At 61.9% G+C, this 115,343-nt stretch carries 103 protein-coding genes, 1 other RNA gene and 3 pseudogenes (2 of these 107 only partly in view); 45 read left to right on the top strand and 62 right to left on the bottom strand.

The window, feature by feature from the left end; translation table 11 throughout:
• Positions 1-150 carry the 3' portion of a histidinol-phosphatase gene (hisN, locus tag BN32_RS01720; RefSeq protein WP_019195520.1) on the top strand. It extends 633 nt beyond the left edge of the window, so the window shows 150 of its 783 coding nt (coding positions 634-783); its start codon lies beyond the left edge, outside the window; its stop codon occupies positions 148-150.
• 18 nt (positions 151-168) lie between these two features.
• Here the strand turns inward: hisN and BN32_RS01715 are convergent.
• Positions 169-1,063: pseudogene (locus BN32_RS01715) on the bottom strand (LysR family transcriptional regulator).
• A gap of 107 nt (positions 1,064-1,170) precedes the next feature.
• Here BN32_RS01715 and BN32_RS01710 point away from each other — a divergent pair.
• The 3 genes from BN32_RS01710 to mutL all read left to right on the top strand — a co-directional run bounded on the left by BN32_RS01710 (position 1,171) and on the right by mutL (position 4,317).
• Positions 1,171-1,926: a sulfite exporter TauE/SafE family protein gene (locus tag BN32_RS01710; protein WP_040425846.1), complete on the top strand. Its 756-nt coding sequence runs from the start codon at positions 1,171-1,173 to the stop codon at positions 1,924-1,926.
• Between the two features lie 64 nt (positions 1,927-1,990).
• Positions 1,991-2,410, top strand: coding sequence for an alternative ribosome rescue aminoacyl-tRNA hydrolase ArfB (gene arfB, locus BN32_RS01705; RefSeq protein ID WP_019195518.1), 420 nt, complete (start codon positions 1,991-1,993; stop codon positions 2,408-2,410).
• A gap of 92 nt (positions 2,411-2,502) precedes the next feature.
• A complete protein-coding gene (gene mutL, locus BN32_RS01700; RefSeq protein ID WP_019195517.1) occupies positions 2,503-4,317 on the top strand; it encodes a DNA mismatch repair endonuclease MutL in 1,815 nt (604 codons plus the stop codon).
• 150 nt (positions 4,318-4,467) lie between these two features.
• Here the strand turns inward: mutL and rsmD are convergent, their stop codons facing one another.
• Together rsmD and BN32_RS01690 are read right to left on the bottom strand one after the other, a co-directional pair.
• The gene (rsmD, locus tag BN32_RS01695; protein ID WP_019195516.1) at positions 4,468-5,031 is read right to left on the bottom strand and encodes a 16S rRNA (guanine(966)-N(2))-methyltransferase RsmD; all 564 of its coding nucleotides are present in this window, start codon (positions 5,029-5,031) and stop codon (positions 4,468-4,470) included.
• 8 nt (positions 5,032-5,039) lie between these two features.
• Complete coding sequence (locus BN32_RS01690) at positions 5,040-7,145, bottom strand: pseudouridine synthase (RefSeq protein WP_019195515.1); 2,106 nt, start codon at positions 7,143-7,145, stop codon at positions 5,040-5,042.
• A gap of 162 nt (positions 7,146-7,307) precedes the next feature.
• Here BN32_RS01690 and BN32_RS01685 point away from each other — a divergent pair, with 162 nt between their 5' ends.
• Positions 7,308-7,754, top strand: coding sequence for a nucleoside deaminase (locus BN32_RS01685; RefSeq protein ID WP_040425335.1), 447 nt, complete (start codon positions 7,308-7,310; stop codon positions 7,752-7,754).
• On the opposite strand, the gene BN32_RS01680 is transcribed toward BN32_RS01685, so the two are convergent.
• The 3 genes from BN32_RS01680 to purD form a co-directional block, all read right to left on the bottom strand.
• Entirely contained in the window at positions 7,751-8,200 is a 450-nt protein-coding gene (locus BN32_RS01680; RefSeq protein ID WP_019195513.1) for a GNAT family N-acetyltransferase, read from the bottom strand. The two genes, BN32_RS01685 and BN32_RS01680, sit on opposite strands and share 4 nt — an antisense overlap.
• A complete protein-coding gene (locus tag BN32_RS01675) occupies positions 8,200-9,108 on the bottom strand; it encodes an alpha/beta fold hydrolase (RefSeq protein ID WP_019195512.1) in 909 nt (302 codons plus the stop codon). The genes BN32_RS01680 and BN32_RS01675 overlap by 1 nt, the downstream gene beginning before the upstream one ends.
• Before the next feature lie 169 nt (positions 9,109-9,277).
• Positions 9,278-10,546, bottom strand: coding sequence for a phosphoribosylamine--glycine ligase (gene purD, locus BN32_RS01670; protein ID WP_019195511.1), 1,269 nt, complete (start codon positions 10,544-10,546; stop codon positions 9,278-9,280).
• 81 nt (positions 10,547-10,627) lie between these two features.
• Between purD and xseA the strand changes: the two genes are divergently transcribed.
• Together xseA and BN32_RS01660 are read left to right on the top strand one after the other, a co-directional pair.
• Complete coding sequence (gene xseA / locus BN32_RS01665; RefSeq protein WP_019195510.1) at positions 10,628-12,088, top strand: exodeoxyribonuclease VII large subunit; 1,461 nt, start codon at positions 10,628-10,630, stop codon at positions 12,086-12,088.
• A gap of 135 nt (positions 12,089-12,223) precedes the next feature.
• The gene (locus tag BN32_RS01660) at positions 12,224-12,448 is read left to right on the top strand and encodes a DUF2093 domain-containing protein (protein ID WP_019195509.1); all 225 of its coding nucleotides are present in this window, start codon (positions 12,224-12,226) and stop codon (positions 12,446-12,448) included.
• Positions 12,449-12,451: 3 nt separating this feature from the next.
• On the opposite strand, the gene lpxK is transcribed toward BN32_RS01660, so the two are convergent.
• From lpxK to BN32_RS01630, 6 genes are all read right to left on the bottom strand, one after another.
• Entirely contained in the window at positions 12,452-13,462 is a 1,011-nt protein-coding gene (gene lpxK, locus BN32_RS01655; RefSeq protein WP_040425334.1) for a tetraacyldisaccharide 4'-kinase, read from the bottom strand.
• The gene (locus tag BN32_RS01650) at positions 13,455-14,759 is read right to left on the bottom strand and encodes a 3-deoxy-D-manno-octulosonic acid transferase (RefSeq protein ID WP_019195507.1); all 1,305 of its coding nucleotides are present in this window, start codon (positions 14,757-14,759) and stop codon (positions 13,455-13,457) included. The genes lpxK and BN32_RS01650 overlap by 8 nt, the downstream gene beginning before the upstream one ends.
• Positions 14,752-15,465, bottom strand: a complete 714-nt coding sequence (locus BN32_RS01645) for a lysophospholipid acyltransferase family protein (protein ID WP_173405764.1) — start codon at positions 15,463-15,465, stop codon at positions 14,752-14,754. Before BN32_RS01645 ends, BN32_RS01650 begins: the two co-directional genes overlap by 8 nt.
• Positions 15,462-15,710 carry a DUF4170 domain-containing protein gene (locus BN32_RS01640; protein ID WP_019195505.1) on the bottom strand — a complete coding sequence of 83 codons (249 nt, stop codon included), beginning with the start codon at positions 15,708-15,710 and terminating at the stop codon, positions 15,462-15,464. Before BN32_RS01640 ends, BN32_RS01645 begins: the two co-directional genes overlap by 4 nt.
• A 61-nt stretch (positions 15,711-15,771) precedes the next feature.
• A complete protein-coding gene (locus tag BN32_RS01635) occupies positions 15,772-16,587 on the bottom strand; it encodes a 3'(2'),5'-bisphosphate nucleotidase CysQ (protein ID WP_019195504.1) in 816 nt (271 codons plus the stop codon).
• Complete coding sequence (locus BN32_RS01630; RefSeq protein WP_019195503.1) at positions 16,574-17,971, bottom strand: TldD/PmbA family protein; 1,398 nt, start codon at positions 17,969-17,971, stop codon at positions 16,574-16,576. The genes BN32_RS01635 and BN32_RS01630 overlap by 14 nt, the downstream gene beginning before the upstream one ends.
• A gap of 449 nt (positions 17,972-18,420) precedes the next feature.
• Here BN32_RS01630 and BN32_RS01625 point away from each other — a divergent pair, with 449 nt between their 5' ends.
• Complete coding sequence (locus tag BN32_RS01625) at positions 18,421-18,951, top strand: DUF6101 family protein (RefSeq protein ID WP_040425333.1); 531 nt, start codon at positions 18,421-18,423, stop codon at positions 18,949-18,951.
• Between the two features lie 3 nt (positions 18,952-18,954).
• On the opposite strand, the gene ubiA is transcribed toward BN32_RS01625, so the two are convergent.
• Positions 18,955-19,887: a 4-hydroxybenzoate octaprenyltransferase gene (gene ubiA / locus BN32_RS01620; protein ID WP_040425845.1), complete on the bottom strand. Its 933-nt coding sequence runs from the start codon at positions 19,885-19,887 to the stop codon at positions 18,955-18,957.
• A 24-nt stretch (positions 19,888-19,911) separates the two neighbouring features.
• Positions 19,912-20,583 (bottom strand): hypothetical protein, encoded by a 672-nt coding sequence (locus BN32_RS01615; protein WP_040425844.1) that lies wholly within the window; start codon positions 20,581-20,583, stop codon positions 19,912-19,914.
• A gap of 324 nt (positions 20,584-20,907) precedes the next feature.
• On the opposite strand from BN32_RS01615, the gene BN32_RS01610 reads away from it, so the two are divergent.
• From BN32_RS01610 to BN32_RS01580, 6 genes are all read left to right on the top strand, one after another.
• The gene (locus BN32_RS01610) at positions 20,908-21,663 is read left to right on the top strand and encodes a 16S rRNA (uracil(1498)-N(3))-methyltransferase (protein WP_040425843.1); all 756 of its coding nucleotides are present in this window, start codon (positions 20,908-20,910) and stop codon (positions 21,661-21,663) included.
• 118 nt (positions 21,664-21,781) lie between these two features.
• Positions 21,782-22,924, top strand: coding sequence for an ATP phosphoribosyltransferase regulatory subunit (locus tag BN32_RS01605; RefSeq protein WP_019195498.1), 1,143 nt, complete (start codon positions 21,782-21,784; stop codon positions 22,922-22,924).
• A complete protein-coding gene (gene hisG / locus BN32_RS01600; protein ID WP_019195497.1) occupies positions 22,921-23,898 on the top strand; it encodes an ATP phosphoribosyltransferase in 978 nt (325 codons plus the stop codon). The genes BN32_RS01605 and hisG overlap by 4 nt, the downstream gene beginning before the upstream one ends.
• A gap of 168 nt (positions 23,899-24,066) precedes the next feature.
• Positions 24,067-25,143, top strand: a complete 1,077-nt coding sequence (locus tag BN32_RS01590; protein ID WP_019195495.1) for a glycosyltransferase family 2 protein — start codon at positions 24,067-24,069, stop codon at positions 25,141-25,143.
• Complete coding sequence (locus tag BN32_RS01585) at positions 25,140-25,991, top strand: ChbG/HpnK family deacetylase (RefSeq protein ID WP_019195494.1); 852 nt, start codon at positions 25,140-25,142, stop codon at positions 25,989-25,991. Before BN32_RS01590 ends, BN32_RS01585 begins: the two co-directional genes overlap by 4 nt.
• Before the next feature lie 199 nt (positions 25,992-26,190).
• On the top strand, positions 26,191-27,018 hold the full coding sequence (locus BN32_RS01580) for a DUF2076 domain-containing protein (RefSeq protein ID WP_040425842.1): 828 nt from the start codon (positions 26,191-26,193) through the stop codon (positions 27,016-27,018).
• A gap of 69 nt (positions 27,019-27,087) precedes the next feature.
• On the opposite strand, the gene BN32_RS01575 is transcribed toward BN32_RS01580, so the two are convergent.
• A complete protein-coding gene (locus BN32_RS01575) occupies positions 27,088-27,873 on the bottom strand; it encodes a L,D-transpeptidase (RefSeq protein WP_040425841.1) in 786 nt (261 codons plus the stop codon).
• Positions 27,874-28,162: 289 nt separating this feature from the next.
• Here BN32_RS01575 and BN32_RS01570 point away from each other — a divergent pair, with 289 nt between their 5' ends.
• Entirely contained in the window at positions 28,163-28,933 is a 771-nt protein-coding gene (locus tag BN32_RS01570; protein WP_019195491.1) for a protein phosphatase CheZ, read from the top strand.
• Between the two features lie 39 nt (positions 28,934-28,972).
• On the opposite strand, the gene BN32_RS01565 is transcribed toward BN32_RS01570, so the two are convergent.
• Together BN32_RS01565 and BN32_RS01560 are read right to left on the bottom strand one after the other, a co-directional pair.
• Positions 28,973-30,169 carry an MFS transporter gene (locus tag BN32_RS01565; RefSeq protein ID WP_019195490.1) on the bottom strand — a complete coding sequence of 399 codons (1,197 nt, stop codon included), beginning with the start codon at positions 30,167-30,169 and terminating at the stop codon, positions 28,973-28,975.
• A 59-nt stretch (positions 30,170-30,228) separates the two neighbouring features.
• The gene (locus tag BN32_RS01560) at positions 30,229-30,753 is read right to left on the bottom strand and encodes a hypothetical protein (RefSeq protein ID WP_019195489.1); all 525 of its coding nucleotides are present in this window, start codon (positions 30,751-30,753) and stop codon (positions 30,229-30,231) included.
• Positions 30,754-31,068: 315 nt separating this feature from the next.
• Between BN32_RS01560 and groES the strand changes: the two genes are divergently transcribed.
• From groES to BN32_RS01540, 4 genes are all read left to right on the top strand, one after another.
• The gene (gene groES, locus BN32_RS01555; RefSeq protein ID WP_019195488.1) at positions 31,069-31,365 is read left to right on the top strand and encodes a co-chaperone GroES; all 297 of its coding nucleotides are present in this window, start codon (positions 31,069-31,071) and stop codon (positions 31,363-31,365) included.
• 82 nt (positions 31,366-31,447) lie between these two features.
• On the top strand, positions 31,448-33,103 hold the full coding sequence (gene groL, locus BN32_RS01550; RefSeq protein ID WP_019195487.1) for a chaperonin GroEL: 1,656 nt from the start codon (positions 31,448-31,450) through the stop codon (positions 33,101-33,103).
• Positions 33,104-33,253: 150 nt separating this feature from the next.
• Positions 33,254-34,456: a hypothetical protein gene (locus BN32_RS01545; protein ID WP_019195486.1), complete on the top strand. Its 1,203-nt coding sequence runs from the start codon at positions 33,254-33,256 to the stop codon at positions 34,454-34,456.
• 41 nt (positions 34,457-34,497) lie between these two features.
• On the top strand, positions 34,498-36,039 hold the full coding sequence (locus BN32_RS01540; protein ID WP_019195485.1) for a phytoene desaturase family protein: 1,542 nt from the start codon (positions 34,498-34,500) through the stop codon (positions 36,037-36,039).
• A 7-nt stretch (positions 36,040-36,046) separates the two neighbouring features.
• Here the strand turns inward: BN32_RS01540 and BN32_RS01535 are convergent, their stop codons facing one another.
• Both BN32_RS01535 and BN32_RS01530 read right to left on the bottom strand, forming a co-directional pair.
• Complete coding sequence (locus BN32_RS01535) at positions 36,047-36,451, bottom strand: META domain-containing protein (protein ID WP_019195484.1); 405 nt, start codon at positions 36,449-36,451, stop codon at positions 36,047-36,049.
• Between the two features lie 164 nt (positions 36,452-36,615).
• Entirely contained in the window at positions 36,616-38,280 is a 1,665-nt protein-coding gene (locus BN32_RS01530; protein ID WP_019195483.1) for an L-lactate permease, read from the bottom strand.
• A gap of 301 nt (positions 38,281-38,581) precedes the next feature.
• Here BN32_RS01530 and BN32_RS01525 point away from each other — a divergent pair, with 301 nt between their 5' ends.
• Positions 38,582-40,330: an ABC transporter ATP-binding protein/permease gene (locus tag BN32_RS01525; protein ID WP_040425332.1), complete on the top strand. Its 1,749-nt coding sequence runs from the start codon at positions 38,582-38,584 to the stop codon at positions 40,328-40,330.
• 161 nt (positions 40,331-40,491) lie between these two features.
• Here the strand turns inward: BN32_RS01525 and BN32_RS01520 are convergent, their stop codons facing one another.
• Positions 40,492-41,481: a TorF family putative porin gene (locus BN32_RS01520; protein WP_040425840.1), complete on the bottom strand. Its 990-nt coding sequence runs from the start codon at positions 41,479-41,481 to the stop codon at positions 40,492-40,494.
• Between the two features lie 415 nt (positions 41,482-41,896).
• On the opposite strand from BN32_RS01520, the gene BN32_RS26655 reads away from it, so the two are divergent.
• The gene (locus BN32_RS26655; protein WP_019195480.1) at positions 41,897-42,325 is read left to right on the top strand and encodes a hypothetical protein; all 429 of its coding nucleotides are present in this window, start codon (positions 41,897-41,899) and stop codon (positions 42,323-42,325) included.
• 8 nt (positions 42,326-42,333) lie between these two features.
• Here BN32_RS26655 and glcF read toward each other — a convergent pair whose 3' ends face one another.
• The 18 genes from glcF to BN32_RS01425 form a co-directional block, all read right to left on the bottom strand.
• Complete coding sequence (gene glcF, locus BN32_RS01510) at positions 42,334-43,701, bottom strand: glycolate oxidase subunit GlcF (RefSeq protein WP_019195479.1); 1,368 nt, start codon at positions 43,699-43,701, stop codon at positions 42,334-42,336.
• 18 nt (positions 43,702-43,719) lie between these two features.
• Positions 43,720-44,943, bottom strand: coding sequence for an FAD-binding protein (locus BN32_RS01505; RefSeq protein ID WP_019195478.1), 1,224 nt, complete (start codon positions 44,941-44,943; stop codon positions 43,720-43,722).
• The gene (locus tag BN32_RS01500; RefSeq protein WP_019195477.1) at positions 44,940-45,602 is read right to left on the bottom strand and encodes an ASCH domain-containing protein; all 663 of its coding nucleotides are present in this window, start codon (positions 45,600-45,602) and stop codon (positions 44,940-44,942) included. Before BN32_RS01500 ends, BN32_RS01505 begins: the two co-directional genes overlap by 4 nt.
• 22 nt (positions 45,603-45,624) lie before the next feature.
• Complete coding sequence (locus BN32_RS01495; protein ID WP_019195476.1) at positions 45,625-47,118, bottom strand: FAD-linked oxidase C-terminal domain-containing protein; 1,494 nt, start codon at positions 47,116-47,118, stop codon at positions 45,625-45,627.
• A 175-nt stretch (positions 47,119-47,293) separates the two neighbouring features.
• On the bottom strand, positions 47,294-47,986 hold the full coding sequence (locus BN32_RS01490; RefSeq protein WP_040425331.1) for a TetR/AcrR family transcriptional regulator: 693 nt from the start codon (positions 47,984-47,986) through the stop codon (positions 47,294-47,296).
• Between the two features lie 107 nt (positions 47,987-48,093).
• On the bottom strand, positions 48,094-48,411 hold the full coding sequence (locus BN32_RS01485; RefSeq protein ID WP_040425330.1) for an AzlD family protein: 318 nt from the start codon (positions 48,409-48,411) through the stop codon (positions 48,094-48,096).
• Positions 48,408-49,178 (bottom strand): AzlC family ABC transporter permease, encoded by a 771-nt coding sequence (locus BN32_RS01480; RefSeq protein WP_019195473.1) that lies wholly within the window; start codon positions 49,176-49,178, stop codon positions 48,408-48,410. The genes BN32_RS01485 and BN32_RS01480 overlap by 4 nt, the downstream gene beginning before the upstream one ends.
• 188 nt (positions 49,179-49,366) lie before the next feature.
• On the bottom strand, positions 49,367-51,283 hold the full coding sequence (gene ftsH / locus BN32_RS01475) for an ATP-dependent zinc metalloprotease FtsH (RefSeq protein WP_019195472.1): 1,917 nt from the start codon (positions 51,281-51,283) through the stop codon (positions 49,367-49,369).
• 192 nt (positions 51,284-51,475) lie between these two features.
• On the bottom strand, positions 51,476-52,528 hold the full coding sequence (gene tilS / locus BN32_RS01470; protein ID WP_019195471.1) for a tRNA lysidine(34) synthetase TilS: 1,053 nt from the start codon (positions 52,526-52,528) through the stop codon (positions 51,476-51,478).
• A 75-nt stretch (positions 52,529-52,603) separates the two neighbouring features.
• Positions 52,604-53,569, bottom strand: a complete 966-nt coding sequence (gene ybgF, locus BN32_RS01465; protein ID WP_040425833.1) for a tol-pal system protein YbgF — start codon at positions 53,567-53,569, stop codon at positions 52,604-52,606.
• A 230-nt stretch (positions 53,570-53,799) separates the two neighbouring features.
• Complete coding sequence (pal, locus tag BN32_RS01460; RefSeq protein ID WP_019195469.1) at positions 53,800-54,291, bottom strand: peptidoglycan-associated lipoprotein Pal; 492 nt, start codon at positions 54,289-54,291, stop codon at positions 53,800-53,802.
• Positions 54,292-54,546: 255 nt separating this feature from the next.
• A complete protein-coding gene (locus BN32_RS01455) occupies positions 54,547-55,296 on the bottom strand; it encodes an N-acyl amino acid synthase FeeM domain-containing protein (protein ID WP_040425831.1) in 750 nt (249 codons plus the stop codon).
• 183 nt (positions 55,297-55,479) lie between these two features.
• Entirely contained in the window at positions 55,480-57,795 is a 2,316-nt protein-coding gene (locus BN32_RS01450) for a putative bifunctional diguanylate cyclase/phosphodiesterase (RefSeq protein WP_019195466.1), read from the bottom strand.
• A 185-nt stretch (positions 57,796-57,980) separates the two neighbouring features.
• The gene (gene tolB / locus BN32_RS01445; RefSeq protein WP_040425829.1) at positions 57,981-59,318 is read right to left on the bottom strand and encodes a Tol-Pal system beta propeller repeat protein TolB; all 1,338 of its coding nucleotides are present in this window, start codon (positions 59,316-59,318) and stop codon (positions 57,981-57,983) included.
• A 155-nt stretch (positions 59,319-59,473) separates the two neighbouring features.
• Positions 59,474-60,415 (bottom strand): cell envelope integrity TolA family protein, encoded by a 942-nt coding sequence (locus BN32_RS01440; RefSeq protein WP_019195464.1) that lies wholly within the window; start codon positions 60,413-60,415, stop codon positions 59,474-59,476.
• 1 nt (position 60,416) lies between these two features.
• The gene (gene tolR / locus BN32_RS01435; protein WP_019195463.1) at positions 60,417-60,869 is read right to left on the bottom strand and encodes a protein TolR; all 453 of its coding nucleotides are present in this window, start codon (positions 60,867-60,869) and stop codon (positions 60,417-60,419) included.
• Between the two features lie 76 nt (positions 60,870-60,945).
• Positions 60,946-61,659 carry a protein TolQ gene (gene tolQ, locus BN32_RS01430; RefSeq protein ID WP_019195462.1) on the bottom strand — a complete coding sequence of 238 codons (714 nt, stop codon included), beginning with the start codon at positions 61,657-61,659 and terminating at the stop codon, positions 60,946-60,948.
• Between the two features lie 324 nt (positions 61,660-61,983).
• Positions 61,984-62,967, bottom strand: a complete 984-nt coding sequence (locus tag BN32_RS01425) for a hypothetical protein (protein WP_019195461.1) — start codon at positions 62,965-62,967, stop codon at positions 61,984-61,986.
• A gap of 361 nt (positions 62,968-63,328) precedes the next feature.
• Between BN32_RS01425 and BN32_RS01420 the strand changes: the two genes are divergently transcribed.
• The 3 genes from BN32_RS01420 to BN32_RS01410 all read left to right on the top strand — a co-directional run bounded on the left by BN32_RS01420 (position 63,329) and on the right by BN32_RS01410 (position 64,721).
• Positions 63,329-63,664: a DUF6498-containing protein gene (locus BN32_RS01420; RefSeq protein WP_019195460.1), complete on the top strand. Its 336-nt coding sequence runs from the start codon at positions 63,329-63,331 to the stop codon at positions 63,662-63,664.
• The gene (locus tag BN32_RS01415) at positions 63,657-63,845 is read left to right on the top strand and encodes a hypothetical protein (protein ID WP_019195459.1); all 189 of its coding nucleotides are present in this window, start codon (positions 63,657-63,659) and stop codon (positions 63,843-63,845) included. The genes BN32_RS01420 and BN32_RS01415 overlap by 8 nt, the downstream gene beginning before the upstream one ends.
• Positions 63,846-63,920: 75 nt before the next feature.
• A complete protein-coding gene (locus BN32_RS01410) occupies positions 63,921-64,721 on the top strand; it encodes a phytanoyl-CoA dioxygenase family protein (RefSeq protein ID WP_019195458.1) in 801 nt (266 codons plus the stop codon).
• Positions 64,722-64,796: 75 nt separating this feature from the next.
• Here BN32_RS01410 and BN32_RS01405 read toward each other — a convergent pair.
• The 3 genes and pseudogenes from BN32_RS01405 to BN32_RS01395 all read right to left on the bottom strand — a co-directional run bounded on the left by BN32_RS01405 (position 64,797) and on the right by BN32_RS01395 (position 66,795).
• Positions 64,797-65,304, bottom strand: a pseudogene (locus BN32_RS01405) (DUF2852 domain-containing protein).
• Between the two features lie 103 nt (positions 65,305-65,407).
• On the bottom strand, positions 65,408-66,076 hold the full coding sequence (locus tag BN32_RS01400) for a TetR/AcrR family transcriptional regulator (RefSeq protein WP_040425827.1): 669 nt from the start codon (positions 66,074-66,076) through the stop codon (positions 65,408-65,410).
• Between the two features lie 53 nt (positions 66,077-66,129).
• Complete coding sequence (locus BN32_RS01395) at positions 66,130-66,795, bottom strand: TetR/AcrR family transcriptional regulator (RefSeq protein WP_019195455.1); 666 nt, start codon at positions 66,793-66,795, stop codon at positions 66,130-66,132.
• Positions 66,796-66,883: 88 nt separating this feature from the next.
• Here BN32_RS01395 and BN32_RS01390 point away from each other — a divergent pair, with 88 nt between their 5' ends.
• Positions 66,884-67,528 carry a glutathione binding-like protein gene (locus BN32_RS01390; protein WP_019195454.1) on the top strand — a complete coding sequence of 215 codons (645 nt, stop codon included), beginning with the start codon at positions 66,884-66,886 and terminating at the stop codon, positions 67,526-67,528.
• Positions 67,529-67,584: 56 nt separating this feature from the next.
• Here the strand turns inward: BN32_RS01390 and BN32_RS01385 are convergent, their stop codons facing one another.
• The 9 genes from BN32_RS01385 to mgtE form a co-directional block, all read right to left on the bottom strand.
• The gene (locus BN32_RS01385; protein ID WP_019195453.1) at positions 67,585-68,142 is read right to left on the bottom strand and encodes a TetR/AcrR family transcriptional regulator; all 558 of its coding nucleotides are present in this window, start codon (positions 68,140-68,142) and stop codon (positions 67,585-67,587) included.
• 22 nt (positions 68,143-68,164) lie between these two features.
• A complete protein-coding gene (locus BN32_RS01380; protein WP_019195452.1) occupies positions 68,165-68,632 on the bottom strand; it encodes a nuclear transport factor 2 family protein in 468 nt (155 codons plus the stop codon).
• Positions 68,633-68,804: 172 nt separating this feature from the next.
• The gene (gene ybgC / locus BN32_RS01375; RefSeq protein WP_019195451.1) at positions 68,805-69,257 is read right to left on the bottom strand and encodes a tol-pal system-associated acyl-CoA thioesterase; all 453 of its coding nucleotides are present in this window, start codon (positions 69,255-69,257) and stop codon (positions 68,805-68,807) included.
• 40 nt (positions 69,258-69,297) lie between these two features.
• A complete protein-coding gene (locus tag BN32_RS01370; protein WP_019195450.1) occupies positions 69,298-70,215 on the bottom strand; it encodes a metallophosphoesterase in 918 nt (305 codons plus the stop codon).
• A gap of 50 nt (positions 70,216-70,265) precedes the next feature.
• Positions 70,266-71,318 (bottom strand): Holliday junction branch migration DNA helicase RuvB, encoded by a 1,053-nt coding sequence (ruvB, locus tag BN32_RS01365; RefSeq protein WP_019195449.1) that lies wholly within the window; start codon positions 71,316-71,318, stop codon positions 70,266-70,268.
• Entirely contained in the window at positions 71,315-71,845 is a 531-nt protein-coding gene (locus tag BN32_RS01360; protein WP_019195448.1) for a hypothetical protein, read from the bottom strand. The genes ruvB and BN32_RS01360 overlap by 4 nt, the downstream gene beginning before the upstream one ends.
• Positions 71,842-72,459 carry a Holliday junction branch migration protein RuvA gene (ruvA, locus tag BN32_RS01355; protein ID WP_019195447.1) on the bottom strand — a complete coding sequence of 206 codons (618 nt, stop codon included), beginning with the start codon at positions 72,457-72,459 and terminating at the stop codon, positions 71,842-71,844. The genes BN32_RS01360 and ruvA overlap by 4 nt, the downstream gene beginning before the upstream one ends.
• Positions 72,456-72,971, bottom strand: coding sequence for a crossover junction endodeoxyribonuclease RuvC (gene ruvC, locus BN32_RS01350; RefSeq protein WP_019195446.1), 516 nt, complete (start codon positions 72,969-72,971; stop codon positions 72,456-72,458). The genes ruvA and ruvC overlap by 4 nt, the downstream gene beginning before the upstream one ends.
• Positions 72,972-73,008: 37 nt before the next feature.
• Entirely contained in the window at positions 73,009-74,379 is a 1,371-nt protein-coding gene (gene mgtE, locus BN32_RS01345; RefSeq protein WP_019195445.1) for a magnesium transporter, read from the bottom strand.
• A 136-nt stretch (positions 74,380-74,515) separates the two neighbouring features.
• Between mgtE and BN32_RS01340 the strand changes: the two genes are divergently transcribed.
• Positions 74,516-75,601, top strand: coding sequence for an IS5 family transposase (locus BN32_RS01340; RefSeq protein ID WP_040425825.1), 1,086 nt, complete (start codon positions 74,516-74,518; stop codon positions 75,599-75,601).
• Between the two features lie 301 nt (positions 75,602-75,902).
• On the opposite strand, the gene BN32_RS01335 is transcribed toward BN32_RS01340, so the two are convergent.
• Positions 75,903-76,649: a YebC/PmpR family DNA-binding transcriptional regulator gene (locus BN32_RS01335; protein WP_019195444.1), complete on the bottom strand. Its 747-nt coding sequence runs from the start codon at positions 76,647-76,649 to the stop codon at positions 75,903-75,905.
• 232 nt (positions 76,650-76,881) lie between these two features.
• On the opposite strand from BN32_RS01335, the gene BN32_RS01330 reads away from it, so the two are divergent.
• The gene (locus BN32_RS01330) at positions 76,882-78,633 is read left to right on the top strand and encodes a methyl-accepting chemotaxis protein (protein WP_019195443.1); all 1,752 of its coding nucleotides are present in this window, start codon (positions 76,882-76,884) and stop codon (positions 78,631-78,633) included.
• 114 nt (positions 78,634-78,747) lie between these two features.
• Here BN32_RS01330 and BN32_RS01325 read toward each other — a convergent pair whose 3' ends face one another.
• The 5 genes from BN32_RS01325 to BN32_RS01310 form a co-directional block, all read right to left on the bottom strand.
• Complete coding sequence (locus BN32_RS01325) at positions 78,748-79,566, bottom strand: TIGR00282 family metallophosphoesterase (RefSeq protein WP_019195442.1); 819 nt, start codon at positions 79,564-79,566, stop codon at positions 78,748-78,750.
• Between the two features lies 1 nt (position 79,567).
• Entirely contained in the window at positions 79,568-80,152 is a 585-nt protein-coding gene (locus tag BN32_RS01320; protein ID WP_019195441.1) for a 5-formyltetrahydrofolate cyclo-ligase, read from the bottom strand.
• A gap of 57 nt (positions 80,153-80,209) precedes the next feature.
• Positions 80,210-80,369, bottom strand: a non-coding RNA gene (gene ssrS / locus BN32_RS25880) — 6S RNA.
• A gap of 52 nt (positions 80,370-80,421) precedes the next feature.
• Positions 80,422-80,805: a cell division protein ZapA gene (locus tag BN32_RS01315; protein WP_019195440.1), complete on the bottom strand. Its 384-nt coding sequence runs from the start codon at positions 80,803-80,805 to the stop codon at positions 80,422-80,424.
• Entirely contained in the window at positions 80,802-81,131 is a 330-nt protein-coding gene (locus tag BN32_RS01310; protein WP_040425823.1) for a DUF4164 domain-containing protein, read from the bottom strand. The genes BN32_RS01315 and BN32_RS01310 overlap by 4 nt, the downstream gene beginning before the upstream one ends.
• A gap of 268 nt (positions 81,132-81,399) precedes the next feature.
• Between BN32_RS01310 and tkt the strand changes: the two genes are divergently transcribed.
• The 10 genes from tkt (at position 81,400) to BN32_RS01260 (ending at position 92,566) form a co-directional block, all read left to right on the top strand.
• On the top strand, positions 81,400-83,391 hold the full coding sequence (tkt, locus tag BN32_RS01305; RefSeq protein WP_019195438.1) for a transketolase: 1,992 nt from the start codon (positions 81,400-81,402) through the stop codon (positions 83,389-83,391).
• Between the two features lie 105 nt (positions 83,392-83,496).
• A complete protein-coding gene (gap, locus tag BN32_RS01300; RefSeq protein WP_019195437.1) occupies positions 83,497-84,504 on the top strand; it encodes a type I glyceraldehyde-3-phosphate dehydrogenase in 1,008 nt (335 codons plus the stop codon).
• Positions 84,505-84,548: 44 nt separating this feature from the next.
• Positions 84,549-85,742: a phosphoglycerate kinase gene (locus BN32_RS01295; RefSeq protein WP_019195436.1), complete on the top strand. Its 1,194-nt coding sequence runs from the start codon at positions 84,549-84,551 to the stop codon at positions 85,740-85,742.
• A gap of 57 nt (positions 85,743-85,799) precedes the next feature.
• Positions 85,800-86,867 (top strand): class II fructose-bisphosphate aldolase, encoded by a 1,068-nt coding sequence (gene fba / locus BN32_RS01290; protein WP_019195435.1) that lies wholly within the window; start codon positions 85,800-85,802, stop codon positions 86,865-86,867.
• 69 nt (positions 86,868-86,936) lie between these two features.
• Entirely contained in the window at positions 86,937-87,614 is a 678-nt protein-coding gene (locus BN32_RS01285; protein WP_019195434.1) for a thiamine phosphate synthase, read from the top strand.
• Positions 87,615-87,621: 7 nt separating this feature from the next.
• A complete protein-coding gene (locus BN32_RS01280) occupies positions 87,622-88,728 on the top strand; it encodes a tetratricopeptide repeat protein (protein ID WP_019195433.1) in 1,107 nt (368 codons plus the stop codon).
• Positions 88,729-88,930: 202 nt separating this feature from the next.
• Complete coding sequence (locus BN32_RS01275; RefSeq protein ID WP_019195431.1) at positions 88,931-89,722, top strand: inositol monophosphatase family protein; 792 nt, start codon at positions 88,931-88,933, stop codon at positions 89,720-89,722.
• Between the two features lie 330 nt (positions 89,723-90,052).
• Positions 90,053-91,042 carry a hypothetical protein gene (locus BN32_RS01270; RefSeq protein WP_019195429.1) on the top strand — a complete coding sequence of 330 codons (990 nt, stop codon included), beginning with the start codon at positions 90,053-90,055 and terminating at the stop codon, positions 91,040-91,042.
• A 17-nt stretch (positions 91,043-91,059) separates the two neighbouring features.
• Entirely contained in the window at positions 91,060-92,088 is a 1,029-nt protein-coding gene (locus tag BN32_RS01265; RefSeq protein ID WP_019195428.1) for a peptidoglycan -binding protein, read from the top strand.
• 28 nt (positions 92,089-92,116) lie between these two features.
• Complete coding sequence (locus tag BN32_RS01260; protein ID WP_019195427.1) at positions 92,117-92,566, top strand: GNAT family N-acetyltransferase; 450 nt, start codon at positions 92,117-92,119, stop codon at positions 92,564-92,566.
• 6 nt (positions 92,567-92,572) lie between these two features.
• Here BN32_RS01260 and BN32_RS01255 read toward each other — a convergent pair whose 3' ends face one another.
• From BN32_RS01255 to BN32_RS01245, 3 genes are all read right to left on the bottom strand, one after another.
• Positions 92,573-93,856: an acetyl-CoA C-acyltransferase gene (locus BN32_RS01255; RefSeq protein ID WP_019195426.1), complete on the bottom strand. Its 1,284-nt coding sequence runs from the start codon at positions 93,854-93,856 to the stop codon at positions 92,573-92,575.
• Positions 93,857-93,946: 90 nt separating this feature from the next.
• A complete protein-coding gene (locus BN32_RS01250) occupies positions 93,947-94,582 on the bottom strand; it encodes a GNAT family N-acetyltransferase (RefSeq protein WP_019195425.1) in 636 nt (211 codons plus the stop codon).
• Positions 94,583-94,690: 108 nt separating this feature from the next.
• Entirely contained in the window at positions 94,691-94,903 is a 213-nt protein-coding gene (locus BN32_RS01245) for a DUF1127 domain-containing protein (RefSeq protein ID WP_019195424.1), read from the bottom strand.
• Positions 94,904-95,015: 112 nt separating this feature from the next.
• Between BN32_RS01245 and BN32_RS01240 the strand changes: the two are divergent.
• A pseudogene (locus BN32_RS01240) lies at positions 95,016-95,909 on the top strand (transcriptional regulator GcvA).
• A 33-nt stretch (positions 95,910-95,942) separates the two neighbouring features.
• On the opposite strand, the gene BN32_RS01235 reads toward BN32_RS01240, so the two are convergent.
• Positions 95,943-97,946: a transcriptional regulator gene (locus tag BN32_RS01235; protein WP_051488474.1), complete on the bottom strand. Its 2,004-nt coding sequence runs from the start codon at positions 97,944-97,946 to the stop codon at positions 95,943-95,945.
• A 132-nt stretch (positions 97,947-98,078) separates the two neighbouring features.
• Here BN32_RS01235 and BN32_RS01230 point away from each other — a divergent pair, with 132 nt between their 5' ends.
• Together BN32_RS01230 and BN32_RS01225 are read left to right on the top strand one after the other, a co-directional pair.
• A complete protein-coding gene (locus tag BN32_RS01230; RefSeq protein ID WP_020693895.1) occupies positions 98,079-98,915 on the top strand; it encodes a class I SAM-dependent methyltransferase in 837 nt (278 codons plus the stop codon).
• A gap of 266 nt (positions 98,916-99,181) precedes the next feature.
• Entirely contained in the window at positions 99,182-100,084 is a 903-nt protein-coding gene (locus tag BN32_RS01225; RefSeq protein ID WP_019195419.1) for a hypothetical protein, read from the top strand.
• Between the two features lie 124 nt (positions 100,085-100,208).
• Here the strand turns inward: BN32_RS01225 and BN32_RS01220 are convergent, their stop codons facing one another.
• Entirely contained in the window at positions 100,209-100,892 is a 684-nt protein-coding gene (locus BN32_RS01220; protein ID WP_019195418.1) for an alpha/beta hydrolase family protein, read from the bottom strand.
• A gap of 300 nt (positions 100,893-101,192) precedes the next feature.
• Here BN32_RS01220 and BN32_RS01215 point away from each other — a divergent pair, with 300 nt between their 5' ends.
• From BN32_RS01215 to BN32_RS01195, 5 genes are all read left to right on the top strand, one after another.
• A complete protein-coding gene (locus BN32_RS01215; RefSeq protein ID WP_040425329.1) occupies positions 101,193-102,767 on the top strand; it encodes a TolC family outer membrane protein in 1,575 nt (524 codons plus the stop codon).
• 200 nt (positions 102,768-102,967) lie between these two features.
• Entirely contained in the window at positions 102,968-105,160 is a 2,193-nt protein-coding gene (locus BN32_RS01210; RefSeq protein WP_019195416.1) for a type I secretion system permease/ATPase, read from the top strand.
• The gene (locus tag BN32_RS01205; RefSeq protein ID WP_019195415.1) at positions 105,147-106,397 is read left to right on the top strand and encodes an HlyD family type I secretion periplasmic adaptor subunit; all 1,251 of its coding nucleotides are present in this window, start codon (positions 105,147-105,149) and stop codon (positions 106,395-106,397) included. The genes BN32_RS01210 and BN32_RS01205 overlap by 14 nt, the downstream gene beginning before the upstream one ends.
• 229 nt (positions 106,398-106,626) lie before the next feature.
• Positions 106,627-107,697 carry a transglutaminase-like cysteine peptidase gene (locus tag BN32_RS01200; protein ID WP_019195414.1) on the top strand — a complete coding sequence of 357 codons (1,071 nt, stop codon included), beginning with the start codon at positions 106,627-106,629 and terminating at the stop codon, positions 107,695-107,697.
• 200 nt (positions 107,698-107,897) lie between these two features.
• Entirely contained in the window at positions 107,898-108,335 is a 438-nt protein-coding gene (locus BN32_RS01195; protein WP_051488427.1) for a hypothetical protein, read from the top strand.
• Between the two features lie 107 nt (positions 108,336-108,442).
• On the opposite strand, the gene BN32_RS01190 is transcribed toward BN32_RS01195, so the two are convergent.
• A protein-coding gene (locus tag BN32_RS01190; RefSeq protein WP_162161297.1) for a DUF5801 repeats-in-toxin domain-containing protein crosses the window boundary here: on the bottom strand, positions 108,443-115,343 show its 3' portion. It continues 1,586 nt past the right edge of the window; the window shows 6,901 of its 8,487 coding nt (coding positions 1,587-8,487); its start codon lies beyond the right edge, outside the window; the stop codon is at positions 108,443-108,445.

The following is a 115,343-nucleotide window of genomic DNA, read 5'->3' as shown; positions in this document are numbered from 1 at the left end:
TACGACGTCGCCGCCTTGATCCCGATCGTCACCGGCGCCGGCGGTATCATCACCACCTGGGACGGCAAGCCCGCGCAGTCCGGCGGCCGCATCGTCGCCGCCGCCGACAAGCGACTGCACGACGAGGCATTGAAACTGCTGAATACGTGAGGCGTTCAGTCCGCGGCATTACACCGTCGCAAACGTCTTCAGGTGATCCGCCAGCTGCTGCACCGGCCGCGGCAATGACTGCCGGTTGCGCATGCAGATCGCCAGCCGGCGGCTGGTCCATGGATCGGCCATGCGGACCATTTTGATTCGCATTGACCGGCTGTAGCGGCGTGCAGCCGCGTCCGGAATGATCGCAAGGCCGACACCCGCCTCCACCATCTGACAGATCGCATCGAAGCCTCTCAGCCGCGCCCGTATCCGAAGGCGAACTCCAAGTTTCGCAGCCTGCATCGCAATATGATTCTGCAATGCGCTGGGTTCGGTGAGACCGATAAAATCGCGCGGCGCGATATCGCGAAAAGCGGTCCGGCGACGCTGCGCGATCTCGTCCCCCTGCGGTGCAATCAGCACCAGGCGATCGTCGCAGAACGGAAAACGATCGAGTCCCTCGGGCAGCATCGCCTCGACGGCAAGACCGAGGTCGGCAGCGCCGGAGGCCAGTGCCGTGGCAATCTCCGCACTCTCACGTTCCTCAATGTCGACGCTGATCGCGGGATACTTCGCGAGAAACGACGCCAGCGCCTTCGGCAGATGCTCGCTTGCGCCGGACGTGTTGGCCAGCATGTGAATCCGTGCCTTCAGGCCGCGCGCACGGGCGGTGAGTTCGCCCTGCATCGCAGCAACCTGATGCAGCACGACGCGGGCATGATCGAGCAGGCTTTCGCCCGCCGCGGTGAGCCGGACGCCGCGCCGTTGCCGCTCGAGCAGCGGCACGCCCAGCGCAGTTTCCATGCTTTTGATGCGCGCGCTGGCCGACGCCAGTGCCAGGGCTGACCGTTCCGCGCCGTGGGTGATGCTGCGCGCTTCGCGCCACCGCCACGAACAGCCGCATATCCACCAGATCAAAATGCATGGCCTGGGACCTTTACACGGCCTTCGCCAAACCCGAAGGCTAACTCCGTCTTCTCCAGATTGTGCAGTTTGCCGCTGCCGGTCAATGTGCACATCATGTCCAGCCCAATGTCAGATCCGATTCTCATCGTCTCCATCGCCGCCGTGTTCCTTCTTGCGGGCTTCGTCAAGGGCACCATCGGCCTCGGCCTGCCGACCGTGGCAATGGGCCTTCTCGCGACGCGGATGCCACCGGCGCACGCGCTCGCCATCGTGATCGTGCCCGCCATCGTCACAAACATCTGGCAGACGTTCGTCGGCCCCTATCTGCGCGATATCGTGCGCAGGCTATGGCCGCTGATGATCGCGACGATGATCGGCATCTGGCTCGGCGCGGGACTGATGACCGGCCCCTATGCGCGCTACGGCACCGTCGTGCTGGGTGGGCTGCTGGTGATCTACGCGATCATCGGCCTGTCCAAGGTCCGTTTCAGCGTGCCACGCCGAAACGAGAAATGGGTCGGCGGCATCGTCGGACTGATCACGGGTATCATCTCGGCCGCGACCGGCGTGCAGGTGATCCCGTCGATGCCCTTCATGCAGGCCATCGGAATGGAAAAGGACGAACTGGTCCAGGCGCTCGGTGTATTTTTCACCACCGCGACCGTGGCGCTGGCGTTCAACCTCACCAGCGCGGGATTGCTGAATGCAACAGTCGCCATTCCCGGTCTTGTCGCGATGGTCGCGGCTTTTTCCGGCATGTATCTCGGCCAACTGCTGCGCTCGCGCATGGATGCGGACACGTTCAGACGCTGGTTTCTGATCGCCATGCTGCTGCTCGGTATCTATCTCGCGGGCGACATGCTGGCGAAGATTTACGCCTAGAGCTTATCCCGCCGGTTCCGGAAAACCGGTGCCGACGTATCCGGATCGTGCTACGGATTCCGGCATGATCCGGGTGACGCGCGACATCACAATCGACGAGAGAGACCTCGACATTGCATTCGTGCGAGCCTCAGGGCCGGGCGGACAGAATGTCAACAAGCTCTCGACCGCCGCGCAGTTGCGCTTCGATGTCAGCCGCGTGGCGCTCGCGCCCGATATCATGATGCGGCTGGCCACGCTCGCGGGTCAGCGAATGACCAAGGACGGCGTGATCGTCATTCACGCCCAGCGATTCCGCACCCAGGAGCGTAATCGCGCCGACGCCATCGACCGGCTACTGGACCTGTTGCGCGAGGCCGCCGTGCGCCCGAAGCCGCGCCGCGCGACCCGGCCCACGCTCGGCTCCAAGATACGCCGTCTCGACGGCAAGAAACGCCGCAGCGACGTCAAGGCAAAGCGCAACACACGCAGCTTCGACGATTGAGAATTAGCGGGTAAAACATATCTGTTCGGCCGTACAATCGAGCCGATCTCCGGGTAAAATACGCCGGATCAGCGAATCGTCCCGGAATATCAATGCCCGTCCGCCAGCTTCCCATTCAGATCGTCAACCGCATCGCCGCCGGCGAAGTGGTAGAGCGGCCTGCGAGCGCGGTGAAGGAACTGGTCGAAAACGCCATCGATGCCGGCGCTTCGCGCATCGACATTTTCACCGAGGGCGGCGGACGCCGGCGCATCGCCATCACCGACGACGGCGCCGGCATGACGCGCGACGATCTCGCACTATCTGTCGACCGTCATGCCACCTCGAAACTCGACGATGAAGACCTTTTGCGCATCCGCACGCTGGGCTTTCGCGGCGAAGCGTTGCCTTCCATCGGCGCGGTGTCGAAGCTCGACATTGCTACCCGGCACGCCAGCGAGCCCCATGCTTGGACGCTGAATGTCGATGCCGGAGCGAAGTCCGATATTGTACCGGCCGCATTGAGCGCCGGAACACGCGTCGAGGTTAGCGATCTGTTTTACGCGACGCCAGCGCGATTGAAATTTCTCAAAACCGACCGCACCGAGGCGGAAGCGGTCCGCGAAGTGGTCCGGCGTTTGGCAATGGCACGGCCGGACATCGCATTTTCGCTGTCCGGCGAGGAGCGCGCGCCCGTCACATGGGCGGCGGCACTGCCCGGCGCACCGGGACGGCTGATCCGGCTCGGCGATATTCTGGGCGCGGATTTTCGCGCCAGCGCCATTGAGGTGCGTGCCGAGCGCGACGGTGTGAGTGTCGAAGGCTTTGCAGCGGCTCCGTCGCTGACCCGCGCCAATGCGCTCGGCCAATATCTGTTCGTCAACGGTCGGCCGGTGCGCGACAAGCTGATCCTCGGCGCAGTGCGCGCGGCGTATGCAGACTATCTGCCGCGCGACCGGCATCCGGTGGTGGCGCTGTTCGTGACGCTCGACACCCAGGAGGTCGACGCCAACGTGCATCCGGCCAAGACCGAGGTGCGTTTTCGCAATGCCGGACTCGTGCGTGCACTGATCGTGCATGCGCTGAAGGACGGCCTCGCCCGCGAAGGCAAGCGCACGGCGGCGAATTCGGACGGCGCCGCGATCATGGCATTCCGTCCCGGCAGCATTCCGCGCGCCGGCTGGGACTGGCGGCGCTCGCCGAATTTTCCACCGGCTCCCGCTGCGCCGGCCTATGCGAATGCGTTTTCTTCCAACACCTTTGCCGAAGCGGCGCAGGCCGCATTCGACACCGGCGCACCGGCCGCCGACGTGCGCTATGAGCAACCACCCGCAAGCGACCTGATCGACCGCCCGCTCGGTGCGGCCCGCACTCAGATTCACGAAACCTACATCGTCTCGCAGACCCGCGATGGCCTTGTGGTGGTCGACCAGCACGCCGCGCACGAGCGCATTGTCTACGAGCGGCTGAAGACATCTCTCGAGCGGAACGGCGTGCAGCGGCAGATCCTGCTGATCCCCGAAATCGTCGAGATGGACGAAGCCACCGTCGAGAAGCTGGTCGTACGCGCAGGCGAACTGGAGAAATTCGGGCTCAGCATCGAATCGTTCGGACCCGGCGCGATCGCTGTGCGCGAGACGCCGTCACTGCTCGGCAAGACCGACGCTGCGTCCCTGCTGCGCGATCTCGCCGAACACATGGCGGAATGGGACGAGGCGCTGCCGCTTGAACGGCGGCTGATGCACGTCGCCGCGACGATGGCCTGTCACGGCTCGGTGCGCGCCGGCCGCATCCTCAAGCCCGAGGAAATGAATGCGCTGCTGCGCGAGATGGAAGTGACGCCGAATTCCGGCCAGTGCAATCACGGCCGCCCGACCTATGTCGAACTCAAGCTCGCAGACATCGAGAAGCTGTTCGGGCGGAGGTAAAGCCCTCGCAATCACAAAGGCGAAACAGTGACGGTCTTCGCTGCAAAAGGCGAAAAGGTGGACGAACTGCGATTCGTCAGCGAATTCAGATTCAGTGTCGAAGGTGCGTCCGAATTTACTCGACACATTACGTCTGAATAAAAATTCAAATTATGGCAGAGCGGCTGCCCGCAGGAACGTGAACTCCGTATCGTCATAGGCGCGACGCTCAAGCTCTTCGAAGCCCTCGGGCGCGGCAAACCCCGCCGTCTTCGATTCCTCGACAACCACCAGCGCCTCCGGAGTCAGCCATTTTCCGGCGCGCAATGACGCCAGCGCCTTGTCGGCAAGTCCGCGCCCATAGGGCGGATCAAGAAACGCCAGCGAGAACGGCTCGACCGGGTAGGCAGGGCCGAGATTGGTGGCATCGCGGCGATAAACCTTGGTCACACCGCCAAGCCCCAGCGCCTCGACATTGTTGCGCAACAGCGCCCGCGCCTCGGCACCATTGTCGACGAACAGTGTGAACGCGGCGCCGCGCGACACCGCCTCGATTCCGAGCGCGCCGGTGCCGGCGAACAGGTCGAGCACCCGCGCCCCGTCGATCGGGTTTTCGTAGGCATGCATCAGGATATTGAACAGCGACTCGCGCAGGCGATCCTGCGTCGGACGGATGTCATTCGACGCGGGCGAGGCGATGTTACGGCCTCTCAGACGGCCACCGACGACACGCATGGATGTGCTCAGTCTTCCGTGGTGTCGTCTTTGGGCTTCAGATCGCGCTTGCCTTTATAGCCGCGCGTCGGGCGGCGCGGCGGGCCATAGCCATTGGCTTCCTCTTCGTTGCGCGCACGCGTGTTCTCGCTGCCTGTGCGCATCACAAGCACGCGACGGCCCTTCCGGTCCTCAGTCACGCTGCGCTTTGGCTTGGGCTTCGGACCGCCACTCGGCTGTTCGCCGCGGGACGCATCGTTCACCGGCTTGTCGAACTGCGCACCAGACATCGCGACGATCTTCTCGCCGAGCTGATCGCGCAGCACCCGCGATTTGATCTCCTCGACCTGGCCTTCCTCGATCTCGCCGAGCTGGAACGGGCCATACGAAATACGGATCAGGCGGTTCACCTCAAGGCCGAGATGCGCCATGACGTTGCGGACTTCGCGGTTCTTGCCTTCGCGGATCGCAAACACGATCCAGACGTTGGCGGCCTTGTCGCGCTCCAGCGTGGCGTCGATCGAACCGTATTTGACGCCATCGACCTCGACGCCGTTCTTGAGCTGATCGAGCTGGGCCTGGGTGACTTCGCCGTGAGCGCGGACGCGGTAACGCCGCAGCCAGCCGGTGTCCGGCAATTCCAGTGCACGGGCCAGGCCGCCGTCATTGGTCAGCAGCAGCAGGCCTTCGGTGTTGAAGTCTAGCCGGCCGATGCTGATGAGGCGCGGCAATCCTTCGGGCAGATTGTCGAACACCGTCGGACGGCCCTCGGGATCGTCGTGGGTCGTCATCAGGCCGCGCGGCTTATGATAGAGAAACAGCCGCGTGCGTTCACGCTCCGGCAACGGCTTGCCGTCGATGGTGACCACATCGTTGGCGGTGACATCCAGCGCCGGCGAGTTGATGACGCGGCCATTCACCGCAACACGACCCTGCACGATCCAGTCCTCGGCATCGCGGCGCGAACAAAGTCCCGCACGCGCGACGATCTTGGCGATGCGTTCGCCGGTCTTTTTCTTTTCAGGCGCAGCGCGCGGTGCGCGCTTGTCGAAATCTGGCTTGCGCTCGCGGTATTCGCCGCGGCCGCCGAATGCCGGCCGCTTGGCGAAGACCTTGCTGTCGTCCTCATTGTCGCGGCGCGGACGGTCGCGCGGTTCGCTGCGCGGATGCTCCTGCCAGTCGCTCCGGCCACGCGGAGCGCGGTCGTCACGCGGTTTGTCGAAGCGCGGACGCGAAAAACGCGGGCGCTCGCTGGAATCGCGATCGCGGTCGCCCCGGTCGAACCGGGGCTTGTCGAAACCGCCACCTTCGCGGCGCGGCGGACGGCTGTCAGCGTCGCGTGACGGTCCACGCTTCTGCCAAGGTTTGTCATTGCCGCGATCCTCGCCGCGGTTGAAATCCCTGCGCGGTCCGCGATCCGGCGAACGCCCGTCGCGATCATCGCGGTTGAAACGCGGGCGCTCATCACGCTGCGGACGGTCATCCCGGTTGAAGCGGGCGGGACGTGCATCGCCGCCTTCGCCGCGCGGCGTGTAAGGCCGCTTCTCGCCGAATTTCCTGTCCTGGAAACGTCCGGCACCCGCGCTGCGCGGCGCGCGATCGTCGCGGTCACGCGGCTTGAAGGGGCGCCCCTCGCCACGATCCTCACGTGGCTTGAACGAACGGCCCTCGCCGCGATCCTCACGCGGCTTGAACGGACGACCTTCGCCACGATCCTCACGTGGCTTGAACGAACGGCCCTCGCCGCGATCCTCACGCGGCTTGAACGGACGACCTTCGCCACGATCCTCTCGTGGCTTGAACGAGCGTCCCTCACCGCGATCTCGCGAGCCGAATTCCTTGCGTGGACCGCGCTCCGGTCCGTCTTTCCGGAAATCATCGCGCTTGCCGGCATAGGGCTTCGACGCATAGGACCGCTTGTCCCCGGACGGGCGCTTGTCGCCGAACTTGCGGTCACCGAATTTCTTGTCGCCGCCACGTGGGCCGGATGATCGAGCCGGCCGCTCGTCGCGCGAGCTTCCTCCGCTGCGCGAGCCTCCGCCGGGGCGACCTCTGCCACCGGCCTTGTAGCCGCCACCCGCTCCGCCTTCACGGCGCGGCGGACGGCCGTTGTTTTTATCGTTATCGCGGGGCATGAATGATCTCTCAGGACGTTGGGCAGAATATGGGACTGTCGCACAACGTGGAATTGGCTGGCGGCACGCGCCCTTTTAAATCAGGGCGCATTTTCGCGCAAAACCGGTTCTCGCGTTTGCTGAAGACGTCGTACTAACAGAGTTTATCGCCGGAAACGAGGCATGACGGCACGATCTTTCATGGATTTGGCGCTGAAACAGGCGGAAATCGCCGAAACGGCCGGGGAAGTGCCGATCGGCTGCGTTATCGTGCGTGGCGGCGTGGTGATCGCTCAGGCCGGCAACCGCACCCTCGCCGACCGCGATCCGACCGCGCATGCCGAAATCCTGGCGATCCGCGAAGCCGCCCGCGTCACCGGCAGCGAGCGGCTGACCGATTGCGACCTCTACGTCACACTGGAACCCTGCACCATGTGCGTGGGAGCGATCTCCTTCGCCCGTATCCGGCGGCTTTACTATGGGGCAAGCGACCCGAAGGGCGGCGCGGTGGACAGCGGCGTGCGGTTCTTCGCCTCGCCGACGTGCCACCATGCACCGGAAATTTATCCTTCCGTCGGCGAAAGTGACGCGGCCGCGCTGCTGACGAATTTCTTCAAGGCGCGGCGCTAAAACAGATTGATCTTCATGCCCTCATGCGAGGCATCCAGGCCGAGCCGCGCATAGAAGCGCTGCGCATCAGCACGCCGTTTGTCGGTCGTAAGCTGCAATTGCTTGCAGCCGCGCGCACGCGACCTGGCGATCACCGCATCCATCATCTGTTCGCCGATGCCGAGACCGCGCAGCGACCGATCGACCCGCACACCTTCGACCTTCGCGATCCAGCTGCCATGATAGGATAAGCCGGGAATGAACGTCAGTTGCAGGCATCCCATCGCCGTTCCCTCGTGATCCCACACGTAAAGTGTGTTGTTGGGGTCCGCCGCGATGGCGTCGAAGGCGGCATAATACGCCGCCATATCGCCCGAGAAATCCTCGCGCCCACGCGCCACCTCGTCATCCGCCAGCATTTCAACGATCCGCCGAATGTCTTCGCGCCGCGCCTCACGTAATGCCATCAATCCTGCTCCAGAAAAAATTTAAGTAATGCGTCAGCCGTTGCCTGAGGGTTTTCCTCGGCAAGGAAATGGCCTGAATCGATGGCGTGCCCGCTGACGTTCGTTGCCCACCGGCGCCAGGTGTCGAGCGGACTCGAGGCTGAGGAGGCAATGCCCGCACCGCCCCACAGCGCCAGCAGCGGCACGGTGATCTTGCTGCCTGCTTCAACGTCGGCCTTGTCGTGCTCGAAATCGGCGTAGGCCCCGGCGCGATAATCCTCGCACGCCGCATGAATGCGCAGCGGGTCGCGGAGCGCCGTCAGGTAATGTTCGACCGCACGCGGATCGAACGGGTTGGGTGCATCCTTCTTCGCCCAGCTTTTGAAGGTGCGGCCGAAATAATCGTCGGGATTCGAGGCAATCAGGTTTTCCGGCAATGGATGCGGCTGCGCCAGAAATGCCCAGTGATAGATCCGGAGCGCGAAACCGCGGTCCATCTTCGCCCAGTAATCGTAGGTCGGCAGAATATCCAGCGTCGCAAGGCGCGACAGCCGCCCGGGGTGATCGAGCGCCAGCCGGTAGGCAACGCGCCCGCCGCGGTCGTGACCCGCGAGGCCGAAATGCACGTGGCCGAGCTTTTCCATCACCTCAATCATCGCCCGCGCCATAGCGCGCTTGGTGAACGGCGTATGGTTCTCGTCGGTCTTCGGCACGTCCGACCAGCCGTAGCCGGGCAGGTCCGGAATCACGAGGGTGAATTTATCCGCGAACTTCGGCGCGACGCGATGCCACATCACGTGGGTTTGCGGATAACCGTGCAGCAGCAGCAAGGGCGGACCTTTGCCGCCGACGCGGGCGAAAATTCGGCCGCGCGACGTGCTGATCCATTCAGAAGCGAATCCGGGATAGAGATCGGCGAGATCGGGCATGGAGAACCTTGACCCTTGTGTCGTCCCCGCAAGAGCAGAGACCTATCCTCACTGAATTCAATTTTTGAAATTCTATCTTACGATAGCGCAACACCACGCTGGAAATTCGGCAGAGACAACGACGTTCGACAGCTATAGATCCCGGCCCTTGGCTGGGACGATGGTAATTTTAAGACTCTTTCTCCCGCGCTACCGCTTGCCATCCGATGTCGCGGCGACAGAAACCCTCCGGCCATGTGATGCGATTGATCGCCTCATAGGCGCGGCGTTGCGCCTCGCTGACGGTCTTCGCTGTCGCGGTGATGTTCAGCACCCGGCCGCCATTGGCGAGAATTTTATCCCCGTCGGCCTTGGTGCCGGCGTGGAAAATCTCGACCCCTTCCACCTTCGCGGCATCATCGAGCCCCTCGATGGTTGTGCCCTTGGCATAGTCGCCCGGATATCCTTTCGCCGCCATCACCACGGTGAGCGCGGGCTCCGGATACCAGCGCAGATCGAAATGCTTCAACTCGCCATCGACCGACGCCAGCAGCGCCGGCACGAGATCCGAGATCAAGCGGATCATCAGCACCTGCGTCTCGGGATCGCCGAAACGCGCGTTGTATTCGATCAGTTTCGGGCCATCCCTGGTGATCATCAGGCCAGCGAACAGCACACCCTTATAAGGCATGCCCATCGCCTTCATCGCGTGCAGCGTCGGCAGGATAATCTCGGCCATCGTGCGCGCGCGCACCGCATCGGTGAACACCGGCGCCGGTGAATAGGCGCCCATGCCGCCGGTGTTCGGCCCCTTGTCGCCGTCGAAGGCACGCTTGTGATCCTGCGCGGCGACCAGCGGCAGCGCACTGTCGCCGTCGCACAGCACGAAGAACGAGGCCTCCTCGCCTTCCATGAACTCCTCGACCACGGCTTCCGCACCGGCCGAGGTGAACAGCGCATCGACCGCGGCTTCCGCCTCGGCCAGCGTCATCGCCACCACCACGCCCTTGCCGGCCGCAAGGCCATCGGCCTTCACGACAATCGGCGCTCCCTGCTTGCGGATATAGGCCTTCGCCGCATCCGCGTCGCGAAATCGCTCATAGGCTGCGGTTGGGATGTTGTTCGCCTTGCAGATGTCCTTGGTAAAGCCTTTGGAGCTTTCGAGCTGTGAGGCTGCCTTGCTCGGCCCGAAGGCCTTGATCCCGGCCGCGGCGAGATCGTCGACGATGCCCGCCGCCAGCGGCGCCTCCGGCCCGACCACGACCAGATCGATCGCGTTCGCCCTGCAAAAGCCGATCACCGCGGCGTGGTCCGCGACATCGAGCGCGACGCATTCGGCCTCGCGGGCGATGCCGGCATTGCCTGGCGCGCACCACAGTTTCGTCAGCAGCGGCGAGGCCGCCATTTTCCACGCCAGCGCGTGTTCGCGCCCGCCGGAACCGATCAAAAGGATATTCATGGATAAGGGTCGAACCGGCGTTTATGGGATGATAGAAGGGTTTAACATGATGCTTCGCCATCGCAACAGATTCGAATCCTGATGAAATCGACTGCCGCCGAACCGCTGCCCAATTCACCGGAATTTACCGTTTCCGAGCTGTCCTCCGCGCTCAAGCGGACGGTGGAGGATGCCTATGGCCATGTGCGGGTACGCGGTGAAATCTCCGGCTTCCGCGGACCACACGCCTCCGGCCACTGCTATTTCGCGCTGAAGGACGAGAGCGCCAAGATCGAGGCGGTGATCTGGAAGGGCGTCCATGGCCGGATGCGGTTCAAGCCGCAGGAAGGCCTCGAAATCATCGCCACCGGCAAGCTCACGACCTATCCGGGCTCGTCGAAATACCAGATCGTCATCGAGGCCATCGAGCCTGCCGGCGTTGGCGCGCTGATGGCGCTGATGGAAGAGCGCAAGAAAAAGCTCGCCGCCGAAGGCCTGTTCGACGAAGCCCGCAAGCAGCTTCTGCCTTGGCTGCCCGAGGTGATCGGCGTGGTGACCTCGCCGACGGGGGCGGTGATCCGCGACATCCTGCATCGGCTCGAAGACAGATTCCCGCGCCGCGTGCTGGTGTGGCCGGTGCGGGTACAGGGCGAAGGCTCCGCCGAACAGATCGCGGCGGCCATCCGCGGTTTCAACGCGCTGGAAGAAGGCGGCAGGATTCCGCGGCCCGATCTTTTGATCGTCGCGCGCGGAGGCGGCTCGCTGGAGGACCTGTGGTCGTTCAATGAAGAGATCGTGGTGCGCGCGGCCGCAGAGAGCATGATCCCGCTGATCTCGGCGGTGGGTCACGAGACCGACGTGACGCTGATCGATTTCGCCGCCGACAAGCGCGCGCCGACGCCGACTGCTGCAGCCGAGATGGCAGTGCCGGTGCGCGCCGAACTGTTCGTCGAGGTCACGTCGCTGGAACGCCGCGCGATGCTGTGCTGGCAGCGCGGCCAGGAACATCGCCGCAGCGAATTGCGTGCGGCGGTTCGCGCGTTGCCGAAGGCAACGGAGTTGCTGGACATTCCGCGCCAGCGCCTTGATCGCGCCAGCGCGCAACTGCCCCGCGCGCTGCGCGCCAACGCGCATGTTTACGAGCGGCGGCTTTCCGCCATCGGCGGGCGGCTGACCGTGACCGCACTGCGCGCGCAGATCGATCGCGGCAAGGAGAAAGTGGCGAGGCTGGCAACAAGCGCGCGGCGTTGCGCGGATCTGCATATCCGGCAGGGTGAGACCCGGCTGAAGTATGTCGCGCAGCTTTTGAATGCGCTGTCCTACAAGGGTGTGCTGGAGCGTGGCTTTGCATTGGTGCGCGACGAACACGGCCAGCCGCTGCATGCCGCCGCCAATGTCGGCTCCGGTCAGCATCTCACCATCGAGTTCGCCGACGGACGCATCGGCGCGACGGCGGATGGTGAGGGAACAGCTGCGGCGAAGCCGAAGGCCGCGCCGGCCAAGCCCGCGTCGAAGCGCACCACCGATTTCGGCGTCAAAAAGGTCCAAGGCGACCTTTTTTGAGACGTTCAGAGCGGTTTCTCTTTTGATTTCCGTGTGATCATTCCCGAAAATCAGTTTCCACCTTTCGGGATCGTGCCTATATTTGAGCAACCTCTCCGGACGAAAAATCTGCCGGATCCCACAAGGACAGTTATCGTGCTCAATAAATTCGGGCCTTCCGGCCAGGGCGAAGCGCAGGTCGAATATCTCGACGGCGATTTTCGCGTGACCTCTCCCGGCTCCTACGTCCGTTGCGCCATCACCGGCGAACATATTCCGCTGGACGAGTTGAAGTACTGGAGCGTGGACCGGCAGGAAGCCTACGCAACGCCGGAAGCCGTGCTGCAGCGGCATTATCCGGCGCAACTGAAAAAAGTCTGAGATCTATCGCGCGCGGGCTTTCGCCAGCCGCTCGGTCACAAAATTCCGCAACATCGCCGCATCATCGAAATCCAGCGTGACCGGAAAGATCGCGATGCCGTTGGCATAACTTTGCAAGCGGACATCGCTGCGGATGCGCGCCATGTCCTTCGCGGTAGTCACCAGCGTCAGCGACCTTGCCGCGGCATCCGACACCAGCGATCCGATTTCGTCCGGTGTAAACGGATGATGGTCGGCGAAGGCTTTTTCCTCGACGACGTCCACACCGCAGGCGTGCAACGTCGCGAAGAACCGCAGCGGGTCGCCTATCCCTGCGAAAGCAAGCACGTGTTGGCCGCGCAGCCTATCGACTGAGACCTGATCGGGAACCAGGTGCGCGAGCATCACGGGCGCGCCATGCCGCAATACCTTCGTAGCAATGACATTGGCGGCATCGCCCGTACCGATCACAATCAGCGCATCGGTACGCGCGATTTGCGGCTCAAGAGGCGCACGCAAAGGCCCAGCCGGAAACACGCTGCCGTTACCGACGCCGCGCACCGCGTCGATCACGATCAGTGAGGCATCCTTCACCAACGCCGGGTTCTGGAAACCATCGTCGAGCAGAACGACACTCGCGCCTTGCGCGCGTGCCATCGCCGCTCCGGCCACACGATCCCGCGACACGATGACGGGCACGCTTGAAGCCATCATCAGAGGCTCGTCACCAACATCGGCGGCCGTATGCGCAACCTGATCGACGCGCACAGGACCTTGTTGAGAACCGCCATAACCCCGGCTGACGACGAATGGCTGTTCGCCCATCTCACGCAGCAGCTTCACGAGCGCGAGCGTCGCCGGCGTCTTGCCAGCGCCGCCGACGTGATAATTGCCGACACAGAGAACCGGAAGCCCTGCGGATACACCATCGCGCGTCATGCGCTGCGTTGTGATTGCGCCGTAGGTCGCGCCGAACGGCGCGAGGAGATGCGACATCCATGATGGCGGCCGATACCAGAAGGCCGGCTCACGCATCGGAGCCTCCTCCCTCCAGCCGTAACTGCAACAGATAAGGCTCCAGCGCGCTGAGCGTCTTGTCCAGCGCACCACCGAGCTTGTTTACGACGCTTGCCGCGGCACCGACCGATCGCTGCCGCGCAATCGGATTTACCAGCAAGTGCCCGAGCGATTTGATGAAATCCTCGCTGGTCTCGGCGCGGATCGCGCCGCCCGCCTGATCGAGCGACTCGTAAATATCGCTGAAGTTAAACACATGCGGTCCGTGCAGGATCGCTGCACCAAGCTTGATGCCCTCGATGGGATTCTGCCCGCCATGCGGCACCAGCGATCCGCCCATGAACACCACCGGCGCCAGCCGGTAGAACAATCCGAGTTCGCCCATGGTGTCGGCGACGTACATATCCGTGTCAGCACCCGGCAATTCGTCCTGCGAGCGCACGGCCACCTGCATACCCGCGGCTGTCAGCATCTGCGCGATCGCAGCGCCCCGGTTGGGATGACGCGGCACGATGACGCTCAGCAACTGCGGCATGCGCGACGCCAGGCGCCGGTGCGCGTCGAGAATAATTTCGTCTTCGCCAGGATGAGTGGACGCCGCGACGAACACCAGCCGGCGCTGCATCGCCTCCTTCAGGCGCTCCAGCTTCCGCACATCCGCCGGCGGACCTTCGACATCAAGTTTCAGATTGCCGGAGGTGACGACATTGGGACAGCCGAGTGCTGCGAAGCGTTCGCCGTCGCGCTCCGATTGCGCAAGGCAGAGGTCGAAGCATTCCAGCAGCGCCGAGATCGTGCCGCGCAGTTTCTGCCAGCGCGGAAACGAGCGCGGCGACATCCGGCCATTGATGATGACCATCGGAATGCGCCGCTCGGCGCTCGACAGGATCAGATTGGGCCAGATATCCGACTCGATGAACAGCGCGAGGCCCGGCTTCCAGTGATCGAGAAACGCCGACACGAAGCGGGGCGAGTCGAACGGCACGTACTGATGAATCACGTCGGGCGGGAACCGCCGCGCGACGATGGCGGCCGACGTAACCGTTCCCGACGTCAGCAGGATTCGGACGTTCAGCGCCCGCAGCCGATCGATCAACCCGGCAGCTGCCAGAACCTCACCGACGCTCGCGCCGTGGATCCAGATCAGCGGCCCCGGAGGGCGCGGCACGCTCGCAACACCCCGGCGCTCACCGAGACGTTCGGGATCTTCCTTGCCCTGCTTCAGCCGCCGCGCGATCAGCGGAGCCGCGAGCGGCGCTGCGAAGGCCGACAGCCGCCGATATGCCGCCAGCGTCGCAGGCAACGCGCTAGGCATGAGCACCCTCGTCCGGCAATCCCACCAGTTCATATGCGCGGCGCGTAACCTCGTTCAGCCGCTCTTCAAGTTGCAAGCGCAGCTTCTGCATCGTCTCGCTGTCAGCATCGGACGGCACCCATATGATCTCGCCCGCAGCAATGACGCCGCGCCCGAATGGCAAATGAATGACGGAGCGATCCCAGTTGTTGAGGCGTTTGAACCGGCTGGTGGCGATCGCTACCGGCAGGATCGGCCGTCCCGACTCCCGCGCCAGCATGATGATGCCGAGGCCCGCCTTGCGCGCAACCTTCGGCACGTCGGCGGTCAGCGCCATATTGATCTTCTCTTCCAGCGTCCGTAGCATCATTTTGAACGCGCCGACGCCACCCTTGCGGTGAAACTGCGTTCCATGATCACCAGAACCACGCACAGTTCCGACGTTAAGACGTTCCGCCGCGATCGCATTGATCTCGCCGTCGCGATGACGCGAGATCAGAACCTTGGCGGAATACTGCTTGAGTTTCAGGAACGGCATCATGAAATGCTGGCCGTGCCAGAACGCGATGATAACCGGCATGTCCGGCTCGATGTGCTTGTAGACATTCGGCGGATCGAGGGTGAAGCGGTTTGTCCACCATACAAGCCGCAGAAATTCGGCCGCAGTGATGCCCGCAGCACGCTGCACCCAGCTCGAACGACCTAGTTTTCGAAGCGTGGCTTTCAATGGGACGACTTCGCATCTTGGCCCGGATCGAGCAGCCGGTGGAGGTGGACGATGAAATAACGCATATGAGCGTTATCGACGGTCTGCTGGGCCTTGCCCTTCCACGCCGCATAGGCTGTGGCGTAATTCGGGAACAGGCCAACGACCTCAACCTTGTCGAGATCCTTGAAAGTCACATGATCGAGGTCGAGAAGTTCGCCGCCGATGACAAGATGAAGCAACTGCGGTTGCACAGTTTCGGACATGAATCGTTTCCCAAAGCGATGATCGGCACTTGAATTGAAGCACCAAACCCGGACGCAAGCATTACAAAATCGGGTTTTCCCGAAAGTGCTTGACGATATGCGCATGGCGCGCACGCCCCGCCGCCACCAGCAACCCGTGACGAACGTCGGTTTGATTGTAAACCAGTCGCTCGCCAGCCAGTGAGGTCATTTCCCCGCCCGCTTCGTGCACGATTAAATCGGCGGCGGCAAGGTCCCAATCGCGGCTGTTCCCGCCTGCGAATGCGGCATCCAGCCGCCCTTCGGCCACTCGCACGAGCCGGAGCGCCAGCGAGCCAATACGCGGATAAAGGACTTCGTCGGCGCGCATGCCGCCGAGGCGCTCAACCAGCGGCTTCGGCCCGGCGATTTTCGGGAAGTGAATTCCCGAACCGGGCGCGGCTGCGATCGGTGCGCCGTTCCGCACGGTGCCCCGCCCGCGCGCTGCGAAAAAGAATTCGTCGCTGGCCGGCGCGAATACCGCACCCAGCACCGGTGAGCCGTCCGCGACCAACGCAATCGAGACTGACCAGTCGTCCTGCCGCGCCAGATAGGCGCGGGTGCCGTCGATCGGATCGACGATCCACGTCAGTGATTTGCCGAGCCGCGCGGAATCGTCGGCGCTTTCTTCCGACAGCCATCCGTAATCCGGCGTTGCCGCACGCAACCGCGCCTCGATCAGGTCGTTAACGGCAATGTCGGCTTCCGACACCGGGGACGTCTTGCCCTTGACCCAGGTTTTCAGGTCAGTGCGGAACAGGCTGAGCGCCAGCGCCCCGGCCTCCCGCGCCACGTCGGCCAACAGCGCCGCGTCGCGCGTCAGGTCCGCGCCAGCAATGTCGGTATCAGCGGCCGGCAATCGTCAATTCCCCGATACGCACGGTCGGCGCGTTGACGCCGTACTTGAACGTGAGATCGTTGGCCGGAACCATCGATTTGAAAATCTCGAGCAGATGGCCTGCGATGGTCACCTCGCTGACCGCATACGACAGTTTCCCGTTTTCAATCCAAAAGCCCGCAGCGCCCCGGCTGTAATCGCCTGTCACGCCGTTGACGCCGGACCCGATCAGGTCGGTGACATAGAAACCCTCCTTGATGTCGGAGATCAATTCTGCCGGCGAAACCTGGCCTGCCTCGAGGTGAAGATTGTACGACCCCGGCGACGGCGACGACGACACGCCGCGATGGGCATGGCCGGTGGTCACCATGCCGAGCTCGCGGGCGGTGGCGGAATCGAGCAGCCATGTAGTCAGCACGCCGTCGTCAATGATGGCGAGTTGTTTGGTGGCGACTCCTTCGGAATCGAATGCCTGCGACCGCATTCCACGCACGCGCAGCGGGTCATCAATGATGCGAATTGCCTTGTCGAACAGTTGCTGGCCGAGGCGATCCTTCAGGAAGCTGGTCTTGCGCGCAATCGAGGCGCCGTTGACCGCGCCGATCAGATGGCCCACCAGCGAATTCGACACGCGCGGATCGAACACCACCGGCGCCTTGCAGGTCGCGACCTTGCGCGGATTGAGCCGCGCAACAGTGCGCTCACCCGCGCTCTGACCAACGCTCGCCGGAGATTCGAGATCGGAGCCGTGTATTGCCGACGTGAAATCGTAATCGCGCTCCATGCCGGTGCCTTCACCCGCAATCGCCGTCATCGAGATGCCGTGACTGGACCTCAGATACGAGCCGTAAAAGCCGGTCGAAGTCACGAGCACCATGCCGCCGATGCCTGCCGATGCCGATGCGCCGCCGGACTTCGACACGCCCCTGACCGCCAGGCCCGCGGCTTCTGCTTCCTGCGCGCGCCGCTCCAGTTCAGCGACAGAGGGCACCTGCGGGTCGAGCAGATCGAGGTCTGGAAACTGCTTCGCCAGCAGCGACGGATCGGCAAGACCCACATACTCATCGTCGGGCGCAACCTTCGCCATCGCCACCGCGCGTTCGGCGAGCTTCGCAACATCGCCGCCGATGTCGCTGGTCGAGACCACGGCCTGCCGCTTTCCGACGAACACGCGCAAGCCGACATCGTCGCCTTCGGAGCGTTCGGATTCTTCAACCTTGCCCTCACGGATTTCGACGCCCTGCGACACGCCGCGCACCGCGATGGCGTCAGCAGCATCGGCGCCCGCACGCCTTGCGGCTTCCACGAGACGCTGCGCCAGATCGCTCAGCGCGCTCTGATCAAGGAGACCGGATGTTGTTGATTTCGGCGACGGCGATACTGACGCGTTTGGTGAAGAGTTCACAAACAAATTCCCGAGGCTTGAATTCAAGAAACTTGGAGACGAATGCAACATATCATGAGATGTGCCTGTTTTACGCGGACTTCAAGCGTTTTCGGGGCCGTTGCGAAAGATATTTCGGCGACCTGGTGGTCCGGTTCTGACATTCGCATCTTATCTCGGCAGCGCTCTTGCGAATGTCAGAACCAAAGGACCACCAGCAACCATAATTTCCAGTGTCCTTTCGAATCCGACGTTCGCTATGAAAAATCCCGCAAAGAGGAGGCGAACGTCGGATTTCGGGACACTGGCAAGGTCTCGTCAATCATCTGCGCCAACGTCTCGTCAATCATGAAAACTGACGCAATGGCAGTGAGAGACGATTAACCAGCCTTCTTAAGCGGATTCGGAGACGGCTCTGGCATGCTCCTCCCATCGACCGGGAACATAATTCCGGCGTGGGAGATAAAGTCGTGAGGCGTCAATTCGGAGTCGGCGGGGTGCAACCCGTCGGGTCGAGCTGCATGTTGCAGCTCGACCCCCATTCCTTGCCCGTCAGCTTTGAAGCGCGCGATGGCCGCGCCGATGGCGGCGTCAGGCACATCGAAATCAATCGTGAACGCGTCACTGTGCGCCGTGCCGTCGGCGGCATCCGCATGGCGATCAATGTTCGCGTTCGCGATTTTCTCGGCATCGCCTGCCGCGAAACGAACGGCGGACGCGCGCTGGTTCTGGTTCACAGCGATCCCTCGCTGTCGGTGCCACTGCTGGTCACCGCGGATGAATTGCAACTCGATCTGGCCTGGCAGATGTGGGGCGACCTGTTCGCCTTACCGCAGATCGAGGATGAAAACGAAGCGGCACGCGAACCGGCTCCGCGCCGCCGCCGCCACAACATCATCAAGGATCGCCGCCCGAAGTTTCTGGTGCGCCGCAAGGCCGGTCGCGCTGCGATGGAGCGATCCATTCACCGCGGCGAACGCGAGATCATCGCCCGCAACTGATTTCTAATAGCTACGCAGCACGGCGTCGGCGAGCAGGCCGACGAATAGCATCAACCCCGCATCGCGGTTCGACTTGAATAGCCGCAAGCATAAGGCGGGATTGTCGATCCGGATCGTCCGCACCTGCCAGACCAGATGCGCAGCAAACGCCGCGAGTCCGATCCATGCAGGCCACTGCGATCCGCCGCGCCACAACGCGACACCGATCAGCAACACGGCCAGACTGCAGAAGATCGTCAGCGCCATCTGCGTCCGTTCGCCGAACAGCAGCGCCGTTGATTTGATGCCGACCAGGATGTCGTCCTCGGTGTCCTGATGGGCGTAGATCGTATCATAGGCGATCACCCACGAAATCGATCCGGCATAGAGCACCAGCGCAGTGGCATCGATCCGGCCAAGGATCACCGCAAAGCCCATCAGCGCGCCCCACGAGAACGCCAGACCAAGAGCCACCTGCGGCCAGTAGGTGATGCGCTTCATGAAAGGATAGATCGCGACAATGGCCAGCGAGCCGATGCCGGTGAGGATCGCAAAGCCGTTGAACTGCAGCAGCACCGCGAGCCCGATCAGCGCCTGCAGGACGAGAAAGGCTGCCGCCTGCGTGACCGTGACCTGCCCCGCCGGTATCGGGCGCGACCGTGTGCGTTCGACCTGCGCGTCAAGCTTTCGATCGGTGATGTCGTTCCATGTGCATCCCGCACCGCGCATCACCACCGCGCCGATGAAGAACAGCACGATGACCAGAGGCAGATCGCGAACGTTATGTGCAATGCCCGCTGCCAGCGCAGCGGACCACCAGCACGGCAGCAACAACAGCCACCAGCCGATCGGCCGGTCGAACCGCGACAATCGCAGATAGGGCCGCATCCAGATCGGCGCGTGGGTATCGACCCAATTGGCAGTTGAGTCGGCGACGGGGGCTGCGGCGTTGCTCATCGCAACCTTTTCATTCGGAGCCAATCAGCGGGTCAGGACATTGCCGTTCAGCGTGTCGAAGGTGCTGCCGCCCCGCTTCAACGGCTTGGCCTCAGGCAACGATGCGGAGCCGAGCGCTTCGCTCAGACTGGGACCCGCCGGTGCAGCCTGAGCCTGCGACGCGGCCGCACACACTCGCTGCTGCAACTGGGAGGTATTGGCGTGCCCCTTTTTCATCTGGTCGCCGACGTCGGCGGGGATGCCGCACTTTTGCGCGTTGGCTTCGACGAACTTGATCATCTTCACTTCGGCCTGCGCGAAATTGCCGATCAGCTTGCAGGCTTCCTGCGGCGGCGCCTTGCGCTTGCCGGCGGCCTGAATCAGCTTGGCCTTGGCTTCCGCATCGGCACGCAGCGGCATGAAACCCTTTTGACATTCCTCGGCCCCCGGCGGCGGGCCAGCCTGCTGTTGTGGCGCGCCAAAGCCACCGCCACCAACCGGCGGAGCGCCGGTCGAGAAGGCGTTGGATGACGGCTGCTGCCTGACCGGCGCAGCGGTCGTGCCGTTGACGGGCGGAAACGGAGAGGAATTGGTGGCCGGCGCGGGCGCGGCCTGCCCCGGCAGCGGCGCCGGAAAAGCGCCCTGCGCGCGGACATCCGCGGCGTGCAAGACGAACGTGGCGGCAGCCAGCGATGCGATAAGACGGTAGGCGGTCACGGATTCTCCTCCGGCGGGTTCCAGTGTCCTAGTGTTCTGAATCCGAAGTTCGCCATATTTTGCAGCGCCTTCCATAGCGAACTTCGGATTCTAAAGGACACTAGCATTCATAAATCCCAGTGTGGTTCTGGTTCGCAAGTCCGCAAAAGAATGCGCCGCAAAAGTGATGCGGACTTGCGAACCACCACACTGGGTGACTTTTACGATTCTCGCCGCTGCTTAACAACCCGATGAATCCGGCAACAGCGCGGCAGTTCGCCACCTAATTGGCTGCCAATTTGCAATCATTGGGCTAGAAATCGGAAAATGAACGGATTGGTACCGATGCCCAAACTTGATTTTCGCAGCCCCCGGCTTTTCGTCGATACCCCACTCACAGCCGGGACAGGCATCGCACTCGACCGCGATCAGTCCAACTATCTCGGCAATGTGCTGCGCCTCGCCGCCGGCGACACCGTACTGGTGTTCAACGGACGCGACGGCGAATGGCTGGCCAATCTCGCGGGCCGCAAGCGGCCGGACCGCGCGGAAATCGTCAGTCAGACACGGCCGCAGGATAGCTTGCACGATCTGCATTACGTGTTTGCACCGCTCAAACACGCACGGCTCGACTACATGGCGCAAAAGGCCGTTGAAATGGGGGTGGCGGCGCTGCGCCCGGTGACCACGCGACATACCCAGGCGAGCCGCGTCAATGTCGAGCGCATGCGCGCCAATGTCATTGAAGCCGCGGAACAATGTGGCATCCTCAGCCTCGCCGAAGTTCACGACCCCGAACCACTTGAGCGCTATCTCGCCCAGCGCGATGGCCAGCGCCTGCTGGTGTTCTGCGACGAGAACGCCCCGATCTCCGATCCGATGGCCGCGTTTGCCGGCGCGGACGGCACCAAGGGCACGGACGTATTGATCGGGCCGGAGGGAGGATTTGCCGAGGAGGAACGCGCTCTGCTGCTGAAACAGCCGCATGTCGTGCGGCTGGCGCTCGGTCCGCGTATCCTGCGCGCGGATACGGCTGCAGTTGCGGCTCTCGCTGTGGTACAGACCGCGCTCGGCGATTGGGGACACCCTCATGCACGCTGAAGTTGCATTCCGGGCGAGCTCTCATTAAGCCCTTTTCCGGATCGTCGTCGAAACCACGTCATTCCCGTGTTAAGGGACTGCCGATTCAAGCCTTTTACATCCCGTTGGACACCGAAGAATGAGCCAGACCAGTGCCGCAACCGCGACCGGGTCCGCCACACAGGCGGAGGCCTTGCTGCAGACATTTGCGCGGGCTGGCTACACCCATGCGCGGCCGCCGATCCTTCAGCCGGCGGAACCGTTTCTCGATCTGTCCGGCGAGGACATCCGCAAGAGCCTCTACCTGACCACCGACGCAACCGGCGAGGAACTGTGCCTGAGGCCGGATCTCACCATTCCTGTGGCACGCGAATACCTCGCGTCACAGCGCGCCGGCGCGCCCGCCGGTTTCTACTATCTCGGGCCGGTGTTTCGCTATCGCGGCGGTGCCGCCAGCGAATTCAACCAGGCCGGCGTGGAATCCTTCGGCCGGCAGGATCGCGCGGCGGCCGATGCCGAAATGCTGGCGCTCGGCGTTGAGGCCGCAGCCGCGTTCGGCGTCGCTAGTGTCGATATCCGCACCGGCGACGTCGCGCTGTTCGCGGCGCTGATCGATGCGCTCGATCTCTATCCGGTGTGGAAGCGGCGGCTGATCAAGGATTTCAACCGAAAGATTTCGCTGGCGCAGGATCTTCAGCGCCTGACGCTGGAGACAGGCAAGACCCGCAATGAATATGAAGGCGTGCTGGCCGCGCTCGCAGGCTCGGACCGCAAGGCGGCGCTGGCGCTCGTCACCGATCTGATGTCAATCGCAGGCACCAGCAATGTCGGCGGGCGCACGGTGTCCGAAATCGCCGACCGTTTCCTCGAGCAATCAACACTCAAGGGCGGCGCATTGCCGCGCGACGCGCTGCAATTGATCGAACGCTTTCTCGCCATCGCCGGCGAACCGGACGATGCGGCAGGTCAACTGCGCACGCTCGCCTCGGACGCCAAGCTCGATCTCAATGCCGCCATCGATCAGTTCGAAAGCCGTACCGGTTTCATGGCTGCACGCGGCATCGACACCAAGACAATCCGCTTTTCCACCGCGTTCGGACGCGGCCTCGATTACTACACCGGTTTCGAATTCGAACTGCACGCCAAGGGCAACAGCACGGAACCGCTGGTTGGCGGCGGACGCTATGACGGATTGCTGACGCGGCTCGGTGCGCGCACACCCATTCCCGCAGTCGGTTTCTCGATCTGGATCGAAGCGCTTTCGCAAGGGAGCGCTGCATGAGCACGCCGTTCGTCGTCGCCGTTCCGTCCAAGGGACGGCTGCAGGAAAACGCTGAGGCCTTCTTCGCGCAGGCCAACCTGACGCTCGCCAAGCCCCGCGGTGCGCGCGAGTATCGCGGCACCATGCCCTGCCTCGACAATGTCGAGATCGCCTATCTCTCGGCCAGCGAAATCGCTGCCCAGCTTGCGCGCGGCGCGGTGCATCTCGGCATCACCGGCGAGGATCTGATCCGCGAGAACATTCACGACGCCGACAAGCGCGTCATGCTGATCGAAAGCCTCGGCTTTGGCAGCGCCAACGTCGTTGTCGCCGTGCCACAGGCGTGGATTGACGTGCGCACCATGGCGGACCTCGACGATGTCGCGACCTCGTTCCGCGCCCGGCACAACCATCGCATGCGGGTGGCGACCAAATACATCAACCTGACGCGCAATTTCTTCGGCAGCCACGGCGTCGTCGACTACCGCATCGTGGAAAGCGCCGGAGCCACCGAAGGCGCGCCTGCGGCGGGAACAGCCGAGCTGATCGTCGACATCACCACCACCGGGGCCACGCTGGCAGCCAACGGACTGAAGGTGCTCGACGACGGCGTGATGCTGCGCAGCCACGCCAATCTGGTGGCCTCACGCGACGCCGACTGGTCGGACAGCGCACGGGAGACGGCGCGGATCATCCTCGATCACATCGCGGCCAGCGCCCGCGCCCGCAAATACAAGGAAGTCCGCACCCGCTTCGCGGCCTGCAATGCCGCGCTGCTGGCCGAAGCCCACAACCGGTTCGGCGTGGTGTCGCCGTTCGGCGGGCCGACCTCATCGGGCATGGTAACGCTGCACTGTCCGCCGGCGCAGCTTTACGCGCTGGGGAGTTTCCTGCGTGATCACGGCGCGGAGACGGTATCGGTCGCATCACTGGATTACGTGTTCGATCGCGACAATCCGCTTTTCGTCAAACTCCAGACTTTCCTTGGGCAATAGGATTTGCGCCGGTGGTTCGCGGCGGTGCAACCAGACGCCGCAGGCCATCGCACCCGTGGCGACAGCGCGCGGCGATTACCATATGATGGCTGTGAGCATGATACCGAAACATGAGAAGCGATTTTCGGATCGCATCATGCCCGGACGCAACGCGCTGGAAACCGATCGATGACGCCGAGTGCCGATATTTCGAACCTATCAGGCAGCAGCCGCGCTCCGGCAGCGCAAGGCCTTTCGAGTCATGGCCTTTCGGGTGAGGGCCTGTCGATCGTCGTGCCCGTTTACAACGAGGCGGCGGGGCTCGCGCTGCTGCACGAACGCCTGTGCGCGCTTGCCGGCACGCTTAGACAAACCTACGGCCTCGCCTGCGAAGTGGTCTATGTCGATGACGGCTCAAGCGATGCGACGCTGAGCATTGCACGCGGTCTGCCGCCGGCGGCGCTCGACGTGCAGGTGGTGTCGCTGTCGCGCAATTTCGGCAAGGAAGCGGCGTTGATGGCCGGGCTCGATCATGCCCGCCGCGGCGCCGTGCTGTTCATGGATGGCGACGGTCAGCATGCGCCCGAACTGGTGGAGCAGCTGGTCAAGCACTGGATCGTGGACGGCTACGATGTCGTCTATACCGCGAAGGCGCACCGCGACAACGAATCCGCGCTGCGGCGGCTCGCCGTGCGCACCTTCTACATGCTGATCAACTGGGGCGCGCGGCAGAAGATTCCGGAGGATGCCGGGGATTTCCGCCTGCTATCGCCACGCGCTGCGGCCGCCCTGCGGCAACTGCCGGAGCGCAACCGCTTCTTCAAGGGGCTCGCGACATGGATCGGCTTCAAGCAAATCCGTGTCGATTACGAACCGGAAGCCCGCGCACATGGCGTCACGACGTTCAGCCCGGGCCGCCTGCTTGGTCTGTCCATCGAAGGCCTGACTTCGTTCTCGGTGGCGCCGCTGCGTGTGGCGAGCCTGCTCGGGCTGCTGCTTGCTTTCGTCGCCTTCCTGTTCGGCCTGTCGATCCTGTGGGAGACCGTCGTCAGCGGCAAATCGGTTCCCGGTTATCCCTCGCTGGTGGTCGGCCTGATGACCATTGGAGGCGTGCAGTTGATCATGATCGGCGTGATGGGCGAATACATCGGCAAGATTCTATCCGAGATCAAGGCGCGGCCGATCTACTTCGTCGCGGAGCACAGCGTGAAGAACGCCGACACGTCGATCGCCGCCGACAAGACACCGCAGACCGCGGCTGAATGAACGTGGAGACGCCGCCGCGCCGCATCTGGCTGTGCGCCGACGACTACGGCATGAGCCCCGGCGTCAATCGCGCGATCCGCGAACTGATCGGCAAATCGAGACTCAATGCAACTTCGGTGATGGTGGTCGGCGCCGCCGTCGACCGCACCGAGATCGACGCATTGATGCAGGCCGTTGCTGCCAACCCAAACTGCGCCATCGGATTGCACGCAACTCTGACTGCGCCGTTTTCTCCGCTAACGATGCATTTCAAGCCGCTCGACGGCGGACAATTTTTGCCACTCGGAAGACTTTTGCGCGCAAGCCTGTTGCGGCGGCTCGATCCGGAAATCATCCAGGCCGAACTGCTGGCACAGATCGCCGCCTTCAGGAAGATGTTCGGGCGTGCGCCCGATTACATCGACGGCCATCAGCACGTGCAGTTGTTTCCGCAAATCCGAGATGCGTTTCTCTCCGCAGTGTGGGACGCCGCCCCCGGCGCGTGGGTGCGCCAGTGCGGCCGCAACCTCCCGCTGAAGCAGCGGATCGACAGCCCGAAGGCGCTGCTGCTCGATGTGCTGAGCGAGACGTTCCGCCAAAGGAGTGCCCGCAGCGGTATTGCGTTCAATCCCGGCTTCGCCGGCGCCTATGACATGGTGCGCGGCCGCGAATTTTCCGACGCGATGCAGGGCTTTCTCAATGGCCTGCCGGACGGCGGACTTGTGATGTGCCATCCCGGATTCGTCGACGAGACGCTGGTCAGCCTCGACAACGTGACTCATCAGCGCGAACGGGAGTTCGCGTTTCTGAGCAGCGACGACTTCCCGCGCCTGTTGACGACGAACAGCGTCACGCTCGATCGGGCCTGATGGCTCGATGCAGGCTCTGCGTCTGGACATGATCTTCCCGAAAGCCGGTTTCCACTTTTCGAGGATCACGCGATAAGTCTTTTTGTCGCACCGCGATAACCGGATTTCCTAAATTTAATCCGCGCCGGGACTTAACCCGACACAATGCGGCCTTACATCATGACGCGCATTCGCACGCCGGATGCTTCAGGAGGATGTTATGACGCCACAGGAACGCCAACTCGTTGACGATCTGTTCGACCGCCTAGCGAGGCTGGAGACGTCGCCACGCGAGCCGGATGCGGATGCCGCGATTGCACAAGGTTTGCGCCGCGCGCCCAACGCCGTCTATGCGCTCGTGCAAACCGTGCTGGTGCAGGACGAAGCATTGAAACGTGCCGATGCTCGCATTCAGGAACTTGAAGGCAGCGCGCAGCAGCAGCCTCCCGGCGGATTTCTCGATTCAATGCGCGATGCGATTCTCGGCCCCGGCCAGAATCGCGGCTCGGTGCCAAGCGTTCGCCCTGGCGACAGCGCGCAGCGCGGCCCGGTGTGGAACAGTGGTCAGGCATGGGGCCAGGCCGATGCGCGCATGGCCGGCGAGCCGCGCAACGCAGATCCCCGCATGAATGATCCAAGGCTTAATGATCCGAGGGCTGGAAATCCGGGCGGCGGATTGTTCGGCGGCGGCAATGCCGGTGGCGGCGGTTCGTTTCTCGGAACAGCCGCGGCAACGGCGGCCGGCGTGATCGGCGGCTCGATGCTGATGAACAGCATCCGCGGCATGATGGGCGGCGGCAGTCAGCAGCAAAGCCTTGGCAACACCGCCGAGTCCGGCGGCAGCAAGATGCCATGGGACAACAGCCAGTCCTCGGGCAATCTCGCGCGCGATGCCGGCGTCAATGACGTCGGCAAGAGCGGCAGCGGTGATAGCCAGCGCCAGAGCTCCTACGATCAGGCGCAGGCCGATGCCGATCAGGACCAGGATCAAGACCAGGATGACGGCGATTACGACGACTTCGATGATGGCGACAGTGATTACGCCTGATTGATTTCGCCATCGGGCAAACGAAAACGGCCGCTGGATTCAGCGGCCGTTTTTATGAAATCCGTTTTCTCAGATAACGATGACGCGCGTGCCGACATTCACCCGGCCGTACAGATCGATCACGTCCTCGTTGCGCATCCGGATGCAGCCCGACGACACGGCGGTGCCGATGGTCCAAGGTTCATTGGAGCCGTGAATGCGATACAGGGTCGAGCCGAGATACATCGCGCGGGCGCCCAGCGGATTTTCAGGCCCACCTTCCATGTGACGCGGCAGATCGGGACGGCGCCTGAGCATTTCCGGCGGCGGCGTCCATGCCGGCCATTCCTTCTTGGCGGAAATCGTCTTCACGCCCGACCATTCGAAGCCGGGTTTGCCAACGCCTATGCCGTAGCGCAGCGCCTTGCCGCCGCTCTGCACCAGATAGAGAAACCTGTTTGGCGTATCGACCACCAGTGTTCCCGGCGCATGCCTGCCGCCGTATTCAACGACCTGTTTTTCGAACTTCGGATCCATCCCCGGGCGGCCGGGCTCGATCCCGACGTCGCCCTGCCTCGTCTCGTAACGATACCGCGGATCCATCGACGGCATCTGCTCATATCGCTGTTCGTAGCGCGGCGCCCGATAGTTCGGATCGCCGGACTGACCGCCGCTGAAAAGGAACTCGATCAATCCGCCGCCCATATTGGACCGCTCCTGATAGGCAACTCGGATCGGCATCGGCGAAGCTGACGGCTGCGCGTAGATCACACGCGGCGCGGCTGGCGTGTCGTCATCGAATGCGAAAGCCTGCATTGAACTGGCGCCAAAACACACTGCGCCGGCCATGAGCGCGAGGGACATTCTTCTGGTCATCGACGTACTCTGCACTGTTTCGTCGTTGACGCGCGGACAGCGCGCCTGAACACGCTCCATTTAGATTTTAAATCGCGTCGGTTTGGTAAACGAAACCGGGTTTTGGATTCACCACGTCAACACGTGCGGGGTGTTCTTCGCGGTAGCGTTTATTTTCGATGAACTCAGCAGCTGCATGGTTAATCGTTGGTTTGCGCGGCGTTGCGCATTGTGACCGCTGCGTTCCCGCTCGAAACTTCGCGTTAAATGAGAGCAGGTTACAAACGGCTCCTCAAGAATGGGGAGACCAATGGCCGTCCAGCGTAAGCGATTTCGCATTGAAAGAATTCAGTCCGGCGATATGCCGATACTCGATAGCGCAGAGGGTGACGTCACCCCGCATCATCATCAGATTATGAGCGAGTTGCGCGCCATTCGCGCGCAGATGGCGTCTCACCATCAAGGCCCGGTCACCGAGCAGGACGAAAGCCCGTCGGCGCAGGAACTGACGGAAGCTCAACGGCTCCTTGGAAGCTATCGCGCGCAGATCGAGCAGTGCGAAAAGCTGAAGGTCGAGCTCGATTTGATCCACGACGCCATCAATCGCACCAAGCAGGAGATCGCCGTGCTGCACGGCAAGAGCTTCAGCGGCGACGAAATGGCGAAAGTCACCGGCGAACTGGGCGCGGTTGTCGGCGGAACCGAAGAAGCTACCCAGCAGATCCTCGAAGCCGCGGAAGCGATCGATCAGGCCGCGAGCGCGCTTGGCAAGGCGATGTCGCCGGACCAGCAGGCTCAGCTCAGTGAAGACATCCAGGATCGCGTCGTCAGCATTTTCGAGGCGTGCAACTTCCAGGACCTCACCGGCCAGCGCATCAACAAGGTGATGACGACGATGAAGTTCATCGAGCATCACATCAACGTCATGATGGAAATCTGGGGCGGCGTCGATGCGATCAAGCAGCACGCGCCCGCCATCGTCGATTCCCGTGTCGGCGATGCCCGTCTGCTGAACGGCCCGAAGGGCGTGGACGAGGAAGGCCACGTCTCGCAGGACGATATCGACGCACTGTTCGACTAACTGATGCAAACCCGGAGCACCGCTCCGGGTTTTCCGGCCTTACGTGGGTCGCCGAAGCACCGCGAAACACGCCAGCGCCAGCAGGATGCCTGCAATCGAGACTTCAAGCGCACCCTGATCGGACCAGCGGTCGATCACGTATGCCAGCGCGAAGGGCGCCAGCGCCTGGAGAATTTGCGCCGGCCGGGAGATTCGCCCCACCACACGCCCATATCCAACGGCCCCGAACATCGCCAGCGGCAAAGCACCGCGAGCAATCGTCACCACGCCGTTGGCCGCGCCATACATCAGGGCGAACAGGGCCGCGATCCCGGTGGAGAACCCTGCCGCTGCCAGCAGAATGAAGGCGCAGGCCATCAGCGCCATCGAGACGCGCGCCACCCAGAGCGGATGCAATCGCCCGCCGGTCATGAAATCGGCAAACCGCGTCAGAACCTGAGCAGGCCCGAACAGCGCTCCAATGAGCACAGCAGTCCCGGCATCGAGACCGCCGCGTTGCAGGATTGCAAGCAGATGCGTGGACGTGCCGGACAGCACGAAGGCGTGGGCTGCAAATCCCGTGGCCATCAGAATGAACGGCAGGCCGTTCGGCGGAATGATTTTGGCCGGGGCGGGTATCGGAGCGCCCGCGACCGGCGGTGCCGGCACATGCACCGCGTGGCGCGGCAGGGCGAATGCGTGGAGAGGCGCGACGATGAAAACAAGTACGCCCGCGAAAACGAAATAGGCGCTGCGCCATCCGCCGTGTTCAATCAATAAATGGGTCACGGGCCATGCCACGGTGGAGGCGAGACCGCCGGCAAACGTCACCAGCGTGATCGGCCGCCGCGACGCTATTCCGAAGATGCGGGTCAGGGTGGTGAATGCCGGATCATAGAGGATCGACGCCATCGCGACGCCGAGCAGCATCCAGCCGAGAATATAAAGCCAGTATTGATCCGCCAGCGGTAGGATCAACAGGCCCAGCGCGCCGATCAGCGCGCCGAAGGCCATCACCAGATTCCCGCCGTGGCGATCGATCAATCCGCAAGCCAACGGGGCACACACACCCGAGACACCAAGCGCGATGGACAACCCGGCCAGTGCCTGCGCCAGCGACCAGCCATGATCGGCGGCGATATGCGTCATGGTGAGCGCGGGCGGATAAAACAGAACGCCCCAGCCCAGCACCTGTGTGACGGAAAGAACAACGACCGCGCGGCTCGGGCCGGAGCTTAATACCTGCAGCCCGGCCATTGCGCTTGCATTTCCCCGACGTTCAAAATCATCCGTCCGCCGGGTTCAGGTCCGGCGCCTCAGGCGCGCGGCGCGCAGCGAACGTACACCATGGTGCCATAGCGGCTGGAGGCATCCTTGTCGATAAACCGCGTCATCAACACCCGTCCGTCGAACGAGACGATCTCACGATCCTTCTCTCCGCCGACCGGACCAGCCGGGCCGATATAGTTCTTGCCGCTCTGGCTGCCCTTCAGGCGCAGTTCCTGCGGCGTGGCTTCATCCGGCAGATGCATGATGACGCCGCCGCTGGCGCCCTGACCAATCACGTAGGGATTTTTGCACTGGCCACGCGCCGCAGCTTCGGTACGGGCCCGATCTTCCGGTTTGTGGAACGAGGCGAGCCCCCAGCGACCGACGACTTCATCGGCCCTGATAGTTGCGGGGACTTCAGGAGCCATCGCCGGTTCCTGCACGGTCGCCTGGCCGCCGCCGAAGCCGCCGAAACCGCCCCCACCACAGGCTCCCAGAAAACCCGCCAGGAGCGATACGGCTGCTAGCGTGACGGTCTTGGAGGCGTTGGTTCGTTCGCTCACTTTGGTCATGGTGTCTCCCGGCAAGAACACGTGGCTGCCTGCCGAACCGACAGACCCACCGTCACACTGCGTGAGCTGACCCCAATACGCAGCGTTCCCCTTTATGGTTTCCAGATCATCCTATATTGGCCTCACCAAGGCCTTAAGAGCCTTGCTTGACAGGATCAGCGGCAACCCATATTCCGGCCTCGTCATTAGCACTCTTGGAGCGCGATTGCTAAGGGCAAGGCTTCGTCCCCTCAAGGGGTTAGCTGAGCCCATTATCCACGGCCCGCGCCCCACCGCACGTCAAATCTTACCTAACCAACGCCCAAAGGACATCCGATGGCCAAGACAACTTTTCGCCCGCTGCATGATCGTGTCGTCGTCAAGCGCATCGACGCCGAAGAGAAGACCAAAGGCGGCATCATCATTCCCGACAGTGCCAAAGAAAAGCCCTCGCAGGGTCGGGTCGTCGCCGTCGGCCCCGGCGGCCGCGACGAAGCCGGCAAGCTGATCCCGATCGACCTGAAGGCCGGTGACACGGTGCTGTTCGGCAAGTGGTCCGGCACCGAAGTGAAGCTCGACGGTGAGGAACTCCTCATCATGAAAGAGTCCGACATCATGGGCGTGCTGAACTAAGCACACCCCTTTCCATCTGCCGTCATCCTTCGAGGCTCGCACCTCAGGATGACGGAAACACACATCACCAGGAGTAAACCCCATGGCTGCCAAAGACGTTAAATTCTCCGGAGACGCGCGCGATCGCATGCTGCGCGGCGTCGATACTCTCGCCAACGCCGTCAAGGTGACGCTCGGTCCGAAGGGCCGCAATGTTGTCATCGACAAGAGCTTCGGCGCTCCCCGCATCACCAAGGACGGCGTCACCGTCGCCAAGGAAATCGAACTCGAGGACAAGTTCGAGAACATGGGCGCGCAGATGCTGCGCGAAGTCGCTTCCAAGACCAACGACACCGCGGGCGACGGCACCACCACCGCCACCGTGCTGGCTCAGGCGATCGTGCGCGAAGGCGCCAAATCGGTTGCCGCCGGCATGAACCCGATGGACCTGAAGCGCGGCATCGACATTGCTGTGACCGCCGTGGTCAAAGACATCGAGAAGCGCGCCAAGCCGGTCGCCTCCTCCGCCGAAATCGCGCAGGTCGGCACCATTTCGGCCAACGGCGATTCCACCATCGGCTCGATGATCGCCAAGGCGATGCAGAAGGTCGGCAACGAGGGCGTCATCACGGTTGAAGAAGCCAAATCGCTCGACACCGAAGTCGACATCGTCGAGGGCATGCAGTTCGACCGTGGCTATCTCTCGCCGTACTTCGTGACCAACCCCGAGAAGATGACCGCCGAACTGGAAGACGCTTACGTGCTGCTGCACGAGAAGAAGCTGTCCGGCCTGCAGGCGATGCTGCCCGTGCTCGAAGCCGTGGTGCAGACCGGCAAGCCGCTGCTGATCGTCGCGGAAGACATCGAAGGCGAAGCTCTCGCGACGCTCGTCGTCAACCGTCTGCGCGGCGGCCTCAAGGTCGCCGCCGTCAAGGCGCCGGGCTTCGGCGATCGCCGCAAGGCCATGCTGGAAGACATCGCGATCCTGACCGGCGGTCAGCTGATCTCCGACGATCTCGGCATGAAGCTCGAAAGCGTGACCCTGAAGATGCTCGGCCGCGCCAAGAAGGTTGTGATCGACAAGGAGAACACCACCATCGTCAACGGCGCCGGCAAGAAGGCCGACATCGAGGCGCGCGTGAACCAGATCAAGGCGCAGGTCGAGGAAACCACCTCGGATTACGACCGTGAGAAGCTTCAGGAGCGTCTGGCCAAGCTCGCTGGCGGCGTCGCGATCATTCGCGTCGGCGGTGCCACCGAGATCGAGGTGAAGGAAAAGAAGGATCGCGTCGAGGACGCGCTCAACGCGACCCGCGCAGCCGTTCAGGAAGGCATCGTCCCGGGCGGCGGCACCGCGCTGCTGCGCGCCAAGAAGGCTGTCGGCCGTATCCAGAACGACAATTCTGACGTTCAGGCCGGCATCAACATCGTGCTGAAGGCGCTCGAAGCCCCGATCCGCCAGATCGCCGAGAACGCCGGCGTTGAGGGTTCCATCGTTGTCGGCAAGATCCTCGACAACAAGACCGAGACCTTCGGCTTCGACGCGCAGAACGAAGAGTATGTCGACATGGTCGCCAAGGGCATCATCGATCCGGCCAAGGTGGTTCGCACCGCCCTGCAGGACGCAGCCTCTGTCGCCGGTCTGCTGGTCACCACCGAAGCCATGGTCGCCGAGCTGCCGAGGGAAGCAGCACCGGCGATGCCGGGCGGCGGCGGCGGAATGGGTGGCATGGGCGGTATGGGCGGCATGGGCTTCTAAGCCCGCGTCCTTCGCCTCAACGACATCAAAGGCCGCCCGAGGGCGGCCTTTTTTATTGTCTCATATCCAAGAATCACCGCGACAATCCGTCCCGCTTTTGAGATTGTCCGGCGCTCCACTCGCAAACGGCCCCTGATTCAGGATCAACACATGCGCGCATTGATGATTGGCTGCACCCTCGCACTGGTGGGGGCTGGCTCCAGTCCAGTGGTCCACGCCCAGGCCGCAAAGGACGCGAAGGCTGCACCGGTCGCGAACGAGATTCGCTATTTCAATTCGCTGGGCGACTTGCTCGGCGAACTACCCGTCGATGCCTTCATCAAGGAAACCCGCCAAGGCGGTAAGGTGACCTCGGCGCTGCTCGACGTTTGCTATTCCGTATCGACCCACTCGGACCGAAAAGACCGGTTCACCCTCGATCTGAAAGTAGAGGGCGAGAAGCTCTCCGGCAGCGGACAAAGCACCGAGAACAAAACGCCGGTGACGGTCAGCCTGATCCGCAAGGGGACCAAGTCGGTCTCGTTCGACGGCAAGATCACGCTGGGCGGCCAGCTCACCTCGGTGTCCTCGCCGGACAACTCGGACGTCGATGAAAAGGAATTCCAGCAGTCGCAGGTGGTCGATGACGACCTCAGCGAAATGCCGAAGGATTTTACCCAGGTGTCCCCGCAATCGGTGGCGGTGCAGGTCAAGCGCGAGAATTTCGCTGACCTCGTCAGGAGCCTGAAGGGCCAGAACGTGCAGATAGCTCTCGACAGCATCGCAACCGATTGCAATGCGCTGCGCTCGGGCTATCAGATCCTGCGTCTTTTCATCGATCCGGCGCGTGCATCCGATCTGATTGCAAGCCTGAAGACGGCGACCGGCGTGGTCGCCGCAGGCTGGACCTCCGGCACCTATGACATGGAGCGGGCAATCCGCTTCGCCACCGGCGACTGGAGTCAGGGCGGAAAACTGAACCGGGACAAGTTCGCGTCGGCACTGACGGCGATCGCGGCGAACGTCATGGGCGCCAAAACAGCGACAACGACCTGGAACGACGCCACCGGCGAACTCACCTTCACGCTCAAGCGCCCGAGCCAGTTGGCGCCGGCGCTGGACCTCACCGAAACGCTGGAAATCACCGCGCTGATCAGCCCGGACAAGCCCGGCGGCTCAGACCGCCTGATCGTCTGGCTGGGCATTCCGTCGAGCAAGACCACGGATGAGACGGCCGGCCCTCAACTGCAGTTCTCGGAGAATTCCGGCGGCGAGGAAGAGAGCACATTCAATGACGACGACGGAATGATCAAGGCAGTTGCCACCGAACTGAAAGGTCAGCGCTGGGACACCGACAAGGCAACATGGAAATAGCCTGCCTTCCCGTTCCCGCCCGCCACAGGATTCGATAGCGCATGGCGGGCTATGACGCCGTCATCATTGGCGCGGGCCTCGGCGGTCTCACCACCGCCGCGATTCTGGCGCGTGCGGGGCGCAAGGTCGTTGTGATCGAGCGCAGCAATTCGGTCGGCGGCGCAGCCTCCAGCTACAAGGTCGGCGACCTGTTCGTCGAAGGCTCGCTCCATGAAACCAGCGACCCGCACGATCCGCGCGATCCCAAGCACGACCCGTTGAAGCGCGCCGGTGTGCTCGACGCCGTGACGTGGGCTCCGTCGGGCACCCTCTATGAAGTGCGCGGCGGCCCCGTCGGCGCGCCGCTCACCCTGCCCGACAATTTCGATGCGAGCCGACGGGCGTTGATCCAGCGGTTTCCGGATGCGCGCGACGGAATCACGCGCCTGCTTGGCGAAATGGAACAGATTGCGTCCGCAGCGGGCGGACTCTCACGAAGCACTCTGCTCAAGTCCCCACGGCGAACTTTCGACGCGTTGCGCAATGTACTACCCGCGATCCGCGACTGGAATCTGTCGCTGTCGCAGAAACTCGACCGGGTGTTCGGCGGTAACGAAGCCGTCAAGGCTGCGCTGGCAGCGAACCTGTCCTACTATCATGACGATCCGGCGACGACCTGGTGGGTGTTCTTTGCCGCCGCTCAAGGCAGTTACCTGCTGAGTGGCGGACGTTTCGTGCAGGGCGGATCGCAACGGCTCTCCAGCTCGCTGGCGCGGGCTATCAAGTCCGCAGGCAGCGACGTGATCCTGCGGCGGACAGCAACCACCATCAGCATCGATTCAAACGGCCGCATCACAAATATCACGCACACTGCAAAGGACGGCAGCGATCCGCAGACCGTCGAGACCACACGCGTCATCGGCAACGCCGCGCCGGAGATACTGGCCGCGCTGCTGCCCGAAGCCAGCGCTGCAAAGCTCGTTGCCGCCTACGGTCATCGGCAACGATCGATCTCGCTGTTCTCGCTCACGCTCGGCCTGTCGAAGCCGCCGCGCGAACTTGGCGTCAGCAGTTACTCGACGCAGTTGCTGCCGGACTGGATGACGAGCCTCAGCGATTATGCCGATGCGGCCGTGCTGATGGCCGATGAGCCTCTTGAGCGGATGCCGCCACTGGCGATCGTCGATTATGCCGCCATCGAGTCAGGTGTCCCCGCACCGCCGTACGTGCTGTCAGTCGTCGGGCCCGATCTGCTGTCGAACTGGACCGGAGGCGATCAGGACAGTTACCGCGCCAAGCGCTCCCGCTGGCAGGACGCCCTCGTCGGATATCTCGACGGACACTATCCCGGCCTGGCGCAATCCATCGCGGCATCAACCTTCAACACCGCGCTCTCCGTGCGGCAGTATCTCAGCGCACCACAGGGCGCTGTCTACGGTTTCGCGCCGACACCGCCGCGCTCGCTGTTCAGCGCACCGAAACGATCGCCGGCGACGCCCATACCGGGACTGTATCTTGCGTCGGCCTATGCCGGATTCGGCGGATACACTGGCGTGATCCAGTCGGGCGGAGCGTGCGCGGACATGATACTCGGCGAACGCTGAGACCCGCTCAGTTTGTACTCAGCCGAAACCGCAACGTCGTCGCACCGACGAACGAAATGAAATCGCCCTGCCGCTTCCAGGTCGCCGCCGTACCGAGCGCATTCAGCAACGCGTCGTCAGCTTGGGCACGCTCGGGTGTACAGCCGCGATCCTCCATCGCGCCGGGAACGAAAATGACAGTGTCGTTGGCCACCGAGAATTGTCCCTTGCCGACCTTGCACCACAGGTCCAGCGTGGCCTCACCGTTGTCGCCGATTTCGAGCGTCGGAATTTTCTTCGATCCCGGCTGCGGGCGGGCCTCGAGGGTCATTTCAAGACCGAACGGAAATTCACTGGCGGCATGGGCCGGCGCATAACCGGTGATGCTGGCTGCGAAAGCAAGGCCAGTGATAGCGCGTCGCAGAACCGTCATGGGTGACCTCAACAGATTTCAACCGCGCGCGGTTCTAGACGTTTGCATCTGAATTTTCCAGTGCGCGCGCGGATCAAATTGCGCCCGGCGCTGACGGAAAAGCAAAACAAAATCCCCGCAGCTTGCGCCGCGGGGATCCTTTGATGCGTTACAGCAGGGACGATTTACTTCAATACCATCGCCGTGAACGGGTAAACGTAGGCTTGCAGCATCACGAGAACGCCGACAAGACATGCCAGCACGATCGAGTGCCAGAACACGTAGCGAAGGATAGTGCCCTCGTGGCCGTACCAGTTGGTCGCGGTGGAGGCCACCACGATCGACTGGGCGTCGATCATCTTGCCCATGACGCCGCCGGAGGAGTTCGCAGCCGCCATCAGGATCGGCGAGATGCCGAGCTGTTCCGACGTGATCCTCTGCAGGTTTCCGAACAGCACGTTCGATGCCGTGTCCGAACCGGTCAACGCCACGCCCAACCAGCCAAGCAATGTGCCGAAGAACGGATACAGCACACCGGTCGCGGCAAACGCCAGACCGAGGGTCGCATCGACGCCCGAGAGGCGCGTCAGTGTGCCGATCGCCAGCATCGCCGAAATCGTGATCAGCGAAATCGCGCAGATCTTGATGGTGCGGCCGTATTCTCCAATCAGCTTGGCGGGCGAGAAGCCCATCAGGATGCCGGAGATGATCGCCGCGATCAGCATGCCCGTTCCGGTGAACGACAGATAGGTGAAGGAAAATACGGCCCCTTCCGGCGTCGGCTTCGCAGCCACCGGCGGCACCTTGTTGATCATGTTGTGCAGGTCGGGAACAGGATAATTCCAGGTGAAGATCGAGTTCGCCCAGGTCTTGAACGCGCCCGTGCCCCAGATCAGCATCACGACGCAGACGATGATCCACGGCAGCATCGCACTCCAGAGTTGCGACTGCGTCAGCGGCGTGGTGTCGAGCGGCGTAGGCGCTTTCATCGTCGCGGCTGAATCGTCGTTGCTGCGCAGCGCCGGCGACGTCCACAACTCCTTCGGCTGCCACACCTTCAGGAACAGGATAAGCGCACCCATCGAGATCAGCGATGCGCCGATATCGACGATCCAGGGATTGATGTAGTTCGAAATGACGAACTGCGGAACAGCGAATGAAACGGCGGTGACCAGAATGGCGGGCCATACCTGCATCATGCCGCGCCATCCGGCGAAGGCCCAGATCACCCAGAATGGCACCAGCAGAGAGAAGAACGGCAACTGCCGTCCGACCATCGCACCCAGAACATACGGGTCGAAGCCGGTGACAGACGCGAGGCCCTGGATCGGGGTGCCGAGCGCGCCGTAAGCGACCGGCGCGGTGTTGGCAATCAGCGACAGACCGGATGCGGCCAGCGGCGAGAAGCCGAGGCCAATCAGGACCGCGCCCGTGATCGCGACCGGCGTTCCGAAGCCGGATGCACCTTCGAAGAAAGCGCCGAATGAGAACGCGATCAGCAGCAACTGAATGCGCCGGTCGGTCGTGACGCCGCCGATCGCACGCTGCAACAGTTCGAAACGTCCGGTTTCGACCGTGATGCGGTAGAGAAAGATGACATTGAGCACGATCCAGCCGATCGGGAAGAATCCGACGACGACACCGAGCAGCGACGCGCGGATCGACATGCCGGCTGGCATCGTGAAAACGAAAATCGTGATGATGTTGGCGACGATCAGCGCGATGATGGCAGCGATATGCGCCTTGACCTTGCCGCTCGCGATCAGCACCAGAAGCGTGACGACGGGGATGGCGGCCGCGATCGTCGACAGCGCGGTGTTCCCCAGCGGATTATAGATTTGATTCCACATTGTGGTTCCTCCCCACGTCATTGTTGGCAACGCCCGACCAGAGCGTGGTTGGTCAACGGGTCTGCATGCCGGAGAGCACAAGCGTGTGATGGAAACCGTGAGCGTAGGGCCAGGCCCCAATACGCTCACAATGCCGCTTGATGAACGGCCTCCCCAGCCCTTCTCCGTCGGCGGTATGGTAGTGTGAACACCGCAAGATGGACAAGATGTCGCAGCCCAAGCGTTTTGCGACTTTAGTCGTAAAGAGACAATTTGTGACGTTTTTCCAAAGCCTTAGAACTCTTTCAAGGAGAAACTTTCTGTGAATGGTATCGGCTCAACACTTAAAACGGTGTGGCGGATTGCAGCGCCTTACTTCCGCTCCGAAGACAAATGGGCCGGCCTTGCCTTGCTGACCGCGGTGATCGTGATCGAACTCGCGACCGTCGGCATCAATGTCCTGCTGAATTCCTGGAACAACCGCTTCTACAACGCCCTTCAGGAGCGCAACTGGGACAGCTTCGTCTCCGAGATTCTCTACTTCACCATCATCGTCACGATCTTCATCATCATCGCGGTCTATCAATTGTATCTGAACCAGTGGCTGCAGATCCGCTGGCGCAAATGGATGACCGAACGCTACCTCGGCGAATGGCTCAGCCACGCCAATCACTACCGGATGCAGCTCCAGGGCGATGCCGCCGATAACCCCGACCAGCGCATCACCGATGACGTCAAGCTGTTCGTCGACCGCACGCTGAACATCGGGGTCGGCCTGTTGAATTCCGTCGTCACGCTGGCCTCATTCGTCGTCATCCTCTGGACCCTGTCGAGCGCCGCACCGCTGCACCTGTTCGGCAAAGACATCGATATTCCGGGTTACATGGTCTGGGGCGCGCTGGTCTATGCGGCGCTCGGCACCTGGCTAACCCACCTGATCGGGCACCCGCTGGTCGGGCTGGATTTCAGGCAACAGAAGTACGAGGCGGATTTCCGCTTCAACCTGGTGCGCGTCCGCGAGAATTCCGAACAGATCGCCTTGCTTGAGGGCGACAGCGCCGAACGCCAGCGCCTGCTGACACGATTCGGGTTCGTGGTTGAAAACTGGCTCGGCATCATGAGCCGCACCAAGAAGATCACGGCATTCACCGCGAGTTACTCGCAGGCCTCCGTGATCTTTCCCTACATCCTCGTCGCGCCGGCCTACTTCGCCAACAAGATGCAACTCGGCGGCATGATGCAAACCGCATCTGCCTTCGGCAGCGTGCAGGGCGCGTTGTCGTTCTTCATCTCGACCTATCGCACCCTCGCCGAATGGCAGGCCGTGGTCGCCCGCCTCAACGGCTTCGAGGCCGGAATCGATGCGGCGAAGGCGCTCGCGGTGAGCCCCGGCTCGATCCAGCCCGTAGCCACACCGGATTCGGGGGTCATTGCTCTCGACGACCTGCTGCTCACCTTGCCGAACGGCAAGCCGCTGGTGCAGACCTCCGGCTTCAGGCTGCGCAGCGGCGAACGCACACTGGTCACCGGACCGTCTGGTTCGGGAAAATCCACCCTGTTCCGCGCCATCGCCGGGATCTGGCCTTTCGGCAAGGGCACGATCGCGATTCCGAAAGGCGCGTCATTGATGATGCTGCCGCAGCGTCCGTATTTTCCGGTCGGTTCGCTTGCGTCCGCAATCACCTATCCCTCGAAGGACAAGACCTACAGCGCTGCTCAGCTCGGCGACGTCCTGAACCTCGTCGGCCTGCCCGCGCTGGCGGCACGGCTTGACGAGGAAGGACACTGGAACAGGACGCTGTCGCTCGGCGAACAGCAGAGGCTCGGCATCGCCCGTGCGCTGCTGCACACCCCGCAATATCTGTTCCTCGATGAAGCCACCGCGTCGCTGGATGAGCCGTCCGAGGCCCTGCTCTATCGCCTGATTGCGGAGAAGCTGCCCGACACCACCATCGTCTCGATAGGACACCGCAGTACCCTCGAAGCGTTCCATCAGCGCGAGGTTTCGCTGGTGCGATCCGGCGAGCAGTTCACGCTTGGCGACAGCGAGCGGCCCGCGACGGTAGCGTGACCAACCCTTGAGCCCGTGCCGGCCATGATTCCCGCCGCACCCAGCGGTGCGAAGGCGAACGCTGTCAGCAGCAACGCTGCCGGTGAAAGCCGGCGCGGCGGGACTCAAAGAAAAAGGGCGGCAGATTTCTCTGCCGCCCTTAGATCTTCAGATGAAGAAGACTACTTCAGAGCGCCGAGGGTCACGTCGGCCGAGAGCTTGGCGATGAACTGATCGCCGCACCACTTGGAGCCAAAGCCACCTGGGTTGATCGGGCTGAACGAGCCGGTCTGCTGGGCGGTGAAGTCACCGGTGAACGCGTTACAATTGGCCTTCGACAGGTCGGTGCCGGAGTAGCGCAGGTCGAGCGTGAAGACCTTGTAGGTGAAGCCAACGCCGACGTTCCAGGTGTTGTAGTCAGCGTAGTTGATGCCGTTAGGTCCCAGCGCGATCGCAAGCGAATAGAACGAGTCGGTGGTGCCGAGCCACTGGCGGCCGAATTCACCCGACAGATAGGCGCCGATGCCACTGGTGCCGAACAGGGTGCCTGGCGCGGTCAGCTTGGCCGTGATCGAAGCGTAGGTGCCTTCGGCACCCGAATTCAGGAAGCTAGGGGTGTAGTAGACGTTGCTGCCCACCGCAAAGTAGTCGTTAAAGGTGTAGTTCACCTTGCCGTAGACTTCATAGAAGTCGAGATTTCCCTTGAGCGCGTTCAAGCTGGGAAGAACGGCATTCGCACCGACCGGGCAAACAAGGCCGCCGCCAAGCTGGCCGTCGGTGCACTGTCCGCCCGGATACAGGTAGCCCCAGACACCGAAGTCGAACGCGAAGGCGCCGAAGGTCGGACGGATACCGGCGTACACATCGATTTCAGCAGCCGCACGGTTGGTGAAAGAGATGCTTTCACCGGCAACACCGGCGTAGAGCTGCAGGTTCGGATTGATGTTGTAGCGCGGCTCGAAGTAGGCAGCGACCGAACCGTTTTTGTTGGACTGCGTGATACCGCGGAACACATAGTTGCTCATGATCGACGCGCCGAAGGCGACGTCCCAAGGCGACACAACAACCGGTGCTGGAGCCTTGGTGTAGACCTTCCCGAGATCGGCAGCCGATGCCGAACCCAGACCCATCGCAACAGCAACTGCTGCGATCGACAAACTTACTTTCTTCATGACGATCCCCATCATCGTTTAAAATCCAGTCGGATTGCCGAAGGTCCGAATGACATGCGTAAATCGACTGCGCGGTATTCAATTTCGTGACACAACACTGGTGGTCAAATTCACGTGCGGGAAGCAAAAAACCCAAGCAATTGCTGCCTTTTTAGGCGTTTCAAACCGTCCAAATTCGGTTCTGCCGCAGTGTTGCATTCCGACAACAAATTTCGGCCTCAATTCAACACAGTGGCCAGGGTCCGTTCGACAAGGACACCGTGCCAGCCCGCGATACTCCCAAAAGATGATCCGGGCACCCGGGCCTGATTCTGATTCGCCTTTCCCATCCCCAGAAACAGGAAAAGCCGCAGCGACCCGCTGCGGCTTTGCAGGAGGAAATCACGGGCCTGCCGAAGCAGGCCCCTGATCTCAGTTGTTGCTGTCGTCTCCGCCGGAACCGAAGCCCGACGACCAGCTGGGGGTCGGAGCCGGACTGGACCAGCTCGATTCGGCTGCCGGTGCCGGCTCGGATGCCGGGGCAGGAGCAGGCTTCGGGGCGCGCATCTTGGCTGCCTTTTTGGCAGCCGCCTTCTTCGGAGCGGCCTTCTTGGGAGCGGCCCTTTTTGCAGATGATTTCTTCGCAGATTTCTTTGCCGACTTCTTGGCGGCTTTCTTGGAAGCCTTCTTGGCGGACTTTTTCACAGCCTTCTTCGCCGACTTCTTGGCGGATTTTTTCGCCGACTTCTTCGCAGCCTTCTTGGTGCTCTTCTTCGCCATCAGCTTTTTAGCTTTTTTGGCCTTCGATTTCTTCTTCTTTGCCTTAGCCATTGTGGTCCTCCTGTTACCGCCAGCCCCACCTTGAACCGGCGCTCAAGCACTCCCAACGTGGGGGCCCTTCATTGATCTCATCAACAAATCCGGCCGAGGCCCGCCTGTCGCCCAATCGAGCAGCTCAATCGTATGCACCACTGGGACTGACGTTCCGTCGGCACTTTCCACCGAGCCTATCTGCACCATGCAACCGATGTTACCGGCAGAGATAACGTCCGGCTTCGTCGATGCGATGTTGGCGATCTTCCGTTCGCGCAGTCGCTTCGCAATGTCGGGCTGGAGGATGTTGTACGTTCCTGCCGAACCGCAACACAGATGACTCTCAGGCACATCTTTCACCACGAATCCGCTCTTGGAAAGCAATTCTTTCGGAAGCTGCGTGATTTTCTGTCCGTGCTGCAACGAACACGCGGAGTGATACGCGACAACGAGATCGCTTTTGCTTTGCGGCCAGGCGATATCGATGCTGGCGACGTACTCGGTCACATCCTTCGCAAGAGCCGAAATACGTGCGGCTTTTGCTGCAAAGGCCGCGTCCTCGCGCAGCATGTAGCCGTAATCCTTGATGGTGGTCCCGCATCCCGACGTGGTCACCAGAATGGCGTCGAGGCCGTTCCTGTCGATCTCATTTGTCCACACCTCGATGTTCGCCCTCGCGCGCGTCAGCGCATCGCCGTCGCGGCCCATGTGATGGGTCAGCGAGCCACAGCACTGTTCGTCTGCCACCAGAACGACCTCGATACCGTTGCGGGTCAGGATCCGGATCGCCGCCTGATTGATCCCGGGCGAAAGAACCTGCTGGGCGCACCCCTGCAGAAGCGCGATGCGGCCACGCTTTCGGCCCTCGGCAGGGAAGACCGTACCGCCGGACGGCCCCGGCAACGGCAATCGACCCGGCGCGAGCGCGAGCATCGCGCGCAGCCGGTCGAAGAAGGTCGGCGTGACCTGGCGTTTGGGGGAAGCCGGCAGCAATGCAGCGAACGGCCGGGCCAGCCGGGCTGCGATCATGCTGGCACGAAACAGGCCGGGACGCGGCAGGACCTGCGCAAGAACGCCGCGCAGAAACCGCTCGGACAACGGCCTTGAATACTCGTCCTCGACCTTCACCCGCGCCTGATCGACGAGGTGCATGTAGTTCACCCCCGACGGGCAGGTGGTCATGCAGGCAAGGCACGACAGGCAGCGATCGATATGCTTGACCACCTCCTGCGTCGGCTTGCGGTCGTTCTCGAGCATGTCCTTGATCAGGTAGATCCGGCCGCGCGGACTATCGAGTTCGTCGCCGAGCAGGACGTAGGTCGGACAGGTCGCGGTGCAAAATCCGCAATGCACGCAGGCTCGCAGGATCTTGTCGGCCTCGCGAATGTCGGGGTCGGCGAGCTGGGCGAGGGAAAATTCGGTCTTCATGACGTCACCGGTTCCGGATCATGCGCGCACCATCCGGCCGCGGTTCAAGATATTGCGGGGGTCGAAACTGGCCTTGACGCGCTGGCCCAGCGCCGCGACGCCCGCCTCCTGCGGATGGAAAACATCGACGGTATTGCGCACCTGATCGGTGGCGCGAAGCAGCGTGGCGTGACCGCCGACGGATTTCAGACGCTGCCGCAGCAGCGTGGCGTGGGCATCGGCCGCCGGGGGCAGCGCCGCCCAGATCAGCCCGCCGCCCCAGTCGTAGATCACATCGCCGCCGGTCTCGCGGGCCAGCGCCTGACCGAACGCACCGCCGGAGGCGGGCGGGCAGACGATCCGCCACACCGGCCACGCACCCAGCGAGCCGGAGGCGGCGAACGGCGAGACATCGCGTATCGAGGCCCAGACCGATGCGGACACCTCGTCCTCGATCATCTCCGCTGCCCCGAACGCGGCGAGCGCCTGGCTCACCGACCCCGCGCGATGGGACGCCGAGGCGCCGATGCCCTCCAGCCGGATCAGCGTCACGGACTGACGGGATTCACCGAGGCCGGATAATGCCCCGCCGGCTGCTCGGAAGATCGACGCCGGAAGGTGCGCCACGCTCGACACGTCGTAGGGCGATCCGAGCGCCGTAGTCATCGCCCGGTTCGCCGCGACATCGTCGAGACCACGCAATACCAAGGTGCGCTCGGTTTCCGCCTTCGGCATCACCTTGAGCGTCACCTCGGTCATCACCGAGAGCGTACCCCACGACCCCGCCAAAAGCTTGCAAAGGTCGTAACCTGTGACGTTCTTCACCACCTTGCCGCCGGTCTTAAAGGACTCCCCGAACCCCGAGACGGCGTTCGCACCGAGCAGATGATCGCGCGCGCCGCCTGCCTTGATCCGCCGCGGACCAGCCAGACCCGCCGCGATCATGCCGCCGACAGTGCCGGCATCGCGCGGCGTTCCCAACAGCACCGAGGTGTCCATCGGATCGAATGCGAATTGCTGGTTCTTGGAATCGATCAGCGAGAGCAGATCAGCTATCGGCGCGCCGGCCTGCACGGTAACGATCAGCTCATTGGGCTCGTAGGACGAGATCGCGTTGAGCGCCGACAGATCGAGCATCGCGTTGGTCGCCATCGGCAGGCCGATCGCGCGCTTGCTGCCGTGACCGACGACTTCAAGCGGCTGCTCGGCGGCGAGCGCATCACGTACCGCCTGTTCCACATCCTTTGCGTCACGTACCTTCAACGTCGCACTCCTTCACTTTCGATCCGGAAGCGTTGATCAGTGCCGCGCGGCGAAAGGCGATAGCCGATCTCAAGACTTTCCGTCAAACCCATGCCTTTCAATTTGCGAATGTTGATTTTGAAGCCGTCCTTGTCGACCCCAAGCCGCTTTGCCAGATCACCGGCGCGCACGCCGGGGTACTTCGCGATCAATTTCAGCGACTCTCTTGTCCAGGATCGGGAAGCGGCCGCATCGTAGCGCGCCAGCCGTCTCCGCAACCCCGCCAATGTCGCCTCGTCGAGATCAGAATCCTTCCGCAGGGCAATCCGCGGATCTTCCCCGACACATTTGAACGCGATCCGGTAGACCGGCCGCTCATCGTCCGGTCCAAGCGCTTTTTGCAAGGCCGCAACCGTTTCAAAGCCCGCCCGCTTCGCGTCGCGGCTCGATATTTTATCCGGCGCAATCTCATCGACCGCACCGAACCGCAGCACACCCACTGAGGTTGTCAACGTACCGCCCTTTCGCACAGCGATCCGCTTCCAGCGCCGGAATGCAAGCGTGACCTTGCCGGCGGCAATTCCCTCAAGAATGGACTGCTTGAACAACATTGGCAGGCTGTCGATCGTTTGTTCCGGCGGCGGCCACAGGCACACGATCCGCCGCAGTGCGCGCGCCAACTGCGATTCCAGGAACCATGCATTAAAACCTCGGAATATCCGGAAACGCGAGCTTGCCGCCGTGGACATGAACCCGCCCGAGTTCGGCGCAGCGATGCAGCGTCGGGAAGACCTTGCCGGGATTGAGCAGCCCCTGGGTATCGAACGCACACTTCAGCCGCTGCTGCTGCGCAAGATCGATATCGCTGAACATTTCCGGCATCAGGTCGCGCTTCTCAACGCCGACACCATGTTCGCCGGTCAGCACGCCACCGAGCTTGACGCACAAGCGCAGGATGTCCGCACCGAAGGCTTCCGCCTTGTCCATCTCCTCGGCAATGTTCGCATCGTACAAAATGAGCGGATGAAGGTTGCCGTCGCCGGCGTGGAAGACGTTGGCGACGCGCAGGCCGTATTTTTCGGACAGGTCGCGAATACCGGCCAGCGCTTCCGGCAGCTTGCCGCGCGGAATGGTGCCGTCCATGCAGAGGTAATCCGGCGAAAGCCGTCCCACCGCCGGAAACGCGGCCTTGCGCCCTGACCAGAACAGCAGCCGCTCCTGTTCGGAGTTCGATATCTGCAGTGTGGTCGAGCCACAGGCGCGCGCGATTTTCTCGACCCGCTCAATCAGTTCGTCGACCTCGACCTTCGGGCCGTCGAGTTCGATGATCAGCAGGGCTTCAACGTCCAGCGGGTAGCCTGCGTGCACGAATGCTTCCGCAGCGATAATGGCATTCTTGTCCATCATCTCCATGCCGCCCGGAATGATCCCCGCGCCGATGATGTTGGCGACGCATTGTCCGGCAGCCTCAATCTCCGCAAAGCCGACCATCAATGCGCGCGCGGTTTCCGGCTTCTGCAGGATGCGAACGGTCACTTCGGTAACGACACCGAGCAGGCCTTCCGAGCCGTTGATGATCCCCATCAGGTCATAGCCGTCGTTTTCGGGGGCCTTGCCGCCGATGCGCAGGATCTCGCCGGTGATCAGCACGAACTCGCAGCCAAGCACGTTGTTGGTGGTCATGCCGTATTTCAGGCTGTGAACGCCGCCGGAATTCTCCGCGACATTGCCGCCGATCGAACAGGCGATCTGCGATGACGGATCCGGCGCGTAGTAGAAGCCCTCGTGCGCGACGGCCTGGCTGATGGCGAGATTGGTGACACCGGGCTCGACCACTGCGACGCGGTTGTCGAAATCGATCTCGCGCACGCGCTTGAACTTGCCGAGCCCGAGCAGAACGCCGTCAGCAAGCGGCAACGAACCTCCCGACAGCGACGTCCCCGACCCGCGCGGCACCACCTTGATGCCGTTGTCGTGGCAGTATTTCAGGACTTGCGAGACCTGCTCGGTGGTATCAGGCAGCACCACGACCATCGGCGGCTGGCGATAGGCCGTCAGCGCATCGGATTCGTAGGGCTGCATTTCCCGCGTCGTGGCGATCACGCCTTCGCCAGGAACGATTTTGCGCAAAGCGGCGACGATCTCGTCGCGGCGGCCGAGCACCGCCTGATCCGCTTCAGGCATCATGATGGACATACGCGCACTCCAAAAACCGGCGCGTCGTATCACGCCTTGCTGTTCTGATATATCAGCACGTCTTGCACTATTTGAACAGTTCCAAACTGGAATAGCGAAACCGGGTTCGCTGCAGTTCACGCGCCTGAGCGATGTTCGGATTCGGAAGGACACCCGAGGTTGGTGTCGGGTCAGTCTATCCGGCCAGCGCGCCCAGTTCCCGGCGCACCGGCATCACCGGCATCACCGCCTGCACCACCAGACCACGGGCACGGGCATCGAGCACACCAACGGCGCGCAGAGCGAACAGCGTGATCGCCTGCACCGAATCGCGCAGCTTCACCGGATCGTCGATTTCGGCCGATGCCAGCGGTCCGACCAGCGATTCATGCAGCGCCCCGATCAGGGCCGTGGCAGCCAATGCGATATCCTGCGCTGGCAGATGCCCTGCCCGCACTGCAGCTTCGATCCGCAATTCAACTTCGGCGGAGATCTCGCGGCGGCTCGCGACCCGGGTTTCGGTGACATCGACATCGACCGGCTCGGCGAGGATGCCCCAGGCGAGCTTGCGATTCGACACCACATGCACCGCGATCGTCGTCACAGCGGCCGCGAGAGCGGACGATGGCCCGGGGGCGGCGTCGGCGGCGCGGCGGATCGCCGTCAATTCGGCGCGCGACACATCGGCGATGAGTTCGGAGACCAGATCGGCTTTTGACGGAAAATAGCGATAGACCGTGCCCGCCGCGACATTGGCGCGGGTGGCGACTGGCGCGATCTGAACCGCCGCCATTCCGCCTTCAGCAGCCGCATCGCGCGCTGCCGCAAGAATCGCATTGCGGCGTGCCGCAAGGCGCTTCACAACTTGATGAGTTCGCCTGTAAACCATTGACGGCGTTCGTCTCCCAAAAAGAAGTGAACATCAGTTCAAAAGCGAAGACAAGCGATTCAGTAGATCTGGATTCAAATTCGCAGTGCAGCAAAAATTCGGAAGTTTCAGCCGCTGAACCCGAGCGCCCGCGCCAGTGCAGCCACCGCCATACCGGTGATCACCGCGACGAACTCGTTGCGCCGGATAATGGTGATCGCGACGGCCGCAGCGATCGCGAACAGAACGACGGCACCGCCGTTAACCGCGACAGGCAGCGACGCCGCAACGATGATCGAGCCCGGCAGAGCATCCAGCATCCGCCGTACGCGCGGGGTGATGTTGACGTACCCCATCAGCCAATAGCCGCCAAGACGCGACGCCACCGTCACCGCCGTCATCACGGCGAATGCGATCATCACATCGGAGCGCATGAACTCACTCATGCTGCCACTCCGTGTTGCGAGACCCGCGCGTCGCCCGTCGGCGGATCGTCCATCAACCCGGCGCAGATCGCGCCGGACACAGCGCCGGCAATGATGAACCACCAGCCGGGCAGCAACCAATGCACCGAGAGCGCCACCGCGCCCGACACGGCCCACGGGATCGCGCGCCGCGGACCTTTCCAGGCCGGAACCAGCATCGCTGCATAGAACGCCGGCACCACAAGATCGACGCCGTACTTCTTCGGATCGCTCAATTGCCCTGCGAGCAGATATCCCGGCAACGACGACACGAACCAGAGAACGTAGAGAACGATACCGCCGCTGACGAAGAACGACGCGTCGGCCCCGCCGTGGTTGCGATAGCGCGTGGCGGCGAGCCAGCCGCCGTCGGTCACCAGCAGCATCGACGGATAGGATTGCCACGCCGGCAACGTACCGAACCACGGGCGCAGGCTCGCGCTCATCAGCGAGAAGCGGATATTGACGGTCAGAGTCAGCAGCGCCAGCGTTGCGATCGACGAGACTGTCAGCGTATCCGGCCAGGATGAAACGGCGACGAACTGCGACAGCCCGCCATAGACGAAGGCCATCATCACCTGCACTTCCGTGAGCGTGAAATTCTTCTGCGCGCAAAGCGCGCCAAACGCCATGCCGAAGGCGAGCGTGCCCGGCAGCATCGGCGCGATGGCGACGATGCCCGGCATGATGGCGTCGCGCGACCAGTAGGCCGGCGCGTGAAAATGGTCTGGGGTCGTGGGGGCCGTCATCGATCCATCCGCAAGAGATTTTCTCTGCGTGCGGCGATTGCGGCGAAGGGTCAAGCGATACGGCTGCGACCTATGCCCGGTTAGGGGGCAACGGCAAAAGCCCATGCGGACTGCGCGTAGCACGGAAACAACCGAAAAGAAAAAGGCCGATTCACGAACCGGCCTTTCCCAATCGTATCGTTTCGCTCTTAGGCCTGCGGCTGCGGCTCGAGGCCGGCATCCGGACGCGGACGCGGCTTGCCGGCAGGCGGCACCGCCGAAGTGCGCGGGCCGGTCGGCTCCAGCACCGATTCGCGGTTCGGCTTCTTGCCGTTGAGGAGATCGGTGATCTCGTCGCCCGACAGCGTTTCGAACTCGAGCAGACCCTTGGCAAGGGTTTCGAGATCGTCGCGCTTTTCCGTCAGAATGCGCGTGGCTTCACGATAACCTTCTTCGACGAAGCGACGGATTTCCTTGTCGATCTTCTGAACGGTCGCCTCAGAGGCATTCTGAGTGCGTGACACCGACATGCCGAGGAACACCTCGTCCTGATTTTCGCCGTAGGACACGGTGCCGAGTTCTTCTGACAAGCCCCAGCGCGTCACCATCATGCGCGCAAGCCGCGTGGCCTGCTCGATGTCGGACGACGCACCCGACGTCACCTTCTCCTTGCCGAAGATCAGTTCTTCCGCGACGCGGCCACCCATCATGATGGCGAGACGCGAGGTCATCTGCTCGAGTGACATCGAGAGTTTGTCGCGCTCCGGCAACTGCATCACCATGCCCAGCGCACGGCCGCGCGGAATGATTGTCGCCTTGTGGATCGGATCGGTCGCGACGACGTTGAGGCCGACGATGGCGTGGCCGCCCTCGTGATAGGCCGTCAGCATCTTCTCTTCCTCGGTCATGACGAGCGACTTGCGCTCCGCGCCCATCATGACCTTGTCCTTGGCCTCTTCGAACTCGGCCTGCGTCACCATCCGTTTGTTGCGACGCGCGGCGGTGAGCGCTGCTTCGTTGACGAGGTTCATCAGGTCCGCGCCGGAGAAACCGGGCGTACCACGGGCGATGGTCTTGAGGTTGATATCCGGCGCCAGCGGCACCTTGCGGACGTGAACCTTGAGGATCTGCTCGCGGCCGACGACATCCGGATTCGGCACCACGACCTGACGGTCGAAGCGGCCCGGACGCAGCAGCGCGGGATCGAGCACGTCGGGACGGTTGGTCGCGGCGATGAGGATCACGCCCTCATTGGCCTCGAAGCCGTCCATCTCGACCAGCAACTGGTTGAGGGTCTGTTCGCGCTCGTCATTGCCGCCGCCGAGGCCGGCGCCGCGATGACGGCCGACCGCGTCGATTTCATCGATGAAGATGATGCACGGCGCATTCTTCTTCGCCTGCTCGAACATGTCGCGCACGCGGCTTGCGCCGACGCCGACGAACATTTCGACGAAGTCAGAACCCGAAATCGTAAAGAACGGTACATTGGCTTCGCCGGCGACCGCACGCGCGATCAGCGTCTTACCGGTGCCCGGAGGGCCAACGAGCAGCACACCGCGTGGAATCCGTCCGCCGAGGCGCTGGAACTTGCCCGGGTCGCGAAGGAACTCGACGATCTCCTGCAGGTCCTGCTTGGCTTCATCGACACCCGCGACGTCCTCGAACGTCACGCGGCCGTGCGCCTCGGTCAGCATCTTGGCGCGCGACTTGCCGAAGCCCATCGCCTTGCCGGCGCCGCCCTGCATCTGGCGCGACAGGAAGACCCAGACGCCGATCAGCGCGATGAACGGCAGCCATGACACCAGCAGCGACACGAACCACGGCACGTTGTCACCCGGCGGCTTGGCGGTGATCGACACCTTGCCGTCGTACAGGCGCTTGATCAGCGTCGGATCGTTCGGGGCGTAGGTGTGAAAGGTCGAGCCGTTGGTGAAGGTGCCGTTGATGTCCGGTCCCTGGATGACCACGTCGCGGACGCGATTCTGGTCAACCTCGGTCAGCAACTGGGAGAATGAGATGTCCTGGGAGGCAGCCCGCTGTCCCGGATTCTGGAAAAGCGTAAATAAAGCCAACAGCAGCAAGACGATAATGACCCAGAGGGCGAAATTGCGCAGATTGGCGTTCATTGGGCTTCCTTCGTGACCGCACGGATCGCGGCCTGATGTCCTTGGGTCTGCAACACGTTTTCGGTGCCGGCTGCATTACAATCTAGGTGCGGCCCCCCCTGATGCCAAGGGAACCTCTCGGGACTATTTAACGCATCTTAATGCCATTCCGGGTGAAATAAGGGCGGTTTGGCGGGGCTGTTTCAACAGTGGTTAAGGCAAACCAGCCATCCGCCGGCGCCTTGGCGGTGCCGGGACGATGTAAATCCGGCTGTTCTGGATGCTGATGACGGCCCCGGCCAGCGTCTGCTTCAACCGGGTGCGCCCCGCCCCGGATTTTCCCTTCGCTCCGGCCTGATCCATCGCCTGCAGCAGCGCCTCGACCTTGCCGAGTTCGGCCGGTCCTTCGTGACCGGCGCGGTTGATCGCGCGCATCAGCAGCCGCACCCGGATCTCGTCGGACAATGCATCAAACGCCGCAAGATCGAACCCTGCTCCGGAACTTGCGCCATCGATGCTTGCCAGATACCGTTCCGCACCGTCCGTCATGACATCAAGTGCGGCATTGGCGCGGGCGAGACGTGCCGCCAGGCGCACCAGACCGCGCGCATCGGCGCCTTCCGCCGCGAGCACTGGCATCAGCGCACGTAGGCGCGGCCGCGTAAAGCGCGGATCGTGATTGGTCGGATCGTCAGCGAACGCGATGCCGGCCTTGTTAAGTGTGGCGACAAGCCGCGATTTCGGCAGGTCCAGAAACGGCCGCGCCAGAACCACACCATCGCGTTCCGTTTGTCGCGCCATCGCCGCCAGCCCGGCGATGCCGCTGCCGCGGGACAGCCGCATAATGACGGTCTCGGCCTGATCGTCCCGGGTATGGGCGGTGAACACATGCGTTGCTCCGCAACCCAGCGCGGCGCGGGCCAGCAATCGATAGCGCGCATCGCGCGCCGCCGACGGCAATCCGGTTTTCGGCTTTTCGCCGCGCCATCGCAGCGTACGGTGTTCGACATCCAGCGCGTTCGCAAGTTGCTTGACGTCGCGCGCCTCGCGCGCAGCTTCCTTGCGCAGGCCGTGATCGACCGTGACCGCAACAAGACGCGGACCCCTTTTAAGCGAGCGCCGCCAGCGCGCAGCCAGCCACATCAAGGCCAGCGAATCCGGACCACCGGAGACCGCCAGCACTAGCGCCGGCGCGCCTTTCCAGTCGGCAAACAGATGCCGCGCTTCGGCGGCGCTGACGATGAGAGATTCTTCTGGCCTTGGCATGATGTCGTCCGGACGTCCGGCGTGAGCATAGCCGGATCGGCATCGGAAATCTGCCCGCGTTCTAGCGCCGCAGCCTCAGCAGCCGACGCGCTTCTGCTCACGGCCAACGCCTTGCTTCACCCCGTTCGACGCCCGGGGATACTTCCGGGTGATCTCGCCGAAGGCTGCGCAGGCGGCTTCCTTTTCTTTCAGCGCCGCGAGCGACTGGCCAAGGCGCAACAGCGAGTCCGGCGCTTTCGCCGAGGTGTCGTACTTCGTTGTCACGCCAAGAAACACTTCCGCCGCGTCGCGATACTTCTGCCGCTGATAGAGGCTCTCACCGAGCCAGTATTGCGAATCCGGAAGCAGCGCATCGGTCGGATATTTCTGGGCGAAGTTCCGCATCGTCTCTTCGGCAAGCGCGTAGTCTTTGCGCTGGATGTAACCGATACCAAGATCGAACTCGTCGCGCGGCGTCGCCGACGGCGGCAACGTGGTCAACGACGCCGTCGTATTCGGGGCCTGCTGCACCGGCGCACGGTTGGGATCGCGCGAATTACCGACGTTCGACAGATCGAGCGGCTCGCCTGCATCACGGCCGCCCGGCGCGCCGATCGGACCTTCAGCGAGCGGCGCCTGGCCGCCACCGAGCGCGCGGGGCACACCTGGCGCATTGGGGTTCTGACTCGGATCGAATGCATCGCCGCGACGACCGCTGCTGGCGACGGGAGCGGCGATCACCGGCGGAGCCTGACCGGCGCCGGGCACCGGCGGATAGCCATGATTAGGCTGTTGCGGCGCGGCCACGACATTCGGTGCAGCAGGTCGCGGCGCGGCAGCTTGAGCCGGCTGCGCGCCCTGAAGCGCCCGCAACTGCTCTTCGAGCTGGCGATTGCGGTACTGCAATTCCTCGTTCTGACCGGTCAGCGTGCGCAGCTGGTTTTCCAGCCGCTCGATGCGAAGCTCAGGATCGATGTCCTGCTGCGCAGACGCGCCAACAGACAGCCACAAGGGAGCGGACGCGAGGACCGCACAGACGAGAATTTGAAATCTGGATGACATTTTGACCCGAAAAACAGAAAGCATGTCGCTTTTCAAAGCTAACAAGATTGACTGTTTCAGTACGCCAAAAATATGGCTTTTGACAGCCGCGCGTTTTCGTTTGGGCATGATCTTTCTCAAAACCCTTGCGGCTCTCTGTCACGCCCGGAGGGGGTGCTTCGAGATGACACCGAAAAACAAAAGCGGCGCCCGCAGGCGCCGCTTTTCAAAAAAGGCGTTCGACGACGTTCTTACGAACTGGCGTTCAGCACGGTCACAGCGCGGCGGTTCTGCGACCAGCATGAGATGTCATTGCAGACCGCGACCGGCCGTTCCTTGCCGTAGGAGATCGTCCGCATGCGGCCGGGATCAATCCCGCGCGATGCGAGGAAGCTGCGAACCGACTGAGCACGCTTCGCGCCGAGCGCAATGTTGTACTCGCGGGTGCCGCGCTCGTCAGCATGACCTTCAATCGTGAAAGCGTAACGGTTGTACTGCTGCAGCCACTGCGCCTGCTTGTCGAGGGTCGCGATGGCCTGCGGCGACAGCTCGGTCTGGTCGCTCTCGAAGAACACGCGGTCGCCGACATTGACCACGAAATCCTGCTGACTGCCCGGCACCGCCGCGCTCGCCATTGCATCGCCGCCGACTCCGGTTTTGTTGGCGCAAGCGCCCATCGAAAGCGCCACAGCCAAAACCGCAGCCAGCTTCAATCCCTGGAGGATACGCATCTGATGTTTCATTCCGGAGCCTCCACGCTCTGGTTACTAAAGGACTGATCCGGTCTACAGCGGCTTGGTTAAGCGAACGTTCCGTCAACCTTGATGAGGCGTTGCCGGACACGCTCAAATGCCACACATCCGGCAAAACCGACGCCGATGGTTAATGCGGTATGAATATGGCGCGACGGTGAATGCGCCATGCAAAAAGGGCCCCAGCCAACAGCTGAAGCCCTCCATTTATGGGAATTTCCGACGGTTCCGCGGAATACTGCCCGTTCAGGACCGCGGCGCGATGGTCGCCTGTGCGAACGGAAACTGCGGCAGCGTGAGAACCGGGGCGGCTTCCACCCGCGGGTGGCTGCGCTCGAACAGCTTGCGGCGCTCGAAGAAGCTCGACCGGAAATAGGGATAGCGCTCGAAAACCCGTTCACGCATGGCCGGATAATCGACCGCCATCAAACAGATTGGCTTGGTGAGGCTGGGATAGTCCCTCGGCTGGCTGATCGGCTTGTGCAGAAACACGCGGCGGTAAAATGCCTGATGCTCGGCGCGAACGCTCGCCAGTCCGATGTCAGCCGCGAAATACTCGCACGCCATATAGGCGAGGCGCAGCGTGATGTACGGCAACTCGGGACAGCGGGCTTCGCGGTCGGGGTCAGCAACGAACCGCGTCGGGTCGACCAGGACGCGCCCCTTGGCGATTTCAGGTCCGAGCAAATCGGAGAATACCCCAAGCGACGGGCAGACCGGCGTCTCCGGCGACGATACGGTGATCCGCAGCGAACTCATCAGCACGCCATCGCGATACACGCCGAAATTCCACGAATTCGGAAACTCGTCGTACTGATCCTGAACCATCTGTGCCGCGTTGGGCTCGATCGCCCCCTCGCGCAGGTAGGCGCGATAACGCAAACGATAGATTTGTTCTTTTTCGGCCGCGGTTTCGGCGAGCTTATAGTCAACGGCTTCGAGCGGATAGCTTAACCGTTCCGACGAACGGCTGGTCGTTCGGACAGCAGAGACCATTTTCGATGCTCCGACGAGCGATACGACAGTACCGCGCCACATGAACAAGAGGTTAATACCTTCTTAACAAAACCGCAAAGTGTTGCCTGAGTTAACCTTAACCAGCGTCAACGATTGAATCTGCTCCTGCATTGCGACCATGTCAGATGAAGGAGATGCGTGGATTGCGGCGTCGGCCGGATGTCAGCGCACAGTCTGCCGGATCGGAATAACACCCTTGGTCACGGCGCCATGCGATGCCTTCAACAGCTCACGCACGCGTGGGGCAGGCACAGGCCGGCTGAACAGAAAGCCTTGCGCTTCCGTCACAGTCCCCTCGGCGCTGATGAGTTCAAGCTGTTCGTTGGTTTCGATGCCTTCGACAACAACCGACATGCCGAGATCGGCGCTGAGGCGCGCGACGCCACGCAGCAGAGTCAGCGGCCGATGACTTCCGATGTCCTCAAGGAACGACCGGTCGATCTTCACCTTCTGAAGCGGGAAGTTATGCAGATAGCTCAGGCTAGAGTAACCGGTACCGAAATCGTCGAGCGAAATGCGAACCCCCGCTTCGCGTAGTTGCGTCAATACGTCGAGAGTCCATTGCGTGTTTCGCAACAACGACGACTCGGTGATTTCAATTTCCAGACGATGTGCCGGCAGGCCTGACACCTCCAGCGCATAACGCACTTCGGTCATGACGTCGCGCTGATGGAATTGCTGCGGCGAAAAATTGACCGCAACGCTGACCGGATCAGGCCACTTCATGCACTCCATGCAAGCCTTGCGCAGGATCCATCGGCCCAGATCCACAACGAGACCCATATCCTCGACCACCGGAATGATATCAGCCGGAGAAACCGCGCCGCGCGTCGGATGATTCCAGCGCAGCAGCGCTTCGCATGTCGAAATGCGGCCTGATTTGAGATTGACCAGCGGCTGATAATACAGTTCGAACTCTTCGTGCGCGAGCGCGTGGCGCAGATCCAGCTCGAGCACGCGCCGGGTTTCGACAGTATGAGCCATCTCATCGCGGAAGAAGCAGAAGGTGCCGCGGCCATCGGCCTTGGCGCGATAGAGCGCCATATCCGCGTTCTTCAGCAGCACGTCGACGCTGGTGTCAGGCGACGTCATCGCTATACCAATACTGGCGCCGATCTCGACCAGATGATGATCGATCTCGTAGCGCTCGCTGAGGCGATCGACGATTCTGCGCGCCAGCGAGGCGGCGTCTTCCGTCGACTGAAGTCCGCGCTGGAACACAACGAATTCATCGCCGCCAAAGCGGGCGACAAAGTCCTCCGGCCGCAGCAGCCGGCGCAACCGCGCCGTGACCGCGCACAGCAGCTTGTCGCCGCTCGGATGCCCGAGCGTATCGTTGACCTGCTTGAACTGATCGAGATCGATGAAGAGCAGGGCGGACAGCCGTGCATTGCGGGAGGCCAGCATCTGCCCGATCTCGTCGCGAAAATGCACGCGGTTGGGCAAGCCCGTCAATTCGTCGAACCGAGCCATGTGACCGATCCTGGCCTCGGCATTCCGGCGCGCGGTGATGTCCTCGACCAAGACAACCGTGCCGCCATCCACCATCGGCTGGAAGGTCCATGCCAGTGCACGTTCCTCGGAATTCTTGGAGTAGAGCGTGACGACTTCGGCCTTTTGTCCCTTCCCGGCCTGGGAAATGATCGTATCCGCACTGGCTGCGGTGATGGTGCCGGCCTTGAGACAGGCAGCAACGACATCGGCGGCGGATGCACCGGACCCGATGAGATCGTCTTTCAGACCCATCATGTCGCCGAAACGATAGTTCATGACGGCAAGCCGGCCATTTGCATCAAACATGCAAAGACCGTGAGGCATGTTGTTCAGCGCGGTGTCGAACTGTGCCGCGATCGCCGCTTCGCGTTCGCTGGCCTCCAACGCCTTGACGAAGATCGAGTGCAAGCTGAGGTTGATTTGCTTCAGGCCGATGAAGAACAACACCAGAAGGACGGCGAGACCAACGTAGTAGTAATCGCCATGAATCAGCAACGCGATCGACATCGGACCGCATGCCAAAAGAATATGAAGCTGAACGATCAGCGGGCGCCCATAGTTGCGCGCGGCGCCGCCGGCCGTATAGCCAATGGTGACCGTCGAGCAGAGCATATGCGCCACTGGATCGTTGCTGCCGAGGATCACAACGGCGCACCAGAGCCCGAGGGCTCCGGCATAGAACACCGCGCCGATCATGTAGCGCGGCTCCAGTTCCGTAGCCTGTTCGGGCGTAAGAACTTCCGTTCGCCGCTCATACTTGCGCATCTGGAAGGCGCGAGCCGTTCCGATCACGACAATCAGCGCCGCACACGGCCATATCCAGGGATTGCCGGTTTTCAGCGCCGTCATTAGCGCCGCGGCCGTAGCGCAAACCGTGCCAACGAACATCGGCCAGAAGTTCTGGCACATCGAATCGACCAGCGCCGCGTAGATTCGCGGTGGTAGCTCTTCCCGGTCGATCGGTCGTGGTTTGATCAATTGCATAGGGGCGCGCGCACGTCCTTTTGAACGCACAGCTTTACCCACCGCAGATGAAGTCTTTCTGAGCGAACATCGTTACCGATGCGTTGCCACGCTCGGGCCCTCAACGAAATCTGCCTGCAAATTCAGCAAGGTAGGCAAGGTTTGCCGATCGGAGAAGCGAACCCCGGGGCCCCTTAAAACTTCATTTACGATAGCAGCGGCGACCAGGCCGGATCGGATGCGAAGCCGGGCGTCGGCACCTTCTGCTCATTGCGGCCAGAAATATCCACGGTGTAGAGCGACGGCCCGCCGCCTGCTTCACGGAAGAACATCACGACACGGCCGTTCGGTGCAAAAGTCGGCCCCTCATTGTGATAGCCGGACGTGAGGATGCGTTCACCAGAACCGTCCGGCTTCATAATGCCGATAGAGAACTGACCGCCGCCCTGCTTGGTGAAGGCGATGTAGTCTCCGCGCGGTGACCACACCGGCGTCGAGTAGCTGCCTTCCCCGAAGGAAATGCGCTGCGCCGCGCCGCCATTTGCGCCCATCACGTAGATTTGCGGCTTGCCACCGCGATCGGACTCGAAACAGATCCGCCCGCCATCAGGCGCATAGGACGGTGACGTATCGATGGCCGGCGTGTCGGTGAGCCGCGTGGTCGACTTCGAACGCAGATCCATCACGAACAGGTTGGAGTTACCGCCCTGCTGCAGGCTCATGATGATGCGCTGGCCGTCGGGCGAGAACCGCGGCGAGAACGACATGCCGGGGAAATTGCCAACGATTTCGCGCTGGCCGGTTTCGACATTGAAAAGATAGACGCGCGGATCACCCTGGCCGAATTCCATGTAGGTGATTTCCTGCGTGGACGGCGAGAACCGCGGCGTCAGCACGAGGTCCGCGCCGCGCGTGAGATAGCGCACGTTAGCCCCGTCCTGATCCATCATCGCAAGCCGCTTGACGCGGCGATCCTTCGGACCGGTCTCGTCGACGAACACCACGCGGCTGTCGAAATAGCCCTTCTCGCCAGTGAGACGCTCGTAAATCTGGTCCGAGATGATGTGCGCGATGCGGCGCCATGATTCCGGCGACGTGAAATACTGCTGGCCGGTGAGCTGCTGCGCCTGCGGAACGTCCCACAGCCGGAATTCAGCCTTGAGGCGGCCGTCGCCTTGCCGCGTGGCGCGGCCGGTCACCAGCGCCTGGGCATTGATTTGCCGCCAGCTCGCAAACTGCGGCGGCACGTCGATGTTGGAAATGCGCTCGATGAACGCGGCCTGATCGATCGGCGCGAACAGCCCGCTGCGCTTGAGGTTGTTGGTGATGACCTGCGCGATGCCGGCCGCGACTTCGCCGTCGCCCTGCGAGCCGGGAACGAAATTCGGGATCGCAATCGGGATCGGCTGGAAGTTGCCTTCGGTGACCGTGACGCGGGCCTGCGCCAGCGCCTTGCTGACCGGCGTCGCCAGCAGCAAGCCCGCCGAGGCGGCTCCCGACATCATCTGGCGGCGGGTCAGTTTCAAATCGGTCGTCGCGATCATCGTCTTTGACTTGGCCTGCAACTCGTCCGGACCTTCGTTGTTCAAGTCTCGCATGCTATCCAAACTTCATTCTGGCGATGTCGCCGTTTCCGATTTTCGCATGACCTGTTCCGAAAACCGGTTTCCACTTTTCGGGGCCATGCCACAGATTCGTGTCACGAAAATTTTTCGGTAAATGCCGGCTCGAAGAATTTCCACTCGTCGAAATAGGCCGCAGGCAGATTATACGGCTGGCACTCGATGATCGCGCGCTGCGCGCTCTCCTGATAAACGCGGAAATAGGGACTTGATCCGCCCGGCAATGGCACCGGCATGGTTTCCAGCGTGCCGTCGCGCTTCAACTTGATGGTGAAGACGGCTTCCACCTTCTGTGCCTCAACGCCGCCATAGGGCTTCTTCCAGCAACGCTCGACCTGCTGGCGGAACATCGCACCCCAGGTTGCGGAGTTGTCGGCGGCCCTGCCCTTGGCCGTGCCGAGCGCGGCCTGCGCATTGATCGCTGCGCCGGTAATCGACTCACGTGACGGATCGCGCTTGTCGAGCAAGGCGGCGATTTTCGACTGATCGAAGGTGCGCTCGGCCTTTTGCTTTTGCGGCTCCGGCGGCGTCGCCTTGGCCTGCGGCTTAGGCGGCGGCGGCTTCTTGCTCTCGTCTTTCTTCAACGCTTCGGCGATCGGATCGACCTTCGGCTGTTCGATCTTTTTCTCGGCCGGCTTCGGCTCGTCCTTCGGTTTGTTCTCGACCACCGGCTTCGGCGGGTCGGGCTTTTTCTCGACCGGCTTTTCCTCGGGCTTGGGTGTCGGTGGCGGCGCCGCCTCGGTCACGACCGGCGGCTTTTTGTCATCGATCTTGCCGACGGCGTCGTCCACCGGCGGCTTGGGCTCGGCGACCTTCTCGACCATCGGCTTCGGATTTTCCTTCTTGCCGGTTTTCATGCCGGCCATAGCCTTGGCGAACTGGTCCGCAGAAATGATATCGACCGGAACAGAATCCTCCGGCATCGACTCGTAGGCTTTGGTCGAGAACGACACCATGCCCCAGCCAATCACCAGGGCATGCAAAGCGACAGACGCTGCTACGGTCTTGTCGATCTTCACGTCAGTTTCCCTGCTCGACCTCGGTCACCAGAGCTACGCGCTTGAACCCTGCGGCGGACAGACGCCCCATCACGCGCATCACCGTACCGTAATCCACTTTTGTGTCGCCGCGAACAAAGATGCGCTCATCCAAGCCGCCACGCGCCTGGGTAACAGCCGTCAATTTCGGCACCAGCTCATTCATCGGGATCTCGGTGTTGTTGAGAAACACCTTTCCGGTGAGCTGCACCGAGAGCGTTAGCGGCTCCTTGTCCTGATCGAGGCTCTTGGCCGCGGTCTGCGGCAGATCAAGCGGCACGCCGACCGTCAGCAACGGCGCGGACACCATGAAGATGATAAGCAGCACCAGCATCACGTCCACCATGGGCGTGACGTTGATCTCGGCCATGACGTTGGCGCGGCGATAGTGGCGGCGTCCACCACCGCCCGACCCGCCCCCGATGTTCATGCCCATGACGAATATCCCAAGCCGTATTTCAAACCGGATATGAAGTCCGAACCGAGCCGATATGCGCCCAACCCGTTCCCCTTCACGCGCGCTCGTCGATCTGGCGCGACAGGATCGCCGAGAACTCGTCGGCGAAACCTTCAAGCCGCTGGGCCTGCCGGTTCACCTCCGAGGTGAACTTATTGTAGAAAATTGTCGCCGGAATTGCGGCAATCAGGCCGATTGCGGTGGCAAATAGCGCCTCGGCGATGCCGGGGGCGACCACCGCCAGCGAGGTGTTTTTCGACGCAGCGATGGACTGGAAGCTCGACATGATGCCCCAGACCGTCCCGAACAGGCCAACGAACGGGCTCGCCGAGCCCACCGTGGCCAAAACCAGCAATCTGCGGTCCAGCCGCTCGACTTCGCGGGCAATCGACACGCTCATCACCTTGTCGATCCGCATCTGGAGACCGGCAAAGGAGCGTGAATTGCTCTCGAATGAGCGCTTCCACTCGCGCATCGCGGCCACGAACAAGGCAGCCATCGATTGCGTCGGCTTGGCGGCCAGCGCGCGGTACAATTCGTCGATGGACTCCCCCGACCAGAAAGCCTGCTCGAAGCGGTCCATGGCCTTCTTGGTACGTGCGTAAAGCAGCATTTTGTCGATCGCGATGGCCCAGACCCATACAGAACAGGCCAGCAGGCCGAGCATGATCGTCTTGACGACGAAATGCGCATGCCAGAACAGCGAGATCAGCGACACGTCAGCGGAGGCCAATGGCAAGGCCGACTGCGCTACGTCTGCTGGATTCATGATCGGTATCCTCTCAAGGCAATTGTCCTGTTCACGCGCGGACGCTGGCTGACTATGGTCGCCGCCAAGCGACGACCGTCGCAGCGAAAACGCTAACGCTGCCGATCGCCCCGTTCCGGTCTCGTGTCGCGTGGGATGGCCTGTCCCAAGGCCGGGTCCTGAATCCCTTGCTAACGTGTCAAAACGAGGGCTGCCGGCACCGCTTTAGCCCAACTAACAAAACGCTAATCAGGGTTAAGGTGGGGTTACCGCAACGCGCTCGGGGGCGGAAAATGGCCGTGGCGCCAATCCGTGATGCTGCCGGGGACCGGTTCCGGGGGTGAATTAAGGCGCAGGTGTGGACGCGCGCCGCAGGCTCCGGACCAGCGGCTTGAGCAGTTGCGGAGACACGTAAATCGGGAACTGGGCCAGTGCGAAATACAGCCAGGTGAGACCCGGCAATGCCCCGTCGGTCCCGGCCAGCATCAGGCCCATATTGCGCTGGGATGCCATCAGCCCGAGGGCCAGCGCGCGCTCACGGCCAGCCTTGCGGAACACCAGTGCGGTTGCGCCGAGCAGCACGGCGAAGACAACGAAGGCAAACACGGTGAGCAGCAGCACACGGATGGGTTCAGCCCGGAAACTCGCCGCCACCGTTCCCATCACGGCGCTGACGAACACCAGCAGCACCAGAATATTGAAGCCGTCGATCGGCTGCCTGTGACGAACGATGGCGTCCGCGCCGACCAGACGACGGATCACGGCAGCGACGAAGATCGCACCGGCGAGCATCGCGAACAGCTTCAATCCCAATGCGAGCGGCGACAGCGTCAGCGCACTTCCGAAAAACAGATAGGCGAACAGCGGCGCGCTGAATGGCACCAGAGCCGTGCTCGTCACCAGCGTGATCAGCACCAGCGTCGAATCCAGCCCCATCAGCGCGACCAGCGCCGGAGATGCCATCATCGGCGACGCCACTGCCTGAAGCATCAGACCGAGAAACAGATCGGGAGATGATCTATCGAGGCCGCTCACAAGGCCCCCGAGACCAAACAGCAGCGGAATAGCGATCGTGCTCCAGAGAGTCGCACCGATCACCAGCGCCGGACGCGCGAGATAATTGCGCATCGCCGCGACATCGACCCGCATGAACGAAATACAAAGCAAAACGAACACCGCCTCGGTGACATACGGCTTGAGGACTGCACCGAGCGGCGGAACTGCGATGCCGATGAACACCAGTGCCGCAATGGCGCGCGTGCCCTGACGTCCAAGCCAGGCCAGCGCCGCCAAGGGCATGGCATGCGACTGCTGAATGTTTGCAGACATGATCTCTCCGAGGGGCCGCGCCCAGCTGAAGGGCTGAAACTGAGGAACTATCACAGCGGATCGAGAGGCGATGCACACGCGTTCGCGCACGGCTCTGCGCTCAGTGCACGGCGTCAGATCGCCAAGTGCCGTTGCATGAGACGGAGCGCCTCCAGCGGCGGCGGAGGGATGTGACCCGCTTGATCATGGCATATTGATACGCATCGACCGCCCCTGCTGGCAACCGCCATGGCTGAACGTAAGGTTTGATCTGCCGGCGTACCGGCGCCGGCACGCTCGCTCTGGCAGGATTTTTCACGGTGCACGCCGGTCTGTTCATGACCGTGCACATGCTCTTTATCTACACGCTGTTCGCGGGGCCATGGGCCGGGCGCATTCACGACGCACGGGATTTCATCAGCCTGATCGTATCGGCAAGGATTTGTGGATTCCGCTGCTGGCGCTGTTCGTTGGCCAGGGCGCGATCTTCATCAACGGCGCGGTGAACCGTTTCGTGTTCGAGAAGCTACCGCTGACCGGCGCCGACACTGGCACGATCATGGGCGATTTCTACAAGCGCATTGTGCTGATGCATGTCGCGATTATGGGCGGCGCCTTCATTGCGCAGGCAATCGGAACCGCCGCGCCACTGATCGTTCTTGTGCTGCTCAAGGTCGCGATCGAAATCCGGTTCGCGATGCGGAGCAAAAATGCATGACGCCGATTTCCACGCCGGCAGGCGGCTGATACACGCGCACGCGATGCATATCGGCCAGTTGACGAGACCGCGTCGCCGGTTAGAATTCGTCCGCTATGAAATTCATGACCCTCAGCATCTGCACGGCTTTCTTTCAAATCTGATCGGCTCCGCCTGCTTGCAGGCAAAAAGCCGGGTTTGAAAAGCCCAATCCAACATGCCGGCCTCGCTTCCAACAGCGAACGTCTGCGGCTGGCCGATGTCATGAGAGTTTCCTATGCCCAACACAGCAGAACCTGCACGTGCGCTGACCGATGCGCAGATCGAACAATTCATCCGCGATGGATACGTCAAAATTGAACGGGCCTTTGCCCGCGAACTCGCCGATCAGGGACGAGACGTTCTTTGGCGCGACAGTGGTTGCGATCCGGATGATCCGAAAACCTGGACCAAGCCCGTCATTCGGCTGGGTCAATATGGACAACAGCCGTTCGCGATGGCTGCAAACACCCCGATCCTGCATCAAGCGTTCGACCAACTCGTCGGCAAGGACCGCTGGCAGCCTCGCATGAGCCTCGGCACATTCCCCGTGCGGTTTCCCTCACCCGATGATCCCGGCGATGCGGGATGGCATATCGACGTCAGTTTCGGCACAGACAATCCTGATTTCATGGAGTGGCGTGCGAACATCACCTCCAAGAACCGGGCGCTGCTGATGTTGTTCCTGTTCTCGGATGTCGGCGAGGAGGACGCACCGACCCGCATTCGTGCCGGGTCCCACCTCGACATCGCGAGGATGCTCGCTCCAGCAGGTGAGAACGGTTTGACGCTAAGGGAGCTTGCTGCCAACGGCTTCGCCGAAACGGCGGAATTGCCTGAGGTGCTGGCAACGGGCGATGCCGGGACGGTCTATCTCTGCCATCCGTTTCTGGTTCATGCGGCACAGCCGCATCGCGGCACCCGTCCGCGATTTCTGGCTCAGCCGCCGCTCAGCCCTGCTGCGCCGCTCTCACTGAACCGGCAAAATGGCGATTACTCGCCTGTCGAGCGCGCCATCAGGAATGCATTGTCAAACTGACAGGCAAAACAAAACCGCCCACCTGATCGACAGGTGGGCGGCTTCGTTAGCCAGTCAGGGAGACGGAGGCTTGTCTTATCCCTGCGGCTGATCGTTCGGCGGAGTCGGGCGCTGCTTGTGCTGCGCCATGAAGGCGTCGAACTCTTCCTTGTCCTTGGCGTGGCGCAGACGATCGAGGAAGTCCTTGAATTCGGTCTGCTCTTCCTCGAGACGGCGCAGCGTCTCCAGTGCGGTAGTCATCGAAGGCGCGGTTGCCGCTCGACGGCGCGTAGTATCCGCGGCCTTCCATACGGCTGCGCATCCGCTCCATCTTGTACTGCATGCGCTCCATCTTGTCGGCCCAGCGGCCGTGACGATCTTGAGACCAGCAACCCATGTTTCTGCTCCAGAGTGTGTAAGCGAGAGCGGCCAGACCCAGCGGCCACCAGATGATGAAGCCGGCTACGATGAGAATGATCCGGCCGGGATGAAACCGCGGACGCCAGTCGTCGCGCGATTCGAAGTTGTCGTGATGCGGTCCCGCCCAGTCGGGGCGGCCCCATCGGTCGAGACGTGCAGTGTTGGCGTTTGCGGTGTTCGCCATCGGCGTCCTCCCAGTTTTCACGCTTCCGTGAATGTAAATAACATTTACATAGATAAAACATCCAAGGATTTTGTCAAGCGGGGCCTCCCCGGGGTTCCGAAAATTATTTGGGGGGTGCTGCGTGCCTATGCTGATCGGTCGGGAACCCGAGTCCCTTGAGGTAGATCAGCACGCCTGCTTCCAGCAGGTCGTCGGGTGACATCGGCAGCTTGCGGCGTGCAGCATCGCCGCGCCCGAACAGCGATGCGATGCCGTGCGACATCGACCAGATGTGAAGCGCCATCATCATCGCGGGCGGACGCGGCACGCCTGGAGGCGCCATTGCCACCAGCCGTTCGGATGCCGCGCGAATGACCGCGAAGGCGCGTTCGCCGGCAAGCAGCAAAGCCGGATTGCTTTCGATTGGCACACCGGATTCGAACATTGCCGAGTAATAGGCGGGATTCTCGCGCGCGAAGGCGAGATAGGCTTTTCCAATTCGCTGAAAAGCCGTCGGCGTATCGGGGCGGCCATCGTCCCACGCTGCCGTGAGCTGCGCCTCGAACTGTTCGAAGCCTTGCTGCGCGACGCTGGCAAGCAACTCGTCACGATCGCGGAAATGGCGATACGGCGCTGCCGGGCTGACACCGGCCGAGCGCGCAGCTTCGGCGAAGGTGAAACCAGCCGGCCCCTTGTTCGCGATCAGATCGAGCGCGGCCTGCACCAGCGCTTCTTTCAGATTGCCGTGGTGGTAACCGCCCTCGCGGCGGCCGCGACCCTTGTGCCAGCTCATTTTGCGCATCTACTCATGTAAGACCCTTTTACATGAGTTGAGCAGCGCCGTCACTAAGCCTTTGTCGTCCCTGACGAAGGTCCGCAGATCAGATCGATGGTGCCCTTAGCGATGACCTCGAGTTCTGCACGCGGCAGGCGGGCGCGGGAGCGGATCGCCAGCGCTTCGACGGTCGATGCCGCGATCTGCGACAGAACCTGCACATTCGCGGTGGGTGGCAGTTCACCAGTCTCCACCGCGGCCTGAAAGCGCCTGGCCAGCGTTCGCTGTGTCGAGCCCAACGCCCGCTGCACAAGGGGACGAATCTCCGGATCGGCCATGGCTTCGGACGTCGCTGTCATGACGGTGAAGCAGCCGCGCGGTCCGTTTTCGCCCGCGAGATAGACATCGAGCGCTGTCGCATAGATCGCTTCCAGCATCTGCCGCAGCGTCAGCGCCGGGTCGAAAGCGTGCGCGAATACCTTGGCCATTTCGGCGCGATAGCGCTCATACGCCTTTAGAAATAGCTCGCGCTTGTCGCCGAAAGTCCCGTAGAGGCTCGGCCGGTTGATGCCCATCGCTTCGCTGAGATCGTCAAGGGAGGTCGCGGCGAAGCCGCCATCCCGAAACGTGTCCATAGCCTTGCCGAGCGCGACATCCGGCTCGAAAGCACGTGGACGGCCACGCTTTTTCGGAGCGCCGGCGGCTTCATTAGGCGGGTTTTGCTTTTTTTGTACCATATCGCAAATAATTCTCTTGACCGCATTTAATTTATGCGGAACGGTATAAAAATCAAGGATGGACCGGTTTCAACCAAGGAGACGCACCATGGACCTCTACTTCTCCCCGCTCGCCTGTTCGATGGCAACCCGCATCGCGCTTTACGAAGCCGGCGCTGACGCCCGCTATCTTGAGGTCGATCCGAAATCCAAGAAGGTGTTACAGGACAATTCGGACTTCTTCTCGGTCAATCCGCTAGGCCTCGTGCCAACCATCAGTACCGATGACGGCCTCGTCCTCACCGAGAACGCAGCGATCCTGCAATACGTCGCCGACCATTTTCCGCAAGCTGGCATCGGCACGGATGCCGGGATCGAGCGCAGCCGGTTGCAGCAGTGGCTGTGCTTCATCGGCACCGAACTGCATAAAGGCCTGTTCGTGACCCTGCTCGACCGAAAAGCACCGGCTGACGTCCACGCCTATGTTCTCAAGAAGGGACTGTCGCGGCTCGACTATCTCAACAGTTATCTCGAAGGCCGGGAATTCCTGCTCGATCATTTCAGCGTGGCCGACGCCTATCTCGGCACCGTGCTGAACTGGACCATGGCGACGCCGCCGATCGATCTCAAAAAATGGCCCGCGATCAACGACTATCTCAATCGTTTCAAGGCGCGGCCGAGCGTGGCGAGAGCGATCGGCGAAGAGTTCGAACTCTACAAGGCCGAGATCGCGCGCCACAAGGCGGCCGCATAACCGATCACCCTGATCGGCAAACTCACGCGGCGCTGCGCATCCCCTCGCGCACGCCGCTACTTTTTCAAGCGCGCCTCGGACTCCTTTAACGCACGCGAAAAGACTTTCGAATCATCGAAGGCGCGGGCGAGCACAAGAGCGCCCTGAATTTCGAGCACCGCCTGCTCCGACTTGCGGCGTGCATCTGCTTTATCGTTGCCGAGACGTCGCAGCGCAGCCGCGAGCGCATCGACCCATCCGGCGAAATAGACCTTCACCCCTTCGCCGAACAGATCGCGCGACGCGCCGAGCGCGACCACACCAACAAGGCAGACCCGTTGTCCCGAACGAAAGTACTCATTTGTCGCGGTGTACATATCCGCGATTCCTTTGGCGGGATCGGCCGCGGTACGCAGCGGCGCGTAAATCTTCTCGTTGAACCAGCGATCAATGGAGGCCAGAACCTCGATGGCCATCTGTTCTTTGCCGCTGGGGAAGAAGTTGTAGAGGCTACCCTTGCCGAGACCTGTGGCCTCCGAGATCAGCGCGAGTGTCGTCCCCTCATAACCATGCTCGCGAAACACCTCGGCCAGAGAGGCCAGGATGTCGTCGCGCGCAGTTTCGGTTTTCGCCATTTTCAATCCTTCGGAAGCGGACTCACTTCGGAACCGGAGCCAGCCCCGGCGTGTCCGCGGGACGCGGACCCGGCGCCGGCCAGTGAAACCGGCGCTCGTTGTCCTTGATCGCGACATCGTTGATGCTGGCTTCACGGCGTTTCATCAAACCATGTTCGTCGAATTCCCAGTTTTCGTTGCCATAGGATCGGAACCATTGCCCGGCATGGTCATGCCACTCGTACTGAAAACGCACCGAAATGAAATTGCGATCAAAAGCCCATAGATCCTTGATCAGCCGGTACTCGTGTTCTTTCGACCACTTGCGGGCGAGAAATTCGACGATCGCGGCGCGGCCCTGAAAGAACTCCGCGCGGTTTCGCCAGGTGCTGTCCTCGGTGTACGCTAGCGAGACCTTCACCGGATCGCGCGAATTCCAGGCGTTTTCCGCCATGCGCGCCTTCTGCGCAGCTGTTTCCCGGGTGAACGGCGGCAACGGGGGACGGGACATGACGGCGGCTCCAGTTTGTACCGATGGGTACAATCCTGTACCAATCGGTACAGTCCGTCAAGTCCGACATGCTGATCAGCCGATACAAGCCGTCATTGCGATGAGCACTTGCGACGAAGCAATCCAGTTCTTGTTTGCAATTCTGGATTGTTCCGCTTCGCTCGCAATGACGCTAGGCCGCGTCCTGATCAGCCTTCATGGCGATGCGCAGCGCTTTGGGGATCGGCCGCGCGCGGCCGCCGGAGACGAACGCGACCTTGACCCGCGCCTCGACAAGCACGTCTTCGCCGCGGCGGACCTCCTGCGCCAGCGTGATCGATGCACCCCGAATGTCGGCGGGCACTGTGACGACATCGAGCACATCGTCCATGCGGGCCGGCTTGAGATATTCGATCTGCATCGAGCGAACCACGAAGGCGAACCCCGGCGCCTCGTTCTGCGCTTCCGCGAACAACGCATGCTGATCCGCGCCGAGCAACCGCAGATAGTTGGTGCGGCCGCGCTCCATGAAGCGCAGATAGTTGGCGTGATAAACGATGCCGGTGAAATCGGTGTCTTCGTAATAGACACGCACCTGCATGACGTGCTTGCCGTCGCGGATCGATCCGTCGAGATGAATTGTCATGGTCACCGTTTTGCGCAAATTGCCCGGCCCGCGCAAGCCGCTATGCCGCGCCGGAAGCAGACCCGCCCAGCGTCACCATGACGATTTCGGGAGGAACTCCGAAGCGGAAGGGCATGATGCTGCAGCCCAGACCGCCGGAGACGATCACGTCGCATTTCTCGCGGCTGTGACCATAGGCGAATTTGCTGGCGTAACGGGTAGGCACCACCGGCGACCAGCCGAACAGTCTGACCTGACCGCCGTGGGTATGACCGCTCAATTGCAGAGCGACGCGAGCGGGCACCCGCACCGCTACGTCCGGTTCATGAGCCAGAAGGATCACCGGCGCATCGTCTTTGACCTTCGCCAGAGTCGCCGAGAGATCGTCGACGCCGATGCGGCTAACGGGCCGGAAGCGCCGTGCGGGCAGATACGCCAGTTGATCCCCAAGACCCGCCAGCCAGAACGGGCGGCCGTCCTTGGTCAGGCGCTGCGCATCATTCTCGTAAACCGGGATACCGGCGGCCTCGAGCGCGCGCCGCGCAACCGTGTGACCTTCGCCCGCGCGCTGGATCGCCTTGTCCTCCCACCAGTCGTGATTGCCGAGGATCGCATGCACGCCGAGCGGCGCTTTCAGACCGCTCAACACAGGTGCCCATTCATCCGCGGGAATGTAGCGCGTCACCTGCCGATGCCCGGCGACGTAGTCGCCCAGCAGCACAATGACATCAGCTTTGAGACGGTTGGTGCGATCGACGATGCCCTGAATGCGATCGAGCGACATCCACGGATCGCAGGCATGAAGGTCTGTAATGACTGCGATCTTGAGATTGAAATCTGTCGGCCATTGCGGCGGCGCAATGGTATAGTGCGTGACCCGTAGGCGGGCCGGCTCGACGCCGAATCCATAGGCCGTGGTCGAAGCGCCAAAAGCGCCAAGCCCGGCGATGAAACGGAGAAAATGTCGGCGAGAAATCATGAATGGTTAATCGTGATGCACCCCATCCATGGCTGTAAATTGAAGCGGAATTACGGTTCCCCGTCGCTCTCGCCTCCCCCGAACAGCCCGAACTGCGACGGATCGCGCGACGGCTCGGCCAGACCGAGATGCCGGAAGGCATGGGAGGTCAGGAGCCGCCCGCGCGGCGTACGCTGCAGATAGCCGCATTGGATCAGGAACGGCTCGATGATGTCCTCGATGGCGTCGCGCGGCTCGGAGAGTGCTGCCGCCATGGTCTCGACCCCGACCGGTCCCCCGCCGTAGTTCATCGCGATGGTTGTCAGATAGCGGCGGTCCATCGCATCGAGACCGGCCTTGTCCACCTCGAGCGCGCCGAGCGCGTTGTCCGCAATCTTGCGGTCGATGGCGCTCGCATCCGCAGCCGACGCGAAATCGCGCACCCGCCGCAGCAGCCGTCCCGCGATGCGCGGTGTGCCTCGCGCACGGCGGGCTATCTCGTTGGCGCCGTCCGGCGTCATGCCAATATTGAGCACGCGCGCACCACGGGTGACGATCTTTTCCAGTTCTTCTTCGGTGTAGAAATTCAGCCGGATCGGAATGCCGAAGCGATCGCGCAGAGGATTGGTGAGCAATCCCGCGCGCGTGGTTGCGCCGACCAGCGTGAATTTCGCCAGGTCGATCTTCACCGAGCGCGCCGCCGGCCCTTCACCGATGATGAGGTCGAGCTGAAAGTCCTCCATCGCCGGATAAAGCACTTCCTCCACGGCCGGACTGAGTCGATGGATTTCGTCGATGAACAGAACGTCACGCTCTTCAAGATTGGTCAGCAGCGCTGCGAGATCCCCGGCCTTGGCGATCACCGGACCTGAGGTCGCGCGGAAGCCGACGCCGAGTTCGCGCGCAACGATCTGCGCCAGCGTGGTCTTCCCGAGGCCTGGTGGGCCGACGAACAGCACGTGGTCGAGCGCTTCGCTGCGCTTGCGCGCAGCGTCGATGAATATCTGAAGGTTGGCGCGCGCCTGCTGCTGGCCGACGAACTCGGACAGGTTCTGCGGACGCAGCGAGGTGTCGCCGATGTCGTCGGCGCGGCGCTCGGGGGTGACGATGCGGGGCGAAGTCATGGCGTATGTTTAACCCGATGCAGCGGACCGGCAAGCCACCAGCAGAAGCTGGCCGCAAGAAATGCGAGGACGGCCAGCATGGTGAACAGCGAAAGCGCCTGCGCAGGCGACTGCACGCTCGGCAGGATCAGCGCGGAAGATTCGCTCGGGTGGATGAACATGCCGAACACGATGAAGCCTGCGGCGGCAATCCCCGCTGCGAGCCACGCCATCCAGATCGTATTGATGTCTGCGTAGACCGCGGTCCATGCGAAAATGATTCCCGCCGCGACTGACGGCAGAAACGACGCGAGAATAGCGACCGCCGCCAGCAGCCATGCCGCAAATGACGCGACGCTGCGCAATGCATCGAGATCGGCGATAGCTAGCAATAGCTGCAACAATGGCGCGCCTAACGCGATAATCAGCAGAGAAACGATCGCCGCGATCGTTAGCGGTCCTACGACCGTGAAGATCGCAACGATGCCGAGAAAGCGCAATGCGCGCTTGAGGCCTTCCCGCCCGACTGCGCCCTGCGCGCCGGTCACTTCGACAATTCCTTCAGCCCGAGCCGAATAAGCTGAGCGGTCTCGGCCTTCTCGCCGGCGCTGCGCGAGGCTGCTGCAATGGCGGCGGCCGCCTGTGGCTGGCCATAGCCGAGATTGACCAGCGCGGAGATCGCGTCGGTGACAGGACGCGGCGCGCGGTTGTCGTCGAGCGCACCCGACAGATGCACCACCGCAGGATCGACGTTTGCGAAGGCCGGTGTCTTGTCTTTCAGCTCAGTGACGATGCGCTCCGCGACTTTCGGTCCGACGCCGGGCGTGCGCGCCACCGCAGCCTTGTCGCGTAGCGCAATTGCATTGGCGAGATCGGACGGCGGCAATGTTGAGAGGACTGCGAGCGCCACTTTGGCCCCGACACCCTGAACCGTTTGCAGCAGCCGGAACCATTCGCGCTCCATGTCGCTGCGAAAGCCGAACAGCTTGATCTGATCCTCGCGGACATAGGTTTCGATGGACAGCACAGCGGCTTCGCCGGGCTGCGGCAGCGCCTGTAAGGTCCGCGCCGAGCAATGCACCTGATAGCCGACGCCCTGCACGTCGAGGATCACGTAATCCTCGCCGTAGGAATCGATCAGACCTTTGAGTTTTCCGATCATACGCCGGCGACTCTCAATTTCAGCATCGCGCTCTGGCGGTGGTGAGCATGGGTGATTGCAATCGCCAGCGCATCGGCGGCATCCGGTGTTTTCGGATCGGCCTTCGGCAGCAGCACGCCGAGCATGACGCGGATCTGGTTCTTGTCGGCATGCCCCGCTCCGACCACGGTCTTCTTCACCTGGTTGGGCGCATATTCCGCGACCGAAATGCCGAACATCGCTGGCGCCAGCATGGCAACGCCCCGTGCCTGGCCGAGCTTCAGGGTCGACGCCCCGTCCCTGTTGACGAACGTCTGCTCCACGGCGGCTTCCAGCGGCCTGAAGTCGCCAAGCACCCGGGCAAGCCCTTCATGGATCGCCAGCAGGCGCTCCGCCAGCGGCGCGGCTTCGCGGGATTCGACCGAACCGCAGCCGACATAGATCAGCCGGTTGCCGTCGATGTCGATCACGCCCCAGCCGGTCCGGCGGAGACCGGGGTCGATCCCGAGAATGCGAATCGCGCTCGATGTCATGCCGGCATCCTACTCGAATCCGGTTCAGGCGTCCGGGTCACAACAAGGTGCCGCGCAGGATCAGCAACGCCGCGCTGAAATAGATCATCAGCCCGGTGACATCGACGAGAGTCGCCACAAAAGGTGCTGACGCGCTGGCCGGATCGAAGCCTACCCTTTGCAGGGCAAACGGAAGCATTGATCCCGCCACGGAACCGAAGGTCACGACGCCGACCAGCGCTGCGGCCACCGTCAATCCCACCAGCACCCAGTGCTCGCCGTAGTCATAGATACCAAGCTTCTGCCACATCACGACCCGCGCCATGCCGATGACGCCGAGCAATCCCCCGAGAATCAGGCCGGTTGGCAGTTCGCGCAGCATCACCCGCCACCAGTCTGCAAGTTTCACATCGCGCAGCGCGAGGGACCGAATCAGCAGCGAGGTCGCCTGAGAACCCGAATTGCCGCCCGAACTCATGATCAGGGGAATGAAGAGGGTCAGCACCAGGGCTTTTTCCAGCTCACCCTCGAAATGCTGCATGACGCTCGCCGTCAGCATCTCGCTGACAAAGAGGATGGACAGCCAGCCGCCGCGTTTGCGGATCATGCCCGGGAGCCCGATCTGCATGTACGGCTCTTCGGTCGCGGACATGCCGCCGAATTTCTGAACGTCCTCGGTGCTCTCCTCGATGATGGCGTCAATGATGTCATCCACCGTGACAATGCCGAGCAGATGCCCGGCCTTGTCGATCACCGGGACTGCCAACAGATCGTGCCGTGTGATCAGACGCGCCACCTCCTCACGATCGGTCAGCGCAAGCGTTGTGACCGGCGCGTGGGTTGGAGCGAGGGTCAGAATGCTCGCCGATGGCTCACCCGAGATCAGCCTGCGCAGGGTCACTGCGCCGACGAGACGCCGGGTGACGGGATCGAGCAGATAGATCGCATAAACAGTCTCGCGGGTCCGCTCGACCTTGCGAATATGCTGAAGCGTCTGTTCGACGTTCCAGTTGCTGGGCACGCTGACAAACTCCGTCGTCATCATCGCGCCGGCGGTGTTCTCCGGATAGGCTAGCAGGCCGACGATCGCCCCGCGGGACGCGTCATCGAGCCCGGCCAGCAGCTCCGTTTTCGCGGACTCCTCGAGCCGCTGCACGATGTCCGCCGCCATGTCGGCGGACATCCCTGCGAGTAGAGGCGCTGCAACATGACGGGGAAGCGCCTTGATGATCTCCGCGCCGAAATCCAGTTCGGGCTTGTCGAGAATTTCAATCGCGGTCTCTCGCGGCAACAGCCGCATAACGTCAGCAGCGTCGGACGGCTCGAGTTTGTTGAGAATTTCGACGGTGTCGGCGGCGTGCTCGCCGATCAAGCTCGCGGCCAGAACAGCCGCGTTGAAAGCGCCTTCATGCGCATGGGTATCAGTCATAGCTCACCTTCGGGTTCTGCCGGCAACGGCAGGGTCGGTGAGCCGGAGCGCTCTAGCAGTCTGCTGAAGAACCCCCTCGCCACGGAGGAGGCTTGATGATTCACTTTTATCATCTCGAATCGGCGGAGAGATGATCATGCGGGGCAGGTTTACGGATCAGGGCGGCCTATTTTCGTACATCGCGCCGGATAAGCGTGTGCCGGCGAACCATCCGCTGCGGAAGGTGCGGGAACTTGTCCGGGATGTTTTGAGTGATTTGAACCGCAGCCTTGGGAGGCTCTACGCCAGCGAGGGACGTCCTTCGATCCCTCCGGAGCAATTGCTGAGCGCCTTGCTGCTGCAGGTGTTCTACGGCATCCGCTCGGAACGCCAGTTGATGGAGCAACTGGACTACAATCTTTTGTACCGCTGGTTCGTGGGACTGTCGCCGGACGATCCGGTCTGGGACCCGACCACCTTCACCAAGAACCGGGAGCGGCTGCAGAACGGCGATGTGTTCACGAAGTTCATGACCAGGCTTCTGAACCATCCGCAGGTCAAGCCGCTGCTGTCGGACGAGCATTTTTCGGTGGACGGAACGCTGATCGAAGCCTGGGCTTCGCAGAAAAGCTTTCGCCCCAAGGACGGTAGCGGCGACGATGATGATGGCGCCAACTTCCACGGCCAGAAGCGCAAGAACGACACCCATGCGAGCACCAGCGACCCGGACAGCAGGCTTTATCGCAAGGCAGCCGGACGGGAGGCCAAGCTTTGCTATATGGGCCACGCCACCATGGAGAACCGGCATGGGCTGGCGGTGGCCGGCAGGGTCACGCATGCCAATGGCACCGCCGAACGCCGGGCTTCGGAGACCATGCTGAAGGCGAGACGCAAAGCCGCAGGCCGCCGCATCACGGCCGGTGAGGACAAGGCGTACGATACGGCCGATCATGTCGCCAATCTTCGCGCCATCGGCGTGACGCCGCATGTGACACAGAACCAGGCCGTCACCAAAACCGGCAAGAACCGCAACAGCGCCATCGACGAACGAACCACGCGGCATCCAGGATATGGCATGTCGCAATCACGCCGGGCGATGGTCGAGTGCATCTTCGGATGGGGCAAGCAGCATGGGACCATGCGCAAGACCAAACATCGTGGCATCGCTCGCGTCGCCGCCGACTTCCTGCTCAATCTGATCGCCTATAACCTGATCCGCATTCCCAAACTGCTTGCCGCTTAGCCACCCCGCGTCAGGGTACACCCCAACACCAGACTAGAAAATTACATCCAACTCCACCCGCGCCGCCCCAACAACGACCGAACGACCGGCGAGAATACGAAAACTCTCTATTTCGAGGTTTTTCAGCAGACTGCTAGACCACTGGGACCGTTGTCGGCGAAATACGTGGACTGTCGCTTGGCATAGTTGATTGGTTTCCAGTGATAGGCGCCGAACGCGAGCGATCGCACCCCCGCGGCTGACATGATCCTTCAGCGGGACGGCGTCAAGAAAAAATCTTCAGGGATGGGCCCTGTCGGCCTTACGCGCTCATTTTGGCCGCGAGGGCGTCCGATACTTCGAAATTCGCATAGACGTGCTGGACGTCATCATGCTCGTTCAGGAGGTCGAGCAGCTTGAACAGTTTCTCGCCGGTCTCGTCATCGACCGTGATGGTGTTCTGCGGCTTCCACACCAGTGCGGCCTTGCGCGCTTCGCCGAACTTCGCCTCCAGCGCCTTGGCCACGTCGCGGAACGTCTCCGGCGACGCGAAGACTTCATGGCCGTCTGCGCTCGACGCTACATCGTCGGCGCCGGCCTCGATCGCGGCTTCCAGCATGGCGTCATCGGACCCAACCTTGGCGTCGTATTCGATCACGCCGACACGATCGAACATGAAGGACACCGAGCCGGTTTCACCGAGGTTGCCGCCGGACTTGGTGAAGTAGGAACGGATGTCGGACGCGGCGCGATTACGGTTATCGGTCAGCGCCTCGACGATCACCGCCACGCCGCCAGGACCGTAGCCCTCGTAGCGGATCTCATCGTAGTTCTCGCCCTCATTGCCGAGCGCCTTCTTGATGGCGCGCTCGATATTGTCCTTGGGCACATTTTCCGCACGCGCCGCCGTGATCGCCAGCCGCAGGCGGGGATTCATCGCCGGGTCCGGGGTTCCCAGCTTCGCCGCGACAGTGATTTCACGCGCGAGCTTGCCGAACATCTTGGACCGCATGGCGTCCTGTTTGCCCTTGCGGTGCATGATGTTCTTGAATTGGGAATGACCGGCCATCGGTAATCTCTCGGGTGTTCGGCGATGCGTTACGTGATTCCGGGGCATTGTTAACGCAACGGCCCGGCGGGGCGGCGTTATATTCCGGGAACGGCCAAATTTAAAGGCGGAACGCCCGATTTTCGGTACGGCGATACGCCCAGGCCGCCTTGGCCGCGGCAAAAGTTAACCATGATTTCATGCCGGAGTGCGATAATGCCTACCTATTGCACATGTTTTTAGAGCCCCCTCCATGGCGTTCGGTCTTTTTCGGAAGCGGCTGCCAGAACAGGTCAAGCCGGATATTTCACTCGACGCGCCGGTGACGGCGTCTGAGCCCGTTGCGGCCTCCGATCACGATTCGGCCCGCGAGATTCTTGAATTGCTGGAACTTGAGCTGGTGGCGATGATCCGCCAGCTCGAGCGCGCAGCGAATTCGGTCGCCAGCGGCGCTCAATCCACCGCAACCACCCTGTCCGCGATCCGGCACCGCGCCGACGCCCTGACCGACCGCACCAGCGGCGCACAGGCCACGGCAGAAACCTTTTCGCAGGCGGCGGAAAAATTCACCCAGTCTGCACACGGCATTGGCACGCAGGTCCGCGACGCCAGCAAACTCGCCGATGAAGCCAGCGCCGCGGCGCGCGAAGCCAGCCTCAATGTCGACCGGCTGCGCGAATCGTCCGCAGCAATCGGCAATGTCGTTAACCTGATCGCGACCATCGCCAAGCAGACCACGCTGCTCGCGCTGAATTCCACCATCGAGGCCGCTCGCGCCGGTTCCGCGGGCCGCGGATTCGCGGTCGTCGCCTCCGAGGTCAAGGCGCTCGCCGTCCAGACCCAGAACGCGACCGAGGAAATCAAGACCAAGATCGACGCCTTGCAACTGGATGCCGCAACGTCGTTCGACGCGGTGCACCGTATCTCCGCCGCTATCGACGCGATCAAGCCGGTGTTCGCGCACGTCAACGGTGCGATGGCCGAGCAGAACGAAACCACCGGCGAGATCACGCAGAACGCGGCATCTGCATCGCAGTTCATCGCCTCGGTCGGCACCAGCAGCGCCGAGATCGACAACGCAGCCAGGGAGGCCGAAGCCCACGGCGAGAGCGTCGCGCAGGCCGGCAAGGCCGTGACGATGTTTGCCGAAAAGCTGAAAACGCGCTGCGCGGTCCTGTTGCGCCAGAACGAAAACGAAGAGCGCAAGGCGGAACGCATGCCTTGCCGTCTTCAGATCGAGATCGAGAGCGGCCCCGCTCCGATCAAGGCGGAGGTGTTCGAGATTTCTGTCGATGGCCTCCTGATCGGCGGAGCGGGCGCGGCCTCAATCCCCTCGCATCAGGTGCTGAAGGCAACGCTGGAAGATATCGGTGTGTGCAGCATCCGTGTGACCGGACAGACCGCCGGCGGCGCGCAGGCGGAATTCGTGTCGCCCCGTGCAGCGCTCAAAGACAGGATCGAAGACAAGGTCTGGAGCATTCACGACGAGAACACCGAGTTCGTGACGCGGGCGATGGAAGCCGGCGATGCCATCACGAAGCTTTTCGAGAATGCCGTCGCAAAGGGCGATATCACACTCGAGGATCTGTTCGACGAAAACTACGTCAAGATCGAAGGTACCGATCCGGTGCAGTACCGCACACGCTTCCTCGACTGGGCCGATCGCGCACTGCCTGAGATCCAGGAAGCAATGCTCGCACGAGATGCGCGGGCAGCCTTCTGCGCCGTCATCGACCGCAACGGCTATCTGCCGGTTCACAACAAGATCTACTCGCAACGGCAACGCCCAGGCGACACCGCCTGGAACACTGCAAACGCGCGCAACCGGCGCATTTTCAACGATCCCGCTGGACTCGCCGCGGGCCGCAACATCCGTTCGTATCTGATCCAGAGCTATGCCCGTGACATGGGGAACGGCACCACCATCATGATGCGCGAGATCGATGTGCCGATCCGAGTCAAAGGCCGCCACTGGGGCGGCTTCAGAACGGCGTATAAGATTTGAGCTGAGCTCTAAGGAACAAAATCCCGCAACGTCATTGCGAGGAGCGTCAGCGACGAAGCAATCCAGCCCTTTCCGGCACTCTGGGTTGCTTCGCGTCGCTCGCAATGACGAACGCTACCAAAAATCCGGCACGGCACGTTCGAGCAATGGGCCGATCCGCACAGCCGCCACACGCGTTGCAAGGCCGGTCGTGTCATCCGTCTCGACCGCGACGCCGCTCAAGGTCGCGGCACCTTCCGCAGGCTCGAAGCGTCCCGCCGGATAACCGCGCTGAAAGCGCCCAAGCGGCTCATCGCGCTGCATCCCGATGATGGATTCATAATCTCCCGTCATGCCCGCGTCGGTCATATACGCCGTACCTGAGGGAAGGATGCGGTGATCCGACGTCGGGACATGGGTGTGCGTGCCGACCACGAGACTGGCGCGGCCGTCGCAGAAATAGCCGATCGCCTGTTTTTCGCTCGACGCCTCGCCGTGAAAGTCGACAACGACCGCATCGGCGACCTCGCCTAGCGGACACACATTCAGTTCGCGGTCGATGATCGCGAAAGGATCGTCGAACGGCTGCATGAAGACGCGGCCGATCCCGTTGATGATCAATGCGCGCTTGCCGTTCCTGGTGTCGATCAGCGCTGCGCCGCGGCCGGGTGTGCCCGGCGGAAAATTCGCCGGACGGATCAGACGCGGCGCACGCTCGATGAACACCAGCGCCTCACGCTGATCCCACGAATGATTGCCAAGTGTGACGGCGTCCGCGCCGGCCTCCAGCAATTCATGATAAATTGCTTCGGTGATGCCGAAGCCACCCGCGGCATTCTCGCCGTTCACGACGACCAGATCGAGTTTCCAGTCGCGGATCAGGCCCGGAAGAGTCTCGTTCACGGCCACCCGGCCGCTTCGTCCCACCACGTCGCCGACAAACAGGATACGCAATTCATAAACTCCGCAGATCGATCAGTTCGCGTTCCGTTAGCACACAATCGAGCTGCTCGTCGTGTGGAAGCCGCGGCACCGTCTCGATTTCCTGCACTGCAAACGCGACGCCGATGACGGTTATTTTCTTGATGGTACGCAGGTCCTGCAGGGTGCGGTCGTAATAGCCACGCCCATAGCCAATCCGATGACCGGCGCGATCGAAGGCTGCGAGCGGCACCAGCACGATGTCCGGATCAACCTCATCCGCGTCGGATGATGGCTGAAAAATTCCAAATGGCCCGCGCACGAGGCCTTCGTCAGGCTGCCATGCACGAAAGATCAGCGCCTGATTGCGCGCGATGATGACCGGCAGCGCCAGCATGGCGCCTCTGGCCGCAAGCGCATGCATCAATGGATACGGATCGAGTTCACTGTTGATCGGAGAATAGCCTGCAACGGTCGCCGGCAACTCCACCGGCAGCGAGGCCCGTGCAATTGCAGCCGCGGCATCCGCGCGCGCTTCGACGCTCAACGCGTCTCGCTGCGCGAGAGCGCCGCGCCGAAAATCGTCTTTCAGATTTGCGAGGAACCGATTTCCATCCACCGCCGGGAGTCCTTGTCACCTCTCCTACGCGAAAGGGGGCGGAGGCGAAAAAGAAAGTGCGAAGCCACGATGGCCGTTGAAGCACTCGATCCCGGAGCACCTACGAAAGTAGGTGGGCACCATGTGATCGGGTCCACGGACCCGGCCAGGGACAGTTCCCTAAAGGATCGATAAGGCCCCGGGGATATATGGCTTCTGACGCGCGACGCAGCCTCGCCTGACCAATGTAGTCACGATCACGGCGGAGCGCCAGCGGCTGCCATCAATCGTCAGCCAATGGCGATACCGTTGCGGGCCGGGCGATTCAGCGCCTGTGTCATCTTTTCTATCCGGTCCGACGCCGAATTCAGCGCATTGGCTACGGCCGATTGCGTGGCCCGGGCACGGTCCGCCGCGACCACGCGGACGTCGCGCAAGGCGTTCAATTCTTCCTCGAGGGCGCGGATACGCTGCCCGGCGTCCACCAGTTCATCGGCAACCGTCAGCGCGGCCATCACGGTCAGACGCCCGTCGCCGATCTCGCCAAACTTGCCGCGCAGACTGGCGATACGGGCCTCCAGGCTTTCCGCCAGCCGCAGCAGCCGGCTTTCCTGCCCGGCCTCGCAGGCCATGCGATATTGCCGGCCGTTGATGGTGACGTTGATGTGGCTCATGGGGATTCTCCCGAATCAATCACCGAGCGGATGGTGTCGATGGCGACGTCGAGGCGTTCCGCGATCTCTCGATTGGTCCGCTCCAGCGCGCGGGAGCGCACCAGCGTTCCATCGAGTTCGTTGGCCAAACGGGAACGATCGGCGCCAAGCGCCTGAATCCGCGCGCCCAGGTCGTCGTCGATTCGATCGGCCTCCCTCCGCCGTTCCACAGCACTTTCAAGCGCATCGAGCGCCGCTGCCAGCCGCCGCGTCGCGAGTTCGATGTCGCTCGCACCGGCAGGTGCAGGCTCTGGATTGGCAAAACCGTTGGCACTGCGGTCGGTCATCACGGAGCGGCAGCCTTTTTGACTCTGGCCCGGCTTGAAAAGCCGCGAACCGGCAAGCATTTAGGCGGGTAAATTTACGACCCGGACGAGCCGCACGCAACGCTGACCGCGAGCTATGCACACAAAGCGAAAACTCACGGCGGAAAGGCCGTAATGCCCTTGGACTCAAGGGTTTCACGATGCTATCCACCCTGCGAAAGCTTCCCTGGCCGTGGCATTTTTGAGACATGCGGCCACTTCCCACACCGAATTGTCAGGCGGACCTCCCATGACTGTGCGTGTCGATCCCTCCCGTATGGCAAATGCGATTCGCGCGCTTGCCATGGATGCCGTCGAAAAGGCGAAATCTGGCCATCCCGGCCTGCCCATGGGCGCGGCCGACGTCGCCACCGTGCTATTCACGCAGTTCCTTAAATTCGACGCTAGCGACCCCACCTGGCCGGACCGCGACCGCTTCGTGCTCTCCGCCGGCCACGGCTCGATGCTGCTGTATGCGCTGCTGTATCTGACCGGCAATTCGTCGATGACCATCGAGCAGATCAAGAATTTCCGTCAGCTCGGTTCGCTGACGCCGGGCCATCCGGAAAATTTCGTGACGCCGGGCATCGAAACCACCACGGGTCCGCTCGGCCAAGGCATCGCCACCGCCGTCGGCATGTCGCTGGCTGAGCGCCGTATGGCGGCCGAGTTTGGCGGCGACCTCGTCGATCATCATACCTACGTGCTCGCCTCCGACGGCGACCTGATGGAGGGCGTCAGCCAGGAAGCCATCGCGTTCGCCGGACATCTCAAGCTCAACAAGCTGATTGTGCTGTTCGACGACAACGGCATTTCCATTGACGGCGCGATCTCGCTGTCGGACTCGGTCGATCAGGTGAAGCGCTTCGAGTCGGCCGGCTGGGCCGCCGAACGCGTCGACGGCCACGATCCGAAAGCGATTGCCGACGCACTGACGCGCGCACAAAGGTCCGACCGTCCGACCCTGATCGCGTGCAAGACCACGATCGGCTTCGGCGCGCCTAACAAGGCGGGCTCGGAAAAATCCCACGGCTCGCCGCTCGGTGCGGACGAGATTGCGGGTGCGCGCAAGAACCTGAAATGGGATTCGGCACCTTTTGAGGTTCCGCAGGACATTCTCGACGCCTGGCGCGCGGCAGGATCGCGCGGCAAGGATGCACACGCCGCATGGACCAGGACCCTCGGCACCAAGGACGCAGGCGCGCGTTCCGAATTCGAGCGCCGCATGAAGGGCGATCTTCCTGCTAGGGCACTTTCCGACGCTGTGGCGGCGATGAAAGCCTCCCTCGCCGCGAGCCCGAAGGAAATCGCCACCCGCACCGCGTCGGAACATGCGCTGGAAGTTCTCTGCGCAGCCGTGCCCGAAATGATCGGCGGTTCGGCCGATCTCACCGGCTCCAACAACACCCGCGTCAAGGGCATGGTCGCGATCTCCGCCAACAATTACGGCGGCCGTTACATCAACTACGGCATCCGCGAGCACGGCATGGCGGCGGCGATGAACGGCATGACGCTGCATGGCGGCCTGATTCCATATTCCGGCACCTTCCTCGTGTTCTCAGACTATCTGCGCCCGGCGCTGCGGCTCGCGGCATTGATGGGCGAGCGCGCGATCCACGTTCTCACCCACGATTCGATCGGGCTCGGCGAAGACGGCCCGACCCATCAGCCGGTCGAGCATCTGGCAGCGTTGCGCGCGATTCCGAACTGCAACGTGTTCCGGCCCTGCGACACGGTCGAAACGCTGGAATGCTGGCAGCTCGCGCTCGAAGCCAAGGATCGGCCCAGCGTGCTGGCACTGACCCGCCAGAACCTGCCTCAGCTCCGCCTTGCAAACGACGCCGACAACAAGTGCGCCGCCGGCGCCTATGAAATCTCCAAAGCTGACGGCGAGGCGAAAGTCTCGATCTTCGCGTCCGGCTCGGAAGTCTCACTAGCGGTCGAAGCACAGAAGCTGCTTACCGCGCGCGGCATTCCGACGCGGGTCGTTTCTGTACCCTGCATGGATCTGCTGCTGGAACTGCCCGCAGCCCAGAAAGCCGCGATCATTGGCAATGCGCCGGTGAAAATCGCCGTTGAGGCTGCCATTCGTCAGGGCTGGGATGCCGTGATCGGCTCCGACGGCATTTTCGTCGGCATGGACGGCTTCGGCGCCAGCGCCCCCTACAAGGAACTGTACCGGCATTTCGGGATCACTGCGGAAGCAGTCGCCGAGGCCGCGCAAACCAGGCTGAAAGGCTGATAATCCTGCCCGAACATTCGGGATTCAGGTGATTGCATCATGGCGCTATTCGGGGCAAAAACCGCCTCGAAAATCGTCATTTCCGACCTATCGAGGAGAAGTTGAATGGCAGTTCGTGTCGCGATCAATGGATTTGGCCGTATCGGCCGCAACATTCTGCGGGCCATTTATGAATCCAAGCGCACGGACATCGAGGTCGTCGCCATCAACGACCTCGGCCCGGTCGAAACCAACGCTCACCTGCTGCGCTATGATTCCGTGCATGGACGTTTTCCGGGCACCGTGACGGTCGAAGGCGACTCCATCAATCTCGGCAACGGCAAGATCAAGGTCACTGCGGTGCGCGATCCGGCCACCCTGCCGTGGAAGGATCTCGGCATCGACATCGCGATGGAATGCACCGGCATCTTCAGCGCCAAGGCCAAGGCGTCGGCGCATCTGACCGCAGGCGCCAAGCGCGTGCTGGTCTCCGCCCCGTCGGACGGCGCGGACGCGACCATCGTCTACGGCGTCAACCACGACAAGCTGAGCAAGGATCACCTGGTCGTCTCGAACGGCTCGTGCACCACGAACTGCCTTGCGCCGGTCGCCAAGGTGCTGAACGACACCGTCGGCATCGAGACCGGCTTCATGACCACGATCCATGCCTATACCGGCGACCAGCCGACGCTGGACACCATGCACAGCGACCTCTATCGCGCGCGCGCGGCTGGCCTGTCGATGATTCCGACCTCCACGGGCGCTGCCAAGGCTATCGGTCTGGTGATGCCTGAGCTTGCCGGCAAACTCGACGGCGTTTCGATCCGCGTGCCGACGCCGAACGTGTCGGTGATCGATCTCAAGATCGTTGCGAAGCGCGCGACGTCCAAGGAAGAGATCAACGACGCGGTCAAGCGCGCGGCAGCCCAGGAACTGAAGGGTATTCTGGGCACCACCAGCGATCCGAACGTCTCGATCGACTTCAACCACGACCCACATTCCTCAACCTTCGCCTTCGACCAGACCAAGGTGCAGAACGGAACGCTGGTGCGCGTACTGTCATGGTACGACAACGAGTGGGGCTTCTCGAACCGCATGGCCGACACGGCCGCGGCCATGAGCAAGCTGATCTGATCTCACCGGCCCTCGCCGCAACCTGTTAGTCGCAACGAGTCCTGATGTCCGGATTTCGCACCCTCGATGATGTCGACGTGAAGGGAAAGCGCGTGCTGCTGCGCGTCGACCTCAACGTACCGATGGACAACGGACGTGTGTCCGACACCACACGTCTGCAGCGCATCGCCAAGACCATCATCGAACTGTCGGAAGCCGGCGGCAGGGTCGTCATCCTTGCGCATTTCGGCCGGCCCAAGGGGCCGGACCCGAAGGAATCGCTCAAGCCCGTGGCCACCGCGCTCGGCTATGTGCTGCTGCGTCACGTCGAGTTCGCACCGGACTGCGTCGGCGAGATCGCCGAGAGGGCGGTCGCGGGACTGAAGAACGGCGAAATTCTCTGTCTCGAGAACACCCGCTTTCATCCCGGCGAGGAAAAGAATGATCCGGCGTTTGTCGCGCAGCTTGCGAAGCTCGGCGACATCTGGGTCAACGACGCATTTTCCTGCGCGCACCGCGCCCATGCCTCGACCGAAGGCCTCGGCCGCGTGCTGCCGGGCTATGCCGGTCGCACCATGGAAGCCGAACTCGACGCACTGGGCAAAGCGCTGGAACAGCCGGTCCATCCGGTGATCGCCATCGTCGGCGGCTCTAAGGTTTCGACCAAGATCGATCTCCTGGAAAATCTCGTCAGCAAGGTCGATGCGCTGGTGATCGGCGGCGGCATGGCCAACACCTTCCTGCATGCGCAGGGCGTCGATGTCGGTAATTCGCTTTGCGAAAAGGATCTCGCCACCACGGCGCTGCGCATCCTCGTCAAGGCGAACTCCACGAACTGCGCGATCATCCTGCCGATCGATGCGGTGGTTGCGGAGAAATTTGAAGCCAATGCGCCTTCGCATGCCTATGGCCTCGACGCGATTCCCGCCAACGGCATGATCCTCGACGTCGGCCCGCAATCGATTAAGCGGATCGATGCTGCCATCGATGACGCCGCGACGCTGGTATGGAACGGACCGCTCGGCGCGTTCGAAATGTCGCCATTCGACCGCGGGACGGTTCAGGCCGCCAAATATGCAGCTGCCCGCACCAGGGCTGGCAAACTGGTGTCCGTCGCGGGCGGCGGAGATACCGTTGCGGCATTGAACCACGCAGGCGTCGGCAAGGATTTTACCTATGTTTCGACCGCCGGTGGCGCCTTTCTGGAGTGGATGGAAGGGAAACCTTTGCCCGGCGTCGAGGTTCTTAGGGTACGCTAGATTTTAATGGATCCGGCGCCCTTGGCGCTGACTTCAGCTCACGGAGAACAAGCACACATGGCTCGCATCACGTTGCGTCAATTGCTGGATCATGCTGCTGAGAACGACTACGGCGTGCCGGCATTCAATATCAACAACATGGAGCAGGCGCTGGCCATTATGGACGCCGCCAGTTCCCTCGATGCGCCGGTCATCATTCAGGCGTCGCGCGGTGCGCGCTCGTACGCCAACGACGTCATGCTCAAGCACATGATGGACGCGGTGACGGAAATTCACCCCTCGATTCCGGTCTGCGTGCATCTCGATCACGGCAACGAACCCGCGACCTGTATGACGGCGATCCAGGCCGGCTTCACCTCGGTGATGATGGACGGCTCGCTGAAGGCCGACGGCAAGACGCCGGGCGACTGGGATTACAATGTCGGCGTGACCAAGACCGTCACCGACATGGCCCATCTCGGCGGCATCTCGGTTGAAGGCGAACTCGGCGTGCTCGGCTCGCTCGAGACCGGCATGGGCGACAAGGAAGACGGCCACGGCGCCGAAGGCAAGCTTTCGCACGATCAGTTGCTGACCAATCCGGACGAAGCCGTGAAGTTCGTCAAGGAAACCCAGGTTGACGCGCTGGCCATTGCGATGGGCACCTCGCACGGCGCCTACAAGTTCACCCGCAAGCCGGATGGCGACATCCTCGCCATGAACGTGATCGAGGAAATTCACCGCAAGCTGCCGAACACGCATCTCGTCATGCACGGCTCGTCGTCGGTGCCGCAGGACCTGCAGGACATCATCAACAAGTTCGGCGGTCAGATGAAGCCGACCTGGGGCGTGCCGGTCTCCGAGATTCAGCGTGGCATCAAGCACGGCGTGCGCAAGATCAACATCGACACCGACAATCGCATGGCGATGACCGGACAAATCCGCAAGATTCTTTCCGAGAGCCCGAGCGAGTTCGATCCGCGCAAGTATCTGAAGCCTGCGATGGAAGCGATGACCAAGCTTTGCAAGCAGCGCCTGGAAGAGTTCAACACCGCCGGCCAGGCCAGCAAGATCAAGAAGGTGCTGACCACCGCCCAGATGGCACAACGCTACGCCAAGGGTGAACTGGCTCCGAAGATCGCCTGACGATCATCAAGAGGGCGGGACACGGTCCCGCCCCTTTTTTGGCCGCAGTCAACGGGCAGATACGGCATCATGGCCACCAAACCTCCTCCGCCGCGCCCTGCGCCTCGCCTCTATCTCGCGACCCCGGTTGTCGCCGACCCCGCTCAGCTTATCTCTGAACTGCCGGCGCTGCTCGCTGCTGCGGACATCGCAGCTGTTCTGCTGCGCCTCGCCCCCGGCGACGAGCGCAGCGTCATCCAGCGCGCCAAGGTGCTCGCGCCGCCGGTTCAGAGAGCCGGCGCGGCTCTGCTCATTGATGAACATTTCGGACAGGTCGCTCGCTCCGGCGCAGACGGCGCGAACGTGAGCGGTATCGAGGCCATGCAGGAGGCGATGCCGACACTGAAGCCCGATCGCATTCTCGGCGTCGGCGGCTTGATGACACGGCATGACGCGATGGTCGCCGGTGAAGCCGGCGCGGACTATGTGCTGTTCGGCGAACCCGATGCGAATGGCGAACGGCCATCGCCGGAGGCGATCTGCGAACGGCTGGACTGGTGGGCCGAATTGTTCGAGCCGCCCTGCGTCGGCTACGCCATGACGCTGGATGAAGCAAACCTGTTCGCCACGGCCGGCGCAGATTTTGTCCTGGTCGGTGATTTCATCTGGCAGGATTCGCGCGGCGCTCAGGCCGCTCTGATCGAAGCCAGCCAGGCTGTCACGCGCGGCTTTGAGACCTCTCTCACGCAAGCCATTACGGGAGCATAGGACCGCGATGACCGCGCTTCGCCGGACCGCGCCGTTCACAGCTACTCGTGCAAGATTTCTTGCATCGGTCGCTGCCGGTGTTGTCGCGTTTTCGGCAAGTGCTATCGCACAGAGCACGCCGAACCCCTTTCCGGAACCGATCAAGCCCGCGGAGAAGCCACCGGCCGCAAAATCCGCTGCACCCAAGGCCGCCGCGCCGAAACCGAGTACCAACGCGCCGAAGAAAGGCGAGCCCGCGAAAACGGCGTCTCCACCCGCACCCGCCGTTCCCGACAATCCTAACGCCGATCTCGCCTACGGTGCCTATCAGCAAGGCCTTTACCGCACCGCCTTCAATATCGCGCTGAAGCGCGCGCAGGAGATGGGCGATCCGAAATCGATGACGCTATTGGGGGAGCTCTACTCCAATGCGCTCGGCATCAAGCGCGACGACGCCAAGGCCGCTGAATGGTACAAGCAGGCCGCCGACCGCGGCGACCGCGAAGCGATGTTCGCGCTCGGCATGATGCGGATCGCCGGACGCGGCGGTCCCACCAATCGCGAGGAAGGCGCCCGGCTGCTGGCGTCGTCCGCCAAGCTTGGGAAAGCGGCGGCGGCATATAATCTCGGACTGCTGTATCTTGAAGGACAGGTCTTTCCGCAGGACGTCAAGCGCGCCGCCGAGCTGTTCCGACAGGCAGCGAACGCTGGCAACGCGGAAGCGCAGTACGCGCTCGCGACGTTCTACAAGGAAGGCCGAGGCGTGGAGAAGAACGTCGTGGAGGCTGCGCGCCTGTTGCGTGCCGCCGCGATGGTCGACAATCTCGACGCCGAAGTGGAATACGCCATCGCGCTCTATAACGGCACCGGCACGCCCAAGGATGTGCCCACCGCGATTGCGCTGCTGAACAGAGCGGCGCGCCAGAACAGCCCGATCGCGCAAAATCGCCTGGCACGCATTCTCATCGATGGCCTCGGCGTTCCAGTGGACAAGGTTCAGGGTTTCAAATGGCATTTGATCGCGAAAACTGCCGGCAATGGTGATCCCGATCTTGATGCGCAATTCGCGCAACTTCCGCCCGTGGAAAAGGCCAAGGCCGAAGCTCTCGCCAAGAAGTGGTTCGGCACGAAATAGGCTCGGATCTCCCTTGGTCCGGCAGGTTCAGACACGAAGCTCGCTTTTGACGTATTTCTCGGCGCGAACCGGCACCCCGCGCCGCTCGAAAACGCTCTGAACGCCCTTGACGCGCCTGCGCTTTGACGCCAAGCATCCGGCACCAAAGCCCCAATCTTTCATCCCGATCCGGCCTCATACGGATCCTTATCAAGCCGGACGCATGATCCATTCAGCTCTCATCAACGTCATGGTCAAGGCCGCGCGCCGCGCGGGCCGTAGCCTCAGTCGCGATCTTGGCGAGATCGAGAACCTTCAGGTTTCTCTGAAGGGACCGGCGAATTTCGTGTCGCTCGCCGACAAGCGCGCGGAACAGATGCTCTATGAGGATCTGACCAAGGCGCGGCCGGGTTACGGTTTTCTCGGCGAAGAAGGCGGCACACGCGAAGGCACCGACAAATCCAACACATGGATCGTCGATCCGCTCGACGGCACGACGAACTTCCTGCACGGCATTCCGCAATTCGCGATCTCCATCGCCCTGCAACGCGAAGGCACGATCATCGCCGGCGTGATCTACAATCCCGCCACCGATGAACTTTACATGGCCGAGCGCGGCAAGGGCGCGTTCCTCAACGATCAGCGCCTGCGCGTCGCGGCCCGCAAGCAGCTCAACGAATGTGTGATCGCGTGCGGCCTCCCGCATATCGGGCGCGGCGACCACGAACTCTCCCGCCGCGAAATGGCCGAGATGCAGCAGCGCGTCGCGGGCCTGCGCCGCTTCGGTGCGGCTTCGCTCGATCTTGCTTATGTCGCAGCCGGGCGTCTCGACGGCTACTGGGAACGCAATCTCCAGCCGTGGGATATCGCAGCCGGATTGATCATGGTGCGCGAGGCCGGCGGCGTCATCAGCGGCATCGAAGGCGGCGACACGGCGATGGCCACCGGTCATGTCGTTTGCGGCAATGAGACGATCCAGCGCGAGTTGGTGAAGATCCTGAAGCCACTGGGCTAAGCAGAAGCACAGTCGACCATCATTGCGAGCGAGGCAATCCAGGACTTCAAGCGCGGTTTCTGGATTGCTTCGTCGCTCCGCTCCTCGCAAATGAGGAGGAGACACTCCATTCGACCCACCCTGAATTACCGGTGGGACGGATGCGCTCCGGAAAAACCGGATCATATCCTCGCCCCAGCAATTGACCGAGAACGCCAGTGCTGACCGGCACCAGTTTCAGTCGAAGTTCCTTAGCTGGGGTCAAATCGGAGATGGTGTCTTTTTTCCCGCCCACGCTGTGCCATATTGATGTCTGACACGTTTCCACGGACAAGGATTGAAGATCCCGCCATGGCAAAGACCTCATCCAAAACTGCGGCTGACATCACCGTCACGAAACTGTCAACGCCGCGTATCTTTCTGGTCCGGATGCTGGTGTTCCTCGTTCTGTGCAGCCTGCTGCTTGTGGTCCTCTACAAGCAAATCTGGCTGGCGTTCCTTGCCAATCCCGGCCTCAATGCACTGATCGTCGGTGTTCTGGCCATCGGCATCATCCTCGCCTTCCGGCAGGTGATCCGGCTCTATCCTGAAATTTCCTGGGTCAACAGCTTTCGCATTTCCGATCCCGGCCTCGCTGTGGATCGCCGGCCCACGCTGCTGGCGCCGATGGCGGCAATGCTCAGTCATCGTTCGGGCCGCATGAGCATCTCGCAGCAGACCATGCGGCATCTTCTGGATTCCATCGCCACGCGGCTTGATGAAGCGCGAGACCTGTCGCGGTACATGACAGGGCTCCTGGTGTTTCTTGGCCTGCTCGGCACGTTCTGGGGCTTGATCGAAACCGTCGGCTCGGTCGGCAAGGTGATCGAGGGCCTGAAGGTCGGCGGCGATGCGGGCTCGGTGTTCGACACGCTGAAGGAAGGCCTCGCTGCCCCGCTCGGCGGCATGGGCATCTCGTTCTCGTCCTCGCTGTTCGGTCTCGCCGGTTCATTGGTCCTCGGCTTTCTCGATCTGCAATCGAGCCAGGCGCAGAACCGTTTCTACACCGACCTCGAAGACTGGCTGGCGGAAACCGTGCGGGAATATGCGGGCGATGGCGGCAGCGCCACTGGCGATCTCAATCCCGCGCTCGACCGGCTGCGGTTGGCCGTGGAGGAAATGGGATCGAACCGAACCGCCACCACGGCGATGGCCAATCTTGCCGAAGCGATTCAGGGCCTGGTGCATCACATGCGCACCGAGCAGCAATTGATCCGCGAATGGGCCGACGGTCAGGGTGAGCAGAACAAGGAGATCAAGCAGCTTCTGGAGCGCCTTGCACGTCAGCCTGAGACCAATTGAACCGGAGATAGCAGCTCATGGCGCTTTCGCGTTCACGCCGCAACGACAGCGGCTTCAACTATTGGCCGGGCTTCGTCGATGCGCTGTCGACGCTGGTTCTCGCGATCGTGTTTCTGCTATCGGTGTTTCTTGTTGTGCAGTTCTTCCTGTCGCAGGAAGTCACCGGCAAGGACAAGGCGCTTGAGCGGCTGAACGCGCAGATCGCGCAGCTCAACGATCTCCTGTCCCTCGAAAAACTCGGCAAGCTGAACCTCGACGAGCAACTCTCCCAGATGCGCGCCGGGCTGGCCTCGGCAGAATCCGAACGCGACCGCGTCAAAGGTCTTTATGATGGCCTCGCAGGCGCCGGCGCCAATGCGGCGGGCCGCGCCGCCGAACTCGGCAAGGCGCTCGATTCTGAGAAGCAAGTCTCGGCACGGGCGCTGGCGCAGATCGAAGTGCTGAACCAGCAGATCAGCGCGCTGCGCCGGCAACTGGCCGCCCTCGAAGAAGCGCTCGATGCATCGGAAAAACGCGACAAGGAATCCCAGACCCGGATCGCCGACCTCGGCCAGCGGCTGAACGTCGCGCTGGCGCAGCGCGTGCAGGAGCTGTCGCGCTATCGTTCCGAATTCTTCGGGCGGCTGCGCGCCATCCTCGGCAACCGGCCGGATGTCCGCATCGTCGGCGACCGCTTCGTGTTCCAGTCTGAGGTGTTCTTCGACACCGGACAGGCGCTGCTGCTGCCGGAAGGCCGCGCCGAACTCGACAAGCTTGCAACTGCGCTGATTGATCTCGACAACCAGATTCCAAAGGAGATCGCCTGGGTGCTGCGCGTCGACGGCCATACCGACGTGCGGCCGATCAGCAGCCCACAGTTCAAGTCGAACTGGGAGCTCTCATCGGCACGCGCGATCTCGGTGGTGCAGTATCTCGTCTCGCTTGGCGTGCCGGCGCAGCGGCTGGTCGCAGCGGGCTTCGCGGAGTTCCAGCCGCTCGATCCCGAGAAAACCGAAGAAGCCTACAAGCGCAACCGCCGTATCGAATTGAAGCTCACCGAGCGATGATCCGCACGTCGCAGACCTGCATGCGATCATGAGCGCACCCTTCACGCTCCGGCCCTACACGAACAGCGACGAGAACACAGCGATCGACCTGTGGCATCGCACCTGGCAACAGGCCTATCCGTCGATCGACTTCGCTCAGCGGCTGGAAGGCTGGCGTGCGCGCTGGCGGGATGAACTGGTGCCTGCCGCGCAAATCGTCGTGGCCGAACAGAACGGCGAGATGGCCGGATTCGTCACCATCGATGCATCAGGCTATCTCGACCAGCTCGTGGTCGCGCCGGAGGCATGGGGATCGGATCTCGGCAACATGCTCATCGGCGAGGCCAAAGCGATATCGCCGGGCGGCATCACGCTGCTGGTCAATACCGACAACGCCCGCGCGATCCGCTTTTATGAGCGCAACGGCTTCGTCCACACCCATGACGACGTCAATCCGGTATCCGGACGAAAAGTCTACGGCATGGCGTGGAAGCCCTGAGCGTACTCAGGCCGCCTCCAGCAACGCCACAGTGCCCTGCCCGCCGTCGGCACAGATGCTGACGATGGCACGGCTTCCCTTAGGCATTGCCGCCAGCTCCTTAACCGCCTGACTCAAGATGCGCGCGCCGGTCGCGCCGAACGGGTGACCGAGCGCGGTAGAGCCGCCGTTCGGATTCATGCGCTCGCGCGGAAACTTGCCGAACTCGGCTTTGACCCCAGCCTTGTCGCGGATGAACTCCGGGCTCTCCAGCGCCTTGATATGCGCAAGTACCTGCGCCGCGAAGGCTTCATGGATTTCCCAGAGATGAATGTCGCCATAGCCGAGCGAATGGCGCGCGAGCAGCCGCGGGATCGCATAGGGCGGCGCCATCAGCAGGCCCTCGGTGCGGAAATCCACCGACGCGATCTCCCAGTCGATCAGTTTCACGCGCGGTGTGTTGGAGGGAAGCTTCTCCAGCCCTCTTTGCGAAGCCACCCAGATGCTCGATGCGCCGTCGGTGAGCGGCGACGAATTGCCGGCCGTCAGCGTGCCCTTGCCGCTGGTGCGATCAAACGAGGGCGATAGCCGCGCCAGCTTCTCGAGTGAGGTATCCTTGCGCGGAATGGTATCACGCTTCACCCCGTCGAATGGAATCACGAGGCCGTCGAAAAACCCACGATCCCACGCGGCGACTGCGCGCTGATGGCTCTCCAGCGCGATCTGGTCCTGCGCCTCGCGCGAGATGTTCCAGACCTTGGCGGTGATTTCCGTGTGCTCGCCCATGCTCATTCCGGTTGTGCGGTTGCTGACCGCCGGAATGTAGAGGCGTACATCGCTGAGCTTGAGGTCAATGGCATGGCTGAGCTTTTGTCCGAGCGATCGCGCGGTCTGGAATTGGCGCACCCAGTTCGACAGCGACATGCCGAGCCCAAGCTGCACCTGGCTGAGGCTGTCAACGCCGCCGACCAGCGCGAGATTCTGCACTTCGCCGTCAATCATGCCGGCGGCTTCGAACACACCCATCATGCTGGTCGAACATGCCATGACGGTGGAATAGGCAGGCACCGTCGCATCGACACCAGCATCCATCAGAGTTTCACGTGCGATGTTGCTCCATGTCAGGTTGGGGACCACGTTGCCCCAGACCGCAAAGTCCGGCTTGCCGCCGCCCAGCTGCTCAATCATGTGCTTGACCACCGGAACCGACAAAGCGATGGCATCGACGCCGCTGAGAGGGCCATCGACCTTTGCAAACGGCGTGCGGACACCCGCCGCGAGCCAAACATCGGTTTTTGCAAATTGCGCCATCGGATACTCCCGGATCGCACGCCCTGTTGGCGCTTCCGGGACACTATGCGATCAGGCGGAGGGCATACAAGCCGACGGCGCGCCGGGCTGTCATGAAGCGATCAGCGCGCTCGGCATCCAGCCTGCCGTGGCCGCCTGCTTCCAGCTTTCGCAGGGAATGTCCGTGACCCGATACAGCGGCTTTTCAAAACGCACCTGCCGCCAGTCGCTTGGCGCTCCTGTAAAGAGATAGCCGGCTTTGCGGGCGAGAGCGATCATCTGCTCGTTGTTGCGGAAAGTTTCGCCGAACAGCCGCAGCGCGCCCAGCGCCGCCGAACGGCATTCAAGATTGGACAGCATGGCCGTGCCGATACCCTGCCCCTGCCACGCATTGCCGATAGACAGGCCGAATTCGGTGTTCTGCGTTTCGGCATCATAGCTGTAGCGGGACTCGCCGACGATCGTATCGACACCATCTACCTTCATTTCCGCGACCACCGCGAAACGACTGCCCTCGCCGATATGAAGCGCCTTGTCCAGCTCCGATGGAGGCAACTCGCTGGCAGCCCCCATCAGACGATTGTAACGCGACTGACGCGACAACGACCGGAAATAGAACAGCAGCGCGTCGGCGTCCTTCGGCTCGATGAACCGTACTGTCAGCGGCCTGCCGCCCTTCAGTCGCACCACATCGGTGTAGCGGCCAAGATTGCTCAGAACAAAGCGATGATCGGGTTCGGCCAGCATGGCACACTCCATCAACTCAATCGGACTGATCTGCGGGGACAGCGTTCGGACTGAACGAAACCGTTGAGCCTGGTTCAGCAGCGCTCGGTCAGGCTCAACGGCAGATGTTTATGCACGCCAGAAAGGCTTGCTGGCCTCGTAGGCGAAGTCGCTCCAGCTCGCGCCGACGTCGTGGAAATCGCGGTCACTGAGGCTAGCCAATTCAGCCCGGCGCTTTGAGCGCTGCTGCCAGGTGTGCACCACGTCTGAGATCGACGTGATCGGGTGATGGATGAAGTCATGATGATGATTTGTCATCAGGTCGGTCGTGCAAGCAGACATCGTAGCCTCCTAAAACAAACTTGACGCCTCAAATATCTGCTTCCCACCCCCCATTGACAAACGACACGTTGTCCCCCGTTATATGAGATAATATCATATATTAGAGGGGCTCATGACCGCCAGATTGCCCTCGCTGAACGGTTTGCGCGCTTTCGAGGCCGCCGCACGGCACCTCAGCTTCACTCTTGCCGCGCAGGAGCTGAACGTCACCCAGACCGCCATCAGCCACCAGATCCGGCGGCTGGAGGAAGAGCTGGGCATCAAGCTGTTCATCCGCCAAAGCCGCTCGCTGGCGCTGACGCCCGAGGCCACCGACTATCTGCCGGGCATTCGCGCCGCGTTTCAGGATCTGCGCACCGCCACCGACCGCCTGCTGCGCAACGGCAACGACCGGATGCTGACAATCAGCACTCTGACGTCGTTCGCAGTGAAATGGCTGTTGCCCCGGCTGGCGCCGTTTCAGGAAAAACATCCCGACATCGACGTTCGCATCACCACATCGACCGAGCTCGTCGACTTTCGCCGCCGGCGACGGTGGACGCGGCAATCCGGTACGGACGCGGCCAATGGCCGGGCGTGCACGCGGAATGGCTGATGACGGACCAGATGTTCCCGGTCGTGCAGTCCCGCGCTGCTTGAGGGCAAGAATGCCCTGAAAAAGCCGGAAGACCTCGCACGTTTCACGCTGCTGCACACAACCGGCTACAACGACGACTGGCGTTTCTGGCTGACGGCCGCCGGGCTTCCCACCCACATCGCGAAGAATCCAGGACTGACATTCGATCTGTCGTTCATGACGATTCAGGCCGCCGTCGACGGCATCGGCGTTGCAATCGGCCACACCGCCTTCGTTCAGGACGACATCGCGAAAGGACGTCTGGTCGCTCCCTTCGATGTGACACTGCCGGAAGATGCCGGATACTATTTCGTCACGCCGCACGAAAAGGCCACCATGCCGAAGGTCACCGCGTTCCGGGACTGGCTGATAGCGACGATGCGGCCATAACGCGCTGCCCGCAAAATAGCTGCCGCGACATCCTCACCCGATGCGTCGGGCCCCTTCGCGGAACAGCGCAGCGCCTTCCGGTGCGAACTGCATCGCGGTGAGAAAATCCTCGACACAATAGTTCGGAAGCCGTTTGCGGATCGCCGCCATCTGTGCGCGCGCCTCCTGAAGCCGTCCCGCCAGCGCCAGACAATATGCGGCGATCGCCAGAATATGTGCATGCGCGTTTGGCCGTGCGGCCGCCTTCAAACCCCAGTCGGCCGCTTCATCGAACTGCCTTAAACGCACCAGCGCCATCGCACGCGCACCGAGCATGCCGAACAGCAGCGGATCGAACGGACTGAGATGGCGCGAGTGGTCGGAGAATCTGACGGCGGCCTGCGGATCGCCGCCCTGCGAGTGAACGAAAGCCAGCGTGTAGTGGCCGAGCGCGAAATTCGGACTGAGATCGATCGCCTGCTCCAGTTCGATCAAGGACTGGTCCTGCTGTCCGCGCAGCCATAGCGCGCGGCCCATGGCCCAATGCGCGCCCGGGTCGCGGTCGTCGGCCATCAGACTTTGCCCTGCGGTGTCGAAGGCCCGGTCAACTTCCAGTTCACGCGGCGCCCAGCCCTGAAACGCACTCTGGAAGTGGGCAAAGGACAGGCCGCCATAGGCTCGCGCGAAGGTGGGATCACGCTGCACGGCCATCTCGAAAAATTCCCGGGCCCGCTCATTGTCGGCTTTGTTGAACCGGTAAACATGCCACAGGCCGCGATGATAGGCCTCCCACGCATCCAGCGAACTCGGCGGCTTCAGCATCGCGCGGTTGCGTTCGATCGTTTCAATCTCATGGGCAATGGATGCAACAATCCTGTTGCCGATTTCGTCGAGGACAAGGAACGAATCGCTCACCTTCTGATCAAAGACCTCCGTCCAGACAACGCGCGCGGAACGCGTCTCGGCAAGCCCGACCGCAACGGTCATGCGCGCACCCTGACGCTGCAGCGAGCCGCTGACGACATAGTCCACGTTCAACATCCGTCCGGCTTCTTCCGGACCAACGTGCCGTTCGCTGAGCGCAAAGACAGTCCCCTGCGCGATGATGAAGAGGCTGCGCAGCTTGGCAAGCCTCGTGATCAGGTCATGAGCCAGACCGCCAGCCGCACCGCCTTGCGCAGGCATACCGGCGTTACGCTCGATAAACGGCATCACCGCAATGGATGCACGCCGGGGTGACGCAATCACGCCGTCATCGGCCGGCGTCAACGCGGGCACCGGAGAAATGTCTGTCACGCGAATTTTCGCGCCGTCACCCTGCGCTTTCGCTGCCCGCCACATCTCCCGCACCGGCCCATGATCGAGACCTTCGTCCTCGAACATCCGCGCCGTTGCCAGCAAATGCTCCTCGCCCTCCCGCAACCTGCGGTGGCGCGCAAAGGCGTTCAGAAGCATCTCGTGAACACGCAGATCAAATGGCGCAAGCTCCAACCACTTCTCCAGATGCCTGAATATCTCGTCGCCGGTCTCTGTTCCGGCGAGACGCTCCAGCAGCGCGACGTGACGGCCGCGAAACTGACGGCGCTGCGCTGTGAGCCACGCGTTGAAATCCGGATTGCGATCGATTTCGAAGCCTTCGAGAAATTCGCCGATGTAAAAGGAAGCCAGCGCTCGCAGTTGCTCGGGGGACAGCGACTGGATACCCTGCTGGGTTGCGCGAGCGACCTCGATGGCGTCGACAAAGCAATCCGTCAGATCGAGTGCGACGGTGTCTCCCTGGGTTTCAACCCGCGGCCGATCAGGCGTATCAATGACAGACCTCAGCTTGCTGAGACACCAGCGCAGCTCTCCACGCGGATCGTTCGGCACATCCCACAAAAGTTCGCAAAGCTGGCTTCGCGGCACGGCGTGCGGCGCAAGCGCGAGATAGGACAAAAGCGCACGCACCTTGCGCGATGCCGGCAGCGCCACCGGGGCGCCGCCCCGGCCGATCGCCAGTGGCCCGAGCAATTGCACGTGCAGGGCCCGACCGCCGAGCCGATCCGATTCCACGGGCATTTCCACGGCGCGTACCACGCTCGTCTCCATGTGTAGCCGTTACAGCTGGAAGCGATGGCAATGGCGCGGCGATTGCGCCCGATCCAGCCCTACTCGCGTATGCGAGACAACACATTCGAACGGAGAAGAACCATGCTCGATACCACCAATACCATCAGCAAAGTTCCCGTTGACCTTACGGCGGTCAAGGCCCGCCAGCAAGGAGCCTGGTCGTCCGGCGATTACGCGGTGGTCGGCACTACCCTTCAGATCGTCGGCGAGGAGCTGTGCGAGGCCCTTGATCTCCGCGCAGGCCAACGCGTCCTCGACGTTGCCGCCGGGAACGGCAACGTCTCGCTCGCTGCCGCGCGCCGCTGGTGTACCGTCACCTCCACCGATTACGTGCCGGCCCTGCTCGAACGTGGCCTGGAGCGCGCCCGCGCCGAACGGCTCGACATTGCCTTTCGCGAGGCCGACGCCGAGGCGCTGCCATTTCCGGACAAGAGTTTCGACGCGGTGGTCTCGACCTTTGGCGTGATGTTCACGCCGGACCATGACCGCGCCGCGAACGAGCTTGTTCGCGTGTGCAAGCCCGGCGGCAAGGTTGGTCTCGCCAACTGGACACCGGACGGCTTCATCGGCCAGCTCTTCAAAACGATCGGCAAACACGTGCCGCCGCCTCCGGGTGTAAAGTCGCCGGCTCTCTGGGGCACGCGCACGCGCATCGACGAGATGTTTTTACCTCACACCTCATCCATCAAGGTGGCGCAACGTTACTTCGTATTCAGGTATCGTTCTGCAGACCATTGGCTGGAGATTTTCAGGGGTTACTACGGACCGGTACTCAAGGCGTTTGCCGCGCTAGAGCCCGGGGCGCAATCGGCTCTCGAAGGCGAGATCCGGGTCCTCCTCAGCGACTTCAACCGTTCGGAGGATAGCTCCATCGTTATTCCCAGCGAGTACCTCGAGATTGTCTGCACGCGGCGCTGAAGGCCCGTACGCGCTCGATTCAAGAGAGCGACAATCCAAACGACATCGTGCGGTGACACTCACCGCACGATCAATCCAATGCTCGGCATGCGTGTTCACGTCACCGGGAGGAACAATGATCGATGGCACGCATTGGATCGTGAGTTCCCCTGCCCCAGACTTTTCATCATGCCGCCTTGCTATGGTCAAAGCACGATGCCTCCTGTTGCATGCAGACCGGCCGGATGTCCGCTGCGCATCACACACCGCAAGATCACGGAGCGTCAATGCAACTCGAATTGCAACACGTAGACCCGCACGCCGATCCGCACGACGTCATTGCCGCGCAGCTCCGCAACCTGGCACCGCGCGGCGGGCACGATCCGTCGCAGCTCAACGTCACGCCTGCGGCATCGCCGGAACCAGCCAGCAAGCCGCCTTTCAGCACCGCGCCGTTGAACGATAACATCGATGATATCTACACTCCGGCACCACGCGCGAAGTTCGGTCGCGGCGTCGTGGGACTGATCGTTTGCGCAGGCATTGCGGCAGCCGCAATCTGGCATTCCTATGGTGAAGACGCGAGGCAGAGGCTTTCTCACCTTGTGCCCCAGCCGTTTGCTGGCACAACCACTCCGCAAAGCGCCGCAGCCGCCGAACCGCAGGACGTAAACTCGCAGATCACGGCACCTCAACCGGCGGCCGACCCGGCGCCCGCGCAAGACGCCGCCGCGGTACCTGCAACGCCTCCTGAGCCTGCAACAGCTTCTTCCACGCCGGCAGTGGAAACTCCGTCCACGCAGGCGGCGCTAACGCCCGAGCTTGCGCAGTCGATTGCCACAATGGCGCGCGAAATCGCTTCGCTAAAGCAAACAGTCGAGCAACTGCAGACCGGCCAGCAGCAATTGAGCCGCGATGTCGCGAAAGCCACGGAGGAGACGCGCCGCAAACCCGTCGCGCAAACATCGAAGCCTGCCTTACCGCCGCGACCACAACGGACGTCGGCACCTGCTCCGGTTACGCGTAGTGCCCAACCCACTTCACCACAGGCCTATCCGCAAGGGCAGATTTACCCGCAAGGCGGTGCCGCCCACCGTGAAGCCTACATCCCGCCACAACCTGCACCCTCGCAACTTCCGCCGCCGCCCGGTGACAGCAGCGTCCCCAGGCCACCGATGCCGTTGCGATAGTTGTCAGTGCGAGCGAACCAGGCATTCAATTCGGCGGGGCTGTCGCGACAGCTCGCACCCGACCGATCAATGGCGCCGGACCGGCACCATTGAAGCACACGCTGCAGTCGCCGCAGATCCCCGCTCAAGGAGTGGTTCTTTTGATCCAGGATGAGACCGCCTCTCCCAAGACCTTCAGGTGATCGGCGGCTGAAAATCCGGATATGCTTTTGCGCGGCTTCAGGTCGTGATCGCCGTCTTCCAGCCAAAGGATTTCGATGCTCTTCGATAGAGCATACGAGGACACCTCCTCCCTCGTGCCGAACGGGTCGCGTGTGCCCTGAATGATGAGTGCTGGCGTTTCGAGTTCGGCAAGATGCGCCGTGCGCAGCTGTTCGGGCTTGTCCGGCGGATGGAATGGATAGCCAAGACAAAGGAGCCCTGCGATCCGGCGGGATGCATGGAGCTGATCGGCCACCATGCTCGCAACGCGACCACCCATCGATTTTCCACCGATGATGAGCGGCCCCTTTGCGTCGAGCGCATCAACCGCCGCGACGTATTCCGGCTTCAGCTTGTCCGCACGCGGCGGCGGCCTTCGACCTGTGGAGGTCCGGCGGCTCGCCATATAGTCAAACTCAAAGCGCGCGACGCGTAAGCCAGCCTCAGCCAAAACCTTGGCAACTGCGGTCATCGCGGCGGAATCCATCGCAGCGCCAGCGCCATGCGCAAGAAGAACTGTAACTCTGGCGTGTTCGGGTCCATCAATCAGGAACATTGTCACCAATTGGTCCGGAGCCAGACCGTTTTCCGGCGCGACGCCCCTCATTAATCGGGGTCGGGGATAGCTGCCTAGCCCTCCCATCCCGCCCGGACTTACCTGTCCCGGCTCGAAAACCTGCCGACTTCCACATCCCTCCGGCGGAATGGCGCGACGAAGTCAGCTTTTCCGGTCACATGGTAAAGAGATAGAGGTGCTTAAATACCAGAAAGGCAGGATTTCGTTGCGCTCCCGCAACAGTTCCCAAAACTCGTTTAAGGCGTCATTTCGCCCCATGTGTGTTCTGCTAATGTCGGAAAGTAAATATGAAGAGATTTTTAAGTATTTTCGGTGCTAGGGGATTCCCGGATGCGTGCATTAGTTTTCGCCGTTCCAGCTTTCTTGCTGGGCTGCTCGCTTTCCCCAATGGCTTTCGGGCAAGCGGCGTTTTCAATCAATGATGCTTTGAAGCAAGCTATCGCCACTCACCCGGGAGTTGGAGAGGCAGCAGCCAACCGCCGCGCCACTGAATCCGAGTTACGCCAGCAACAATCCACGCTGCTGCCGCAGGTCCGAGTCGAAGCTCGTGCCGGTCCGGAACGCTTCAATCAGCAGGTTGTCCCCGCACCGCTGGGCAACGACACTTGGCGAAACGGCCGAGACGTTTCGATCGTCGGCCGCCAGCTGATTTTCGACGGATTTACGTCCCTGAACGAAATCTGGCGGCAGTCTGCACGCGTGAACGCGGCTGCGGCGCGCGTCCATGAAAGAACCGAATTGCTGGCCCTCGACGCTGCCGAGGCCTACATCGATGTCATTCGCTACACCCGCCTGATTACGATCGCCGAGGACAACGTTCGGGTCCATCGCAGCCTGTTTGGAAATGTGCAGGCTCGCTTCAACGGCGGCCGCGCGGGCGAAGGCGATCTCGAGCAAACGCGTGAGCGTGTCGAAAACGCAGTCGCAACGCTCGCAGGATTCCGCCAGAGCCTGGACGAGGCTCGCGCCAAGTATCGCAAGTCCGTTGGCCTTGAACCATTCAACCTGCGCAATCCGGGCCGTCTTGCAGGGCTTCCCAGAACGAAGGACGAGTCGCTCGCAGTCGCGATCAAATTCAATCCCACCATTCAAGCCGCAGAGGCGGATGCCCGCGCGGCGAAGTATGCATTCCGCAGCACGTCCGGCGCTTTCGTTCCGAACGTATATCTCGAAGGCCGCGCGGCATCGGGCATTGATGCCAACTCCTATGTTGGCAAGCGCGAGGATGTGAGCGGAAAAGTCGTGGTGAGCTGGGATATCTTCCGCGGCGGCCAGGATGCATGGCGCCGCTCCGAAATGGCGGAACGATATGTTGAAGGAACGATGCGGCATGCACGCCTTCAGCGGGACGCAGTTGAATCGATCGACAAGGCCTGGGCGGCGCGCACGCTGACCGCCGATAGAATTGCAGCTTTGCAGCGGCAGATCGCATCCGATCGGAAAGTCATCGTCTCCTATCAGAAGGAATATGAACTCGGTCAACGCTCACTGGTCGATCTGCTGAACGGTCAGAACCAGCTGTTTAACGGGTTCGTCTCGCTGGTCTCTTCGCAAAGCGTTGCAGTGTTCGCCGACTATCAGTTGCTTGCTGCGATGGGCGGACTGATCGAGTATGTGAAGGCACCGCCCCCGGCGGATGCTTCGCCGCTCGAGGTTGAGCCGTTCGGTCTGTTTCCTACGAAATTGCCGCCTATCATTCTCCGTACGCCGATCTCAGGCTCGGAGCCTTTGCCCGTTATGCGGGTCGAACCAGTCCCGGCGCTCAATTACGCGTCTGCGACCGGACCTGTCCAGGCACCCGAAAGCGACAGTTTTTCAGGACGCTGGCAGGGCTCAAATCCCGCGCAGGAGCTGATCGACGCCGCATCGAAATGGCCAAGCATCGGGGCGCAACCCGGGCGCTGAGGCGCCCAGACAACGTATTGATTTTATTGCTGAAAACGGAATCTTGGTGCGGGCATCAATGTGGGGCGAGAGCGCTCCGGCATTAGTCTTAATATTAAGGTTTTCTTATCTTTTTAACCGACCGGGCTAGGATGACGCATTGACCCCTGGCAGGACAACAACCCTTGAAACCCGAAACGGCTATTGAACGAGATGCGTCGATGCCAGGCGGGCCCGACACCAGTGGTCGCTTAAGGGATCCGCTCGCGGCAGCGCTGGTCTATCTCGCCAGTTTTCACGGGCGATCCATCAGCCGCGAAGCCTTGATAGCCGGCCTGCCGATCATCAACGGCCGGTTGACAGCCACGCTGGTCGAACGTGCGGGCTTGCGCGCCGGGTTAGAGGTCGAGCCGGTCAAACGCGCGCTCTCCGATATTCCGGCCCTCGTGTTACCGGTCTTGCTGATCCTGAAGGACGGCATGCCGTTGATCATGACCGGCCTGGATGAAACCGGTGAAATGGCTCATGTCATCGACCCGGAGCGCCCTGACGCGACAAAAAATCTCACCGTTTCCGGGCTTGCATCGCTCTATTCTGGCTATGCGTTTCTGGTCAAACCGGCGGCAACCGCCGATGCGCGCACCGTTGCCGCGGGTGATCTCCCTCAGTCACACTGGTTCTGGTCGGTCGTCCGCAAATTCGGATCGAACTACGGACACGTCGCGCTTGCGGCGCTCCTCGTCAACTTGCTCGCCCTGGCTGCGCCGCTGTTCACGATGAATGTCTACGACCGCGTTGTCCCGAACGGCGCGATCCCGTCTCTTGTTGCCCTTGCTGTCGGCCTTGGTCTCGCAATTGTTTTCGATTTTGTCATCCGGATTGTCCGAAGCAGAATTGTGGATCTGACGGGCAAGAAGATCGATGTCGTGCTCGCAGCCAATATTTTCGAGCATATCCTCGCGGTGAAAATGGCCAACAGACCGGCGTCTGTTGGCATTCTCGCCAACCAAATGAGGGATTTCGATTCAGTCAGGGAATTCTTCACATCAGGCACGGTGGTCGCGGCCACTGACCTGATCTTCGCCATGATATTTATCGGCATACTCTTTGTTATTGCCGGTCCGCTCGCATGGATCCCCTTGCTGATGTTGCCGATCGTTATCGCGACCGGCTTCGTTCTGCAGCGCCCGCTTGACCGCGCAATGAAGCGGCTGCAGGCGGAATCGGCGGCGCGGCATGGCGTGCTTATCGAATCGCTGTCAGGCATCGAAACCGTTCGCGCGGCTGGCGCCGAATCTCGCATGCAGACCCTGTGGGAGCGATCCGTCGCAGCAACAGCGCGTTCGGGCGAAGATGTCCATTTCTGGTCATCCCTGGCGCTGACGATTTCGAGCTCCGCTCAACAGATTACGAGCATGTTGCTGGTGGTGATCGGTGTCTTCCTGATCCTTGACGGCAAGATCACCATGGGCGCCTTGATCGCCGCGAACATGCTGTCCGGTCGTGTGCTGGCCCCGATCTCGAGCCTCGCATCCGTTATTACCCGGGCCACCCAGACAATCAGCGCTCTGCGCTCGATCGACAGGCTGATGACGCTTGAACGCGAACGCCCTCCAGGGCGCAGCTTCGTGACCCGGAAGATCGACAAGGGCGCTGTTACTTTCGACAACGTGAGCTTCCGCTACCCCGGCACCAAGGAGAGCGCGCTTGAAAACGTGTCGTTCAAGATTGCACCCGGAGAGCGAGTTGCGATCATCGGACGCGTCGGCTCAGGCAAAACGACGGTCGGCCGCCTTCTGACTGGATTCTACGAACCACTCGAAGGCAGCATCGCCATCGATGGTATCGATTCTCGTCAGTATGATCCGGCAGACCTGCGCGCAGGCGTTGGCTTCGTGATGCAGGACACCGACCTGTTCTTCGGAAAGCTGCGCGACAATATCACTCTCGGAAAGCCGTCAGCGACCGACGAGGAAGTCATCGAAGTCGCACGCCTGTCCGGTGTCGAGCAATTCATTGCCGGCCATCCCCTTGGCTATGACATGCCGATCGCCGAAGGAGGCCGCAGTCTCTCCGGTGGCCAAAAGCAGGCCATCGGCCTGGCACGCGCCATGATCCGCAAACCCAAGATCATTTTCATGGATGAGCCGACCGCGCACTTCGATGTGCGCAGCGAGGCGGAATTCCTCGATCGCCTGAAATCGATCGCGATGTCCGACATGACGATCATCGTCTCCACACATCGCCCCTCCCTGCTGTCGCTGGTCAATCGCATTCTGGTATTTGAACGGGGCAAGCTCGTTGCCGACGGCCCCCGAGAGACCATTCTCGCCAACCTTCAGGCGGGTGCAAAGCGGCCAGCAGAAGCACCGAGGTTCGACAAACCCATCGTGAAATCAAATGCAGCAGTCTGACTTCGCCTTCGCAAACGATATTCGGGCTGCGGTGGAGCTGCGCACGCCGCGTACGTCGCGGCTGGTCCTGCTGTGTACATTGGCGCTTCTCGTGGCTGGAGTCGTCTGGGCGCATTTTGCTGTCCTCGACGAAGTCAAACGCGGCAACGGACGGGTAATTTCCTCCCGCCAGACCCAGGTCCTGCAAAGTCTCGAAGGCGGTCTTGTCCTGGAAATTCTGGTGCGGGAAGGAGATATCGTAAAGCAGGGCCAGGTGCTGATGAGGATCGACGATACAAAGTTCTCAGCCGACCTTGGCGAGGTGCGAGAACGGCGTGCGTCAAATGCTGCGCGTGTCGCGCGTCTTCAGGCTGAAGTGATCGGCGCTGAAAAGCCCGTCTTCTCCGAAGAGCTCGTCAAGCTCGCGCCTCAAATCGTCGAGACCGAACAGAACCTGTTCGCTGCGCGCGTGAAGAAAATATCGCAGGACATCGACGTTCTGGCGCAGCAGGAAACCAGGCTTGCCGCCTCACTCAAACTGCTCAACCGCGAGGTGGAAATCACCCGCAACCTCTATGCGCAGAAAGTCGTCCCCGAGATTGAGATGCTGCGCCTCGAACGACAGGCCAGTGAAATCCGTGGACAGCTTGCCGAAACGCAGTCGCGCATCACAAATATCAAGACTGCCTTCCGGTCACAGTCTGAGGAGGATCTGGCCAAATCCCGCGGCGATCTGGCTGTGCTGGAAGAGAATATCAAGTCAGCGCAGGATCGCGTCCGCCGCGCCGACCTCAAGTCTCCGGTTAACGGCATTGTCAACAAGCTGAACGTGACCACGGTGGGGGCAGTGGTTCAGCCGGGCGCCAACCTGATGGATATTGTTCCGCTGGACGACAGCCTGCTTGTCGAGGGCCGGATTCGTCCGCAGGACATCGCTTTTATCAGGGCCGGTCAGGATGCCGTGGTCAAGATCACCGCGTACGATTCGTCGGTCTATGGCTCTCTGAAGGGGAAGGTTGAGCGCATCAGCGCAGATACGATCGCCGACGACAAACCCGAGCGGGGTGAGAAAGGCGAAACGTTTTATCGAGTTATGGTCCGGACAGACAAGAACCATCTCGGAACGGCGGAAACTCCGCTTCCGATTATTCCCGGCATGGTCTCCACCGTCGAAATCCTGACCGGTGCGAAATCGGTGCTCGATTATATTGTCAAGCCCGCCCGCATGCTTCGCGATGAAGCTCTTCGCGAGCGTTGAAGGCCTTTCGGTAACGAAATAATCAGCATTAACGCTGCGTTACACATCAGCGATGCTTCAAATTCTAGGTATTCTGTTTCTCCCCTTTCACTCTGCGGCGGAGAATACCTTCCGCCATCCGCGCCGTTTAACGCTGCGCTAGCCGCCCCCATTCAATGATCGCCCCATCACACGGGAACGGGATCAGCTTCATGGCTGGCCGACGCTCCCGGGATGCAGGGGCGTTATCATGGCGAGTTTTCCGGCGGCGCGTACCGTTACAGGGGCGATTATTGGCCTCGCGGTTTTGGCGGTCAGCGCCTTTCCCGGCGAAGCCGCATCAAAGGCCAAGCCGAGGAAGTATATTTTCGACGATCTGGTGACGCCCTCAATGATGGCGCCACCGTCGCCGCCCATTCGCGTGCCGACTGATGGCGCGCGGTTCTTCTCGATCAACAGCGTTCTGGCGAAACTCGACGGCAAGCCAAAAGTGGACGAACCAATTCGCCTGGCATCCGTCACAAGCGGAGACGTGTTATCCGATGCCCCGGCCGAGCTGATCAATACGGAACGGACATTGCAGAGCACGAATGAGCCGTTCGGTCTGTTTACATTCCGGGCGCCGGAAGGTGTCCTTTGGCGTAAATGGCGCGCGGTGAAGGCTGATATCGACGCCGATCTGCGACAGGTCGAAAATTGCAAGGCAAACAGTGCTGATTGTAGCGACGCGGCCCGACGCTTCCTGCTGATCGCCGACGAAGTCCGCACCCGAAGCGGTGCCGCCAGAATTGAGACCGCCAACCGGCTCATCAATACGGCCATTCGATACATGAGCGACCTTGCACAGCATGCAACCATCGACGTCTGGTCGGGGCCATTGGCGTCGCTCGGCACAGGCCGTGGTGACTGCGAGGATTACGCCATCGCAAAATACGTTGTGTTGCGGGAAGCCGGTGTTCCGGAGCAGGATCTTCGTGTCCTTCTGGTTCGCGACCGAAATGTCCGGGAGGATCACGCGGTCCTCGCGATCCGGAATGGCGAGGCATGGACCGTTCTCGACAACCGCAGCTCGGCCTTGGCGCCGGACAATGAACTGCGCCATTTCAAGCCTCTCTATGCCCTCGACAACGGCGGCGTGAATCTTTTCGCATCTCCCTATCTGTCACAGCGGCGAACCGTGCAGGCCAAAACGGTTTCTCCGGCATCCGAGGCCGTCGGCATCGAAGACGCCACGACAGTTTGGGGGGCCGCTGCTGACAGTGCCGCCACATCCATTGTCGGCACCGCTGCTGGCGCGGCAACCCTGCCGGTCTTGATCTAGGCGCCGTTGTCAAAGCGACAGGCGACACATTGGTCGTTCGAGGCCGAAGAGCGGTCTTCGCGCTGTCAAAATTTCCTCGCCCACCGGGCTGGCCCGATGCGAAGCAAATGCTTTCGTGATACATTTCTGGGGGTTGAGCCTGGCGCAATTTGCACCGGTTCAGGTCGAGCGGGGATATTGTGGAAGCAGACGCGAGACACTTGTTTCAAGGCAACCTCCGGCGCGCAGTCGCAAGCTGCCTTGCAATTCTGACTCTCGTTGCCAGCGGAAGCTCTGCCGCCCCGGCACAGGAACAGACGGTCGAGCGCGCCGCCAAGGGTCAGCCGGCGAAGGACATTCAGGTCGGTGTTTATCTCAACGTCCAGCCCGACTGCACGTCCGGCACATTACCGGCCATCCGTCTCGTCAGACCGCCAACGAACGGCGCCGTGAGCATCAAGCGGGGCAAGGTCAGCGCAACCAACTACAAGCAATGTCTTGCGCTCGAGGTTCCTGGATTTATCGCGTTCTACCGCTCAAAGCCTGACTTCTCCGGCATTGATATCCTGACCATCGAGGTCAGGTACCCCGGAGGTCGCACCGAGATGCAGCGCATCAGCGTGACCGTTGGCGGCGGACCGGCGGGGCAGAAGATATAGGCGCAGCCGGCGGCGAGGCCAGACAACTCGCCTTCTAAGCAAGCCTTCCATAGCAAAAGCCCGCCGGAGTTGATCCGGCGGGCTTTTGCTATGTGGCAGTGAGACTTTTATGCGGTCACCTGGACCTGATGCTCAGCGCCCTCCAGATAGACGCTGACAATGTTTCCAACAGTGCCGTAGCCAGTCAACGTCGCGACGTTCCCGCCACTGGTGAAATTTCCAGTTCCCGTGGCATCAATCTGCACAACGGCATTCGCACCGGTATCGGTCACCTTGATGAAATTATCAATGTTGGACGAAGGTCCGAATGTGGCATCCAGCAGGGCCGAGAGATCGATAACGTCCTTGCTGGTGCCCGTTCCGTTGTAGTTGTTGATCGTGTCCTGATTGGTCGTACCGGTCTCGCTGTAGAAGAAGCGATCAAGGCCTGTTCCGCCGTCAAGGATATCGTTGCCGATCCCGCCGACCAGAACATCGTCGTCCGCGCCGCCGTTCAGCGTGTCGTTTCCGCCGCCACCAAAAAGAATGTCGTCTCCTCCATTGCCGTTCAACGTCGAGCCGACATTGCTTTTGGCATCGAACAGGATGTTGTTGTTTCCGTTGCCATCAAGAGCGCCCGAAGTATCGATCGATATCGATGCCGTCGCGGTGTCTGTCTGTCCACCAGCTGTCAGTGTGTAGGTAAAGCTTCCCCAGTCGCCATCATTACCAGAACCGCTTTGGGTATTGTTGGTGATCGTGAGTGATCCAGGATTGGTGACCAAGCTTACACTTGCAAGGCCGCTGAGCGAGCTTGTCACTGTAACATCCAGCGGCGAGTTTTCAGGATCGCTGTCGTTGAGCAACAGCACCAGTTCGGGCATTACAAGAACACTCGCGTCGGACGCCGCGACGTTGACGATGATGCTGTCGCTGTTCGCATTGGGCGAGTCGTTAACAGCAGCAACATTAATCGTTGCCGTGTCCACGGCGGTCAACGCTCCTCCGCTGCCCGTATCGCCAGTATCGTTGGCGGTCAGCGTAAGCGTGGTCGTCGCAGCCGGATTATCGAGGTCGGCCTGATAGACAATCGTACCTGGAGATCCACCGCCGTTATCGATGCCCCCGAGCAGCCGATTTATCTCTGTCACGGTGCCGGTGATCGTCACCACCGACGTGCCGTTGCCGCTGATCGAGCTAACGCTGCTGTTTCCGGCAGTAACCGTCAAGATTCCCTGTGTCACGGAGAGGGTGGCCGAAATCTCGTTATTCCCTGCATCGATGTCACCGATTGAGCCCAGTGACACGCCGTTGGTGGCAAGCGTCAGGTTGGTCTGCTCGGTTGCATTGTAGCTAGCGTTCGCGATGTTTGCCGTCGGCGTATCGTTCACAGCCGTCACATTGATCGTCATCGTGTTCGGCGTTGGGTCGAGATCGATACCGCCATTGGCGGTGCCGCCATTGTCCTGCACCTGGAAAGTGAAGCTCGCATAGGCCGCGCCGTTGGCGTTCTGCGCACCTGTAAATGTCAGGAGACCAGCATTGATGTCTGCGGCCGAAATTACCTGACCGAGCGTGACATCCACGCCGTTCAGCTTGAGAGAGCCAGCCGTCTCAAGCGTCGTGATCTTGACAGCCTGAAGAGCGCTCGCAGGCGTATCACCCGCGTCGGAGAACCCGAAATGAGCCGCCGTGAGCGTCAGCGACTGATCTTCCAGCACCGTCAACGTATTGTTGGTGCCAGATGGTGCCGCATTGATGTTGTTCACCGTCAGGTTGAGCGATGCACCGACCGTATCGCCGTCACCATCCACAAGGGTGTAGGCAAAGGTCTCAGCCGACGTCGCAGCGATGTTGGTGGGGGCCGTGTAGTCCCACTCGCCAGCCTGATTGGCGCCGTTTGCAGCGAAATTGAACACCAGCTTGCCGCCGAGATCGGTGGTGATGGTGATCTGCTTGCCGTTGGCATTAATCACGTCACCGGCACCCGGCGCATTGGATGTCGTGATCGTTGCGTTGCCATCAAACGTGTAGGTGGTGCCGTTGACAGTGATCGACTTGATATATCCGCCGTCGGCGCCAAATCCATCGCCGTTGGACAGGATATTTCCGCTAACAGAGCCGGGCAGTGAGCTGGTGATCGTGGAGGAAAGATCGCCGGCACTGGTGATGGTCATCGGCGGCAGATCCGGGTTGCCCGGCGCCCAGGCGATCGGTGTGAGATCCGCATCGTTTACACCGGTGCTGATACCAACCGCGTAGGAAGCAGCCACACCCTTGCTGGCCAGGAATACCTCCCAAGCCGTTTTCTCCGCACCGACGATACCGACTGATCCCGTTCCATTGTCTTGATTCGGCTCGCCGTCGGATATGAAGTACACCACTGTCTGGTCAGCCGGCGTGGGGCCCGAACCCCAGTTTGACGTGACCTTTGCCAGCGCGGCGTCATAGTCCGTCTCATGGTCTGCGGACAAACCGCTGATGTAGGCAATTGCGTCAGCCTTATCAGCCCAAATCGGAGTGTTGTTCGACGCCGTCGAGGCGAAGCTCACCACCATGATCTGGTTAAAGTCGACCGAGCTGTTGTTCAGCAGGGTGATGGCTGCAGCTTTTGCAAGCTCCATGCCCGAGCCCACGCCGCTTCCCATGCTGCCTGACGTGTCGATGACGAACACAACGTTCATCGTTGGCTTCTGGCCTTCACTGACGGAGGCAGATTCCGACACCGCCACCGGCGTGTCGTCGTTGAACGTAACGGTCAGTGTTCCATTCGCAGTGTCTGCCGGAGACGAGCCGTCCTTCACCTGATACGTCAACACCGCGCTGGCATTGTTCTCGTTGTCGCCGAGTGCATGCATAATCGGCTTCAGCAACGTCAGCGTATAGTTGCCTGCGCCGGACGCATCCGATCCGCCGTCCACGACGACTTTGAAGATATCGCCGCGGCCCGCGTTCGATGTCGCAACCAGCGTGTTAGTGCCGGACGTCCAGCGGTAGGTGACGCTTTCAGTCCCGACCATGCCTGTCGCGCCATCCATAGGCGCGAAATTGATCGGATCCGACGCAGCCTTGCCATCACCGTTATAAGCATGGGTCAGCGTGCCGGTCGCAATCCTTTCAGGACTTGGCAGCGCGACGTCGCCACTGCTTTGACCGTCTCCGACGATGCCGCCAGTGAGGCCTTCGTCATCAACCGACGCTGTGACGGCACCCGCCGTCGGCAACGAGTTCGTATTTTTGATGTTGACAGTTTGTGTTGCCTCCGACGTATCGCCGTCGCCATCGGTGATCCGATAGGTGAAATTGCCGGTCGTGTCCGAGTTGCTTGTATTGACGACAGGATCGAACGTCCAGGTACCATCGGCCTTGAAGGTATAGGTGCCATTGGTGTTGGTGAACTGATAAACGCCCGAGCCAAGATCCGTTCCGGCGGTAATGGCCACAAAGTCAATGCCGAAGTTGACATGCGTCACCGTCGCGTCGTCGGCGCCCTTGGTGTCGTTCGCCAGCAGGTTCACGCCCGCGGTCGAGCCGTCGGTCTCGGCGACCGTCATCGCATCGCCCGCAACCGCCGTCGGACCGTCGTCCTGGAATTCGATCTGAAGAGCGACCGGCGAGACCATGGCCGTCGTATCGCCGTCAAAATCCGTCAGCGACGCCTTGACATGCAGATCGGCCGCGACTCTCACGATATCGTCGAACGATGCCGCACTCGAACCATCGACATCATGAGCGATCGGCGCGTACTGCGCCATCCATACAAAGCCGTCCGTGTCCACATAGAGCTTGAAAACCATGATCGCGCCAGCAGTGCCGACGACAGCGCCGGTAGCCAGATCGGTATTGAGGACGACATCGACCGCCTGCCCGTTTACAAGCGCTTTGACGCCGGAGGGAGCGTTCTGAATCGGCTGACCATTGGCATCCGTAATCGAAAACGAATAGGTGCCGTCTTCGTCGGCGCCGACCTTGCCCGCGAACAAAGATCCCGGCGCAAGAACACTGATCGCCGATTTGGCGTAGCCAAACGCACCCGAAATGACCGCCGGAGCGCCAGCGTCTGACACGTCGTCTGCCGGGTTTGGATCAGCGGCGGCGTTGACGCCTGCGCTTTCGTCGTGGCTGACCTTGAAGGTCTCCGGCGTTACGACCGTCGTGACAATATCGGCTTCTAGTCCATAGACCTTGAACGAATTTCCGGTGTTGACCGTCGCGGTGACGTTATTGTCCGTGGTAAACGCATAGCCGTTGTAGTTTCCAATCTTGACCGCATCAAAGACGAATCCGGTATCGCTGGTGATCTGGAAGTCTGCGTCATCAGGAACATTCTCAAAGACGAAACCGATCAGATTCCCACCGCTATACACGTTGTGAACGATGGCGCCAGCCGAAGCAGGCGATCCACCGTCAATCGTAACAGCGTAATTATCCGGCGAAACAACGGCGCCATTGTTGAACACAGAAACGAAGACAACAGCATCATCATTCTGCTGTGCCTCTGCCGCGTTGACCGAGAACCGAAATGTATTGACGTCATAAGCAGCGCCATGGGTTGGCACGCCGTTGCCGTTCTGAATATTGACATTCTCAAAGAACTGGAGCGTCAGAATTTCCGGTCCGGTTGCATTCTGACCCTGCTTGCCAAGACCATCAATAGCCTGTCCATCGCCGATGCCGATGGAATTGTTGCTGGTATTGGCGGTGTCGTCGTTGTCGTTGAGGTCTTCGCCGGTCGCCCAGATACCTTTTATCGAGCTGCTCGACACGCCGCCAACGACATCATTGCCGCCCTTGAGATCGAAGACCAAAGCTTCCGTGACTGTCGTCGACGTCTCATTAGCCGGACGCGCCGTCAACACCGGGATATCGTCCAAGACCTGAATCGTGAAGGTCCCGGCAGCCAGCGAGACGGAATCGTTGTCACCATCGGTCGCGACGACGAAAGAGGACAAATCGATTCCATTACCGGACAAGAGATTTTCGCTGTTGTCGCCGTTCTCGCCGTTTTGCGCCGGGTGGTCGACCTGATCCTTCAGTGTAAAGACATATGAGCCGTCGGAGCCCACTGTCAGCGTGAAAATTTCGCGATCTCCAACGCTGAAGCCAGAGCCGTTCCCGCTCTCGACATACCCTGTGAGCGTCGTGCCGTCGGAGACAATCGAGACCTGCTGGGACTTCGAGAACAAACCCGAGATGACGGTCGGATTCTGCACCGAGAGGCCGAAGCTTCCGGGTCCATCAGCGCCGAAATTGACAAGCGTATTGAGCGCACCTGCGTTTCCAGTGAACGTTGCGCTTTCCGATCCGTCGGTTTCACCTGCACGAAGAGGATTACCGTCGAGATTGCCCCCCTGCAGACCGTCTTCGTCCACGGTTGCGGTTACGCGGGCTGTCGCGACCGCAACTGGGCCATCGTCTTCGAAACGCACTGCGCTGGAGATATCGGCGCTGGTTGTGGCGCGATCCCCGTCGCCGTCCGTTACCGTCACTGTCGCGAGGACGGTGCCGGGCTTAAGATAGACGCCCTCGTCGCTGCTGTTGATGTCCGGGTGATATAGCGAGACATACTGCGCGATCGACAGAATCCCGCCGTTGGGGTCGATACTCAGCGCAAACGCTGCGGTGTCATAGCTACCGTTGTTGCCGGAATCGAAGCGACCGACAACGAGCGCTCCTTCGACATAGAGATGAATTGCCTTGCCTTCGGTCGTTGTCAGCCCGGAATCCACGCCCGCAGATGATACGCTCAGGCCAATTTGAATCGGATTGGTGGCGGCAGCACCATCGGTGCCGTAGTCGGCCGCACCCAGCACGACAACAGAATGCAGGCCCTGCGCATATTGCGGCTGGTCCATATCCGGGTCGACGCCGACAGGCCCGCTATTGGTAACGGTTGCAAACAGGGATCCAAGTCCGGTCGTGTCGTCGCTGTCGGCATCGACACCCTTGGTCTCGTCGATGATAATGACATCCGACAGCTTGACGTTGGCGAGGAATGTTCCGGTGTTATCGCCGGCTTCACCGATCTCCCGGAAGGTCAGCTGGTTGTTCGCACCGGCCGCCGTAACATCGATCGAAATCGTCTGCATCACGCCGGAGGTGGGGGTGTAAGTCCCGACAGAGGTGCCGTTCCAGAAAACTTCCAGCTTTGCGCTGTTTGCGATACCCGGATCGTTTGCTGCGCCGATTTCGAAAGTAAGATGATAGACGGCACCAGGGGTCAGTGTCAGGTCCTGGGAAACCTGAACGTTGCCGGGCGTCGCCTCGAGGTCGACCATCACGCTGTTGGTCGGGCTGTCCGAGCCGCGATAATTATCGCCGACGCGTTCGAGCTGAATGGTCGATGCACCTTCATAAGGAGACGCCGCAATGTGCCACGCCCCGGCGGTGCCGCTGTTGTTGATGCCGCTGCCGGCACCCCATGCGTCGTTGTTCGGAACGAAGCCGTCAAAGAACAGACCGTTGGCAGCGCCGTTCGCGGCTGAAATGCTCAATGGCTTCGGGCCGTCATCGTCGAATGCGATGAACGAATTTTTGTTACCGATGAGATTGACCTGATCCTCCAAGCTGGCGCGATCGCCGTCGCCGTCGGTGACAGCGGTCACAAGCTTCAGGTCGAGCGCGCCGTTCCCGATGAGGGTCAGAAGTGTCTGCTCATCGAACACCGACGGATTTTCGGAGCCGCCGTGATCGATCGCGAGGAACTGGTCGACCGTGATCTTGGCGGTGGCCGGATCATTCGGGTTTTCGAGCGTGATTCGGAACGCAACATATTCGTCGCCGTTAGCCGCGATGCCATCGCCAACGAGGCGACCCTCGATGGTCGTCGCATTCACCTGCACCAGTTCAATGGCACGTTGATTTGACATCATGCCCCCGAGAGGGGTGCCGACCAGCGCGGTCGCGGTCAGATTCGTGCCGACCGTTTCCGAGGAGAGAACCAGCGACAATTCATGGGTGATGCCGCCGCCTGCTGCCGGACCGTCGGTGCCAAAATCGACGGCTGCGGCCGTGAACAGGCCGGCCAGA

The organism is Afipia birgiae 34632, from assembly GCF_000308295.2.
Taxonomy (GTDB): Bacteria; Pseudomonadota; Alphaproteobacteria; order Rhizobiales; family Xanthobacteraceae; genus Afipia; species Afipia birgiae.
The sequence above is the reverse complement of the archived record's forward strand: the minus strand, read 5'-3'. Positions and strand labels throughout refer to the sequence as shown.

Excerpts from the sequence above, each read along its gene's own strand:
- BN32_RS01420 (WP_019195460.1), top strand. The coding sequence starts at position 63,329 with ATGGGCCGGGCGCATTCACGACGCACGGGATTTCATCAGCCTGATCGT.
- BN32_RS01680 (WP_019195513.1), bottom strand. The coding sequence starts at position 8,200 with ATGGCATTACGTGAGGCGCGGCGCGAAGACATTCGGCGGATCGTTGAA.
- BN32_RS01285 (WP_019195434.1), top strand. The coding sequence starts at position 86,937 with ATGGCCACCAAACCTCCTCCGCCGCGCCCTGCGCCTCGCCTCTATCTC.
- purD (WP_019195511.1), bottom strand. The coding sequence starts at position 10,546 with ATGAATATCCTTTTGATCGGTTCCGGCGGGCGCGAACACGCGCTGGCG.
- lpxK (WP_040425334.1), bottom strand. The coding sequence starts at position 13,462 with ATGCGTGAGCCGGCCTTCTGGTATCGGCCGCCATCATGGATGTCGCAT.
- BN32_RS01690 (WP_019195515.1), bottom strand. The coding sequence starts at position 7,145 with ATGCCCCGCGATAACGATAAAAACAACGGCCGTCCGCCGCGCCGTGAA.
- BN32_RS01400 (WP_040425827.1), bottom strand. The coding sequence starts at position 66,076 with ATGAGCTGGCACAAGGGTCGCGGCCGCCGCGAGGGCGGTTACCACCAC.
- BN32_RS01640 (WP_019195505.1), bottom strand. The coding sequence starts at position 15,710 with ATGTCCGAAACTGTGCAACCGCAGTTGCTTCATCTTGTCATCGGCGGC.
- BN32_RS01250 (WP_019195425.1), bottom strand. The coding sequence starts at position 94,582 with ATGCTGGCCGAACCCGATCATCGCTTTGTTCTGAGCAATCTTGGCCGC.
- BN32_RS01220 (WP_019195418.1), bottom strand. The coding sequence starts at position 100,892 with ATGAGGGGCGTCGCGCCGGAAAACGGTCTGGCTCCGGACCAATTGGTG.
- BN32_RS01335 (WP_019195444.1), bottom strand. The coding sequence starts at position 76,649 with ATGGCCGGTCATTCCCAATTCAAGAACATCATGCACCGCAAGGGCAAA.
- BN32_RS01490 (WP_040425331.1), bottom strand. The coding sequence starts at position 47,986 with ATGGTTTACAGGCGAACTCATCAAGTTGTGAAGCGCCTTGCGGCACGC.
- pal (WP_019195469.1), bottom strand. The coding sequence starts at position 54,291 with ATGAAACATCAGATGCGTATCCTCCAGGGATTGAAGCTGGCTGCGGTT.
- BN32_RS01455 (WP_040425831.1), bottom strand. The coding sequence starts at position 55,296 with ATGGTCTCTGCTGTCCGAACGACCAGCCGTTCGTCGGAACGGTTAAGC.
- groL (WP_019195487.1), top strand. The coding sequence starts at position 31,448 with ATGGCTGCCAAAGACGTTAAATTCTCCGGAGACGCGCGCGATCGCATG.
- BN32_RS01245 (WP_019195424.1), bottom strand. The coding sequence starts at position 94,903 with ATGTCTGCTTGCACGACCGACCTGATGACAAATCATCATCATGACTTC.
- BN32_RS01390 (WP_019195454.1), top strand. The coding sequence starts at position 66,884 with ATGGACCTCTACTTCTCCCCGCTCGCCTGTTCGATGGCAACCCGCATC.
- tolB (WP_040425829.1), bottom strand. The coding sequence starts at position 59,318 with ATGATCGCGACGACCGATTTGAAACTGACCCGCCGCCAGATGATGTCG.
- glcF (WP_019195479.1), bottom strand. The coding sequence starts at position 43,701 with ATGAAGACCGAATTTTCCCTCGCCCAGCTCGCCGACCCCGACATTCGC.
- rsmD (WP_019195516.1), bottom strand. The coding sequence starts at position 5,031 with ATGCGTGTCGTCGGTGGCCGTCTGAGAGGCCGTAACATCGCCTCGCCC.
- BN32_RS01415 (WP_019195459.1), top strand. The coding sequence starts at position 63,657 with ATGCATGACGCCGATTTCCACGCCGGCAGGCGGCTGATACACGCGCAC.
- BN32_RS01275 (WP_019195431.1), top strand. The coding sequence starts at position 88,931 with ATGATCCATTCAGCTCTCATCAACGTCATGGTCAAGGCCGCGCGCCGC.
- arfB (WP_019195518.1), top strand. The coding sequence starts at position 1,991 with ATGATCCGGGTGACGCGCGACATCACAATCGACGAGAGAGACCTCGAC.
- BN32_RS01200 (WP_019195414.1), top strand. The coding sequence starts at position 106,627 with ATGGCGAGTTTTCCGGCGGCGCGTACCGTTACAGGGGCGATTATTGGC.
- BN32_RS01265 (WP_019195428.1), top strand. The coding sequence starts at position 91,060 with ATGGCGCTTTCGCGTTCACGCCGCAACGACAGCGGCTTCAACTATTGG.
- fba (WP_019195435.1), top strand. The coding sequence starts at position 85,800 with ATGGCTCGCATCACGTTGCGTCAATTGCTGGATCATGCTGCTGAGAAC.
- BN32_RS01260 (WP_019195427.1), top strand. The coding sequence starts at position 92,117 with ATGAGCGCACCCTTCACGCTCCGGCCCTACACGAACAGCGACGAGAAC.
- BN32_RS01675 (WP_019195512.1), bottom strand. The coding sequence starts at position 9,108 with ATGCCCGATCTCGCCGATCTCTATCCCGGATTCGCTTCTGAATGGATC.
- BN32_RS01330 (WP_019195443.1), top strand. The coding sequence starts at position 76,882 with ATGGCGTTCGGTCTTTTTCGGAAGCGGCTGCCAGAACAGGTCAAGCCG.
- BN32_RS01590 (WP_019195495.1), top strand. The coding sequence starts at position 24,067 with ATGACGCCGAGTGCCGATATTTCGAACCTATCAGGCAGCAGCCGCGCT.
- BN32_RS01255 (WP_019195426.1), bottom strand. The coding sequence starts at position 93,856 with ATGGCGCAATTTGCAAAAACCGATGTTTGGCTCGCGGCGGGTGTCCGC.
- BN32_RS01530 (WP_019195483.1), bottom strand. The coding sequence starts at position 38,280 with ATGTGGAATCAAATCTATAATCCGCTGGGGAACACCGCGCTGTCGACG.
- BN32_RS01315 (WP_019195440.1), bottom strand. The coding sequence starts at position 80,805 with ATGAGCCACATCAACGTCACCATCAACGGCCGGCAATATCGCATGGCC.
- mgtE (WP_019195445.1), bottom strand. The coding sequence starts at position 74,379 with ATGACTGATACCCATGCGCATGAAGGCGCTTTCAACGCGGCTGTTCTG.
- groES (WP_019195488.1), top strand. The coding sequence starts at position 31,069 with ATGGCCAAGACAACTTTTCGCCCGCTGCATGATCGTGTCGTCGTCAAG.
- BN32_RS01425 (WP_019195461.1), bottom strand. The coding sequence starts at position 62,967 with ATGTCTGCAAACATTCAGCAGTCGCATGCCATGCCCTTGGCGGCGCTG.
- BN32_RS01605 (WP_019195498.1), top strand. The coding sequence starts at position 21,782 with ATGAGCCAGACCAGTGCCGCAACCGCGACCGGGTCCGCCACACAGGCG.
- ftsH (WP_019195472.1), bottom strand. The coding sequence starts at position 51,283 with ATGAACGCCAATCTGCGCAATTTCGCCCTCTGGGTCATTATCGTCTTG.
- BN32_RS01650 (WP_019195507.1), bottom strand. The coding sequence starts at position 14,759 with ATGCCTAGCGCGTTGCCTGCGACGCTGGCGGCATATCGGCGGCTGTCG.
- hisG (WP_019195497.1), top strand. The coding sequence starts at position 22,921 with ATGAGCACGCCGTTCGTCGTCGCCGTTCCGTCCAAGGGACGGCTGCAG.
- BN32_RS01380 (WP_019195452.1), bottom strand. The coding sequence starts at position 68,632 with ATGTCCCGTCCCCCGTTGCCGCCGTTCACCCGGGAAACAGCTGCGCAG.
- BN32_RS01340 (WP_040425825.1), top strand. The coding sequence starts at position 74,516 with ATGCGGGGCAGGTTTACGGATCAGGGCGGCCTATTTTCGTACATCGCG.
- BN32_RS01485 (WP_040425330.1), bottom strand. The coding sequence starts at position 48,411 with ATGAGTGAGTTCATGCGCTCCGATGTGATGATCGCATTCGCCGTGATG.
- BN32_RS01710 (WP_040425846.1), top strand. The coding sequence starts at position 1,171 with ATGTCAGATCCGATTCTCATCGTCTCCATCGCCGCCGTGTTCCTTCTT.
- BN32_RS01370 (WP_019195450.1), bottom strand. The coding sequence starts at position 70,215 with ATGATTTCTCGCCGACATTTTCTCCGTTTCATCGCCGGGCTTGGCGCT.
- BN32_RS01610 (WP_040425843.1), top strand. The coding sequence starts at position 20,908 with ATGCCCAAACTTGATTTTCGCAGCCCCCGGCTTTTCGTCGATACCCCA.
- BN32_RS01215 (WP_040425329.1), top strand. The coding sequence starts at position 101,193 with ATGCGTGCATTAGTTTTCGCCGTTCCAGCTTTCTTGCTGGGCTGCTCG.
- tkt (WP_019195438.1), top strand. The coding sequence starts at position 81,400 with ATGACTGTGCGTGTCGATCCCTCCCGTATGGCAAATGCGATTCGCGCG.
- tolR (WP_019195463.1), bottom strand. The coding sequence starts at position 60,869 with ATGGGCATGAACATCGGGGGCGGGTCGGGCGGTGGTGGACGCCGCCAC.
- BN32_RS01295 (WP_019195436.1), top strand. The coding sequence starts at position 84,549 with ATGTCCGGATTTCGCACCCTCGATGATGTCGACGTGAAGGGAAAGCGC.
- BN32_RS01570 (WP_019195491.1), top strand. The coding sequence starts at position 28,163 with ATGGCCGTCCAGCGTAAGCGATTTCGCATTGAAAGAATTCAGTCCGGC.
- ybgC (WP_019195451.1), bottom strand. The coding sequence starts at position 69,257 with ATGACAATTCATCTCGACGGATCGATCCGCGACGGCAAGCACGTCATG.
- BN32_RS01450 (WP_019195466.1), bottom strand. The coding sequence starts at position 57,795 with ATGCAATTGATCAAACCACGACCGATCGACCGGGAAGAGCTACCACCG.
- BN32_RS01480 (WP_019195473.1), bottom strand. The coding sequence starts at position 49,178 with ATGACGGCCCCCACGACCCCAGACCATTTTCACGCGCCGGCCTACTGG.
- BN32_RS01410 (WP_019195458.1), top strand. The coding sequence starts at position 63,921 with ATGCCCAACACAGCAGAACCTGCACGTGCGCTGACCGATGCGCAGATC.
- BN32_RS01495 (WP_019195476.1), bottom strand. The coding sequence starts at position 47,118 with ATGTCCATCATGATGCCTGAAGCGGATCAGGCGGTGCTCGGCCGCCGC.
- BN32_RS01210 (WP_019195416.1), top strand. The coding sequence starts at position 102,968 with ATGCCAGGCGGGCCCGACACCAGTGGTCGCTTAAGGGATCCGCTCGCG.
- ybgF (WP_040425833.1), bottom strand. The coding sequence starts at position 53,569 with ATGTCATCCAGATTTCAAATTCTCGTCTGTGCGGTCCTCGCGTCCGCT.
- BN32_RS01560 (WP_019195489.1), bottom strand. The coding sequence starts at position 30,753 with ATGACCAAAGTGAGCGAACGAACCAACGCCTCCAAGACCGTCACGCTA.
- gap (WP_019195437.1), top strand. The coding sequence starts at position 83,497 with ATGGCAGTTCGTGTCGCGATCAATGGATTTGGCCGTATCGGCCGCAAC.
- BN32_RS01685 (WP_040425335.1), top strand. The coding sequence starts at position 7,308 with ATGACGGCACGATCTTTCATGGATTTGGCGCTGAAACAGGCGGAAATC.
- BN32_RS01280 (WP_019195433.1), top strand. The coding sequence starts at position 87,622 with ATGACCGCGCTTCGCCGGACCGCGCCGTTCACAGCTACTCGTGCAAGA.
- BN32_RS01585 (WP_019195494.1), top strand. The coding sequence starts at position 25,140 with ATGAACGTGGAGACGCCGCCGCGCCGCATCTGGCTGTGCGCCGACGAC.
- ruvA (WP_019195447.1), bottom strand. The coding sequence starts at position 72,459 with ATGATCGGAAAACTCAAAGGTCTGATCGATTCCTACGGCGAGGATTAC.
- BN32_RS01565 (WP_019195490.1), bottom strand. The coding sequence starts at position 30,169 with ATGGCCGGGCTGCAGGTATTAAGCTCCGGCCCGAGCCGCGCGGTCGTT.
- BN32_RS01205 (WP_019195415.1), top strand. The coding sequence starts at position 105,147 with ATGCAGCAGTCTGACTTCGCCTTCGCAAACGATATTCGGGCTGCGGTG.
- ubiA (WP_040425845.1), bottom strand. The coding sequence starts at position 19,887 with ATGAGCAACGCCGCAGCCCCCGTCGCCGACTCAACTGCCAATTGGGTC.
- mutL (WP_019195517.1), top strand. The coding sequence starts at position 2,503 with ATGCCCGTCCGCCAGCTTCCCATTCAGATCGTCAACCGCATCGCCGCC.
- tolQ (WP_019195462.1), bottom strand. The coding sequence starts at position 61,659 with ATGAATCCAGCAGACGTAGCGCAGTCGGCCTTGCCATTGGCCTCCGCT.
- BN32_RS01395 (WP_019195455.1), bottom strand. The coding sequence starts at position 66,795 with ATGGTACAAAAAAAGCAAAACCCGCCTAATGAAGCCGCCGGCGCTCCG.
- BN32_RS01235 (WP_051488474.1), bottom strand. The coding sequence starts at position 97,946 with ATGCCCGTGGAATCGGATCGGCTCGGCGGTCGGGCCCTGCACGTGCAA.
- BN32_RS01575 (WP_040425841.1), bottom strand. The coding sequence starts at position 27,873 with ATGACCAGAAGAATGTCCCTCGCGCTCATGGCCGGCGCAGTGTGTTTT.
- BN32_RS01230 (WP_020693895.1), top strand. The coding sequence starts at position 98,079 with ATGCTCGATACCACCAATACCATCAGCAAAGTTCCCGTTGACCTTACG.
- BN32_RS01545 (WP_019195486.1), top strand. The coding sequence starts at position 33,254 with ATGCGCGCATTGATGATTGGCTGCACCCTCGCACTGGTGGGGGCTGGC.
- BN32_RS01580 (WP_040425842.1), top strand. The coding sequence starts at position 26,191 with ATGACGCCACAGGAACGCCAACTCGTTGACGATCTGTTCGACCGCCTA.
- BN32_RS01225 (WP_019195419.1), top strand. The coding sequence starts at position 99,182 with ATGCAACTCGAATTGCAACACGTAGACCCGCACGCCGATCCGCACGAC.
- BN32_RS01535 (WP_019195484.1), bottom strand. The coding sequence starts at position 36,451 with ATGACGGTTCTGCGACGCGCTATCACTGGCCTTGCTTTCGCAGCCAGC.
- xseA (WP_019195510.1), top strand. The coding sequence starts at position 10,628 with ATGAAATCGACTGCCGCCGAACCGCTGCCCAATTCACCGGAATTTACC.
- BN32_RS01385 (WP_019195453.1), bottom strand. The coding sequence starts at position 68,142 with ATGGCGAAAACCGAAACTGCGCGCGACGACATCCTGGCCTCTCTGGCC.
- BN32_RS01270 (WP_019195429.1), top strand. The coding sequence starts at position 90,053 with ATGGCAAAGACCTCATCCAAAACTGCGGCTGACATCACCGTCACGAAA.
- BN32_RS01520 (WP_040425840.1), bottom strand. The coding sequence starts at position 41,481 with ATGAAGAAAGTAAGTTTGTCGATCGCAGCAGTTGCTGTTGCGATGGGT.
- BN32_RS01540 (WP_019195485.1), top strand. The coding sequence starts at position 34,498 with ATGGCGGGCTATGACGCCGTCATCATTGGCGCGGGCCTCGGCGGTCTC.
- tilS (WP_019195471.1), bottom strand. The coding sequence starts at position 52,528 with ATGCCAAGGCCAGAAGAATCTCTCATCGTCAGCGCCGCCGAAGCGCGG.
- BN32_RS01310 (WP_040425823.1), bottom strand. The coding sequence starts at position 81,131 with ATGACCGACCGCAGTGCCAACGGTTTTGCCAATCCAGAGCCTGCACCT.
- ruvC (WP_019195446.1), bottom strand. The coding sequence starts at position 72,971 with ATGACATCGAGCGCGATTCGCATTCTCGGGATCGACCCCGGTCTCCGC.
- ruvB (WP_019195449.1), bottom strand. The coding sequence starts at position 71,318 with ATGACTTCGCCCCGCATCGTCACCCCCGAGCGCCGCGCCGACGACATC.